This window comes from Acinetobacter sp. V91_7 (assembly GCF_031799075.1).
Taxonomy (GTDB): domain Bacteria; phylum Pseudomonadota; class Gammaproteobacteria; order Pseudomonadales; family Moraxellaceae; genus Acinetobacter; species Acinetobacter calcoaceticus.
Genome location: NZ_JAVQNT010000045.1, coordinates 1 through 115,343, shown reverse-complemented (window position 1 = coordinate 115,343; position 115,343 = coordinate 1). Strand labels below are relative to the sequence as shown.

The window sequence follows — 115,343 nt, the reverse complement described above, 5'->3', positions numbered from 1 at the left end:
GCTTTCCCGTTCTTTACAAATTTTGATTTTTGAAGAAATTCATCGGGCCAATTTGTTGCCTATCCAAATTCCTTGGCCAAAAGACAAACGATTATTAAAAATTTGCCAAGCGTTATTACACGCGCCTAATCACTCAAAAGATTTAACAGATTGGGCTGATGATATTGGCGCGAGTTCGAGAACCCTAATGCGCATGTTCCAAAAAGAAACTGGGTTGTCTTATCGGGCATGGGTCCAGCAAATGCATATCGCACTTGCCTTGAGTAAAATCGCGAATGGTGAATCTATTGCTCAAATTTCCGAGTCACTGGGGTATAACAACCCCAGTGCATTCAGTGCGATGTTTAAACGACATCTCGGAAAAACACCTCAGCAATTTAGAAGTGCCGCGATGTCGTTATAAGTCTTTTTTTTTGCGGGTAAGTCATGCTTTTCGAGCAAATCATCGAAATCATGATAGACATGGAGTTCTCGATCTTTACCGGTTCTCGCATGATCTAAACGCTGTTCTGGATCAACCAAAACGAGTGTATGACCATCATCAATCAGACGATCTACACCTTCTAAAAACATACGTTTACCCACATCATGGATAAGCGAAATCTGGGTCAAATCAATCACGATTGTGCTTTGATCAGTTGTCTCGTCTTGTAAAATACGCAACAACATTTCAGCTTCGGTAAATTTCAATACACCTCGAAGCACATACACACTTAATGACGCATCTTTTCCTGTACGGTAATGGCTTTGTACAATGGTTTGTGCAGAAGGTGTACCTTCCATGAGATGTAATCCCATGTCACGAGATAATCGTTCTAAAATATCGATACCTCGAATACTATGACCATGCTCATCTAGTCGAGGTGAAAAAGCAGCAATACTGACCTGACCCGGCAGCACACCCAAAATACCGCCAGCTACACCACTTTTAGCAGGAATACCTACAGTTGAAAGCCAGTCACCTGCGGCATCATACATACCACAGCTCATCATGACACTGAGTACTTGTCTCACTACAGATCGGTTCAATAAGCGTTTTCCGGTTTTAGGGTCGACCCCACCATTGGCAAGTACACTGCCCATACGTACCAGATCTTTAACTGTAACCATGATTGCACATTGACGAATGTAACCATTCACAATATCGACTGGATCAGTTTCTAAAATTCCGACAGTTCGCAACATATAACCGATCGAAAGATTACGATAGGCTGTTTTGACTTCCGAATCGTAAACAGACTCATCAAAACTTAATTCTCGACCAGCAAGCTCGCTCATAAAACGGCGTAGAATTTCTGCACTATGTAGACCATGTTTGACCTGAATCAATGAATGTACAGTAATTGCGCCAGAGTTGATCATCGGGTTTTTCGGACGGCCATCTTTACCCAATGAAATTTCATTGAAAGCTTCTCCTGAAGGCTCCACCCCTACTTTAGCGAGTACCGCATCAATGCCAAGCTGTTGTAAAACATAAGCATATACAAATGGTTTAGAAATTGACTGTATGGTGAATTCAGTATCATCATCGCCGATCGAATAAATTTCACCATCTACCGTAGACATTGCCAAAGCCAATCGGTCTGGATTTGCATTTGCCAACTCTGGAATATAGTCAGCTAGATGCCCGCTATTATCTACCTCACAGGCTTCTATCACATTTGCCAAATAATCTGGGAGAGGGGTTTTCATGGTCCGTAACCTTAAATGAGGAGATTTGCGCTTTAGAGCAATTTTTCAGCACAACCTGCTGATAATATTAAAATTATACTTTTTGAATGAATTAAAAATCACGATATAAGTATTGTAATTCCGTTGACTTCTTTATTTCAAGCTCATTATACCTTTTTCAAAACTTTAAACAGAAGATTAGATTATTCTTTCTACAAATAACACTCCATTTAAATGATCGACTTCATGTTGAACAATACGAGCAGGAAAACCGTGAAAAATCGTTTCAACGAATTCACCCTGAAGTGTTGAATATTTAACCTTTACCATTTCTGCACGTTCAACTTGTCCACGTTCATCTGGCACGCTTAAGCAGCCTTCTTCACCTAAGAGGGTTTCATTCGAAAACTCTAAAATTTCAGGATTCACCATCACTATCGCATCCATTTCAGGTGCATCGGGATAGCGCGGGTTTGGTCGAGAAGCCACAATAATGACTCGTTTAGAGATATAGACTTGAGGTGCAGCAATTCCTACACCATTACGTTCAAGCATAGTGGCATGCATGGCGGCTGCAAGCCCATAAAGCCAATCACTGTTCAGCTCACTAGATGAGACAGGTGCAGCAATCAGTTTTAAAATTTCTTCACCGCGCTTAGCTACAGGTAAAACTACACTCATCCCTTGAATCTCTCATTAAACTAGCTATGACAAGTTTTATTGTGTCGCTGAACGGCTCAAAAGAAAAGCCATTCCTACATCTGTTTTTGTTTAATCTAAAGCGTTTTTAGTTTTAAACCGTTTTGTCTTTTCTTGGTTAACCCAATCTACACTCATCTATAGCACAAATTTCCTCCATTTACTTTTAATTCACTTTTCCATTAATATCCAAGCTTCGATTACAACAATTAAGTAAAAAATGGATCAAGAATTAACGTTGCAGGATGCGAACTATCTGAATAAAGAAGATAAACGAACCCTCGCCCTTTCTTCACTCGGTGGCGCTTTAGAGTTTTACGATTTTGTGATTTATGTGTTCTACGCCAAAATCATTTCCGACCTCTTTTTCCCAAGTACGCTTAGTCCATTTTGGGCCATGCTCAATACTTATGGAATTTTTGCAGCAGGTTACTTTTTTAGGCCGTTAGGTGGGGTTGTAATGGCCCATTTTGGCGATCTACTCGGGCGGAAAAAACTATTTTCGCTTTCTATTTTACTGATGGCCCTGCCTACTCTGTTTATCGGGATTTTGCCTACTTTTGAAAATATTGGTTATTTAGCGCCGCTGCTTTTATTACTCATGCGTGTGGTGCAAGGTATTGCAATTGGGGGTGAAATTCCCGCCGCTTGGACATTTGTGTCTGAACATGTTCCCGAAAGAAAAATTGGACTGGCCAATGGTTTATTAACTGCCGGACTGTCTTTAGGAATTTTATTGGGGGCACTGATGTCTTTATGGATTTCGCTGAATTTTAGTGAGGGACAAATCCATGACTGGGCTTGGCGTATACCGTTTATTGCCGGCGGTATTTTTGGTCTGGTCGCACTTTATTTACGGACTTATTTAAAAGAAACACCTGTGTTTAAAGCAATGCAGGCACGTAAAGAAATCTCAAAAGAAATGCCGGTTAAACAAGTGTTAAAAACACATAAAACAGCCGTTGTTATTGGAATGTTATTTACATGGTTTTTGACAGGCTGTGTGGTGGTGGTGATTTTAGCCATGCCAAATTTATTGATTGGTTCATTTGGTTTTGAACGTGCTCAGACTTTTGAAATGCAAAGTGCAGCCATTGTCATGCAAATGGTGGGTTGTATTTTGGCAGGCTATTTTGCTGATCGTTTTGGCTGTGGCAAAGTCATGATGGTAGGTGCCCTTGCCGTGGCACTCACAGCAGCAGTTTTTTATAACAGTTTAGGCCACGCAGCACATTCAACCATTTTTGGCTTATATATGCTGTTGGGTCTTTGCTCAGGTACTGTTGGTATGGTGTCGAGCAGCATGGTTAAAATGTTCCCTGCACCCGTTCGCTTCTCGGGCATTTCATTTTCTTATAATTTATCTTATGCAATTGTTGGCGGTATGACGTTGCCTTTAGTCCATTGGCTTAGTCAATATAGTGATATCGGTGCGATGTATTATATTTTTGCGCTCACCATTTTGGCCTTTGTGACTGCATTTGTATTTTGGAATAAGTTTGAAAAGTCCAGATATTAAAAGAGCTTATCTATTAAATAAAAAACCACGCCAGTTGCGTGGTTTTTTAATCTTGTTCACTTTAGAAAGTAAAGCCGATATTAAAGTTAATACGGTATAACCATTTGTCGCTGTTTGGCGAAGTAGCAGAGGTATAACCCGTTGAGTTGGTCGCCCCACCAATGATATTGGAATTTTTGCCCCACGTGTAATCTGCCCAAACCATAAATGGCGAAGCAATAAACATCATACCTGTAGTGTTCATTTGCGAATCTGACCAATCATCACGTTTTTTATCGAGATAGCTATAGTCATTATAAAACTTAATGGCTTTTAGCTTGCCCATGTTAGTGACAGGTAAAGTGTAGGCAAGGTTTAAACTGGCAATCGTTCCTTCCGAAGCGATGAAATAGGCAGGTGTAAAACCGTTATTGCCCATTAAAGTCATATCACTATTTACACCGTCCGGATTTTTAGCGTCGTATTGATAGTGAATGACTGAACTTTGTAAGTTAAAGCGCTTGTAGTTGTTGTCGGTATGCAAACCAACCGCATAATACTTGCCATCTTTATCGGTGACTTTGTTATGTAACTGGGCAATCGCACCCGACACACCGACCTCTTGTTTACCAAAATCAGTTTCTAACTTACGCACAATGCGGGTATTAAACTGATTTCGCTTTTCATTCTGGTAGGCCTTTTGAGATGGAAACGCATTTCCTGCTAAGTCATCATAAGTTGCACTTTCAGGTGAATAACGCAAATTGGTCTCTAGCATTTGCGGGTAATAACCGAGCTTTACATCCCAATCTTTGTCGTGATAATTCCAGTTAAGTCCCGGTGCAATATTGTTGCCATAACCTAAAAAGAATGGAATGTGATAGGTCCAGCCATTTTGCGGATATGGATAAATGGTAAATGGCTTATAGACCAAACCTGCTTCAATACTGTTATTGGCATCTAGGTTATAGCCGACATATGCTTTTTCAATTGAGGTTTTCTGTTGGTCTTGAAACAAATAGCTGGCATTGATGTACGCATCATCAAACTTACCTTTTAGATCTACCCTGAAAATATCAAAATAGAGCTTACCAAAACCACGGTTTGGCCCTTCCCAATCTTCATAGCGCTGATTTAACCGAACCACCCCACCTAACTTTAATGAGTCAGTTCCATCATCACTTTTCCATTCAAGTAATGAGTCTTTTGCAAACGCACTTGCACTCATCCCCATAGCGAGTGGTGCAATGAATGCCATGATCAATGAAGTCTTTTTCATCTCTACATCCTTGATTGAGTTCCAGCATCCTGCTGGAACTTTACTTGTTTTACCTGTAAAACTTCGTTTTTATTGTTTTTTAGATAAAAAAATATATCTAAAAAAAGGATGGCTTAGCAGCTCCCATCGCATATGTACTAAACCATCCAAACTGGTTAATACAGTTTCTTTTGCGGTGGACCCGCAAAGTTTAATGGTCCAATCGAGTTCATATCGAGCTCAATTACCGTTGGTCCTTCAAATGCAACCGCCTCTTGAATGACAGTTTTAAACTCATCTGCACTACCGACTTTCCAGCTCTTCACACCCATAGATTCGCCGAGAAGTTTGTAGTCTGGTGTATGCAATTCATTGAAATACTGACGACCACCAAAGTAGTTGTTTTGAATGCCACGCATTACACCATAACCACCGTCATTCATAATCATTAAGACCATGTTGGTGTTTTCTTGCACCATGGTTGCAATTTCCCCAATGCCAAGCATTAAGCCGCCATCGCCTACCAAACCAATCACTTTTTTGTCAGGGTTAGCAACCGAAGCACCAATTGCAGTTGCAAGACCTAAACCAATTGCACCAGCGAGTGAGTGAATGTTTTGGTTTGGTGCTTGTACAGGGAATAAACGGCTGCCCCATGTACTACCTGACATGGTGATGTCACGTACAAAAATGCCGTCTTGAGGTAAAGCTGCACGCAAGTGATCACAAATTAAAGCGTATTGGTCGATTTGCTTACGCAGTGCATCAATTGCAGCTTGTTTTGCAGCAACTACAGCCGCATCGTAATCGGCATCAACTTTTGAAGTACCTTGAAGCTGTTCCAACACACGTGTTAAGACATCTTTGGCATCGCCACAAATGAAGTTGCGAATTTTGTAATTACGTTGCTGAGCCACTGGGTTAGCATCAACCTGAATAATGTTTTCAGGGAACTCAACTGAATAAGTTTTGGTTTCATTACTACGTAAACGAGAACCCAATACAACCATTAAGTCAGCATCTTTTAATAACTGCTCAACTGCTGCCGAGTTGTGGAATGCACCTAAACTACGTGGATGATCATCTGCCAATACACCACGACCGTGTGTAGATGACACAACTGGAATACCTAAATCTGCAATTGCTTTAACTTCGGCAACACTATTTAAAGTTCCACCGCCAATCCAGAAAATTGGGCGTTTTGCTTTTTTGATTTCACTTACAAGAAGATCAATTTCAGCTTGATCAGCTTGTGGCAATTGCAATGCTTTGACTGGCCCAAGGTTAAGTGGCAAATCAATTTCTGCCGCTTGTACATCAATTGGCAATTCAACACTTACTGGCCCCATTGGAACAGTGGTTGCCACACGGATGGCTTCACGGATTACGCCCACTGCATTGTCTGGACTTGTAATACGAAATGCTGCTTTGCTTGATGCGCGTAAAAACGTAAGTTGATCTTTGGTTTCATGGATGAAACTTGCATCACGGTCAAGATATTCGCGTTCAACCTGACCTGTTAAATGCAATACAGGACTACCCGCATTCATCGCTTCAATCAGTGAACCCACCGCATTGCCAGCGCCAGCACCAGTACTGGTCAGTGCTACACCCAAGCCTTTAAAGCGTGAGTGTGCATCTGCCATAGTTACCGCACCCGCTTCACCACGCGCTGCTACAAAGCGCATTTTTTCACGGCGTCCTACTGCGTCGGCAATAGGTAAATTGTGAATGGAAATAACACCATAAATACTATCAACTTGGTGCGCTTCTAAAACTCTTGCGATTGCTTCGCCTACATTTACACGTTCAGTCATGTCTGTTCCTCAAAATTTGTTTTCAGTCCTTGAATCTATTAATCGCACCAAGGGTTAGGCTGTTCATTCAGCCCCATATAAATACTCTTTTGCTGCATGTACGATAAAATGCCCAAACGGCCTTTTTCGCGCCCGATACCACTGTCTTTAAAGCCACCAAACGGCGCACTAATCGAGAACTTTTTGTAGGTATTAATCCACACGGTTCCCACTTCTAACACACGGGCAATACGCCAAGCTTTACGGTAGCTTTCAGTCCAAATGCCAGCTGCAAGACCAAAACAACTGTCATTGGCTTGAGCAATCAAATCTTGTTCGTTGTCATATTTCATGACGACTAAAACAGGGCCAAAAATTTCTTCCTGACAGGTTTGGGCACTGTTACTTAAACCCGTAATAATGGTGGGTAAGTAATAACTGCCTTTGGCATAGTCACCAGTGGTTAATGATTCGCCACCCACTAAAACTTGACCACCTTCGCTTTTAGCAAGCTGCACATAGCGATCAACCGACTGCAAATGTTTGTCATTTACGAGTGGCCCTAAATGCACACCAGCCTGTTCAGGATGGCCCACGCGTAAGCCTTTGGTAATCTCAACCAGACGCGTTAAAAACTGATCGTAAAGACTGCTATGAATAAACAAGCGAGAACCTGCGATACACGCTTGGCCTGCCGAACTAAAAATACCGTACGCTACGCCTTTGGCAGCGAGTTCCACATCAGCATCTGGCAGAACGATTGTTGGTGACTTGCCACCTAACTCAAGCGATGTGGTAATGAGTTTGTCCGCAGCAATATGTGCTAAATGACGGCCCGTGGTTGTTCCTCCTGTAAAAGAGATTTTACGAACCAATGGATGTTGAGCAATTGCATCCCCAATTACCGAACCACGACCAACTAACACACTGAGTAAGCCTTTTGGTAAACCTGCTTCTTCAAAAATTTTGGCAAGTTCTAAAGCAATCAATGAAGTTGCTTCTGCTGGTTTTAACACCACAGCATTTCCGGCTGCTAAAGCTGGAGCAAGCTTTTGAACTTCACTTGCAATTGGAGAGTTCCAAGGTGTAATTGCTGCCACAACGCCTACAGGTTCATGCACGCTCATGGTCATAAAGTCTGGAGCACGTTGAGTGGTTAACTCATCATTCAGCGTTTCACAAGCCGCTGCAACATAACGTGCGGTTGCCGCAGCGCTCATCACCAAACCACGAGTTTCGGTTAAAGGCTTACCGTTATCGCGTGTTTGTAATTTTGCTAATTCATCTACACGTGCTTCAATAATGTCTGCAACCTTGTAAAGAATACGTGCGCGCTCATGGGGCAAGCTATTTCTCCAGCTTGGTTGACGCCAAGCCTGATCAGCCTTTTCAATCGCTTCATTCACATCTTCAAGCGTTGCAGTCGAAATTTCTGCATTGACAGACTGATCTGCCGGAAACAGGCTTTGGATGACCGCACCGCGGCCCAAACGCCATTCACCTGCAATATAAATTTCCTTTGCCATGATCAAATCCTTCTTAAATCTGTATTGCTTCTACACTGTTGCGACAAGCACGAATCACGCTAAGCGCAGCCAAAGTTGATGTTTTCGGGTTACTTGCTAACGGCACGCCAACCAGTTCAATGGTCATTTGCCCAAAGCCACCTTCTGCCACGATGGTGTGCTTGTTTTTGTTGATTGTTGGATCAACTGTTAACTCGACCATGGTTTCATCCATTCCAAGTCCAGCAAGTGCAATCGTTGCAGCGACGTTGGCATTTGCCGGAAATTTCATGGCAGCTTCACGAGCAGTTCCGGTAAAAAAGACTGTAGCTTCAGTCACATGGTCTAAATCGACCAATTGCTCTGCATAACTGCCCTTCCAGCTTTTTGGACTTTTACAGCCTTTGTAAGTTACTTTTTGCAAGCCACCTTCTTTGGCTGCTGAAATACCGTCAATGCCAGCAATGGCACCTGCGAGTAAATGCAGATGGGCATTATTTTCTTCAGCTGTTTGTTTGAGTTGAATCAGAAAATCACTATCAGCTAAAGTTCCAACCGAAATCAGGCCTATGGTCCAGCCTTTCGCTAAAACCTTTTGAGCATGTTCTTTCACAGCTGCTTGACCTGCCACCTCAATGACATAGTCTGGCGCACCATCACATTGCTCAATATCTGAAATCACCTGAATCTCTGAAGACACTTGTGATTGAACTTTTTCAACGCTACGAGACGGCACGACAATCCATTTCAGTTGCAAATCTTGAGGCAAGTGTGCATGCACTTCTGCTGCCATTGCGCCAAAACCAATCATCATCAACTTTTTCATGACAGCACCTGATATTTATAAATGTTTATTAAAACCACCTGAGACATCGAGTGCCTCACCTGTGGTGTACGATGCCAATGGGGATGCCAAGAAAACTAAAGCACGAGCAGGTTCTTCAGGACGGCCTAAACGCTGCATTGGAATACCGCGGTTTTTAGCAATATTGCCTGTCCATTCTTTCCATGACTGGTTTAAGTCTGAGCGAGTTTCATAACGGCGTTTCCACTGCGCAGACTCGACCATGCCCAGTAAAATCGAGTTCACACGAACACCATACTGAGTAAACTCGTGAGCCAAAGAATGTGTCAGATTCAACAACGCCGCTCGTGCTGATGAAGTGGCAATCATGTGTGGCTCTGGTTGTAACGCCAGTAACGAGTTCACATTGGTAATTGAAGCATTTGCAGAGTGTTTTAAATCTTCAAGAAAAGCCCGAACCGGATGTAAAACACTGAAATACTTCAGCTCAATTTCTTTCATCCAGTCTTCATCTTGCGTATTTTCAAAGTTTGAAACGCGGCCTTGTCCAGCATTGTTAATGAGCATATCAACATTGCCCAAATTGAGTTTTACGTCTTTGGCAAATTGTTGAACTTCTTCTTTTTTCAACACATTACATGCTTTGGTAAAAATATTGGCATGCGGATACTTCTCTAAAATATAGAATTTTGACGCATTCAAACGCTCTTCATCGCGACCACACCAAGCTACTTTTGCACCCTCTGCAACCAGTATTTCAACAGCAGCCAGCCCAATCCCAGAGGAGCCACCCGTAACAACTGCAACTTTTCCTTCAACTTGGAAGCTCATAATCCTTAATCTCTCTTACGATTGTTCCTGAATCGTCAACATAATTTGGTTAAATGCTTGCGGTTGGTCGACATAACTTAGATGTCCTGCATCTTGGATGATGTAGTGCTGTTCCAACTGCAATTCCTGAGCAAGCTCTTGTATACCTAACGCAGGAGTGATTTGATCTTGCTGCCCTGCAATCACTGTGCATGGGACTTGTAAATCTGTTAAATAATTACGTATTTCGTCATATGCGAGTAAGTACGATGCATGGGTGAATCCCTGTAGGGTCAACTGCTGCATCACCTCTGAAACTAAAGCCAAGGCTTGTGGTTCTTGTTTATAAATCAAATGAGGCCCACGGCTTTCTGCCATACCTTTAGCGCCTAACTCTTTCAACATTTTTGGTCTTTTTTCAAAAACCTGAATTTGTGTTTGTTCGTCTTGACGTTGGTAGCCTTGAGCCAAATTGGCGATCACCAAATGCTCTACTCGCTCTGGGTAAAGTGCAGCAAATGCACTCGCCTGTAAGGCGCCTAATGAGTGGCCAACAACAATTGCTTTTTCAATTTTTAAAACTTCAAACAGCGCTGCCAAACGCTTTGCATAATCGGTAGCATTCGGCTGATCAGTTAAAAGTTCATCTGATTTGCCATAGCCCGGTGCGTCCCAGGCAATGACATGAAAATGATGAGACAGCACTTGAAGTTGGTTCACCCAAGAAGCAGAACCTGAACTAATGCCATGTAACAGCACGAGGTATTCGCCCTGACCGGCTTCTCGATATGCTTGTTGCTGGCCTTGCACAGTCACCGTTTTAACCGGAAATTCTGCTAACTTTTCAATGAGTGTCATCATTTTTATTCCTTTCCCTTAACTCACATCATCAAACGATTAACGTTTGATTTGAGACAATGGATGCTCTGGTGGATAGTTAGGAATCGTCGGTTTACCTGTTCCTAACATTACGCACATCAAGGCATCTTCTTGACCTGGGTTAAATAGACCACGGTAAATTCCCGGTGGAATTGAAATCAGGTCACGCTCTTTTAAACGGGTTTCGAATTTTTCGCCGTTGTGCTCAATGAACAAATCAATTTCGCCGCGGAGCATAAAGAAAACTTCTTCAACGTCGTGGTGAATGTGTAAAGGACCTTCACACTGAGGTGGCAACACCATGGTCGAAAACGTAAAGTTTTCTGCTGGTACAGTGTTACCGTCATTTGCAACACCTGTTGCGCCCGTTCCCATATAACGCATTTGAGCACGGCGATATTTCGGGTCGTAATCAGCTTGGAACTTCAAAGCCTCAAAGTCATATTTACGTGTCTCAAAGCGAGCAATACGCGTGTTTAACCAATCTTCTAAAGAAGAATTTTCTGGTTGTGCCCACGATTCGAATTGTTGTGTAGTCATTTTTTAAACTCCTATACAGTGAATTAATATCGTTTTAAAAGAGGAACCAAGAAAAATGACCCAATGACAGCGACAGCAGCCAAGAAGGTAATTCCCAAATTAAAACTATGTGTTTGCATCACGATGTAACCGATAAGTACAGGTGCAATTGCACTTGCAAAATTACCCAAACCGTTAAATATTCCGCCCGCAGTCGCCCCTACATTTGAGGTCGTTACTTTTGCAAGCAGAGCAAATACAGCGGCCACTCCAAAACCCCAAGCCATCGCACTTAAAGACATCGCTGCAATAATCAATAATGGCTCGGTCATGATGACCATCACATACATGAAAATACCTGCGAGTAATAAGCCGCTAAAGACTTGAATTGCACGGCGACCCAACTTGTCAGATAAAAACGCACCGATGATTTCGCCAATTAACATGGCAATGAATGGAAAGCTTGAATACATTCCAAATTCTTTGAGGTTGAAGCCTTTGTCTTGCATTAAGTAAGAAGGAACCCAGCTGTTTAAGCCCCATAAATACGTCATCAATGCAATGTTGAAGAGACATACCAGCCAGAATGCTCTATTGCTCAAAAGTATTTTGGTATTGGCAATATGGCCTTTGAAATTGGTACGTTTGCTCTCGCCTTCAATTTCGACAGTTTTCTTAAGTTGCAAATTACGCAAACCGAAAACAATGCTGAAAATAGCGATTAGCGTTAACCCAGCCATCACAAAAAAAGTGGTGTGCCAGTCATGGTGTGCTAAAACATTTGCAGTGATTGGGAACCCAAGGAATGCACCAATCGGCGTTCCAAGTAGGAACATGGTTGAAGCACGTGCTTGCTGACGGTCTGTATATGTCTGTTTTACAATGGTATAAGCCAAGGCAAACAATGGACCTTCTGCCAAACCTAACAGCACGCGTAAAATCAACATGCCTGAATAACTGGTGGTGAACCCCATGCAAAACATGAGTAACCCCCATGAAGTTACACTCCAAAACAGCATTTTCTTTGGGTTAAAGATGTCGCCCAAAAAGCTTAGAAAGACTGATGAAAAACCATAAGCAAGTAAGAAACTTGTCATGAGCCATCCCAGTTTGGCCTTATCTTCAGCAATTCCCATTGCACTTTGGAAATGAGGATCTGAAAATAAAACCGCAATACTAATCTTGTCGAAAAATGCCAGTACCACACACACCATAAGGACAAAAGCAGGTACCCAATGCTTTAATCCACTTTTTTCTTCATTACTCATGTGTCATTCCTTCGATTTGGTAATGAGAACCAGATTTAATGTTTACGGTTTTAACTTCATGACATTAAATTCAGAATCTTCTAACAGTTTTGGGTCTAAAACAGTGTTGGCTTGCATCCAACGTTTTGCCAGTTTGACCAGTTTAGAATCATTAATGGCAATCATGTTGAGCAAACGATTTTCATGGTCCAGATATAGATAACTCACCTGATCTTCACCACCTTGGCGAATCACTAACTCTTTCGTTTTTTCAGGTTGATATGTACCTAATATCTGGATATTAAAGTGGTATTGATCAGACCATAACCATGGAATATCGGTATATTCAGTTTCAATACCCAGCATCGACTTCGCTGCGGCAATTGCCTGATTTTGTGCATTTGCCCAAGACTGAATGCAATAGCCCAAACTCGGATGAATCGCGACATCGCCTGCGGCATAAATGTGTTGATCTGAAGTTTGTCCAAAGCAGTTCACCACAATGCCATCTTTCACATCGAGACCAGCGTGTACACCTAACTCTTTAGCGATTTCCGCACCCGCACCCACCACCACACAGTCAAACAACTGACTATTTTGTGGATGGTTTACCACTTCAACTTTCTGATGAGGTGCTTCAACCAGATGAAGGCTCTTGCTGTCTAAATGAATTTTTGTGCCTTGGGTTTCATGCATATTTTTTAAAAATGCAGAGACTTCAGGACTCACACTTCTTGCACATAAACGGTCGCCATATTCAAAAATATGAACTTCTTTACCTTGCTTACGCGCAGTTGCCGCAATTTCAAGACCAATCCAACCACCGCCAATCACAGCGACATTTTTTGCATGCTTTAAAATTTCGGCTAAGCGTTCACAGTCATGCACATTACGTAAAGTCACAACATTTGGAATGAACTGCCATGTATTGACTGGTACACGTGCACGGCTTCCAGTTGCAATCAACAATTTGTCATACGGCAAAACCTGACCACTTTCTAAATGAACCTGTTTTTGTTCACGATCGACTTTTGTTGCAATTTCCGGTTTGTGCCATTGAACGTTGAACTCTTGAACCTGCTCATTAGAAAACAAATTCAAACTTTCATAAGTTGCTTCTTTTGAAAGTACTTGCTTAGACAGTGGCGGGCGCTCATAAAACACTTGATCTTCATTTGAAACCACGTGAATTTCGCCTACATAACCATTTTGGCGTAAGGTACTTACTGCCCAACCCGCTGCCTGTCCGGCACCTACAATTACGATCTTTTCCATAGCCATCTTCCTTGTAAAGCAATACCTGTTAAACAGGCTTCACCTGACGGCGGGTTGTGTCATCAAGACCACCCTCAATCGCCCACTCGGTGAAAAGCTCTAGACGATGTTCTTCTACACGTGGCTGCCATTCTTCTGTCAAATAATCATCGTTGGTGTAATATTCAAATGCACCACCCAATGGCGAGTTGACGTACCAGAAATAAGCAGAAGAAATTGGGTGACGTCCCGGCCCAATAAAAGTTGACCACTCCGAACGATTCATATTTAAACCGCCCCCAATCACCTCATGGATATCACGTACGACAAAAGCAACATGATTTAGGCCAGCTGGTTTATTTGGAACACTAAGCAAGAATAAATCATGGTGATAACCTTTACCGCGGCAACGTAAGAATGCACCACGATTTTTGTAGGCATCAGACAAATGAAATCCTACTTTTTCAATATAGAAATTTTCAGTTGCTGCTAAATCTGGTGTGAAGAACACGACATGTCCAATCGCAACAGGTTGACCTTTTTCATAGACAGGACTTGCCGCATTCACACGTTGAATATTGCCGTATTGGTTAATGCCTTCCGTTTTAAGTTCTTGAACATCTTTCACAAAACTTTGTTCAAAACGAATGGTCATACCATTTGGGTCAAGGCACTGAACTGTATTTTCAGAACGCTTAAAACCATTTACATCGGCTAGGCGGCCTGCCAAGTCTTCAAGGTCTTGAGCATGATCAACACCCCACGTGACTTCACGTAAAGTTGAACCTTGCTCAATCGCAGGTGGCAAACGGTTATCATCACAATTAAATAGATAAATCTTGCTACCGTTTTGAGTCTGATATAAATCAGTGCCTTCAATATCAGAAGCACTTTGGTTTAAACCAAAATCTGCTAAAAACTTGTTTGAAGCGGCTCTATCTTCAACTCCAAACTTTAAAATCTCGATCCCTGTAATCATTTGACTACTCCTTAGTTAAAGACAAAACCGCCATTGACCGGAATATTTTGACCTGTCACAAAAGAGGACAAATCCGACAGTAGATACAATGCTGTTCCATTTAAATCTTGTGGAAGTTGCTGACGCTGAATCGCTCTTCCGTTGACATATAAATCGTGACGTTCCTGCGGTACATATTCAGTTGCTTCAACCAAAGTCAGACCTGGAGACAATGTGTTGACACAGATATTGAACTGCCCCAACTCTCTTGCCATCGAACGTGTCATGGCAAAAATTGCACCTTTACTTGCCACATAAGCCATCAGGTTCGGTGCCCCCCATAAAGCAGTATCTGATGCAACATTAATGATCTTGCCAGCAGTTGACTGCTTTAAGTGTGGAACGCATGCCTTACTAATTAGCCATGTGCCTTTTACATTAATATTCATGACCCGATCCCAAAGTTCAGGATCATAATCAATCATATTTTTTCCACCTACATTGGTTGCAAGCGCCGCACAGTTTACAAGGCCATCTAGCCCTTTTAACAGCTCAACACTTTTTGCTACCGCATTTTCAATCGAGGTCGCATCGGCAAGGTCAACGGTGACCGCATGAACATGAAGTCCTTGTTTCTGTAACTCTTGTGCTTCTTGCTGAACTAGCTCAGACAAAATATCTGCCATTACAACCTCAGCACCAGCTTCAGCAATCGCTTGAGCGAAATCTCGCCCTAAACCACGTGCAGCACCAGTCACTAAAACTTTTTTGCCTTGCAACAACGCTACATTAGCCATGAGCTTCTTCCTGCATCTCGATACGGTTTGATGCATTTAGTGCAGCAATTTTCTTTAATTGCTTCTCAGCTTCTTTCTTCATTAAACGGCGTAAACGTGCAAGACCCACATCGTGTTGATAGAGGAACTCTTTTTCACGCGCATTTGGTGCAAGGTTTTCTAAAATAATGCGGTCTTGTTCCAACACATCCCAATGCAACTGTTCTAAGTGATTGCGATATAAGAAACGCCATACATTGCGTTGCCAGCCACTTACTTTACGGCAGCGCCAGAAAAATACGCGGGTATTGTTGGCATCAATTGGCGTTGCATAACCCACGATCCAGAATTCGCCACCTGGACCAAATTGCTTACGATACGGAATTGAAAGACGTAACCAACTTGCACCTGTCGAACCATATTCAACCCAGTCAAAGTTCACACCCGTTTGGCCTTCTTTTTCAAAAACAAAGCCATTATCGGTTGTACGGTGCTTCATCTCTGCGGTACGTTCACCATCTGCCATCGAATGTGATGTCGCGTGTAAATATGTACCGTGCATTGGGTCCATCACGTTATCAATCGCGTATTGATGGTTTACTTTCCAGTCGGCTTGGCAAAGGAACGCACTCCACTCTTCGCTTGCAAGTTGTTCTGGGAACTCAAGCGGTTTTGGCTGTTCATTTGCGTCGATACCAAACCAAATAAAAATTGCGCCATGCTGTTCACTAACTGGATAGCTTTTTAAGCATTTGGTTCCTGTCATTGGGCATTCGTGAACGGCTGGAACATCTGCAACCACACCATCAGCACGAACTTCAACACCGTGATACCAACAAGCAACTCGATCACCTAAGTTCCAGCCTAACGAAAGACGAGCACCACGGTGCGGACAGCGGTCTTCAAGTGCGTGTACCTGACCTTCGGCATCACGCCAAACCACAATGTTTTCACCCAAACGGGTAATTCCGACCGGATTGGCAGCCACTTCCCAACTTGCTAAAACTGGATGCCATTGATCACGTAAACCGAGTTCTAAATATTCTTCAGCGCTTTGTGAAGCTGATACGATTGCGTTCATTTTATTCTTCCTTGAATTAATAACCTAAACGTTGCATTTCTTCTGTAAAGCTCGCAGAAGTCCATTCATCACCAGATTCACAGCGGAAACCCTGCTGATTAAGTGCAGAAACAACGTCATCTAATGCTGTTGCGCCCGCAGAAAATGCCTGAATCAAGTTCTTTACAAAGTCTTGTTCGTAAACGGTTGGTTCTTTATAACGTGTTTGCCAAACCAACAATTCAGATTGACCAGGAATTTGAATATTGTTGATACCTGCATCGGTTGCTGGCGTTGCATGAATCCAGCTAGCCAACTTTTCATTAAATGTCTTCATTGTTCTGCTTCCTTGTACCTGTGAGGACTAGAGTTGAATTTGAATATCTTGTCCTTCAACACGAACTGGGTACGTACATAGGTTTCTACATCCCGGTCCACTTTTTAGCTCACCTGTCTGAATGTCAAAAATTGCTTCGTGCAATGGACATTCGACAGTTTGATCTTCGATAAATCCTTCGGTTAATAAGGCATATGCATGAGGGCAAACATTTTCAATCGCAAAGTAATTTTCATCGACGAAAAATACGCCAATTTTCTTTCCTTCAATTTCGATGGCTTTCGGCTCATCTTCGCTAACGTCACCCTGCTGACAAATTGAGATCCAACTCATACCTTGCGTCCTCATTTTGTTTTATATACAAAACATAATTTGATTTTCAAAACACAAGCTAAGCATAATACCCTTGATCATTTTTTGTCAAAGTAAAAATAAATAGATAATTCATTGGTTTAATAAAATTTAAATATTTTGTTACGTTTCAAACAAGAAACAAAGTTTTAAATATAAAAATTGTTTTATGTATTTTTAACAATTACAATAGTTCTAAAATAAAGCAGCATGCCCCAAATTGAACCTTGTTTTATTTATAGGAAAATGACACGAATGAGCCTAACAATTGAAGAAGATTCGCAAGAATCAGAAACAACAAAAAATGATGATCGATATTTAGTACCCGGCCTTGTACGGGGTTTAGCCATCTTGCAAGCATTTAACCAACAAGCACAAGAAATGACGATTACAGAAATCGCTGAAATTTTAGAAGTGAACCGTTCTAGTGCATTTCGTCTAATCTATACACTTGAATCTTGTGGCTATTTAAGAAAAGCTTCTCAAAAAACTTATGCACTTGATTCAAAAGTCATGGAATTAGGTTTTAACAGTTTATCTAAACTTTCATTGCTCGATTTATCGACGCCTTTAATGAAAGAATTACGTGATCAAACCAAACTTGCCGTGCATCTTTCTATTTTAGAAGGCACACATATTGTCTTTGTAAATAATATTCAGTCGATGGGAACCTTCACGAGCAACATTAGCTTAGGTACTCGCTGGCCTGCCCATGCAACCGTAATTGGTCAAATGTTATTGTCTGATTTACCTGAAACTGAAGTACGTCAGCGTTACCGTAACTTTGATGATTGGGATAGTTTTTCTGAACTGACTCCAACCAATTTAAAAACCTTATTGCAAAGATTAGTTTATGTAAAAACACAAAAAACGATGGTGAGCTGGGGTCATTATAATCATGATATGGCAGCCTGTGCGGCACCTATCTTTAAACAGTCAAATGGCAAAATGGTAGCAGTTATCTCTGTGAGTTGCCCAATTACAACTTATGATGAAAGAACGTTTAAAGAAGATATCGCAAGCCTAGTCGTTGAAACAGCGAACAAAATTTCAAAATTTATTTATTAAAAAAAGCGACGTTAAGTCGCTTTTTTTTGCAATTTTATTTCACAAATTAAAAATTACGCTTAAATACGTTCCCATTCATATCTTGGAAAATAAGTGCCGAATGGTTTTCTTTAATATCAAACTTTAAATACTGCTGTTTAAATTGTACAACGGCATAAAACTCTTCAGCACCGTCATCTAACCCTGTAGCAGAAATCTGAGTGCCTTGTGGAAAATCCTTGAGCCATTCAGCATTATAGAAATCTGACACTGAATTAAATTCACAATACTTTTCTGGCTCTGCCATTATTTTTGCGGCAATTTGATCAAACTGTTGCTGTTTATAACCATCTAAGCTCAACAACATGGCCATTCTCCAAACTAAATCGGCTCAGAAGATAAATTCTGTTTCTTTTTAACCTTTTCCCATTGATACCAGCCATAAGCTGCCATTAAAACAAAGGCTGCATATAAAGCGGCTGTTAAAAATAAATCTTTATAGATAAACATGCCTACATAAATAATATCAACGAACACCCAAAGTACCCATGTGGCAATATGCTTGCGACTAGTCCAATAGGTTGCGAGTAAACTAAACGCTGCAAGTTGCGAATCGAGCATTGGCACAGCTGCATCGGTAAAGTTTTTAAGAATCAAACCAAAGAGTAAGCCACCTACCGCCGCAATAATCATTTGAAAAATTGCTTTTTGAACTGCAATCGGTTCAATACGAATGTCGTGATCTTGCTGCTTTCCCTTAAACCAGTAGTAAAAACCATAAAAATTTACGACCATGAAAAAGAACTGTAAAATCGTTTCACCATAAAGCTTAAATTCGTAGAACAAATAAGCATATAAAACAAAGGCAAAGAAATTAAACAGCCAACACCACATGTTCCTAATAACAGTTAATCCAACTCCAATTAGGCTAATCAAGACTGCAAAAATTTCTAAAGGTGACATAAGAACAGCTTCTTATAGAGATCAATTCGACGAGGTATTATGAGAAAAATATCAGGTTAAGCAAACTGCTAATTTGAAATCAAAAAATCTGTGGTTCATGCTTGAATATAATTTGTACTTTTCTATTTCTGTGTTATAAAAATATCATCTATATTTTAATATACTTATCATGTTTTTGTCTAAAGCCCATCTATGTCTGGTTCATCAATTCTATGCCTTAGAGGTCAATGTCTCTATGGTCGATTGGCGACGTCCTTATTTTGGACAATCTGGCGCTTTGGATGAGAAAATCAAGATATTCCATTTGTAATATACCCCCTGATTTTCATAACAAGCCGCCATAAAACGCGGCTTTTTTTATGCCCTTTTAAAACACAAAAACCAAACTTTCTGGAGCTTTATATGAAGCCATTATTTGAACAACAGAGTATATCCACCCCGCAGATTCAGCCGGCTGTAGCACCCTCTTTAACTCCAACTCGCCTTGCTACAGCCGGCCAATTTATTGCTGTCGTCATTATTTGGTCACTTACTCCTCTCGCGGCCGTCTGGACAGTACAAGAAATTCACTGGGCATGGGGGTTATTTATTCGATTCAGTTTGGCGATTCCAATTGCCTTACTCTGTCTACGATTTTTTCGTTTAAAACTCATCTTTAGTAAAAAAGCTATTTTAAGTTATTGTGCCGGAGCCATTGGCTTATTTGGTTCTATGGCCTTTTGCTATATGGGCGCAGATAAAGTCCCCTCTGCCATTATTTCAATTATTTACGGGACTTCTCCGTTAGTGTCTGGACTCATCAGCTCTTTTTTATTAGGACGTGAACGTTTTTCAGCATGGCAGTGGCTTGGGCTGGGTATCGCTCTTATCGGGATGGGCTTTACTTTAGGACTGTCTTCATCAGGTTTTCAGCTCAACCGCATTGGCATTATGTTAGAGCTGATTGCGATGCTTTTTTATGTATTGTCGACTTTTGCTGTAAAATCTGTCGGAGCACATATTCCGCCAATTACACAAATGACAGGTGCTACTCTTGTTTCATGGGTCGGTTATATATGCCTGTTACCTTTCTTTTGGTCACATCTTCCAACTGAATTTCCGAGCCTTAAAATTTCAATAGCGGTGCTCTACAGTGCAGTCTTTTCATCTGTGCTTGCCATGATTTTCTATTATCAACTCATCAAAGTCCTACAACCGACCACTGTATTACTCATTACCATTATTACCCCAGTTTTAGCTACATTTTGGGGAACATGGTTCAACCATGAACAGCTCAGCTCACATCTTATTTTAGGTTTAACGCTGTTATGCTTAGGATTACTGATGTATTCACGTCATCCAACATAATGTTTTATAACCTGATTGAGGCCACTCATCAGGTTATTTCCCCCCTCATATTTATATTAATCTTAAGAATAAAAGTTTAGTTTTATTTTGATCCTTGCTTCTATTTTTGTTTACGAAGTAGTCTATAAATTGTATTTGACAGTTTTCTAACGATCGTTTAAAAACTTATTAAAGACAAATAAAGGACATCACGACATGTCAAATCAAGAAGGAAAAGTTAGCCGTGAAACTCGCGGACATATTTTTTTAATTGGACTAGATCGGGCAGCAAAACGTAATGCCTTTGATAGCCACCTGATTAAAGATTTATCACTAGCGCTCACCGAATATGAAAATAATGATGAGCTGCGCTGTGCAGTAATATTTGCCCATGGTGACCATTTTACTGCTGGTTTAGATCTCGTAGAGTTACAACCTAAGCTTGCTACAGGTGTTTTTGATTTTAGTGATGAAGAAGTAAACCCTTGGGGGACTGTGGGTCGAAAACTGAGTAAACCTTTAATTGTTGCAGTACAAGGCTATTGTTATACCGCTGGGATTGAACTCTTTCTAAATGCAGACATTGCTTTAGCAAGTGAAAACACTCAGTTTGCACAAATGGAAGTTCAGCGCGGCATCTTACCTTTTGGTGGGGCAACAGCACGCTTTACACAAGCCGCGGGTTGGGCCAAGGCCATGCGCTATTTACTGACAGGTGACCCTTTTGATGCAAAAGCCGCCTTGGATATGAACCTGATTACAGAAATATGCCCTGAAGGTACGGAGCTCAACCGTGCCATCGAGTTAGCTGAACATATCGCTCAAGCGGCTCCTCTAGCGGTTAAAGCTACCCTAGCTTCAGCACGTGAAGCCATCAATGAAGGTTATCAAGCTGCATTTAGCCAGTTACAGAGTCATCTCCATCCGCTACTAAAAACTGAAGATGTACAAGAAGGAGTTTTTGCCATGTTGCAAAAAAGACCTCCTGTTTTTAAAGGTAAATAAGGCTTAATTAATCAAGCAAGAAAAATAAAGAGAAAAGCAATGCAATTAGCAACTCACACTAATGATCAGCTTAGCCAAAATGTACAATTTCCAGCTTTAGATGGCTATCAACTCAAGGGCACTCGCTACTTTACGATGACAGCAGCTAAAGCCAATATTGTCGTTGCTGGAGCAACGGGCGTCCCACATGAATTTTACCGTCGCTTTGCTGAATATATGACGCAATATGGTTATCAAGTATTCACCTTTGATTATCGAGGTGTGGGGAAATCGAGTCCAAAATCTTTAAAAGGATTTGATATGTCTTATTTAGACTGGGGACAATATGACTTAGCAGGTGCTATCGAATATTTATCACAAGAACCCCTACCTCTTTTAATGGTGGGTCACTCTTACGGCGGTCATGCACTAGGGCTATTACCTAATCATGATAAATTATTGGCCTGCTACACGTTTGGCACTGGGGCTGGCTGGCACGGCTATATGCCGCTTAAAGAACGTTTTAAAGTTCAAGTGGTGTGGAATATTGTGTTTCCACCTATCGTTGCTGTGACAGGTTATTTGCCTTGGAGCAAATTTAATATGGGTTCTGATTTACCTCTAAATGTTTATAAACAGTGGCGTAAATGGTGTAAAAATCCTAAGTATTTTTTTGCTGACCCAGAACAGCAACATTTAATTGAACAATATGCTTCTGTCAAAACACCAATTTATGCAGTATCGGCACTTGATGATGATTGGGCTTTACCCGCTTCTTGTCGTGCATTTATGCAGCATTATCGACAAGCTCCGGTCACATATATCAGCCTTCAACCTCAAGATGTTTCTATGAAAAAAATTGGGCATATGGGCTACTTTAAAAAAGATGCTGAACAGATCTGGAGTAAAATCCGTACTACTTTTGATGATTTGGTACAAGCCTGATTTATATTTTGGATAATTTAAGATGAGACCGCAAAAACTTGCGAAAGAAGACTTGCTCAAGCACTGTGCTTTGCAGTTTAAAACCTATGGTTACGCAGGCACCAGTATGGACATGCTGGCAAAGGCTTGCGGCCTAACCAAAGCTTCTTTTTATTATTATTATCCCAACAAGGAAGCACTATTGCTTGAAGTGCTCAATAGCACTCATCAGTATTTGATTCATTCTTTATTTGGAAATACGGTAAAGTCCGAACTCTCAGCCATTGAACGGTTTGAGCAAATGCATGAGCGTGCTATTCATTTTTTTACACAAGGTGTTAACGGCTGCTTAATAGGTATCATTTCTATGGAAGCAGCATATGGCTCACCTAAAATTTTAGCCAAAATACGCAGCATTTTTGAGGACTGGCAACGTGCAATCCAATCTATTTTTGCGAAGAGCCTTGCTCAAGATCAAGCAGAGATTTTAGCAAAACAAAGTATTGCTGATTATGAAGGTGCGATCTTGATGTACCGTGTCACCCATGATGAGTTTTATATTAATCAAGTCAAACAACGTATTCTTGGATTTCTCAGTTCATAAAAAATAAAGCCCACTTGAAGTGGGCTTTATTTTTTAATCAGGCTTATTCAACTCTAACGATTTTTCCTAGTTCATCGTGGTGAACGACTGTAATTTTTTGGCTACGTCCCTGCTCAATTTCATGTTCAGGTAAATCAAAATAGCGTGCATAATCATCAGTCTGTTTCATTTTAAGCGCATTACCACCGACACGACGCTCAGGTAGCACATGGCTCCACAACAATAAACAAATTGCACAAGCAATTAATGCTGTAAGACCATGCTCAATTCCTACACCAAAGGCACTAAATAAGCGGTGTACCAAATGAGTTTTTTGTAGTTCAACCAATAGCCATACAAACACGAACGGACGCCACAACAACAACCAAACCGCCCACATCATGGCTGTGCTTGTTGTAGAAGCATAGCGTTTATGCCATGGTAATTGACGGCGTAAATCAATAATCAACGAATCTGTCTTCATTTCTCTCTTTACCTAACGGAGTGCTGTGCTTTTTCCCCAGACATCAATACAGCACGATCTTTAAAATCTCATGACTCTTGCATTTCATCTAACGAATGCCCCGATCCGGGCTCACCCAACGTGCTCGTTTCTCATCTCCACGTCGTAAGACTTTTGGAAATGCCACAATGGTTGCCGAAATCGTAATTAACCAAAAGACTAGCGGGTACCAAATCATCCAGAAATAATTTTTTCCTAGGTTTGGTTCATAACGACTATCCATCCATTTGCTTAAAGCAAACTGAATTAGACAAGTTGCCCCCAATAAAATACCGCTACCATACGGTAAAAATGGAGAGCTCACAACGGCTAGTGCTGGTACTGGTAAAATAAAATGTGCCAACCACAATAAAGCCATCGCTAGCATTAAATATGACCAGACTAATGTTAAGCAAAGCTCAAACATTAAAGGCCATAAAAAATTCAATTTTGGTTTGGTGAACACATCAATATTTTTAATTAATACTTGTGCGCCACCCATTGCCCAGCGTAAACGTTGTTTCCACAACCCATTTAAGGTTTCAGGCATTAAAATCCAAACCAAGGCATTCGGTTCAAACTCAATATCCCAACCTGCACGCTGTAATTTCCAAGTAATATCGATATCTTCAGTCAACATATTGGGTGACCAATAGTCGACTTGGTGAACGGCGCTTTTACGAAAAGCGGTAATCACGCCTGATACAGTAAACAAGCGACCAAAGGTACGTTGTGCACGTTTAATCATGCCTACAATCGAAGAAAACTCACCGACCTGAATACGCCCTAATAAAGTTGAGCGAGTGCGGATACGCGGGTTTCCTGTCACCGCTGCAACAGTCGGATTTTCAAGAAAATGACGAATCATCCACTTTGCTGCATGTGGATCAAGTAAAGCATCACCATCAATACCAATTAAAAACTCGGCATCGGTCATTAAGCTTCCGGCTTGCAACCCCATGGCTTTACCTTGGTTTTGAGCCAAATGAACAACACGCAGTTTTTCATGTTGTTCAGCTAAACGGTCGAGTACTTCGCCGGTATTGTCTGAGCTACCATCATTAATCGCGATGACTTCAAAATGAGGATAATCCAGTTTTAAAGCATGGCTAATGGTTTCTTCTGCATTATCCCCTTCATTAAAACAAGGAACTAATACAGCGACTTTTGGATAACTTTCTAATGGAGCTGGTTGATCGTAAGGCGGAGCCTGACGTTCTTTCCAATAGAAAATGATCGCCCCCATCATCCATAAATACGACATGAATAACGGATAATAAAAAACGAATTTTAAGGCATGCGACCATATTGCAGCAAAGATTGTCATGTTTCAGCCCCGACTACGGCACAAGACGAGATGATTTTTCAGCAAATGCTTTATGCATTACGTCAACATCCGGATGATCTTTAATTGGGTCATCTGGGTAATAACCGACATGCATTACACCTTGCTGATAAAGAGAATGAATTGTTGCTGCCATTTCAGCTGAAGGTACCTTTTCGTTTTTACGCCAGTCGGTTGCCTGTAATTCAAAAACAGTTTTCTTGATGCCATTCGGGTATTGTTTTACCCGATCAACCATATCTTTATAGAATTGATCAGCATTATCGACCTGTTCCATATAAGGCATTGCCATAATAGCTGTAAAATCATAACGCTTTAATGACTCTTCAAGAGATTGAGAGTACCAATTTTCCGCATATGGTTTTAAAGCAACTTGAGCATATAAATTGCGTGCAGTCATCAAGAACGGTTCATATTGTCGCACGTCATCAACGAGTTGCATCGCAAAATCATCTAGATATTTTGTCTTATATGCAGTCCACTTTTGCAAGTCTTGATCGTTTTCACGGATTTTTGCTAAATCTGTTGGTAAGCCTTGTTTCGCATAGGCTTTTAAAGCATCAGGGCTTGCATCTTCATAATCAGATAATGTCACGTCATCATGGAACAAGAGGCCATTAAATGGCGTTGATTTAGCTAAATCCTGATAAATTTCACGAATCGTTTGACGTGCATCGGCTGAGAATGGACTTAAACGGATATACCCCATATTAAGGTGTTCACCTGTTTTTTCCTGCTGAGTCACCACCAAGTCCTTAGAAACAGGATCAGTTTTTGGTAGTTCCCACGCCAATAACGGCATCCATGCATAAATACGGCTTACAGATGTACGCGTTTGAATTTGCCATGCAACACGGTTAAATAAGTCTGCACGCATTGGAATATGACGGTTTGGGAAATAAACCATATCAGCAGAACCATTCGCATCTGGATCTGAAAATGCCTGTAAATAAACTGTATTTACACCCATGCCATTAATTCGATCTAACAAGTGCCCTAAATTACGTTCTTGCTGTTTCGGGTCTGGGTCATAAATATAGTCCAGATCAATATGCATGATTTTTTGCGGACGATTATTATCCGTTAAATTTAATTCACGGTTTTTGATTTCCTGAGCTAAATCATCAGTTGTCATTCCGCCTTCTACCAAAATACGGCTCATATTTTGTAGAGATTGTTTTGCATGGTCTGCCCCATCATCAAGCGTAATGGTCACTGGCATGCCCAATTTTTTTGCAATTTGAACAGTTTGCATATTATAGCGACCATATGGCCACACCATAATACGTGGTGAACGTAAGCCATGCGCTTTTAATAAGTCATTATTCTTTTTCAGGTCGTTATAAATTCGTGCCTGATATTGTGCATCGTTCTCATATGTTTGTGTTTTAACATCATAAAAACGTGTGGTCGCAGCAGGTTCAGAGTTGCCTTGCGGGTTTCCTGTAATACCACGATGCAAATGATAGCTGTGATTGGCGATTTCGACTAAACCGCTGTCTTGCATCTCTTTAAGCTCATTCCAGCTCAAGATCTTATCGCGAGAGATTTCTTCGCCAGAGAAGTCAACTTTTTGGCCAGCTTTTGGTTCTAACCATGAACCGACTACGGCCAAAACAACCGGAATCTTTTTTGCCTTAATAACAGGATATGCATTTTGATAAAAAGACTGATAACCATCATCTACGGTCAATAATACTGGCTTAGTCGGCAGTTGATATTTACCTTGATGCGCACGAATTAATTGATCAACGGTAATAAAATGGAAACCATTCTTTTGCAACCATTCAACGTGCTGTGTAAATTGTTGAGTCGTGACCGCATACTCAGGAATCATTGCATTTTTTGTATCAGTAATTTCATGATAGCCAATGACCGTAAGTGTTGAAGCATCAATTTTTTGTGGTTTAGCCAATGCCATACCAGACATACCAGTAAGGGCTAATCCAAGCGTAAGATTCAACAAAGGAGATGCAAAGCGGATAGTCATGAAATAGCGTCTCAATAACAATATAGATTATTTATGTGAAATTTGATGTTAAGACGCAAAATTTCTGAAATTTGGTCTTAATATCATCCTGCCCACAAATGAACAGTTTTTCAGTCAGCATTTATAATCAAATAACCTGAAAATAAGCTTAAATATTCAAAAAGCTAAAATATAAATTATGAATGTATTTATATTTAAAGCTCATATAAACAAGAAAGCCCCCTAAAGGGCTTTAAGTTTTTCGCTAGCCACGGGTTTTGACATCAAACAATTCAATTTCAAAAATTAAATTAGAATTGGCTGGAATAATCTTACCCATTTTACGCTCACCATATGCTAAATGAGCAGGCACGATTAATTTACGTTTACCGCCAACTTTCATTCCCATAATGCCTTGGTCCCAGCCTTTAATGACACGGCCTGTTCCAATCACGCATTCAAAATAATTACCGCGGTCAATTGAAGAGTCAAATTTTGTACCGTCTTCTAACCAACCTGTATAGTGAGTCGTAATCAAAGCGCCTTTAACCGCTTCTTTACCTTCACCTACTTTTAAATCGATAATTTCTAATTCATTTGACATGGTTTACCCCTTAAACAGAATCTTTAAATAGCAACTGGTACTTAGTGTACCAATTGAATCTGTAGAATTTGTTGCGCTTTTCTATTTTACTGTAACTGTGTCCACACGACATTTGCCTGACCCTTTTCACCTAAAAGAGTCCACTCTGTATCCATCACATTTAACTGTAGCTGCATGGTACGTTCACACAGTTGTTCTAGCTCAGCTGTGCTTTGAGGGGCAATTTGCCAAACCTGAACGTTACTTAACGTTTTAATTTTGCTATTTCTCTTCCACCACTCTTCGACTTGTGTGCCATACACAACAATCGCAACTGTTTTACAGCGTGCACTCGCTTTTTTAACTTTATCTTCCGAAGGTAAGCCCACTTCAATCCATGTTTCTAACTGACCCGTTAAATCTTTTTGCCATAACGCTGGTTCATCAGTTTCAAAAAGATCTTTTGTAAACTCAAGCTCATCACTTGCAAAACGGGCAAAGGCCATTAAACGAACCATTAATCGTTCTAATGTTTCAGAAGGATGCAAGGCAAGCGTCAGTTGGTAATCACCATAAATATGGTCATCCATATTCGCAATATTCAAGTCTGCCTTATAAATTGTTGCTTTAAGCGCCATGATTAATATGTTCCAAAATTTGGCGCTAAGGATACTCGATTTTAGCTAAAAATTATAAAAAAACTGAGTAATGCAAAACATCACGATGGTGAAATTTGCATATTCTTCCAAAACGCTCCACTTATTTTAGAGTTGGCTGGCTTTTTGCTTAAAAGAGATATTCTCCTCTTCCGAAAATTGATGACTTATGTGGCAAAAGCTCAAGCGTAGTTTATTTTTACAGGTTCTTTGTGCTCTCTTTCTTGGTGTTGCAGTTGGAGCTGGTTTTCATGATTTCTCCCTATCTTTAAAGCCATTGGGTGATGGTTTTATTTCTTTAATTAAGATGCTGATTGCACCAATTGTGTTTTGTGTGGTTGTACTCGGTATTTATGGTGCAAATGACATCAAAAAAATGGGCAAAGTCGGTGCAAAAACCATTCTGTATTTTGAAGTGGTCACCAGTATTGCTTTAGTTTTAGGCATTATTGTGGCCTATGTATTTAAACCTGGCGTTGGCATGAACATCGATATCAGCCATTTAGATGCAAAAGATTTAAGCACCTATACCGAACGTGCACATGAAATGCACACAGGTTCGGAATTTCTGCTCAATATTATTCCAAAAACCTTCACGGCTGCTTTTGCAAACGGCGATATTTTACAAGTTTTATTAATCGCTATTTTATTTGGTGTAGCACTACTTTTAATTCCTAAACATTTGGCAGAGCTGGTACGTCAGGCTTTGGAAGCTTTTTCTGAAGTCTTCTTTAAAATTATGGGACTGATTATTCGTTTAGCGCCTATTGGTGTGTTCGGATCAGTGGCCTATACCACTGCCAAATTTGGTTTAGATTCACTTCTACAATTGGGTTATTTAGTTTTACTGTTTTATGCAACCTGCATTTTATTTGTCGTTATTGTTTTAGGTTCAATTTTAAAACTTGCCGGTCTCAACATCTTCAAATTTGTGGCTTATTTTAAAGATGAATTAGCCATTGTTTTAGGTACAGCATCTTCTGACTCTGTTCTTCCTCAAATTATGAAAAAGCTTAAAAATTTGGGAATTAAAGATTCAACTGTAGGACTGGTTATTCCAACTGGTTATTCCTTTAACCTAGATGGATTCTCAATTTACTTAACTTTAGCTGTTATTTTTATTGCACAAGCCTGCAATATTGATTTATCTACGCACGACTTGTTGGCTATTTTATTAGTTTCGCTCATTACTTCTAAAGGTGCACACGGTATTCCCGGCTCAGCTTTAGTTATTCTTGCAGCCACGCTTTCTGTTATTCCAAGCCTACCTGCGATTGGTCTAGTACTTCTACTTTCAGTCGACTGGTTCATTGGCATTATTCGTGCCTGCACCAACTTGATTGGTAACTGTGTTGCGGCCGTAGTGATTGCGCATTGGGAAAAAGATATTGACCATGCTCAAGCTAAAGCCGTGCTAAATACCAAACCTTAAATCCGTTCTAGAGAACATTGAATCATCTTTTTCTCAATGTTCTCTAGTCTTCAATTCGGCAATTCAACAAATCTGTTTCAAATGCCAACCAATCGTGTTCATGTTGGCTAATCATTTCAATCCGGTTATCAATTCCCTCTTCGCCAGACTTATAATTAAATTGCTGCGGATTAAAGTTAAAGGTTTTCCAACCTTGATCCGTATTAAAAATTCCCTTAATTCGCAGCCAATCTTTTTGTGCACATAACACATCGAGCAAAGCATAAAACTCAAACTTCCAGCGTTTAGGCAATTTCCAACCCGCAACAATATAACCTTGTGCCGACTCGACATAATGATAAGGTAACTGCTGAATTTCTTTCACGACCTCAGTTTCAGTCATTTGTTTTTGAAGTTTAAGTAAAGGTTGAATAGAGCGTTCGGTTAAACGAGCAGCCACATCAATTTTATTTAAGGCTAACTGACCATGTTCAGTTTTAATCCACTCTTGTTGATAAGGCTGATATTCTTCTTTTAATAACCCAAGTGCCTGATCATCTTCAAAAGTCATCACATCAGTATGTGACACCACCACAATTTGGGCAGCTTTTAACTGATCTTCATAAAGGTTTTGCTTTACCCAGTTTGTATCATGCAAACGGCTACCATCTACAACTGTGACTAATGCTCGCATGGCTAAACTACTTTGCCAATGCGGTTCAGTCAGTTGATCAAATAACTGCGAAGGATGCCCAAGACCAGTCGGTTCAATAAATAGTCGGTCTGGCTTTTGTTCACTCAATAGACGAGCTAAAGCAATATGCATAGGCAATTGACTGCTACAACATAAGCAACCACCTAATAATTCTCTGACTGCATATCCCTCATCTTGAGGTAAGAGTTGTTGATCTACTCCAATTTGCCCAAACTCATTCATTAATACAGCCCAGACCTCATCTTTAGGCTTCTGACTTAATAAATGCTGCAATAACGTGGTTTTTCCCGCCCCTAAAAAACCGGAAATAATATGGGTAGGAACAGTTTTTTGGGCAATAAATTTCACGAGTCACTCAAATTGGAACGGTCTAAAACATTTTAGGTATATCACTCTTTTTTGTCATGTAAATGATTTTTAAACTTGGCCGATGATTTTTTAATTTTTACTTAACAAACCAAAAATGAGAATTACATCTCATTTAAAATCTAAATTAACTTTAGATAACTACAATTCAAACGGAATATTCTATTTATGCACATTCACAATTCATGCCAGAGTGTTAGGTTTACGTAACACAATTGGTTTTTTTTCACTCAATAAGAAATATTTTTACACATTTTAAGGTGTATTTAAGCCGGTTAACTTTACAGATTCCGCACATAAACGGTCCGTATATTTCATATTGTTAAGATAGGCGTAATAGATTGTTAAGTTAATTGATGTAATCCCAAGCTCGGCTTAGCATGTGTCCTAGCTTAGTCATTCAGCCATATACGTTTCGTGTAGGTATGAACGATTAGGTTTGATTTACTTTTTTAATGAATTTAAGGATGCCATAAAATGAAATTAGCTAAGACTCTACTTGCAACAACTTTAGCTTTAACTGCAGTATCAACTTTCGCTGCTTCTAAACATGAACAAGCACACAGCACTGCTGGTGAAGAGAAAGTTGTTGTTTCAACTCAAGAACAAGCAAACGCTGCATCTGATGCTGTAGGTTCTGCTTCTGAAGCTGCTCCTGCAGCTCGTTAATTCTCTCAGCACTCTCCTCCAAGCTCAGAGATAATTTTACTGAAATGAAAAATGGATGCTGAATTTCAGTAAAGAAGAAAAGGATCGAACCATGCTGCGGTTCGATCCTTTTTTTTAAGAAGATTTCTTATACATACTACAAGATGGGTTGTGATTTTCTTGTAGACGTAAAACCTTACGGTGCTCGGCTGCTTCAAAGCGGCAACGTTTCCACTCAGTATTTAGATTTAATTGAGGCACTTCACATGGCTTGCTCTGTTCATCAACAGCAACCATGGTGAAATAACAGCTATTGGTATGGCGCACTGTACGCTTCTGGATATTTTGGGCTTCAACGCGTATTCCCACTTCCATTGAAGTACGGCCTACATGGTTAACACTTGCCAAGAAGGTTACCAGCTCACCTACATAAATAGGTTCTTTAAAATTCACCTTATCTACAGATAAAGTCACCACGTAGCCACCCGAATAACGACTCGCACAAGCGTAAGCGACTTGGTCTAGTAATTTTAGAATCGTACCACCATGAACATTACCTGAAAAATTTGCCATATCAGGCGTCATCAAAACTGACATCGTCAATTCAGACTGATCATCAGTTGCTGTGGTTATTTCATCTAATGTAGGCATAGCTCAACTCTGTGTCTTAAAACAAGCTCAGTCAACATTATGGTTGATAATTCACAAAAAAAACATGATTAAATCCACAACATGGCATTGTATTTTTTAATATCTCTGATTGTTTTTTAAAATCTAATTTTTTAAAGCATTATTTTTAAAGTTATTTTTTATAGCTGCATTATTTATTTTAAAGTTTTATAGAACATGCTATGCCATTTTTTCCACGCTTAATGGCATAGCAGGGTCTTACAGATCACTCGCTATACTTTAGTAATAACGCCTGTCACACCATTAATAATCATATCAATGGCGATCGTTCCGATTAATAAAGCAGATAAACGTCCCACAATATCGAAATAACGGTCGATATGCTTGGCATGTTTATAGCGTAAATGATCATGTGAAAATTTCATCAAAATCAAAATACTACAGGTTAAAAACAAGGTGAAAGCAATCACTAGGGCTGCCTCACCAATTGACATTTCAATGCCTGTAACCACAGCAGCACTGATGGTTCCCGGACCAATCATAAATGGCATTGCAATGGTGCCAGCCAGATGTTCTGGCGCTCCACGCATTTCACCAATCGTATCGGCACCCTGAAAAACATAGCGATAGCCAATGACCAAAAAGATAAGGCCTCCAAAAATCTGGAAGGCTTCAAAACGTACATTCAGATATTTACTAAAAATTGTTTCGCCGCCCCATGCAAATAGCATGAACACGACAAAAGCAATCAAGCTTCCCTGAATTAGTGCTTTATTAAACACCTTTGTTTCTGAATGGCGGATTAGGCCAATCATATAAATGCTCATTAAAAATGGATTGAGCAAAGAGAAAAATAAAGCAAAAGAATGTAGATAAGGAGAAGCCATGCATTGTCCTCTTAAGCTTGTGGATCTGGGAACAAAGGTCGGTTCCCTGGGCTAATACGATTAATATGTAAGAACGTCATATGTCTTTCATATTTATCTAAAATGTCATTAATAACCTGTTCCTTACCGTAACCAACGAGGTCGTTATCTTGAGAGCCATCATAAAGATACGTTTCAAGTCGGTAATAGAACTGTTTACCCCGTTTCACACGTTGACTGAAATTCGGTGCGCTATAGCGTACAGGCCAGATCTGGTAAACAAAGTTTTGTTCTTCTTCCAAATGAATTGTGAAGTCGAGATGGTAAAGCGTGTCTTCATCTTCGAGTAGCGTTTGCTGCACATCCACATTCATTCCCTGCTTAATAAGTTCATCAGCAACGGCCTGAACTGCTGGTCGGCAGACAGTGTCCAACATGCGCAGAGTTTCAGTGGTTCCCGGATGATGCATCACTCGGGTTAAACGCTGCTTCCAATTCAAAATATCAACATTACCAACCACTGGAGCTGCATTCATGCTGCGGCTGGCCTGCCTGTAATCTTCAAGTCTTAGCGATTTATAAAGTCCTGCCATGACAAGGAACATCACAAAACTAAACGGCAATCCCATAATGATGGTTGCGTTTTGCAAAGCCGTAATCCCGTTGGTCATCAGCATTGCCAGTGTGAGTAAACCAATAGCAATTGCCCAAAACACACTCAACCAACGCGGAGCATCATTATCAATATGCGTTAACTTGGTGGTGAAGTTCCCTAGAACCAGCGCTCCCGAATCGGCAGAAGTCACATAAAACAAAAGCCCTGTTACGGTGGCAATTGAAGCAATAAACGTAAAGCCTGGATATTGTGCTAACAAATCATAAAAACCATGAGCCGGATTCGCCAACACAGTAGCAGCTAAGGTTTGGTTCCCTTCAAAAATAACGCTGTGCAACGCACTATTACCAAAAATAGATAACCACGTGATCGTAAATAAAAGTGGGATAATTAAAGTACCAGACACAAACTCACGAATGGTACGCCCTCTTGAGATACGCGCCAGAAAAAGTCCTACAAATGGAGACCACGCAATCCACCATGCCCAGAAGAATAAAGTCCAGCTACTCATCCACTCTTTAGGCTGTTCAAACGCAAAACTTTGTAAGGCCAAAGACGGGAAACGACTTAAGTAATCACCAACATTTTGAACAAGGGCATTGAGTAAAAACTCAGTATTTCCCAAGAACAAGATAAACAGTAAAAGGCCAATCGAAACATAAATATTGATTTCAGATAGAATCCGCAGGCCTTTATTAACGCCTGATGTCACCGAAATAATACTAATACCAACTGCGATGGCAATCAGGCCAAACTGCATCCAGATATTCTCTGGCAGTCCTAATAAAACATGTAAACCATAGTTCAGCTGTACTACGCCAATCCCACAGGTGGTCGCAATACCAAAAATTGTCCCGATAACGGCAGCCGTATCAACACTATGCCCGATTACACCATTAATTCTTTGACCAAAAATTGGGTAGAGTGCAGAGCGAATGGTAAGCGGCAGATTATAACGATAGCTAAAATATCCCAATGACATGCCAATCAAGGCATACATACACCAACCAGTTAAACCATAGTGGAACAATGTCCAGACCATACTTTGACGTGCAGCTTCATAAGTCTGAGCTGCACCTACTGGCGGTTGCATATAATGAGATAAAGGCTCAGCGACCGAGAAGAACATTAAATCGATACCGATACCGGCCGAAAACAGCATGGCAGACCAACTGAGTAAACTAAACTCAGGTTTTGAATGCTTAGGTCCTAATTTAATACTGCCATATCTTGAACAGGCAATAAAAATCACAAACGCCATGTAAAGTGTTGCGGCAAGCAAGTAATACCAACCAAAGGTTGAAGTTACCCACTGAAGTACGGTGTTCATGATTCGGTTTGAAAAATCGTTGAACAAAAACGTGACGAGAGAAAAAATTAAAATAAGTACAGCTGAAAAATAAAAAACCACACGGTTGAGCGGGTCTTTTTTAGATTTAGATAATGTTAAATCATCAACTGCTCTTGGATTATCTGTTGCCATACAATCCTCAAGGAATAAAAATAAAAACAAAATATTTAATTTCGTCTTTTCACTCTTAGTTAAAACAATGAAAAGACGACTTTAAACGCAAAAAAATAATATATAGATGTGATCGGTTGAGGTTATAAAACCTCAGTCACTTTATTCTGGTCACAGTTCGATGGGACCGAAATGTCTTTTGAAACAGCTAACTGCTTTTTCACTAATTGAGGGTCAAAATCATCTTGCTTTAACGCTTTGGCTAAGCCAAACATATAAAGCAAAATAATGACTGAAAATGGTAAACCACATAACACCACAGCGCTTTGCATGGAGTTAAAACTACCGGCTAGTAACAAGCCAATACTTACAATGGTAATTACCACAGACCAAAAGACGCGTAACCAGATCGGTGAATCACTATCATTGGTGCCCCCTTTTGAGGACAAATTAGCGATCATTAGTGTACCAGAGCCAACTGGTGTCAAAAATAAAACGAAACAAATTACAACAACAATGCCAGCAACATAAGGATTAAATGGTAGATATTCGAGTAGCTTAAATAAAGATAATGACGGATCAGTTAAGACCATATCACCCAAAACTTTCTGTTTTTGGTTCAAGATAAAGTAAATTGCCGTATTTCCAAAAACCGAGATCCAAGCCAGCGTAAAGCCTAATGGAATCAGGCATACACCCAGAATAACTTCTCGAATTGTACGTCCTTTTGAAATACGGGCAATAAACATCCCTACAAAAGGTGCCCAAGCAATCCACCATGCCCAATAAAATACTGTCCACGAACCTAACCAACCACTTGCCTTCTGGTTGTATAAATACATATCAAAGCTTTTACCAATAAAATTGCTTAGATAATCACCCGTATTTTGCACAAGACCATTTAATAAATGATTTGTAGGACCTGTTAAAAATACAAATAAAAGTAAGGCATACAGTAGACGTAAATTAATACGAGATAACCATGCCAGACCTTTTTCGATGCCGACCACTGTCGTAATCGTGGCAACAAACATCATGACCAGAACAGCAGTAATTAAGGTCACAGAGTTATCAGGAATTTGGGGAAGTAAATAGCAAATGCCAGATACGAGTACCAGAGCACCAATTCCTAAATTGGTGACCAAGGAAATAACCGTTGCTAAAATTCCAAAACCATCAACAAAATCTCCCACTAAGCCATGAACACGCTCTCCAAAAATTGGATAAAGCGCTGAACGTAATGCTAAGGGCAAGTCTTGTCTAAAAGCGAAATAACCTAGAGTGACTCCAAGCAATGCATAGAGTACCCAGCCATGAATCCCCCAATGCAAAAAGCTATAGGTCATGGCATTTCGGGCAGCTTGAATGGTTCCGGCCTCACCTTCTGGTGGTTTCAAGAAGTGATCAACAGGTTCGGCAACACCATAGTAAAGTAAGGCAATACCAATCCCTGCCGAGAACAGCATTGAAGTCCATGCCAAATAAGTAAACTCGGGTTTGTCGTCGTCTTTTCCTAAGGGAATCTGCCCTACTTTTGAAAAAGCGAGCCAAGCCACAAAGCCCAAGCACAGCACAATAACCAACATGTAATACCACCCGAAAAAGTGATTTACTTGCTCTTGTATATAGGTCAACCAAAACTGACTTTTTTCTGGAAACAGCACAAAAAGTAGGCCAAAAATGCCAATACTGATGGCCGAACTCCAAAATACAAAATGATTTAACCGAATATGGTCTGAAGAATATTTATCACTTTTCAACACCATCTTATTGCTCCTTGCAATCGGTGTATTTTCTCAAAATAACGTGATAAGTAATGTACTTATGCGCATCATCCTATCCTTAAGAATCTTCGATTTTACCTCTTTATTCCTAGTGGTAATCTTCAAAAATTCATTGATTTTTACATATCATACTTGTTATTGATTGAACGTTCAATCAATAACAAGTATGATAAAAAAAGTGCTATGATGCTCTGCAAGTTAACATGCTGAATTTAAAGCACCACTAAAAGTGCTGATGTGGAAAAACATGACAAAACGCAGAGTAAAACCAGAGCACGTGCGACGTGAAGAAATTATGAATGCCGCACTCGACGTAATTTATGAAGTGGGGTTATCCAATACCACCATTGCACAAATTGCAAAAAAAGCCGAGTTGTCGACCGGCATTGTCAGCCATTATTTTGGCGACAAACAAGGGTTGATAAATACCTGTATGCAAGAAATGCTGAATGTTCTGCGTCATAAAACCGAACAGTACAGAGCAGAAGCAGATTCGCATCCAGAGAGCCAGATTAAGGCGATTATCGACTCTAACTTTGACATTAGTCAGGTCAATGAAAAAGCAATGCGGGTCTGGTTAGACTTTTGGTCTGCAAGTATGCATGTACCAGACTTAAGCCGCTTGCAAAAGATTAATGATCAACGCCTGTACTCCAACTTGAAATTTTATTTTCTCAAGTTAATGAATGAGCAACAGGCCAGTGTTGCCGCTAGAGGGTTGGCAGCATTGATTGATGGATTATGGTTACGAGGCAGTTTAAGCCGTCATAACGAATTTGACAGCAATCTTGCCCGTTCCATTGCTTACGATTATGTACAAACGCAAGTGCAATTTGCGAATAAGCCTTTGCAGGAGAGACAAAATGAGTGATGTACAAGTTCAACAACTGTATATCCATGGACGCTACGTTAAAGCAACCAGTGGTAAAACATTTAATAGTATTAACCCTGCCAACGGCGAGACGATCGCAACTCTTCAGCAAGCATCTGAACAAGATATTGAAGCTGCTGTACAAAGTGCACAACAAGGACAAAAAATCTGGGCTGCCATGACTGCCATGGAACGCTCTCGTATTTTACGTCGCGCAGTCGACATTTTACGTGACCGTAATGATGAACTTGCCCGTCTTGAAACACTAGACACTGGTAAAGCCTACAGCGAAACATCTACAGTCGACATTGTGACTGGTGCAGATGTACTCGAATACTATGCAGGACTTGCAACTGCCATTCAGGGTGAACAAGTTCCGCTTCGCGAATCAAGTTTCTTTTATACACGCCGTGAACCTTTAGGCGTGGTTGCAGGTATTGGTGCCTGGAACTATCCAATTCAAATCGCTTTATGGAAATCTGCCCCTGCCCTTGCTGCCGGCAATGCCATGATTTTCAAACCTAGTGAAACCACCCCTCTTACTGCATTCAAACTTGCAGAAATCTATACAGAAGCTGGCTTACCAGACGGCGTATTCAACGTAGTTCAAGGGCCAGGTCGTGAAATTGGTCAGTGGCTCACTGAACATCCAGTAATTGAGAAAATCTCATTTACAGGTGGAGTTGAAACTGGCAAAAAAGTCATGGCAAGCGCGGCTGGTTCTACACTTAAAGAAGTGACCATGGAACTTGGTGGTAAGTCTCCACTGATTATTTGTGAAGATGCCGACCTTAATCGCGCAGCAGATATTGCTGTCATGGCGAACTTCTTTAGTTCAGGCCAAGTTTGTACCAACGGTACACGTGTTTTTGTTCCAAAATCTCTTTTAGCCGATTTTGAAAAAGCCGTTGTAGAGCGTGTAAAACGTATTCGCATTGGTGACCCAATGGCTGAAGAAACCAACTTCGGTCCACTCACCAGCTTCCCTCATATGGAAAAAGTTCTGTCTTTCATTGAGTCAGGCAAACAACAAGGCGCTAAAGTCTTAATTGGTGGTGGACGTGCAACAGAAGGTGACCTTGCTAAAGGCGCTTATATACTACCGACGGTATTTAGCGACTGCAATGACCAAATGGCAATTGTTCAAGAAGAAATTTTTGGACCAGTCATGAGCATCTTAAGCTACGAGACTGAAAAAGAAGTGATTCGTCGTGCTAATGACACAACCTTTGGTTTAGCTGCTGGCGTTGTCACTCAAGATATTAGCCGCGCTCATCGCATTATTCACCAGATTGAAGCTGGTATTTGCTGGATTAACACGTGGGGCGAATCGCCTGCCGAAATGCCAGTGGGTGGCTACAAACAATCTGGCGTGGGCCGTGAAAATGGCTTGACCACACTTGGACACTATACCCGTATCAAATCTATTCAAGTTGAACTTGGCGATTATCAAAGCATTTTTTAATGCCTCAATTGCCTTAAACACTTCAACCTAAATCACATATGCCGAGCAGTCTTTATAGATTGCTCAGGCAAACTGTTAGTAAAAAAAGGATAGTTATGAATATTAAAGAATATGATTACATTATTATTGGCGCAGGATCTGCCGGAAATGTACTCGCTGCGCGTCTTACTGAAGACAAAGATACCACCGTTTTACTACTAGAAGCGGGCGGACCAGATTATCGCTTGGATTTCCGTACACAAATGCCGGCAGCTTTGGCCTATCCTCTTCAAGGTCGTCGCTATAACTGGGCTTATTTAACCGACCCAGAACCACACATGAATAACCGCCGTATGGAATGTGGTCGTGGTAAAGGTTTAGGTGGCTCATCTTTAATTAATGGTATGTGCTATATCCGCGGTAATGCAATGGATTTAGAACAATGGGCAACCCATAAAGGCCTAGAAAACTGGTCTTATGCCGATTGTTTGCCATACTACAAAAAAGCCGAAACCCGTGATATTGGTGAAAATGACTACCATGGCGGCAATGGCCCTGTGTCAGTTGCAACACCAAAAAATGGCAATAATGTCTTGTTTCATGCCATGGTTGAAGCTGGCGTACAAGCAGGTTACCCGCGTACCGATGACTTAAATGGTTACCAGCAAGAAGGCTTCGGCCCAATGGACCGCACGGTAACGCCTAAAGGCCGCCGTTCAAGTACCGCACGTGGTTATCTGGATATGGCAAAAGGTCGTCCAAACCTGACCATTTTGACTCATGCAACCACCAATAAAATCTTGTTTAACCAAAAACAAGCAGTGGGTGTTGAGTACATCATTGGCGCAGATCAAAACAACTTACAACGTGCTTTGGTTAAACGCGAAGTCTTACTGTGTGCGGGTGCAATTGCTTCTCCACAAATTTTACAGCGCTCTGGTGTGGGTCAAAGTACCTTCTTAAAATCAATGGACATTGATGTCGTTCATGATTTGCCAGGTGTAGGTGAAAACCTGCAAGACCACTTGGAAATGTACCTACAATATAAATGTAAGCAACCCATTTCTTTATACCCTGCCTTGAAATGGTATAACCAACCTGCAATTGGTGCTGAGTGGTTATTTAATGGAACAGGTATTGGCGCAAGTAACCAGTTTGAAGCAGGCGGATTTATTCGTAGTTCAGATGAGTTCAAATGGCCAAACATTCAGTACCATTTCTTACCAGTTGCCATTAACTACAACGGTAGTAATGCAGTGAAAGAGCATGGTTTTCAGGCACACGTTGGTTCAATGCGTTCGCCTTCACGTGGCCGTATTAGACTTAAATCAAAAGATCCGTTTGAGCATCCAAGTATCTTGTTCAACTATATGTCGAGTGAACAAGACTGGCGTGAGTTCCGTGATGCGATTCGTATCACTCGAGAAATCATGCAGCAACCTGCTCTTGATCCATATCGTGGTGAAGAAATTAGTCCAGGCAAACATTTGCAAACAGATGCAGAGCTTGATGACTTTGTTCGTAACCATGCAGAAACGGCCTATCATCCGTCTTGTAGCTGTAAGATGGGTGAAGATGAAATGGCTGTCGTGGATGGTCAAGGCCGAGTCCATGGTATGCAAAGCTTACGTGTGGTTGATGCCTCGATCATGCCGCTTATTATTACCGGTAACTTAAATGCAACCACCATTATGATTGCCGAGAAAATTGCAGACCAAATTCGTGGACGTGAAGCATTACCACGTTCAACTGCACCATTCTATGTAGCCTCATAAAATCTTAAAGGGTATATTTCTTATGCAGAAATATACCCTTAATTTAATATTTATAATCCAAGCATTAATAAGAACGATGTATGACAGAAAATAAACTCTTCAAAAAAAGCTGTTTTGCATCAATATGGCATGAAACAAAAAATCATCTATCTTTATATACATATATTCTTCAAATGATTTAACTTTAATCAAATAAAATTTATTAATTATATTTCAAATAGTTAAATTAAAAAAATAATTGAAAATTATCTTATTAAAGCTTAAATTGATCAAATATAAATCATATTTATGATATTGATGAAACCCATTTATTATAAAAATTGTCTTGTCAATGCAAAATTGGTCTAAAATATAGAGTGTTTGCGATAATCCCAAGTAATTTTATTTTTTTATAAGTTCTCTGATTTTGAGAATTTACTTCGCATTTATATCCATTTTGTCTGGATACGCTGTCTAGGTTTCCTCACACCTTAAGTGACTCAAATAACTTATTTTAAGGTCCCCCTTACATGAAAAAGTTTTTGAAATACCTTCTGGTATTAATCATTCTTATTTTAATTGCAGGTATCGTTTTCTTGTTTAGACCGACGACGTCAAAACAAGTTCAAACTGCAAAAGATGAGCCAGTTGTTGATGCTGTTCTTGTTGGCGGCGGCATCATGAGTGCCACTCTCGGTACTTATTTCACTGAGCTTGAACCAAACTGGCAAATTCGTATGTATGAACGTCTTGACCAAGTTGCTCAAGAAAGTTCAAACGGCTTTAACAATGCCGGAACAGGCCACTCTGGCTTTATGGAAATGAACTATACCGAAGAGAAAAACGGTAAGATGGAAATTGTCAAAGCTGAAAAAGTTGCTTCTCAATTTGAAGTTGCTAAACAGTTTTGGTCATATCAGGTAAAACAAGGCGTTTTAGCTGAACCTAAATCATTCATTAACCCAGTTCCGCACATTGCTTTCGTTTGGGGCGATAACGTTCAATTCTTAGAAAAACGTTATGCTGCCATGATTCAAAGCCCGTTGTTCAAAGGTATGAAATTTACTGAAGACCCAGCTGTTATTAAACAATGGGCACCTTTAGTAATGAACGATCGTGACCCTAGTCAAAAAGTTGCAGCGACCCGTATGGATGTTGGCTCTGACGTAAACTATGGTTCTATCACTAAACAATTAGTGAATCGTTTAGACCAAAACCCTAATTTCAAATTACAGACTTCAACCGAAGTAACTGGCATCAGCCAAAATGATGACAAAACTTGGACTGTGTCTTTCAAAAATTTGAAAACTGGTAAAGTAGATCACGTTAAAACGCGTTTTGTATTTATTGGTGCAGGTGGTGCAGCAGTTAAATTATTGCAACTTACTGGTTTACCAGAAGCGAAACAATATGCTGGCTTCCCTGTCGGTGGTGAGTTCTTAATTACGGACAACCCAAAAATTACTGCAGAACACACAGCAAAAGTTTATGGCCGTGCTGAATTAGGTGCGCCTCCAATGTCTGTGCCACATATTGATACGCGTTATATCGACGGTAAAAAATATGTATTGTTTGGACCATTTGCTACGTATTCAAACAAGTTCCTGAAAAACGGTTCTCAGCTTGATTTACTTGCATCTACTAACAAAAACAACGTTTTACCAATGACTACTGTTGGCTTGGAAAACCTTGATCTTGTTAAATACTTGGTTAGCCAAGTCATGATGTCAGATGAAGACCGTCTAAATGAACTTCGTAAATACTACCCAGATGCGAAAGCTGAAGACTGGCGTTTAAGCCAAGGTGGTCAACGTGTTCAGATCATCAAAAAAGAACCGGGTAAACCAGCTACACTCCAATTCGGTACAGAAATCTTTGCGTCTAAAGATGGTGCTGTAACTGCATTGTTAGGTGCGTCTCCGGGTGCTTCGACTTCTCCATACATCATGCTTAACTTGCTTGAAAAAGCTTTCCCTGAGCAAACTGAAGGTAAATGGAATCAGAAGCTTCATGAAATTGTTGTTTCTTATAAACAAGACCTAAGCAAAGATCCTGTATTACTCGACAAAGTTCGTCAGTACACAAGTTCTACACTTGGCTTGAACTATACATCTCCGTTCAAAGCCGCAAACGATGAAACTGCTGCTGCCCCTGTTGCAAAAGCAAACTAAGTTTGATGATGTATAGGTAAAATTCCAAAAGGATGAATTTCGATTCGTCCTTTTGTTTTTTAAGACCTCAGTTGAGATATTTAGATTAGCTATGACGCCTTTAAACTTATCATCCCGCCTCTTTTCATTTTGTTTTAAGCTCGTGCTTGTTTTGCTACTGGCTTATCTTTTGTTAAGCGGTTTTTATATGTGGATGATTGGTGGTACAGCAATTTACGTCAGCTCAGCCTTGTTACTTGCCATCAATGCTTATGCATTTAAGCTCGGCAAATATCAAAAACTATTTTCAATTTTAAATATACTAATCAGTGCTGTCGCCTTATATTTTAGTACAACCCATTTATTTTTCTCTTCTGTTCAATTCTTAATATTTTTACCTGCTCTGTTTTTTGTGTCATTAGCTTTCACTCACGTCAAAAAAATTCGAAGCCTATATAAAGCTTTAATATTAACCAGCTTATTGATTTGGTCTGGCATACATTTTATGCAGCTTGAGCAACTTAAAGCGTATTATAAAACTCAGCACACTGGGGAAAGTTGGCAACAATATGGCGCACTTTAAGATTGTTTTTTAGTCTATAGCTGTATATAAATAAGTCTTCTTTTTCACATGAAGTTCATCAGTAAAACTGAACATCATATACAGAATTCCTTTTAAGAAAAAATATTCATAACAATCTAATTTATTTAGAAATATATCGAGCATATTAGCGATTGAATACGCCCCATCTACACGCTAGATTACCTAAATATTTTTTCTCCCTTTATGTTGTAATTTATGAAAATTTTAGATGGCGGTTTAGGCCGTGAATTGGCCCGTCGTGGCGCTCCATTTCGTCAACCAGAGTGGTCTGCGCTCGCACTCATTGAAGCGCCTGAAACAGTAAAAGAAGTACATCTCGATTTTATTAACGCTGGTTCAGAAGTTATTACCACCAATAACTATGCTGTTGTTCCTTTTCACATTGGGCAAGAACGCTTTGAAACTGACGGTGTTCGTTTAATTCAAGTTGCCATCGAACAAGCAAAAAATGCAGTTAAAGAAAGCGGCAAAAATGTCAAAATTGCAGGCTGCTTACCACCTTTATTTGGTTCTTACCGTGCAGATCTATTTCAAGTTGAGCAGGCTAAAAACCTTGCTGAACCCATCATTAATACATTGGCACCAGAGGTGGATTTCTGGTTAGCAGAAACTCAATCGTGCTTAAAAGAAGTCGAAACAGTGCATGCATTATTACCAAAAGATGGTAAGGACTATTGGGTATCGTTTACGCTTCAAGACGAAATTAAACAAGAACAAGCCTTACTCCGCTCAGGCGAAAACATGCAACAAGTGGCTGATTTTATAAAACAGTCAAATGCAAAAGCGGTTTTGTTTAACTGCTGCCAGCCTGAAGTAATCTTGCAAGCCATTAATGAAATTAAAGGACTTATTCCAGAGTCTGTACAAATTGGTGCCTATGCCAATGCTTTCCCGCCTCAAGATAGCAACGCAACTGCCAACGATGGACTTGATGAAGTTCGTAAAGACCTTGATGCTCCTGCTTATCTTGGTTTTGCCAAGCAGTGGCAGCAAGCAGGTGCAAGTTTAGTAGGCGGTTGCTGTGGTATTGGTCCAGAACACATTGCTGAACTCTCTCAATTTTTTAAAGAATAAATACCATGTCTGCTGCCAAAATTGGATTGTTGTCTCTTACAGCGCTGGTCTTTAGTTCTATGGTGGGGTCAGGCGTATTTAGCCTACCCCAAAATATGGCTCAGGTTGCCAACGGCTCTGCCCTTCTTGTTGCATGGCTCATTACCGGAGTCGGCATTATTTTCTTAGCGCTCACGTTATTACATTTAACTCGCCAACGACCAGATCTAGACGGTGGTATTTATAACTATGCACGTGAAGGTTTTGGTGACCTGATTGGGTTTTGCTCCGCTTGGGGCTATTGGTTGTGTACCACCATTGGTATTGTCGGTTATGTCGTGATTGCCTTTTCGGGCGTTGGCATGTTTACCGACAGCAAAGACCATATTATTTTTGGTGAAGGTAATACGCTCTATTCACTGATTGGCTCAAGCATTTTTGTATGGCTGGTACACTGGTTGGTGAGTCGAGGCATTAAAGAAGCGGCAATTGTGAATTTACTGGCGACCATTGCCAAAATCATTCCAATGGTGGTTTTTATCTTCTTTACCTTCATTGCCTTTAAGTTTGATTTATTCAAACTCAACTTAAATGACTTCTCTTTAAAAGTTCCACTTTGGCAGCAAGTGAAAGACCTCATGTTAATTACCCTTTGGGTATTTACCGGTATTGAAGGTGCTGTGGTTTTATCATCGCGTGCAAAAAACCGTTATGACATTGGTAAAGCCACCATTTTGGGTGTGTTACTGGCGTTAAGTTTTTACGTGATGGTCACAGTTTTGGCCTATGGCGTAGTAAGCCGTGAAGCGCTTGCAGGCATGCATAACCCATCAATGGCAACCATTTTGCAGCAGCTCATAGGCTTGCCAGGCACTATCGTTATTACCATTGGGCTTATTATTTCAGTTTCTTCGTCTTATTTAAGCTGGACTTTATTTGCCACTGAAATTCCATATTTAGCAGCAAAAAATGGTGCATTCCCGAAATTATTTTTAAAGAATAATCAGAATAATGTGCCGATTTCATCGCTTTGGCTCACCACTCTGGTCGTGCAAGGCGCATTGATTGCCGTATATTTTTTCAATAAAAACTATACCCAGCTTTTATTGATTTCATCGGTCATGATTTTACTGCCTTATTTTCTGGTGTCTGCTTTTTATCTTAAAGAATCGATTCGTCACAAACGCACGCCACATATTGCCATTGCAAGTGTCGCTTCAATTTATGCGCTCTGGTTGCTCTATGCAGCAGGATTAGATTTATTGCTCCTGTCTGTGGTCTTGTATTTAGTCGGCTTGGTTATTTTTTCAATCAGCTATTTTGAGCATAAAAAATCGCTCAAACAAAATCAGCTAAATTAATTATTTCAACCACTGCTGACCCATTTCAGCAGTGGTTGTCTAAAAACAAAAATTCTATTTTAAAGGCTGTGACTGCTTTAAATGCAATCTTAAAATACGGCGTAATTCTAAAATCGCCTCTGGGCTAGTTTGAATTGAATGCCCGCCTTTAATAATCAGTTCCGACTGTTCACCACCTAAATGTGAACTTTGATAAGGCACAATACCATCACTGCTTTTTAACTTATCTACCGTACCATTAATATTGCCCATAATCGAGTGATAGACCACATTAGACGATGGTTGAATGGCTTGCGTAAGCTGCATAAAGTTAGAAGAACGGCTTAAATTACTCGCTCCATTTTCAATTAAACCTTTTCTGAGCTTTGTGTTTTTCTCATCTCTCATTTCGACTGCAATAAAAAAGTCAGCAGGCAAACGAATAACACGGCGTGCAATTTGGGTGAACCATCGGTCAGCGTAATCTGTACCATGATGTGGTGCAGAAACAAAAACAACCCGCTTAAAATAAGGCAAAGCTTTGAACTGAAAACGCTCTTTAATCACTGGATTTTCTTTTAAACGATTTAACTGCGCTTCATTCATTTTTTGCATGGCTTGCTCTGAAACATCAGCATCGCTTACTAATAAACGGCTAATGACTCCGCCCATACTATGCCCAACCAACACGGCATCGTGCGCAGCATAGCTGTCTTTAGCAATGTTTTGAAAAGCTTGATTCAGCAATGAATAAATCTGAAAACGACTTTCAAAAATGGGCATATTGGTAGAATAAAACACCTGCCAAACTTGATAATTATTCCTTAATTCGGCATCGCCCATAATGTCATTGGTTAGGCTCACCCAAGCCTCTGGGCTACTCGCCAAGCCATGAACAAACACAATGATTTTCTTATTCGGGTTAAAGGGTTCCAGCATATATAAATGCGGCATGATTAAATTGGATTCTTTATTAATCAAAGACCAATAGCCTGCTGCACCTAAATTATATTTCGATAGCCAAAGTCCATAAGGCGCCGAATAATTTGCAGTGAGTGGATAGTCCACACCTTCAACTTTTACACGGCTTTGTCGATATGGATCGAACATCGCAATTTCTAAATCTGCCCCGGCAATCACCTGATCGGCTGTTGCTGTTTGTTTAGGGTAAGCAATAGCCGTAACTGGAAAAAAGCGTGGTAAATGTATGTTCGGATTGGTTTGATGAGCATAAAAAGCATCAGGATCTAAAATGAAGCCATGATTTACATCATTTTCTTTACGCCCGACAATAAATTCTGCCCCTAAGCCATCCTTACGGTTGACGGTATTAAAGCCAGAAAAGTTCATGTTATAGCTGGAGCGAAAGGTATCGACTTCAATTTTTTGTACATCTACGGCATGGTCAAAATTGACATGATATTGATGTCCATCTGCTTTCAGCAGAGGTGGAAAACGATGCGTATTTAAATGATTAAAATACGTGGTCATTAACTTCGACAAAGCGACGTTATAAAAAATACGCACCTGATTTTGGCGATGATCAAACACTCGATCGAACGGCGACTCTTCAGAGTCAAATAAATAAACATAGCTATAGCGCAAGCTTTTATCGAACAAAGCTAACTCTTGCTCAATGCAACTATTACTTTTATTGATGGCATTACACTGGCTGCTACGTCCAACATCTAAAGCTTTTGCTAAATAAATTTCACTCAGCGCAGCATAGCGTTCTTCTCGGCTGCTATTTTCAGACAGGCTTTGAATTTTATTTAAACAATCATCAAAATTTTGCAGACAAGATTTTTCATCTTTTTTAACCAAATACAGTAAGTTTTGGGTTTGATGACTTAAAGTGCCGTCGGTCAGAATACTTTCATTCTTACTTTTTAAAGCATTGCTTAAATTACTTTCTTTTAAATTAATGACCTGACAGCCACTGAGCAAAGCCATTATTGTTATCATTGAATAATGGTAAGACTTTGTCATTCTGCATTCCTTAATCGAATGTATTCCCCATCAGGTCATTATGCCTGTAAAGCGATGAACGAACAATTTTAGCCTAGCTTCCATTTTCCTTTATTGCGAAAAAAAGCCTGAACTCATTTTAATTCAGGCTAATTTGTTATTTTTTCTAATCAAGCTTGGTTGAACTTTTGCTGTGAAGCTAAATAAGAAAAATAAAAAATCGGTAAAATAAACGGCGCTACACTCCAGAAGTCAAAATAGACATAAAGTATCGCTCCTAAAAAGGCACCAATCACAAACCCCACAACAATACTGGCACTTTTAAGTAAACTTGCCCGGTTGGCTGCATTATTGTTTTTAAGTAAGTTAGCAATATCAATACCGAGCTGCGTGGTGTTGCCCGTCATCATGGTACTTGGGCTAATATTTTTAATCAGCGTTTTGCTTGAAGTATTACGAATAGCTAAAGCAATTAAACCCAGCCCACCTGTCAATGCCACAGTAATTGCATCGGCATTTTTAAAAGGTTCGAAATAAAGCCCTGCAATCATAAAAGCAGATAGAAATATGGCTTCAAATAAGAATAAATAAGACAGCGTTTTGTGCTTCATCTGACTACGGTCAATTAAAAGTTTTGTAATGACCACAGTCAAAATAAATAGCGGAATAGCAGCAAGCTTAATCCATAGGCCTGTACCGCCTTTAACCCATGCCGCCCCTGCCAACACTAAGTTTCCCGTAACATGAGCGGTAAAAAAGCCAAACAATGCAATAAAGCCAATGGTATCAATTGCCCCACCCACCATGGTCAGTAAAACAGGATCTCGACATATCGCCCATGTACTTTCTGTTTCTTTTTTAATTGGGGTATCTACCATATAAAATATCCTGTTAAATTAAAGTTTTAAAGCAATTAAGTTGTATATAAATGATTTAAAAATGAATAATGCTTAAACGTTTATGAAAGCAAAAAAAGATGTAAAAAAATAGGGTATGTAATGTCGTAACACTGTCTCTAAAATAGCAACAATCAAAATTGTCTATTTTAAAGACAATAAAACAGTGATCATCTTCAAATCAATTTGACCTCTAAAACAGTTCTAACTATGATGAAGCCGCAAGTTGATATCAACTGATTTTGAACCTGAAAAAGTTATGCCAAAATATGGATAATGAAAAAAACAATCACGAGTAGATATATGTCACTTTATAATTATTCAGTTCTTTTAGGCGGATTATTATTTGCATCTATTGCCTTTGCAGGTCAGAAAACTAATGCTCAACGTGATTTCTATTTAAAATGTATGGCAGCAGGTCATAGCCGTGCAAGTTGTACATGTATTTATCATCGTTTAGAACGTCAATATTCCCCTAAACTGATGCTTAAACTTGGTAGTTTAAGTTTACAAAGCCCCGAAGTACCACGTGATTTTGTGAAAACAATGAAACGTACTATGCAACAGTGCCAATCTTAAATCTTCAATTTTTTAACCACATCCAAATTAATACCCCAGCCATACATAAAATTGCCGGATAGACAAACCACGGATGTGGAATGGTCCAAATCATAAGCCCCGCAGCCAGACTCATACTAACTGTCGAGATGTATTTTGCCTTTTTAGGAATACGCCGATGTTCTTGCCACTCGCGAATGAGTGGACCAATATAACGATGATTTCGAAACCATTGATGAAGTTTTTCAGAGCCTCGAGCCGCAAAGAAAACAGCCAAAATTATAAAATCAACGGTGGGTAAACCCGGAATAAAAATACCCAATATGCCAAGTGCAATACACGACCAAGCCAAACCAATAAACACCCAACGCGCCCAAATAGAACGAGCAAGCTTACTGACTGGTTGAGCGGGTGCTAACGACTGCTCATGTTTTACAATTACATTTACTTGATTGAGTTTATCCATATCGGGTATTCCCTTTATCCACTTTTTATTATTTCAATGTATCGAGCTGATCAAGCGCTTGACCAAAATATCCAAAGGCATCTAACGCCCCTTGAACGACTCGGTCTTGCTGGGTTTGGTCAAATCCTGTTTCATCAATTGCTTGTACAAAACGTTTCCAGACTTTAGCGCGCCCTTCGGGATAAGCAGCTAAATTACGTGCAGCAAAAGTTTCAGAAAACCCTAGATGTTTTTGGGCCTCTTTAAATAAAAATGCAGCCCCTAAGATTGAACCTTCAGACACATAAATCCAGCCTAAAGCTTCGGGTAGCTGTACGTTTTCACTGTGTAATTGCTGTCCGTTAGGTTGAATACCTAAATCATTTAAATCGGCAAGTGCTTGTTTTGAGCGACCACGAATATCGAGGTCCGGAATCAGTCCTGCCACACCCTCTTTTTCAAAAAGATGTTCAATTTCGCGCTGAAAGTAATATTGAGACAACGTAAATTGTGCGTATTTTTCTTTACTTGAAAATACCTTTGCTTGTGACATTAATTGATGCATACGTTCATGTTCAGCAGCGGTTTCTTGTTTCAAACGTAAAGACAAGCTGTTGCTAATGATTTGTTCTATAGATGTGTTCATCATCTTTCTCCTGCAAAACGGATATAGCTCATCGGTTAACGGCCCCGATTGAGTTTGAGTTGGACTGGAAAATCCACAACAATGGTCACGGCGCGACCATTAATTTTGTGGGGTTTAAATCTGGATTTACGTGTAGCTTGCATGACCCGTTCATCAAGGCTGGCAATGCCCGAACTTTGACGTAACTGAATGTTGATTGGCTGCCCTTTTTCATTAATGCGAATCCGAAGCTCAACCAAACGATTTTGTTGTTTTAACTCGCGGTCATCGTAGTCAAGCCCACCAAAACTCAGCACATCCACACTACTCACCTGAACAACGTCATCGTGTTCAACTTGAGTGCTAGGTGCTTTGGAATATTCTTGCTGCGTTGCAGGTGTTTTAACGCCGCCACTTTTGGTTTCGCTATTGCTGCTTTGTAGCAAATGCTCAGTTTGCGTTTGTTCGCTGTCTGTCGAACTCAGTTGTTTGTCTGTATGAACCGCCCGCCTTTCTGTAGGCTGCACTGGTTGGAGTGAAGTTGAATTGTTTAAAGTCGTTTTTGGTTGTACTTGCTGTTTATCACTTAAATTATTTTGCACCACCTCTTTAGAAGCAGTTTTTGACGCTAATGTTTGAACATTTTTAGGCGAGTTTTTTGATTCTTCAGGTATAGAGGATACCGAACTATTTAACGTAGATTTCGGCACTAAAATTTTTTCGATAGGCTTACTTTCAGTCTGGTCAGGTGATGGCTTTTTAGCAGGTGCCAGCGACACAAAACTTACTTTTAAAGCATCTACTTTTGGTGATGTCGCAAAAGTATAGGGTTCAATTAAATGACTCAGCATCCAGACAACAAACACATGCAGACCAATCACAACAGCTACGGTTAAGCACTTATAAAAATGCTTCGGCCCTTGTAGTAAAGGCAATTTGCCCATTGGCTCATGTGTCGGGAATAAAGATTTTGATTTCATGGCTTATTCCCTAAAAACGATGCTCAAGCTTGAGGCTAATGTTGTGTTTATCGTAGGAATAGAGCCAATCGACATTGCTTTTATTATGGTTATAGCGATAGGTTAAATTAGGCGTCATGCCATAAAACTCAAAGCGCGGCATTTGCACAACAACGGTATAGTTCTGTTCAAAATCATGACGACGAGCTAAGAAAGTTTCTGCGTATTTATCAAACAGGCGCCAACGGTAAGAGCTCAATAAAGTGGTGTTAAATCCTGTGCTCCAAGATTTGCTTAAGCCCAACCGCACACCTTGCTGCTGGTATGCAGCCATATATTTTTCTTGGGTCGAATGGTCGACTACATCTAAACCACCAAAAACAGTCCACTGATCTGGAAAAATCTTCCAGAAAGTGGCGAAGGCCGAATTTTCTACGCCATCTAGAGTTTTATATTTCTGATAATTTAAATCTTTACTTTCAGCTTCAAGCTTAAAGGCTTTATCTGTCGAGATAAAATGCATCCATTCAGCACGTGCACCCCATGCATTGTAAAGGCCATCATTGCCATAACGTTTATGTTCAAAAAGCGGGCTCACCCCAATTTGATTTTTTAAGTCAAAGTAGCTATAGCCCGCATTAATGTTAATGGTAGATTCATTAAATGCCGCGTGGTCGTTATAGGACTGTCCAAACGCCAGCGCACGTAAAGCCACGCCATGATGCCCCTTAATCGCATAGCGTTTTATAAGACTGGCTTCGTAATCTAAACCCGTTGCCGACTCAGCTTTAGGAGTCCCACGGGTAACTTGCTCAATCGGGATAATATTACCCTTACTATCTTTGCCATAAAGCGTCCATGTTTTGCTCTGTTCAGACGAACTATTTAAATTACTGACATAGGTGTAACCTGCTGAAACCGAGCCTTGCCAAGAGTCTCGTTTTTTTAATGCCTGAACAAAAGTATTCACTGTTGTTAAAACCCCAGAAGGAATGACAGCGGGATCACTTTGTTTGAGTTTGTCTTGAATGGAAATAAAAAGGCGTGCTGCTTCCTTATTCTTCTGTTGTTCAAACAGCACGCGCGCTAACTCAAGTTCACAAATTAAGTTATGTGGTTGTTGTTTTAAGCTGCTTTGAAATTTTTGTTCAGCCAATTTCAGTTGACCCTGAGAACGTGCAACTGCCCCTTCGGCAAAGTCGGTTAAAGCCCGATCGTAGCCAACATATTTCTTATAATGTTCTAAATAAACCGTGGCTTTGAGCCACTGTTTTTGCATGACTGCCAGATATAAGGCCTTGGCAAGATCATTCGGGTTTTGCTCAACACTATATTCTTGTCCATTAATTTGAAGTTTAGGTAATTGCTCGGTACTACGAATGGTCCCCTGCTCGTGAAACTGGCGCTGTTCTTGCAAAAGCGTTTGGTCCAAGCTTTGATTAAGACGAAGCTGTATGTCTTCGTCGGCATATAAAAATGGACAACTCAACAATGTCAGACAGCACAAAAGCGTTCGTTTCATAAAACAATAAACCTGAAGCAACCAAGCAAAAATCCAAAAAACAAAAGGAACCTACGTGTGTAGATTCCTTTTGCATTCATTAATTTTTAGCACCGCCAAATGCAGTGTTGTAAGACACGTTATCAAACTGGGCAATACCCGCTAAAGCCGAAGCATTTGCACCAAAGAATTGACCTTGAACCACACCAGAGTTGTCGATACCAGCCGTACCGTTAGCCGTTGCCAAACCTGCAAACGCAGCAGTACCCGGGTTAAATGCCACACCATCTAAACTTAATGATGAAACAGCCGTACCTGTTCCGGTAAGCGTTCCTTCAAGTGTGCCCGCGCCATAATTTGCCGTGAATGTCCCACTTAACAGATTGCTTCCAGAACCGTTAATCCCTGCAACGGTATAAGTTGCAGTACCCGCGGTTGGAACAGTGGTATTGGTGTTATCACCCGCGTAGTAAACGGTATGGCTCGCGCTTGCCGGCGTGTCGCCCGCTTTCCACCATTCACCAAAATAGACTTCCTGTGTACCCACCTGACCAAAGTTAAAATTACCTAATGCACTGTGTGAAGGTGGCATTGCAGACACTGGAATATGCGAAATATTAAAGGTTTTGCTGCCAACCGTTACATTGGTGTTACTCGTTCCCTGAGCAGCAAAAGCCTGAGCCAAACCTTTTAACGAACTAAAACCTGTAAAAGCGTTATATGGTGCACCCGCAGCTTGAACCGATACCGCTGCTACACCACCCGGATGGCTTGCATTGGCAGCAGCACCGATTTTGATGTTACTTTCATTACTCGAAATACCATCAATTCCTGCATAAGCAAATGCAGTTGAACAAGCAACGAGACCCAAGAACAATTGAGAGATTTTCATTTGTTGTTACTCCATCTTTTTTAAAACTAAGTTATTGTTTAATTTAAAATAACGATTTCGCTATTTTTTAGTTTATTGAGTAGGCCCAGTTGCAAACCTACTCAGTTTTCTTTGTAAATAATAATCATTCAATCTTATTATTTACTGTTACCTGACTCCCCTTTTATGTATGTGTGGAGGGAATCAAATTCTGTTTAAAATTTGGTGGTCCAACTGATTTTCATCGTTCGGCCAGGTGCGGCCATGGCACTACGAGTTAAAGGATCGATATAAAACTGGTTAGAAAGATTACTGCCGACAAACTCAACTGTGTTGTAGTCATCGACCTGATAACGTGCATAGGCATCAAAAATCCACGTATCATCCCAAGCCAAAGGTACATTGAGGTAATAGCCTTTATTGACGCTAGCATCATTGTTTTTGCGTAGCGGGCTTTCATAAGCTTTATAGAATGTTGCACGTGCACCGAGCTCTAACTTTTCATCTAAAAAGCGTGCGCCCAGCAAACCGTGGAAACTCAGTTCAGGAGTGGCCATGGTCACCAAGTAGCCATTTGGGAAACCATCATCGACACAACGCTGATACGGTTCACGGAACTCAAGGCCCTGCTCGGTTTGAACCGTGCCGCCTAAAATCATTTTGTTAATGGCGCTATTGGTGTCACACACTTCATTTTTTAAGTTATAGGCCACGCTCAAGTCTGTGAAAAAACCACCATTATCAAAACGGCTTTGTAGCTCTAGACCTGACAGCTTTTGCTCATCCATATTGGTAAAAATAAGGTTCTGGTCACGCTCAATCACATTTTTGGTTTTGTTGTAGTAATAAGCGAGTTTAATGTCGGCATTGCGCGCTGTGCTGAACCAATCACGCATGTCATAGACATAACCGACTTCGTAGTTAAAAGCGTGTTCAGGTTTGATTGCTTGATATGGCAACATGGCAGAAAAACCGACAGTGCTTTCAAACAAACTTGGTAAGCGATATTCCTCTGCATAGCGTGCATAGATTCTGCTGTTTGGCGTCAGATGAATTGAGGCACCTAACTGCGGTGCCCAGCCGCTATCTTTAACTTTGTCGGCAGACTCAACCGGAATTTGGTCTACCACCGACATAAAGTTCCCGCCAGTTACTACGTACTTTTGTCCAGAGGCATTGAGCTGGTTTAAAGGATTATCGGCAAGCGACAATTGCCCGTTGGCATCAGCTTTCCAGCTCAGCGTATTTTTCTGTGACCAGATCATGTTATACAAGGTGCTCTCTGATGCAGGCACGGTATCGAGCTGCCCATCCCATTCAGGATTTTTTGTGGCATAGCGCTGTTTTAAAACATTGATTAAACGCTGCTGAGTCGAGGTGTAACTCTCGGGCATGGTCTGATATTCAAAGGAATATTCTTTAAGCCTACTTTTTTTGGTAAATAGCGGATTTAAATTCGGGTCAATCTCGCTCTGCAAAGACTTATTTAAAAAGTCATCAACAGCCCAATACGAGCGATAACGCATGCCCGCATCAAAACTTAACCAAGACAGCGGTCTATAATTAAAATTAAAGTCGAACGTTTTTTCCTCACGGCGCCCTGCTCGTGGTAGTGCCTGATAGAGCGAATAACTTGGGCCAAATTCGCCATATATATCGTCGGACGTCAGCTTTTCTTTTAAGAAACTTCCACCGATCGTCAAATCAAGCTGGTCTAACAAACGGGTTTTATTGCTGACCGTAATGCCTTTACGCGTATTATCAGAATGGCTTATCGCCGTGTTAATAATCGTGTTATCTCGAAAGTCGATTGTGGTTGGCCACCCACCACGTGTGTATGTCTGGCTTTCGGTGTCGGTTTGCCAAATGTTGGCATAGAAATCAATCCAGCGATTATTCTCAGGCTTAAACTTATATTCGAGGCTATACGCTTTAGAGTGAATATTGCTTAAAGGCCACTGCGGAACACCTAAGTCAGGCGTAATGCCCCAAACAATACGAGACGGCATAATTTCACCAAAAATATTTTTGGTATCTCTATAAGTTAGTTTAAGGGTCTGGTTATCTGTTGGGCGATAGGTCCCTTTTAATAACCAAGACTCCATATGACTTGAGGTATTGGGAACTTCATCGCCCGGTTGATAGGCATAGGCAAAGTAAGGAATAAAGTCGAGGCTACTGTCTGGCGTCGCTCGTTTATAGTAGCCCGCGCCATGTGTGCCCGAAAAATAATTGCCGCGCTCACGTACTGCATAAACTGCCAGTAAATCGAATTTATCTTGCTTGGTTGCAATCGCCAATCGGCCCGCCAAGTCGTCGCCCGAAAAATTAGAATTATCACTTCTTGTACGGTTCTTTTTATAAATATCGGGGTCATATTTTGCCCCATTCATGTCGATCCAAGGCGTTGTGTCATCGTAGTTTTGGCCTACTTTACTCATGTCCGGCAAAGACGGATCGATTGAGTTGGTTGAGCCTTCTACTTTTAACTCGGCACCAAAAGATTTACCCGGACGAACAATGTCATCGGCCTCTAGCGTTTTGACCACCACACCACCGCCAACAGAAGTCGTGGTATTGCGCTCTAAAGATGGGCCTTTAATGACTTCAATGCCCGCAATGAGATTGGGATCGATATAGTTTCGATTATTGACCCCGTTGTAACCACGCCACACCGCAATCGACTGTTCAGTACCATCAATGGTTAAGGGCACACGGCCAACGCCCTGCACACCACGTACACTTGGGTCGAGTGCTCCACTGTTACGCGCATCGCCGCTATAGACTCCCACCATACCTTGTAAAACATCGGCTGGGTTGGTTCCTTTAAATCGCTCAACATAGTCTTTGCCCGCATAGACCGAAGAGCGGTTTGCGTCATAAACTTTGTTATAGCCTTCTGTGTCACGGTCTTCTTTGCCGTATACCACAATTGGCGTGAGTCGTACCGATGCATCTTCTTCAATTACGGCACTACTTGGCGGTAGGCTAGCGGCCTGAACCTGAGAAGTTGCCCGAGGCGTAGATTTTTTGCTGAGTGTATAGCCCTGCCCAACTTTTACAGCACTAAATTCAGTTGCTTTTAAAAGCTGCTCAAAACCTTGCTCGACGGCAAAGCTGCCTTTTAAGCCTAGGCTGTGTAACCCTTGAAGTTGCTGAGCATCCATTGCAATTGAAGTACCCGATTGTTCGGCAAACTGGTTGAGTACGTTGGCAAGACGGCCCGCAGGAATGTTATAGCTTTTAACTCCGACTGTTTGTGCATAGGCCTGCTGCATAGGCAGCACAACAAGCCCACCCATCGACACAGCATGTATGGCAAACGCCAGTGTTGAGAATCGAAAAATCGACCGATTCCGCTTTTGCCCCGTTCCCGCTTTTTTCATTTGCCCGCCCCAGTAAATAGTAATAAGAATCATTCAATACAACTAATTAAAATGATCCATATTTATTGCTTCTACTTACTATGACGAACGACTTTCAAAAAAGTGGAACCTAAAATTGAAAATAAATTTAATTTTTTATTATTTTAAAGAAACCATGACTACAAACGGCGTGATTTGCTTAATTTTCAGGTCTGGAAAAACCGTAGCCAAAAGCTTAAGCGATTCTGTAGTTTGGTCTAAAGGCAACACAGCATTGACCCGTACATGTTGCAATGCCGCATCATTAAAAATAATTTTGCCTTTGTAGTTGCGGTCTAGCTCTTGCAGCACTTGATTCAGCGGCAGGTTTTCTACCATAAGCTGATGCTTTTGCCATTTTTGTTGTTCGTTATACACATTCAGTGCAGGCAGTTTTTGGACGCCATTTTTGTCCATTTTAATGGCTTGCCCTGCTTCAACAATGGCCTGACGAATAGCATGGAATTGGGTCTTTTTAACCTGTGTAGCTTCTACTTTTACCTTTGAGTGGACCATTCTGAGTTCGGTTGCCGAAGGGTCATAACTGACACTAAAAGCTGTGCCGAGTGCCTGAATTTGACCATGACTGGTTTTGACCAAAAACGGTCTGGTCTTATCTTTGGCAACATCGACATAAATTTGACCTTGCACCAACTCAATCACTCGCTGGTCGGATTTAAAATCAAGATTAACCGCACTTTTACCCCGTAAAATTAAACGTGAACCGTCTGGTAAGGTTTGCGTGGTCCACTGCCCCGATTGCCCTTGAATGTCGGCCGTAACATAGGCCACTGTAGTATCGGTTAAATAAAATAACGCCCCACTCATGGCAACAAACACAACGGCAAAAGCTGTTCCTGCACGTAAATGTTTATAGGCTTTGCCTGAGCTTAGGCCAGCTTTAAGGGCAACTTTGGTAACTTTTTTATGTCCGCTGGTTTGGGAAAGTTTTTGAATCGAACCAATGCACTGTTCAATATCGGCAGCCACTTGGCGATGTTGCTCACTGGTTTTTTTCCACTCTTCAAATTTTTGTTTGGCAGTTTTTCGTGAGCTTTCATCATCCGAACTCAGTTGAACAATCCAATGCGCGGCTTCTTCAACAAGCTGGTGATGTTTGCTTTTATCCATGGCCATTTAAATGCAGGCGTCCATGTCTTGTCTGTTTTGGTAGCACTGAATTAAGCAGCTCGCCAAATATTTTTGAATCATTTTGGTCGATACATTTAAACGCTCGGCAATTTCTTTATGGGTATAGCCTTCGAGGTAATGCAAAATAAAAGCTTGCTGTGCTTTTTCGGAAACCCCTTCGAGTGCTTTGCAAAGCTGGTTAATTGCTTGAATAATTTGCATTTGGTCTTCGGGGGAAGCCACTGCGTCAAGCATATATTCCATTTGACTCAAGCCATCTAAATAGGCCTGTTCAATGCGTTTACGGCGCACTTGGTCAATCAGCAGGTTTTTAGCAATCGACGTTAAATAGGCACGCGGTTCCTTAATGCCAAATAGCTCGTCTCGGGTTTGTAGCAGTTTAATAAATGTGTCCTGAACCAGATCTGCGGCCTGATCAGTATTACCTAATTTTTGTCTCAACCATTGGTGAAGCCAGCTTTGGTGACTTCTATATAACTGATCTACAAGCAAAGAAGTTTTGTTCACAACAATTGGACTCAAAACAAGGAACTCACAAATGATAATAATTATCATTTAAACAAGTCAAGCAATAATTCAAGTAAAACTTAAATCACTGTTTAATAAATTGAATTAATTGCTCCCTTACTTTGCTGCACTTCTCTTAAAGCAAATGAGCCAGATTTTTAATTTCTTCCATCACTGCCTTACAAGCAGGCGTTAAATAGCCATGCTTAGAAATAGACAAAGAAATATAGCGCTTTAGCTCGGGACTCATAATTTTTGCTGCTTGAATTGGGGTGTATTGGCTGGCCTTTTTTAAAGCTTGCGGCCCAAGCATGGTGTAAATACCAGATTCGGAAACCAAATGCGTCTGTAAACTAATCGAGTCGGCTTCAAACACAATATTAAGCTCTACCCCATTTTCATAAGCCATATGGTCTAAAAAATTTCGCCAGTTACTTGGCCTGCAAAACGTGACCAGCGGTAACTGATTTATTGCTTTAAAGTCGACTTCATTTGCCTGAGTTAACTCATCTCCTTCACATCCCACCAAATAGGTATCGGCTTCGGTAAGATAGACATCGCCGTGTTTAGGCGTCGGATTAAATCGATAGAGTATGGCTAAATCGACGCTGCCATCTTCAAGCCATTTTTCTAAATGCACCCCTTGCCCTTCACGCACAGACAGTTTAATTAAGGGATATTTTTGTTGAAGGACTTTGTACAAAGTCGATAACAACGGATGTGCAGTAGAGGGCAAACTGGCAATACGAACCGTCCCGATCGGTGTATCGGTCGAGTGCAAAATTTCATTATTGAGTTGGTCGGTCACATTCAGCCATGAACGAATTTTAGGAAGTAAATGCTGGCCTAAATCGGTAAGCTCAACACCGCGCCCAGTTCGGTTAAACAAACGACCACCACATTGCGCCTCAAGCTCATTCATTTGCCGACTAATTTGCGGTTGGTTGGTGTTATGCAGCATGGCGACTTTGCTTAAGCTACCGAGTTCCACCGCGTCTAAAAATATTTTCCATAAATCATAATTCATCGATTCTTCCTAAATCGTAAATAAGCAGCATTTTGAGCTATACATTTTCAGTATAACTGAAATTCAAGAATTGGTAATTCCTACATAGCTCACCTATTTCTATACTCCAATCATGTTCTCTACAACACGATTTAAGTCAGATTAAGAACCAGAGAATATTTAATTACACTGTATAGGAAGTACGATTATGAGTTTAGATTTACGTGGATTAACCCCAGCACCTGTGACTCCTTTTACCCGTGACGGACAAGTAGACCATGATGCCATTCAACGTTTAGGTTCATGGTTAGGCAGCATTGATGGTGTGAAAGGCTTGGTTGTTCTTGGGCATGCAGGTGAAGGAACATTCTTGTCGCAAAAAGAACAAATGCAGGTCATCGAAAGCTTTGTTAAATCGGTAGATGACAAAATTCCGGTAATCGCAGGGATTACACTCGAAGGTACTTCGGTTGCAGCAGAAGAAGCAAAACGTGCGGTTAGTGCGGGTGCTTCGGCAGGCTTAATTTACCCTTCACATGGCTGGTTGCGTTTTGGCTATCAAAAAGGTGCACCGCAAGACCGCTATAAAGCAATTTATGAAGAAAGTGGTTTGCCATCTATTTTATTCCAATATCCAGATGCAACGAAGGCCACTTACGACCTAGAAACTCTACTCGATATTTCTGCACAGCCGGGTGTGTTTGCCATGAAAAATGGTGTGCGTAACATGCGCCGTTGGGATGTTGAAATTCCAATTATTCGCCGTGAACGTCCAGACTTACAGATTTTGACATGCCACGATGAATATTTGCTTCACACCATGTTTGATGTAGACGGCGCTTTGGTTGGCTATGGCAACATTGCCCCTGAACTTTTAATTGAAATGATTAAGGCTGGTAAAGCCAAAGATTATGCCAAAGCACGTGCACTTCACGACCAACTTTTACCCGTGACTCGCAATGTCTATCACCGTGGTTCACACATGGAAGGCACGGTAGCGCTTAAACATGCATTGGTTGCTCGCGGAATTTTGGACCATGCCACTGTGCGTTCGCCTCTGCTTCCACTGGCAGATGGTGCTGAGCAAGAAATTCATGATGCAATGCGTCAAGCCGGAATTGGCAAGGTCGATTTAACCCAAGCCGTTGCTTAAATTCTATTCGGGCTAGCATGTACGCTAGCCTTTTTTTCCTGTACGCTGCCTGAGGCCAAACATCGGGCATGTCACTTAAAAATAATAATAAAAAGCATGCAAACTGTGGTGAACAGGTAGTGCGAAATAGAACAAAAAAACTACGAGGAATGTAGTCATAAGGAGATAGAAGATGACAAATCTAGCGGATGTAGAACCAATTAGTCATCATCAAAAAAATGCGGAAATTATTGCAAGACTCGAACGGCTTCCTGTGACCGGTCGATTGCAATTTATGCGAATTACCATTGGTATAGCGACCTTTTTTGACGCCTATACTGTTCTTGCGATTGCCTTTGCTTTACCCCAACTCATTACCGAATGGCACCTGACCCCTGCCTATGTCGGTGCGATCATTGCCGCGGGCTATGTCGGGCAACTGGTCGGTGCCATCTTTTTTGGTTCTCTTGCCGAAAAAGTCGGTCGCTTAAAAGTACTGTCTTTTACCATTTTACTGTTTGTGACAATGGACATTTCTTGTCTGTTTGCGTGGAGCGGAATGTCTCTGTTAATTTTCCGTTTCTTACAAGGCATTGGAACAGGTGGCGAAGTGCCTGTTGCGAGTGCCTATATTAACGAGTTTATTGGTGCAGAAAAGCGCGGTAAGTTTTTCTTGCTCTATGAAGTTTTATTCCCGATGGGCCTTATGTTCGCAGGCATGGCAGCATTTTTCCTGATGCCAATTTATGGCTGGAAAGTCATGTTTATTGTGGGCCTCGTTCCATCTTTACTGGTGATTCCTTTACGGTTTTTCTTGCCTGAGTCACCACGCTGGCTTGCCTCAAAAGGTCGCTTTAAAGAAGCCGATAAAGTGGTTAAAAGCTTTGAAGACGGTGCCATTAAAAGTGGTAAAACTTTGCCTGAACCTGTGGTTAAAGACATTAACCCGCAAGGCATGGCAAAAACTGACTGGCGTGAGCTGTTCCAAGGCATTTACCGCAAACGTACCTTTACCCTGTGGGGCATGTGGTTCTGCGTTTATATGATTAACAATGCCATGGTGACTTGGCTGCCATCTCTTTACAAACAACACTTTGGCCTTTCGCTTCAAACCAGTTTAGGTTATGGCTGGATTACTTCGGGCGTGGGTGTGATTGCCTCTATTATCTGTGCGTTAATGATTGATAAAGTCGGCCGCCGTCCTTGGTATAGTGCAGCATTTTTCTTGGCAATCATTCCACTCATGAGCCTCTCGATTTTAGGTGCAAAATCGGCGATGGAAGTGGTGATTTTAGCTACGCTGAGCTACGCCATTTTGCAGACCATTTCATTCTCTTTATATCTTTACGCTGCCGAACTTTACCCTACTCGCCTCCGTGCGATGGGCATTGGTTTTAGTACCGCTTGGTTACGTGCCGGCTCTGCAATTGGACCTGTTATGGTTGGTCTGGTGGTTGGTGGTTATGGCATTCAATATGTGTTTAGTGTGCTGGCGGTTGTGGCGCTCATTGGCGGCCTTGTGACCTTCTTGTTTGCTATTGAAACCAAAGGCCAAGTGCTCGAAAAGCTCTCCCCTTAATTCATCCATTTCATAAAAAGCTTGCCTAACCTCAGCGTTAGGCAAAGGGCTTATTCATGCTTAAAAAAGGAATTTAAAATGAATAAATATTTGCTATGGGGCTGTATTGGTTTAGGCAGTGTGAGCAACGCTTATGCAGAGCTTCCTCAAGAATTTGGCAAGTTAGAATTAAAAATTAACACCCGTTACTGGAACGATGAAGGCACTGCCCACCCCACGCTTGCCAACCCTTCGCCTTCGTCGAGTGAATATAAACAAAGCGCTTTAGGGCTTGAGTTAAATTATCAGTCCCCGTACATATGGGACTGGCTTGGGGTAGATGGCTCACTTTATGCAGTCACCAAGTTATTTGACTCAGGCAAACCGAGCGCTCAGCTTTTAGAGGTCGAAAATAACGGCAAGCTCGATCAAAACTTTGCGACTTTAGGCCAGCTCTACATCAAAGCAAAACTCGGCGACAAAGGTGAAATTAAATTAGGCCGCCAATTGCAAGATTCGCTGTTGCTCAAAAGCACTAATAACCGCGCAGTGCCCGATACTTTTTCGGGTGCGAGTGGTCAGTTTCAACTGAATGATCAACTACAGACTTACATCGCTTACTATGACCGCTGGAAACCGCGCAGCATGGACTCATTTGAAAAACTGGTGACTGAAAATGACGAGCACATTGATTATGTCGGTTTGCTTGGTGCCAAATATCAGTACAAAAACTGGAGCTTGAATGCCGAATATTTAAATAGCAAAGATTATTTAAAAAAGTACGGGGCGATTGCTCAATATAAATTGCCGATGCATGGCCTTGTGTGGACATTTAACACAGGTGTTTTTTTCTCGCATGATGATGGCAAGTTATTTAAATGCGGTGCCGAAACCGAGCTGGACTGTGTCAAAGGCCAAGACATTAACAACCGTGGCAATGGTTATTTTGTAGATGTAAATGTGGCTAAGAATAATATTGAAGGCGGCATTGCCGTTTCAAAGTTTGATGGTTTTTGGATAGAAGATAACTTTGCCGTGCAATCGGCCCGCGACTCTGTTTTAACCCAAGACCACGGCACCAACCCGTTTCCGACCTCTGCGACCATTGGCCCCGACTTTACCAATAACGATGAAACCGCCGTTGCCCTTCGGCTGAAATATAACTGGAAAGACTATGTGAAAGGTTTAAAAACCGAGGCGAAGTATATTTATGGATTTGGCGCTCACCAAAGTAACATCAGCAGTGATATTGAAGGTAAAGAGCGTTACTTTGACTTTACAGTGAGTTATGCCTTGCCATGGGTGAAAAACTTAGATGTGCGTTATTCATTTTTGCATTATGAGTCAAAGTTTAAAAATGCAAACCTAGGTGAAAAAATAAATGGTCTAACACGTAAAGATTGGGACCAGCATCGTGTATTTATTAATTACCGTTATACATTTTAAGAACAAGTTAAACGTTTAGTTTAACTTTATTATATTTATTAATTTACGGCTTTAAATAGATTAACTCTTGAGTTTAATTAAAATATAAATTCATATTTTAATTTTTTATAATATTTTATTTAAATTGAATTGACCTGTTAAAAACTTATGATTATTATGGTCCCGCTGGCCTACATTGCCAGTCGGTTTTAGCAGACCGTAGATCCATGGCGGGTTATAGTTCTACTATAAGTCGTTAGACCCTTGCGTCCCTTTTCTTTGCGGTAGGACGGGAGGGGGACGCGCTTGCGCGTGCTGGTTCCTTGGATCCCAGTCTGCTAACCCCTTTTCGTTCTACCACCATAATCAATTGACGGTGATCTTTGGTGGTAGAGCTCCATAAATTCTAGGAGTTGACCATGCCATTTTTTATATTAATCCCCTATCCTCTCTCGTGATTTTATTTATTTAAAATTTAGGCCTTCTCTCACCTAAAATATTTTAAATTTATAAATACTTTTATTTTAAAATTTTAATCATTTTATTTTCCTGTATGACAGGCGGGTTAACTATTCCATTTTTAAATGATTTTAATACTTTAAATATATGCGGCTTATTTTTTATTAATAACTTAGTGAAAATTATCACGAGAATAATATGAAACTTTATAAACCTATTTTGGCTTTAAGCCTTTTAATAGGCGATTACGGTGTTTCTGGTTGCGACATTCACACTCAGCAGGATTTTGAAGAAATTTGCCTGTCTGGTGGGCACACCCAAGCCAGTTGCGACTGTATTTACCAACGGCTTGAACAAGTGTATTCGCATAAGCTCATGCAACGTCTAGAACATGTCAGTTTGCAAAGTCCTGCTCTCCCACAGGACTTTGCCCCTACTTTTTTTAGTGTGATGCGGCGGTGCGATAAAGAAGACATGGGCTAAGCGTTTGGCTTAGCTCCCTTATCTCTGTGCCGCAATGGTGGATTACTTTAACTCAGCGCAAAAAATTAAAGTTCTGTTGTGGCACGGGGGCCTTGGGGAACAAGTCAGCTGTACTGAACAATAAAAATATACAGTATTGTCTACCCCCTATTTGGTATGCTTTTGGAACTTCATGAAGATAAGAAGGAATAGATTTGGCAACACCATATATAACAATAGGCTGCCCCACTACTGGCGGCGGTCAAGTAATTTCTGGGAACAGCATGTTCCTAGTCGACGGTATTCCCGTTGCCTGTGTCGGTGACAAAGCGACCTGTCCCACTCATAAAGTTGTTGCAACTATTGTGTCTGGCGACCCGTATATGCAAATCTTTGGGAAAGCTGCTGCCCGTGTTAACGACTCTCTTTCCTGTGGCTGTAAGTTACTTCCACAACAGAACTTAGTAGTTCAGGACAATGGTGGTGGTTCGGCTCAAAGTTCGCCAGCGAGTAAAGCACAAGATAGTTTTGTTCCTCAGACTGACGAGCACGGGCTTAAGTTCCAGCTTAAAGATCAGGAGACTGGCAAACCACTTGCTCAACAATATTTTAAATTAAAAGGCCCTGACGGCACTGAAATCGAAGGTTTTACAGATAAAAGCGGTTATACAGAATTAATAAAAACAGGTACAGAAGCCAAAGAGGTTGATTTAACTACTTTTGATTTATCAAAGCCGATGGCAGAGTGGAATTAAGAATGTCAGATAAGAACTTAAGAAACCCATACAATAGACATATTCCAGATACATCACCTGCATGGGATGCGTACCCTCATGAAGAGAAAGTATGTGAAATAACAGAGCCTCTTTGTAATGACCATATTAAAATCCGAAATTATTATATGGCTCGCCCTTATAACTTTATGATGAGTGTTAATCAATGGGCAGAAGTAGGAAACACCATTGAATTATTAATGGCTGTTCGGTTTGGTATGGAATGGGATATGAATAAGTTTGATGATCGGCTTCTTTCCGATCCGGGCTTTCATACTCAAATGTATATTCGTTTCCATAATTACGTACTAAAACACGCCATGAAGGAAGGTGTCAGAGTTGTCAGCGAATTTCAACAAACAGCCTTTAAAGTTCGATTCTTAAGTGCCTTTGCAGTTGATGAACTGCTTGAATTACGAAATCTGAGTAAGTTCGATCAAGGCAAAGAAATATATGGAAAAATTCAAGACCTCAAAGATACATTTGCAAAGTTAAATGTAGCACGAGCTACTACTGATTTAGCTCAATTAAGAATGAATGATGGACCATTATTCATTAATCGTGAAATGTTTAAAAAAGTCTTTAATCAGGACTTTAACCCTAAGATGATTCAAATAATGAAACAATCTAGAGAATATCCCGGAGATCCTATTAATGTTCGTGAAAAAGGGCTTTATTAGTCCATTAAAAATAACCCTTATCTCTGTACTTTACCTAGCTCTTAGCGGATGTGCCAATACGCAAGTTAATAACAATAGAGAAGCTGTTATTAATTCAACACGCGGGGCAGTAGATATGCTGATTATGGACCAGCCAGTCTATAGGAATGCAATTGCTAACGAGAAGAACAAGGTTACAAATGCTTTACTTTACACAACCTTAAAGAAAATGGGAGTTTTAAGTGAGCTTGAGAAAGAAATAGGTAATAACTTTGTAATTGAAGAAGACCTATCCTTAGCAAAACTAAATCAATTATGCTGGACAACTAAATTTCTTCAGCATTATAGAAACGACTTATCGCCCGAATCACAAGCTGATTATCAGAAAGTTTATGCTTGGGTGGATGCCAAACAATCTATCTGGCTAAAAAAACTGAATGAATCTTTTAGTAAAGATGAACTCGGTGAAAACGATTGTCGTAAATAATGAGTCAATAAAAAAAGCCACTTATCATAAGTGGCTTTTTTTATTGAGAATTTTTGGTGGAATAGCAATCCCATAAAGATAAAATAAGATTAGCTGTATAGCCAATTTATATTAATGATTACGCCACTCTTCAACTTCATAAAAACGGGTAAGATCTTTTAATTCTTCATCTGAAAATTCATAATGATTGACTTGACTATCATATTTTTCAGCTACCAAGGCGTTCTCATTAAGAAATCTCTGCATTTCATTGTAGATATATGTTGTATCTATACTGTTTAATTCCTCATTTATTGGGCCAAGTTCAGTAACGCGAAATTGTTTTTGTTTATTATCAGTTTCCCCATCTTTTTTACCATTTATTCGGATACTAACCAAACCTTGCTCTTTAAGTTTTAAAATTGCACTACGTACTGAAGAACGAATATTTTGTCTAGGTGCTGGCTTAAGTGTAATTTCAATTTCTTCCACATCTTTTTTATCATCTGCGTCAGAAAATAAATTTTCTGCAATTAGATTATATAAAGGATTTAAACTATCAACTCGAATAGTGGTACTTCCCATATAAGGTAATTCAGCAGCAACTTTTTTATCCATGTTATGTTGTAGCTCGACCATTTTAAACTCAAAGCCACCAACACCAATCTGAGGTAAAATACCATTAACATATTCTTTGAATACTGATAAGCTTGGCGCGCCTTGACGACTTGCATAAACAAATAAATTTCTTTCTTCGTCAAATAGTACATAAGCGGCAAAACCTACATTTGCATTTTGTTCATTTTTCTTCAAGTCTTCTAAAAGGTCTGTCGTATCAATTGATTCATCACTTGCAATAACCTTTTGAAATGCCTCATTTGTTTTAGTACTAATAAATAAATAGAAATTTTTAGTACTAGGAACTGGCACTAGAAAAAGTTTCTGGTCACCTTTTGCTAATCTTTTAGCAATATTAATACTTGTTTCCCAATTAGTGAAAGCCTTGAAAAATGGTTTTAAATCAAAAAGATATCTTTCTGAATTGTTAGTATTAATAACATAGTTAAAATGAAAATAAGCTTGCATATTGTTACCTTTTTTACAAAGTGTTGTAAATTTGTTAAAGATTTTAAATTATCAAAAAATATAACATTTTGCATAAAATAAAAGCAACTTATCTTTAGAATTAATTTCTACTTAAAAGTATTATTTAAAACAGTAATCACATTATTATTAAGAATTTCTTAAAAATACTATATCAAATTTTCCTAATACACCCTTAACACAATTGAAATAATTAAAAGATTAAGCTGCATTTACTTAAAATAATCTTAAATACAAATTACATCTCTTTAACCATTCAAGCCTACCTTTTATGATAAATCTACTTTCATCAATGTATTGCTTTCTCTATTAAATTTCTAAACTTAATAAAGGTAGATTAGAAATAAATTGTAGTCTTTATACCTTTAGGATTTATCTTCTTCTAATACACGAGCTGTGGTTTTTGGGAGTTTTTCTGTAAAATAAAGATATAAACCACTGATCGCTAGAACTGAAGTCAAAAAGATTACCGCATAAGAAATAGCAGAATGATCTCTATTATTATTTTTTATATCTGAAATCCAGGAGAGTAAGACTCCAAGGATAATAACTATTAATAATGTTAATAAAGCTAAAACAAAAACTAACGTTATAAGTGAAATATTAGTCTGTAATAATTTACTTGTTGCACTAATAATCTGCATACCACCAAAAATTGTGATAATAATTGAAGCAAAAATACCAAGTATAGATATGTAGTTTGAAATTGTTGATTTTGCCTGCACATCTGCTTCAACAGCTAATTTTTCAGCTTTTTCTGATATGAACTGAGCCTTACTTGCTGTTTCTTTCGCTATATTAGCAATATTTCTCGCTCCTCCTGCAATATCATTCGCAGTCTCCGCAGCATGCAAGATAAATTGTTTCTGAATAAGTGCCAATGTTATATGGTGGGTAAATTTTTCATAACATTCCTTGAGATGTGGGTCTTCTATTCCTTGACACAATTTTAATAACTCTTCATACACAGTTTCAGTGAAACTCTGAAAAGCACTAGATGGAGTTGCTTGATTTTGATGTTGAAAAACTAATAAAGATATCTCTTTATAGGGTAGTTTATAAAATGTTTCACCAGCTGGCCTGCTAACAAAATCATCTTTAAAGAAATGAAATAAAGATGCTGTCGCTACAACAACATCTTTATTATGATAAAGGTTAATATCTAAATGATTATTAATTAATTTTTCTAAAGAAGGTTCATTCATAACTAAATTATTAAAATATATACTGATTAATTAAATAACATCTTGAGCAGCTCTCAATTCATCAAAGGTATATTTAAGTTCTTTAGTACCAGCAAGTATTTCTTTTTCATAATCTTTCCAAGCACTTTCTTGATGAGTCATTTCAACCAAATCAAATGCTTCCTTTTTAATTAATTTAGAAATAACACTATTAGTGTACTTAATAAATTCATCATCGATAAGGAATCTTTGTGGATTAAAATCAACTTTTCGTACCCCTAGAGCACTACTATTATCCTGCTCAATCGTAGACTTAGGGGATATAATTCGACTAAAACCATACATTTTAAAAGTATGATAAACCTCAGTCACTACTGGTCCATATTGCCATTTCTCAAAAGATTCAGGAAATAAAGCCTCATTATTGAACTTTATATAAGTTGTTGAAACATAGTACAAAATTTTCTGCAGTTTTAATGGAGTAATAGTACCTAATGCTTCTTCGTTTACATACCAAATTATATAATTCGCTATATCTAATGCTTTATATTTCTTATTCATCTCTCACCTCATCCTATTTAAATAAACCTTGATCAAAATTGAATTACAAATCCAATTCAAGGAGTTCGTAGTTTGATGGCGCTCATCTCTCTATTCCCAAAATAAATATATATTTTTCAACAACTTATATTTAAACAAGATACAAAAAAGGTAAGAAAAATATCTTACCTTTTATTCATTTTATTAAACCGTATTTCTAATATATATGCAATATGTGGAACACATTTTGTGAAACAATTTATACTTTTTTCTCTTTTCTCTTACAATCTCTATCTACTTATTTGAATTATTTATCAAACTTTTAATTCCCATATGATAGAAATTAAAAAATCTGAGATATTTGATAATAAAATCTGTCAATAAAAAAGCCACTTATGATAAGTGGCTTTTTTATATAGAGAATTTTGGTGGAGATGGCGGGAGTTGAACCCGCGTCCGCCAGCATTACGCTCGAGAATACTACATGCTTAGATATCGTCTATTGTTTTAACACCTTGTGACCCGACGAACAGGGTACAAGTTGCGATCCTCTAAGTTTGGTATAAAGCCCCGAGGCTTGACTCTATACGGACTTGTGTGCGTGCGCTACGGTCGGGTTCCTAAACCACAAGTATTCTAGGAAGCGGACAAACTGCCCTTAGGCAGCTAGAGCGTAAGTTTCGTCGTTTGCGACTAAAATATGCAAATTTGATTTACGAGAGAAAATGCGCTCTCGGCATGCATCTATGAGTTTCATCACCAGCGTCGAAGCCAATAACATCCCCATGAATGTATGAGCATCATAGCATAACTAAAATAAAATACTGTGCATTTTATCAACAGTCTGCTACTGATGAACATATTTACATAATTGAGTGTCTTTTGTTTTTTTCAAGGGCCACATAAAAAAGCTGCCAAACATGACAGCTTTTTTAAGTTTGGTCTATAAAGCACCATTGCCTAACACGATCCCTTCACGGCGTGGGTCTACCCCTCCTGCGTATTTGCTTTGATTATTTATATTTACTTTCATAATCGTTGAAATACCACTGGTTTGCGCAGTGTTGGCAACGCCATGCCCTTTTGCCTTTAAGCCTTCAATCAAATCAAGCAAAGAAAGCTGCACATTCGAGCTATCCACATTGGTGTTTTTGCTATTGGTCGCACCAAAGTTTACAAGCGAGGTGGCTTGCTGCGCATTTAAGTTCCAGTCCAGCGCACCCACCAAAGTTTTAACCACATATTGAATGATGGTACCGCCACCTGGTGAACCTGTTGCCATATAAAACTCATCTGGCGTAGTACCTTTAAACACTAAAGTTGGCGCCATGGTACTCCGTGGGCGTTTGCCTCCTTCCACACGGTTGGCAACCAGTGCTCCCGTGCTGTCTAGTGGGTTGGCGCTAAAGTCAGTTAACTGGTTCGACAGCAAGAAACCATCCACCATGTGGAATGAGCCCATACTCGATTCAACCGTCGATGTCATTGAAACCACATTGCCATAGGCATCTACAATGGTGAACTGAGTTGTACCATGTTCAACAGTGGTGTCGACACCCGAAGCTGGATTGAAATTACCTGCTGGCGCAACGCCCATACTTTGGTTCGGGTTAATCAATGCTGCACGTTGTTTTAAGTAATTTTTATCAATAAAGCTTGCAATACCCTGTGCTGGTAAAGCAACAAACTCAGTGTCTGCTACATATTTATCGCGGTCGGCGTAGGCCAAACGTTCTGCCTCAGCCACTAAATGCACTCCCATCACATCTGGCACACCACCTTCATTTTCAGGGTTTTTAGGTGGATAAAGCGACATATCAAAGTTTTCTAAAATACCCAGTGTTTGTGCAACTGCAATCCCTCCCGAAGATGGAGGCGGCATGGTGCAAACATAATAACGGTCACGGTAAGTGGTGCAAATCGGGTCGCGTTTTTTAACCTGATAGTTCGATAAATCCTGCAAGGTCATTAAACTTGGGGTAATTGGAGTTCGTGCTGGGTCATCCCCCATCGTCTGGCCTGCTTTTGCCACAATCGCTTGGGCGATCGGGCCAGTGTGCAATGCATTTGCCCCTTGTGAAGCAAGTGCTTCTAGGGTTTTTGCATAGGCTTTATTAGTCATGGTCTCGCCGACTTTGCGTGGTGAACCATCTGTGTAGAAATAGGTCGCCATTGCATTTGCATCGAGCGCTAAGCTGTTTGCATTGCTTGCAATTGCGTCTGCCAAACGCCCCGGAATACGGAAACCGTTGTCAGCCAAACCAATCGCTTCACCAAAAAGCTGGTTCCACTTAAGCTTGCCATGTTCCTGTTGTGCTTGTTCAAGCAAACGCATCACACCCGGCACACCAATCGAGCGACCACTACGGCGCGCACTTGGTACAGGTGCAGGTGAATTTGGGTCATATATATCTTGGCGAATTAAATAATATTCATTGGCTGCGGCTGGTGCGGTTTCACGTCCATCATAAGCCGTGACTTTTTTGGTTTTGGCGTCGTAATACATCATAAAACCACTACCCGCAATCGTGCTCGACTGTGGTTCAACCAAACCGAGCACCGCTTGTACTGCAACAGCTGCATCGACTGCGCTACCACCTGCTCTTAAAACATCACAGCCTGCTTTTACCGCAAGTGGTGTGTTTGCCACCACCATATATTTATCTGCGTATTTAACCGTGTTACCGAGTCTATAACCCGATGCACCTTCAGGCGCGGCTGGGTCACCATTTTGGTTTGAACCGACCACCACGCTTGAACCGTCTTGTGCCAGCTTGCTACAACTGGTGGGATCATTATCAACAATTAAATTGGGCGGGGTTGTATTTGAATCATCCTTGGGCTGATCTGACGAGGAGTCATCTCCACATCCTTGTAATAAACCGACTGCTAATAAACTACTGAACAAAAATGAATATCTTTTATTCACGTGATAACTCCAATATATACGCCTGCCTATCCATGCAATTGCCATGCAAGCTTCTTTGTTTTCAGGTATTAAGTTTTTTTAATCTTTGATAAAAATAAGGTTTTATAATATTGAATGTTTAAGGGCGTTTTATCCTGTGCCCTGTCTTATGCCTCCTTGCTTGATATCACACTCTTTTATAACTGATTTGCCCGATTCTGGCATGCTTTATTTCGCTAAATACAGTTAAATCTGCCATTTATAGACTCGCTCTATTTTTTAATAGAGCTAAAAAAAGCACCTCCGGAGAGATGCTTTTGATGTTTAGTGAGAAGGCATTCCGCCGATGTCCCCTTTGGGTTTTGGACACAGCCAAATGACCAGCCCCGCAAAGACAAACACCATCGCAAACAGTAAAAATACATGGTTTGCCGACATGGTAATCGCTTCTTTATCGACGAGGTTTGAAATGATTCCTAAGGTCGAGTCAGCCGAAAAACCATTTTGCAAAAGGTTATTTTGTACTTCGGCAGTATTTAGGTTTGACACCATTTCACTGCGTGCAACTTTAGCGTGATCATCCCAAACGGTGACTGCAATTGAAGCACCAATCGCCCCTGCCATGGTTCTTAAAAAGTTCATTAAGCCCGCAGCAGATGCAATTTCTTGCTGCAACACCGAACCCAATGCAATGTTCGACAGTGGAATAAAGAAGAACGGCACAGCAAAACCTTGCAGGATTTGCGGCCAAGCCAGTGCCATAAAGTCGGCATCTGTGGTCCAGAACGCCCGCATTAAGGTCACAGCACCCAGCAAAATCAGGCCAAAGCTTGCAAGCGCACGTGGGTCATGTTTGGTCGAAAGCTTTGCCACAATCGGTGACATGGTCAAACTACCAAAGCCCATGGTTGCAGTTAAATAGCCGGCCCATGTGGCGGTGTAGGAAAGGTTCATTTGCAGCCACTGCGGGATCAGTACAATACTACCAAAGAACGCTCCAAAGCCGAGCGACAGTGCCAGTACCGAAATTGCAAAGCCCCTATGCCTAAAGACTTTCACATCCACCACAGGGTGCTTGTCGGTCAGCTCCCATATGAGGAACACCACAAAGCCAATGACGGCGGTTAAAGCGAGTACCACAATGCTCGTACTGTTAAACCAGTCGCGTTCATGCCCCAAATCGAGCATAAGCTGTAGCGCACCAATCCACAGTATTAACAAACCTAAACCGACCGTATCGATTCTTAAAGAAATGGTTTCTGTTTCGGCTGGTTTGAGCAAACGGATTGCCGCTAAAACACAAATAATGCCGACCGGAATGTTAATAAAGAAAATCCAGTGCCAAGACAGGTTGTCACTAATAAGACCACCTAAAATTGGTCCTAAAATTGGCCCAACCACTGTGGTCATTGCCCATAGGCCCATGGCCTGTGCATGCTTTTCTTTAGGGAAAATACGCATGAGCAAGGTTTGGCTGAGTGGCATAAGTGGGCCACCGCATAGACCTTGCCCAATACGGAAAAACACCAGCATTCCTAATGAGTTTGCTAGGCCGCACAAGAAAGAAAAAATGGTGAAACCAATCAGGCCAAAAATAAAAACCCGAACAGTTCCAAAGCGGCCCGCAAGCCAACCCGTTAAGGGTACACAAATCGCTTCTGCAACTGCATACGATGTAACGACCCATGTCCCTTGCGTACTTGAAACAGCAAGGTTACCGGTAATGTGCGGTACAGATACGTTGGCAATGGTCGTATCCAGTACGACCATAAAGTTCGACAAGGCAATAACAAACGCTGCCAGTAATAAACGGCCACCGCTCAGTTCGGCAAAAGGTGTTTGCGTTTTCATAAGCGTTTACTTCGCAGATAAGTCGACTTTTGCTTCCATCGACAAGCCAACACGTAGTGGGTGTTCAGCAAGTTCTTTCGGGTCAAGTGCAATACGAACTGGTAAGCGTTGAACCACTTTAATCCAGTTACCTGTTGCATTTTGAGCCGGAATTAAGGCAAAGGCAGAGCCTGTACCACCAGAGAAGCCCATCACTTTGCCGTGATATTCAACATCGTCACCATATAAATCTGAAGTAAGTGTGACGATTTGACCCGGACGGACTTTTTTCAACTGACTTTCTTTAAAGTTCGCATCTACATATAAATCGTTGAGCGGCACAATCATCATCATGCTGGTGCCCGGCGCAACGCGTTGCCCCACTTGAATATTACGACGCGTCACCACACCATCAACTGGCGCACGAATCACGGTACGTTCCAAATCAAGCTGAGCTTGTTCAACATGTGCTTGTGCAACTTGTACATCAGGTGTTGAAGTCTCGCTTACACCCTGAATTAAAGCTTCGTTCGCTGCAAAAGTGCTTTCGGCAGCTTTACGGCTTGAAGATGCTTGCGCTAAACCTGCTTTAGCAAGCTCTAGCCCTGCTTTGGCTGTTTCAACTGCACTTTGTGATTTAGTGAGTTCTTCTTTAGACACTGCACCAGACGCGGCAAGTTGCGCACGACGATTCAGCTCTAAAGCAGCTCTGTCGTAGTCGGCCTGTGCTTGAGCAACTTGCGCTTTGGCACTGGTAATTTCGTCGGCACGAACCACAACTTGAGAGTTTAAAGAGCTACTGTTTGCCGCAGTTTGTTTGTATTGGCGTTTTGCTTTGGCGAGTTCTGCCTCAGCTTGCGCCAGTGCAATTTTGGCATCACGATCATCAATACGAACCAGCACGTCACCACGATGTACTGTTTGGGTATCTTTTACCACAACCTGAGCGACCTGCCCGCTTACCATTGAAGTGATTTGAGCCGTTTCTGCACCGACATAGGCATTATCCGTACTCACGGAATGATTTAAAAATAATGCCCAGATTGCATATAAAATAGCGGCGATCAATAAAATCAGCGCAAAAAAACCAAGAAATTTTTTGCGCTTGTTCTGATTGTTGTCATCCGAGGCAGATGTTGTTGGCACTGTTTCTTGTACATTGCTTTGTGCATCAGTCATGGTATGTTCCTAAAGATGGGTTGGCTTTGCCATCAATCTCGCACTACACCTTGTTATAGAGTTTTTATTTTTCTATAAACAAGACATACCGCATTGTCAAAGGAGCTAATTTTAACGCTAAAACCTCATGATATGAGAATAAAAAATTATAACTAATGCGTTCGTTCTAATTAAATTAATGTTTATCTCAAAGTTTTTGTGAAAATTCCTGCTTTTCAAACACTAAAAAAAGCGCACTTGGCGCTTTTTAAATACTTAAATCGGTAACTTAATAGGCGTATGAAGCAATACCCGCAGCAATTGCTTTGCCTTCATCATTGACCATGGTCATGCGCATGGTACAGCCCTTACGACCTAAACGCAGAACTTCGGCACGTGCAATAAAGTATTTACCACGCCCCGGCGCCAAATAATCGACACGCATGTCGACAGTTGCCAAACGCGATACTTGCTTAATGGTCTCGGTTAAAGTTTCCGGCGTTGAACGGCGATATAGGTGTTCCATTGCCACAATACCGCCAATGCTATCGAGCAAGGTTGCAGCAACTCCACCATGTAAAATCTGAAATGCCAGATTGCCAATCAGGTCTGGTTGCATCTCGATATAGCCTTCAATCTGCCCGTCCACCACACGCATAATCATTCCACTATGCTTAAAAAAAGGAGAGCTATTAAACGCCTTACATAATTGCTTAAGAACTACATTCAGGTCAGTTTTTGCACCTAAATGAATGCTCCCAGTCCAATTTTTCTTTTCATCACTCATACGTTGCCTAAATTTAAAAGCATGATAAACACCCATAATTTTGTACAAATCCAGCATTATGGGGCTACAATACAGCAGTCGGTTGACAGTAATGGAATATCCGCCAACCTATCCTAGTGTAATACCGAACATCGAGATTGTTATGACTTATACGTTCAATCGTCCTGCATTTCCAGCCACTCGCATGCGCCGTATTCGTAAAAATGACCAGTTGCGTGCGATGGTCAGCGAAACACAGCTCACTACCAATCACTTGATTTATCCAGTATTTGTATTACCAGGACAAAATCAGACCCAAGATATTCCAAGTATGCCAAACATTCAGCGTTTGTCGGCAGATTTATTACTGAAAAAAGCTGAAAGACTTCTGGAATTGGGCGTATCAAAACTGGCTCTTTTTCCAGTTACCCCGCAAGAAGATAAAAGCCTCACCGCAGAAGCTGCATGGCATGAAGATGGTTTAGTTCAAACCACTTGCCGTTTACTTAAAAAAGAATTACCAGAAATGGTGTTAATCACTGATGGTGCCCTCGACCCATACACGACTCATGGTCAAGACGGCATTATTGATGACACTGGCTATGTGCTCAATGACGAGACCGTAGAATGCTTAATTAAACAAGCATTAAGTCATGCCGAAGCAGGTGCTGATGTGGTTGCACCAAGTGACATGATGGATGGCCGTATTGGCGCAATTCGTCAAGCTTTAGAAGCCAATGGTCACATCTATACCAACATTATGGCCTACTCTGCAAAATATGCGTCGAGCTTCTATGGCCCGTTCCGTGATGCTGTTGGCTCTGCATCCAACCTCAAAGGTGGTAATAAATATAACTACCAGATGGACTTTGCCAACCGTGCCGAAGCTTTACATGAAATCGCGCTTGATATTCAAGAAGGCGCCGACATGGTGATTGTAAAACCGGGCATGCCATATCTGGATGTGGTACGTGAAGTGAAAGATACCTTTGGTGTTCCGACATTCATTTATCAAGTGAGTGGCGAATACGCGATGTTAGCTGGCGCAATTCAAAATGGCTGGTTATCAGAATCAGTGATTTTAGAATCACTCATGTGCTGCCGCCGTGCTGGTGCAGACGGGATCTGGACTTACTTTGCAGAAACTGCTGCCGAAAAACTCAAGGAAATGAACTAAGTTCGCAGAGAAAGGATAACACTGCATGCATATTGCAATTATTGGCGCGGGCATAAGTGGATTAATGTCTGCGCTGGAGTTGGTTGAACAAGGCTGTACGGTCAGCATTTTCGATCAACAACAAGCGGGACAAGCAGCCTCTTGGGCTGGCGGAGGCATTCTCTCTCCAATGTACCCTTGGCGCTATGTGCATGCAGTGAACCAACTCGCTCAATTTGGCAAAGCGTCTTATCAAGCATGGAACCAAAAACTCTCCCCTGTTACAGGGATTGATTTTGAAATTCATGACACAGGCATGCTGATTTTTGATGAAGAAGATTTTGACGTGGGGCTTTCCTACGCCGAGCAACATCAAGAACCCATGCAACGCTGCGAATATTTACAGCAAGATGCCCTAGAGCAAGTAAATCCGCATATTTCCGCTCAGTTTCAACAAGCCATTTATTTCCCTGAACTGTCTAATATTCGTAACCCACGCGTATTACAGTCTCTGATTAGTTATTTAAAACAGCATCCAAATGTTGAGTTTTTTGAGCACTCTGCTGTTAAAAAACTGATTCAACAGGATGATGTTATACAGGTACTACAAACCGAAGATGGTCGCAAATATACAGCAGATCATTTTGTAATAACTTCGGGCGCATGGAGCCATTACTGGAACTCACAATTACAACTCGAAATTCCAGTCGAACCTGTTCAAGGTCAAATGTTGTTATTTAAAACACCTGCTCACTGGTTACCGACCATGTGCATGAATCGAGTCATGTATCTGATTCCACGTATGGATGGTCATATTGTGTGTGGTTCAAGCATGGCACATCGTGGTTTCGACACTTCCACCGACGAAACAACCCAACAGAATATTTTAGAAGCGTGTCTGGAAATGGTTCCTGAACTGGCAGATTTTCCGATTGTACAGCGCTGGGCAGGACTCAGACCAAGTTCACCAAATGGCGTTCCCTATATTGGCAAAATGCCTGAAATGGATAACCTCTGGGCAAACTTTGGTCATTTTAGAAATGGTTTATGTATGGGTGCAGGCTCAGCACAATTGCTCCGTCAACTTATGCTGGGTCAACCGACCTTAGTTGATGCAAAAGCATATTCACCAGAGCGCCTACAAAATAAAATCTTAGCCTGACGCGAGTATATTCTCTAAAGCCATTTTTAACTGAGGATATGCAAACTCAAATCCTTCTGCTTGTAAGGCAGCAGGTTTAACGTATTGACCATTCAAAATCAATTGCGATTGCTCCCCTAACAAACAGCTAAAAACCGTGTTTGGTACTGACAACAGCGGTTTCTTATTGAGTACCGCAGCAGCTTGTTCAACAAAAGCTTGTTGAGTCACATTTTCTGGCGCCACTACATTATGGATTTGGGCAGATTGAGGATGGTGAAATATAAACTCGATGGCGTTTAACACGTCTTTAATGTGTACCCAAACCACAGGCTGACGACCATGACCAATTTGACCAACTAAATTGAGTCGAATAGGAAGCAACATTTTAGGCAAGATACCACCGCCTTGCCCAAACACCACGCCTAAGCGAATAATTTTAGTATTTTGCTGAGTATCTGCTAAAGCTGCGCGCTCCCATTCTTGGCAAAGCTGAGACATAAAAATAGGCTGTGGTGAACTTTGTTCGGTGCACACCTCTGCCCACTTTTCTTCAACATCTATACCGTAATAGCCAATGGCCGAGCCAGAAACAATCACTTCTGGGAAAATTTCAGATTGCTTGAGCCACGCATACAATTTTCGTGTCGTGTTTACTCGGCTTTCAATGAGTTGTTTTTTACGTGATTCGGTCCAGCGTTTTTCACCAATATTTGAGCCCGCCAAATTCACCACATAGTCAATTTGACGTGTCGAAATATCTTCGAACTTTTGCACCCATTGCAAGGCAGGATGGTCAGATTCCTTTCCAGCCTGTCGTGTCACAGCAATCACGTTATAATTTTTTTGTAGTAGAAACCTAATTAAATGCGTGCCAATAAAACCGCTGGCACCCGTAATTAATACATTCTTATTCATATTTCCTCCAAAACCGAGGACACAAGTTTTAGTTAATTATATAAGAATCATTTATATTTAATCGTAGCGGTTTCTATAGTGATCTATTACACATTAAACATTTTGCTTGCCATACGCTGTGCCTGTTTCCCATAAAACCAATAGGTAATCAAATAAAGCGGTATAGCTAACATTAAAAGCATAATGAGCATAATGCTTAAAAACTGAGGCTGTTTGAGGTAAAGCATAAAGTTTTGCAAAATCTCTGGGTCTTTTCTTGCAAATAAAAATAGGCCGAATAAAACACCACACAAGTTATAGCCCCAAAAAATCAGGGTAAAACCTAAAGTAAATTTCTTTTTTTCTTGTACAGTTGGTGCACGACGCTCTTTCTTTAAAAATTTAAACAAGACAAAAATCATTGCGCCTAAATATGGAACGGCTGTTAAAATACCACCTACACTCGCTGGTAATAGTGCTGCAACGACACCTACAATTAAGGTGAGTCCTATGCATAAAGCAAAAAACCAGAGAAAGTAAGAGCGTAATTTGGTCATCATTTTGCCTAATTTATGGGTTCAAAAAATAATTATAAATTTTTTTCGATTTTTTTTCATTTTTCTGTCAACCAATCTGAATCCCTTGACGTTATATAGGGTAATAAGGTCGCAGCAACCGAATACTTCCTTTGCACGGCATCCGCAAAATTGTTTCGGTGACCTTTCATTACGACTCTTTTCTTCCTTCAGATTTGGTTTTGTTAGCAGCCTAAACCCTTGATGAAGTTTTTGACCGACGATTCTCTCATCACTCGAATCGTCGGTTTTTATTTTTTAGCACCTTCACTTATTTTACGCTCAACATACACAATAGTTCTTTCTTGGCTATAAACGCTATGCGTATACTTTTTACACCATAAAAATATGATTTAAATAATATGAACACGATTGCCTATTTTGAAATCCAGTCTTCAAACCCTGCTCGCGATGCGCAGTTTTATCAAGCTGTGTTTGGCTGGCAATTTAAACTCGATGAAAGCTTACCAATTGAATATTACCGTATAGAAACACCATCAATCATGGGCGGCCTTTTAAAACGTCCCGCTCAAACGCCTCCAATGGAATATGGCACCAATGCTTTTACCTGTTCGGTTCAAGTCGAAAACTTTGATGAAATTGCCGCAAAAATTTTAGCGCAAGGTGGCATTGTGGCAATGGATAAATTCGCCATTCCCGGTCGTGCTTGGCATGGTTACTTTGTCGATTTAGACCATAACGTTTTTGGTATTTTTCAAGTTGATGAAAATGCTGCTTAAAGATTTTATTTAACGACTCTTTTATTTTTTAATTTATAGCCACCGCCTTGTTATCGGTGGCTATTTCATATTGATTATTCGGCAAAGCTAAAGGTGGCTTCACATGTAATTGGGAAATTAACCGAATTGGCAATCATGCATTCGTGATGTGCTTCTTCATGCAATTTTGCAGCAAGCTCTTGGTCTGCGCCTTTTTCTAAAACAACTTCTGGTCTTAAAGTAATTTGAGTAAAGTGACCGCGTTTAACTGGATCTGCATCTTCCATAAAGCCAAGTGCATGGTCAACATAACTCACAACGTGAATATGATTGACTGCACATAGGTGCAAATACCAAAGCTTATGACAAGCTGAAGCTGATGCAACTAATAAATCTTCTGGATTCCATCTGGTCACATCGCCTAAATAGGCAGGGTCTGATGAACCTTGAATAGTGGCTTTTTGTGGATGTTGAATACTGAAGTCTCGTTTATATGAACGATAAGATGAAGTGCCTGTACCTGTATTGCCTTCCCACTGTATTTTCACTTCGTATTTATGAATGGTCATTTTGTTCTCAAAGTTCATTGTTTGAACTGATAGTAACAAAGCAAAGTTTAAAGTGACAAAATTAATTCAGATTTCAGCTTAGGCTTAAATAACGAGCACTTTAAAATGTCTTGATAAAATCTCCTGCCAATTTATGCTAACGTATCTGTGTTTATTTTGGCTTGATGTCTGTTTCTATGTCCGTACATTTTCTACATACTTCTGACTGGCATTTGGGGCAGTTTTTTTATAATCATTCACGACACTACGAACACCAACAATTTTTAAGTTGGTTACTCACTCAAATTCAAGAAAAACAACCGCATGCCCTGCTCATTGCTGGTGATATTTTTGATGTGATTAATCCGGGTTCACAAGCACAAAAACAACTCTATCAATTTTTAGCAGATGCACATCGCCTTGCACCGCACATGCAAACGCTTATGATTGCCGGTAACCATGACTCAGGTTACCGTATTGAACAAGTCGAACCACTTTTAGAAAAATACAATGCAAAAACAGTGGGCGTAGTTCGCTGGAATGAAGATAAAACCCTAGATCTCGATCGACTACTTTTACCTATTTATAATCAAAATCAGGATATTGTGGCATGGTGTCTTGCCCTGCCTTTTTTACGCTCGGCCGAAATTACGGGTTTTAATGAACATACCACTAACAGTAAAAATGCGATTGCTTATTTGCACCAGCAACTCATTGCCGAAGCTAAACGTCGTAAAACACCAGACCAAGCGCTTATTTTGATGTCACATGCTCATATGCAAGGTGGAGAAACATCCGACTCTGAACGCCCAATTATTATTGGTAATGAAGAGGCGCTTTCAACGACTTTGTTTGAAGATGCTGTCGACTATGTCGCTTTAGGGCATCTACATAAACCACAAAAAGTAGGTCAGCCACACATTCGTTATAGCGGTTCACCCATTCCGCTTTCTTTTAGTGAAATTAACTATAAGCATCAAGTGGTTGAGGTCAAAATTGACCCGACTCAAGACACAGACAGCCGTTTGCAATTTGAAGCTGTAGAAATTCCGCGTTGTATCCAATTACATCGCATTCGTGGTGAGTTAAACGAAGTGCTGCAACAACTCAAAGCTTTGCCACACGGCGTGATTGAAAATATTGACCATCGTGAATATGTCGATATTGAATATTATAGTTTAACGCCACCACAGCCTAATTTACGTCAGCAGTTTGAAGCCGCATTGCCACCTGACCGCTATCGTTTAGTGCGTATTTCACGTCAATATGTGAGCCAAGATGCTTCGGACACCGATACCACTCAGCACATTGCACTTGAACCACCAACACCAGAAAAACTCTTTCAAAATATTTGGGAAAAACAAGGTTACAGCGCAGATGATGCAGTCTTAAAAGATTTTCTGAGTCTGGTACAAGAAGCACAAAAAAATCTTGAAAATGATGCAACCCCTTAAGGACATGTCATGAAAATTTTATCTATTCGTATAAAAAATCTGGCATCTCTTTCTGACGAGCACTTTATTGATTTTGAAAGCGCTCCTCTAGCTCACGCAGGCTTAATTGCCATTGTGGGAAAAACTGGTGCAGGTAAGTCGACCATTTTAGATGCCATGTGCCTCGCCCTGTTTAATCGCGTTCCTCGCCTTAAAGACAGCGATGGTAAATTAAAAGATGTTGATGGTTCAGAGTTACTCACCAATTCGCCTTTAACTGTATTACGCCGCGGTACAGGGCATGGTTTTGCTGAACTGTGCTTTATTGCACAAGATCAAAAACGCTATTTAGCACGCTGGGAAATTAAACGTGCGCGTGAAAATCCGAATGGTAAATTACAAAGCGTGCAACGCCATTTAAAATGCCTGACCGATGGTGTGGTGCTTGCCGACAAAGCCAAAGCAGTGGATGAAAAAGTTAAACAAATTACCCAGCTTTCATTTGAACAATTTACCCGTGCTGTTTTACTTGCCCAATCAGAAGTCACGGCGTTTTTAAAAGCACGAGATAGTGAACGCGGTGAGTTACTTGAGTACCTGACAAACTCCAGCATTTTCGCCAAAATTGGTGAACTAGCTTTTCGTAAAACAGCAGATATTGCTAAACAGCGTAAACAGCTTGAAGAGTTTTTAGGTCATATTGAGATTTTATCTGATGAAGAAATCGCAGCATTTACCGAACAATATCAGCAAGCTCAAGTGAACTATCAAAAATTAGAACAACAAAAAAATGTCTTAGACAAACAACAACAATGGTTTGAACGTAAAGCCAAACTTGAGCTTGAAGTTCAAATTAAACAGCAACAGTTTCAAAACCAGCAAAACCAGCATCAGCAACTTGCGGGTGAACGTGAGCAATTAAAACGACTCGAAGTTTTCTCTGAAATACGCCCACAGGTCTTTCAGCAGACGCAAAATTTACAAACCTTGCAACAACTTGAGCCGCAAATTCAGCAAGCTCAAATTAAGTTTAATGATTTGGTTCAAATTTTTGAAACTGGACAAAAACAATATCAATCAGCAGAGCAAGAACTCAAACAAACGCTCGATTTTGAGCAACAGCATCAACCTGCTTTAAATCAGGTTCGACAGTCTATTCAAGAGCGAACATTTATTGCCGATGAATATAAAAAGTGCAAAGAAAAAAGAAATGTTCTAGAGCAGAAACTCAGCCCGTTGCAACAACAGCAAAACACGGTACAACAACAGATTGAGCAGCTTCAAAAAAATCAAATCCATCTGCAACAACAGCTTACTCAGACTGGGCAATATGCTGTATTAGATAAAGGCCTTTCAGCGCATTTGCATCAACTCGGGCAATTTATTCAAAACTACGAAGCGATTGAACAACAGCTTGGAAACCCTACTCTAGCTCGTCAAAAGCTATCGGAAGCTAAAAGTGAACTTAAACAACTGACGGCTCCGGTGGGGACAGTTGAACAGATTGAGGTAAAACTTGAGCAACAGCGTAAAGATAAAGAACAAAAAGTTACTCAAATTACTCAGCTAGACCTCATTCAACAAAAAGTTAAAATTTATCATGAGCTATATGCTGAGCTTCAGCAATTCACCGAAAAACATAGCCAAACCTCTGCTCAAGAACAGCAGCTTAAAACCGTTTGCCAGTTAGCTGATCAAGACTATCAAACAGCAAAAACAGAGCGTGAAAAATTACAGCAAATTTTGCAACAGCAACGCTTATTACATACAGAGAATATTGAGCAGTTACGTGCCAATCTTAAAGAAGGCGAAGCTTGTTTAGTCTGTGGCAGCACGCATCACCCCTACCGTATTGATGACAGCACAGTTTCCAAGGCCTTGTTCGATTTACAGCAGCAACAAGAACAGCAAGCATTAACCCTAGAGCAAACTAAATTTAACGCTTGGCAAAGCCAACAGCATGCTCTCACCCAGTGTCTTGCCGAACTTGAACAAGTTCAAAAATATTTATCTCAACTTAATGTAAAACAAGCAAACTTGCAGCAAGATCTTGTTCAGCAATTAAGTCTCAACCAATTGCAAATTGATATTGCTCAACCTCCAGAACAAATCTTACAAACTCTTAGCGAGCTTAGACAAGCAGCTCAAACTGCAATAAGTTCATTTGACTCAGAAAACTTGCGTTTAACCCAAGCGATTAAGCAGCAGAACCAGTTGCTTCAACATGTTCAGCGTAGTGAAAGCTTGCTCAATACGGCACAGCAATGGCAACAGCAAGTTCAGCATATTGTTCAGTGCCTATCTGAATCCGAGCAGCACGCATGGCAGCAGTCGAGTAGCCAAACGGCTAAGCAGACTTGGTCTATTCTTGATGCACGTGCTAAGCAACTTGAACAACAAGAACAGCTTGCTCAGCGTTTTGAACAGCAGCAACAAGAACTAAAAATGTTAGCTGCCAACCTTGAGCAAATGACCAAACAAATTAATGAGATCGACCAAAATCTCAAAGAGATTACGCTCAAGGGTCAACAAAATAATGAAAGAGCGGTATCGCTTATTCAACAAATGACAGGCCTTTCTGACCTTAAGCCTCATGATTGGTTAATTGAGCATGATGCCAAACGTCAGCATCAACAAACGGCTTATCATGCGTCTAAACAACGTTTTGAACAGACCAGACAGCACTTCGAGCAACAAAAACAGGCGCTAGATCAACTCAAGCATCAACACCAACACACCGAGCAACATCAACAACAGATTAATGCGCAAATTCAAAACTGGTTAAACGAGCATTCTGATTTTCAGGCGCAGGACTTTACGGCGCTCATTCAGATTAATTCAGCACAAGAGCAAGATATCCGTAACCGCCTTAATCATGCCGAACGTCTACTCAGTGAAGCCTCTTCTGCGCTTAAAACCATGCAAGAGCAATTGACTGATCACTTACAAACTCAACCAGATATTGAATACGAAAAGCTCGTTCCCCTCATTCAAGACAATATTGCAGAGCTTAAAACTCAACTGGAAATTCGTGATCAGCTCAAGCTTAAGTTAGAGCTGCACCAGCAAAATCTTGCGAAACAGCAACAATACGCTCAGCAAATTCAAAACATTCAGCAAGAAGAACATCGCTGGAGCAAAATTTCAGGTCTGATTGGCGATGCCAAAGGCAAAGAGTTCCGTGACTATGCCCAGCAATATCATCTGGATATTTTAGTGGAACATGCGAATCAGCAACTGGCGATGCTTTCTCAACGTTATACGTTAAAACGTCTCGACCAATCTTTAAGTCTTGCCATTATCGACCACGATATGGACGGAGAAATGCGTTCAGTTTCGTCTTTATCGGGTGGTGAATCCTTCTTGACAGCTCTCGCCTTGTCTTTAGCTATTGCCAATATGGCTTCAGGTTCAATGAAAATTGAATCTCTGTTTATTGATGAAGGTTTTGGAACCTTAGATGCATCTTCTTTGCATATGGTGATGAATGCTTTAGATCAATTACAAAATCAGGGTCGTCAGGTTGTTCTCATCTCGCACATTCAAGAAATGCATGAACGTATTCCTGTACAAATTCAAGTGAAGCCACTTGGTGCTGGCGCAAGTACCATCGAGGTCATTGGTTAAAACTAAAAAGCCCCGACATCCTGTCGGGGCTTTTTTAGAATCTGCGTTGGTATAACTCCTGTCGTACCTGTATGCATCCATTCATCACTGTTTATTGTTATTCTTAGAAACATCCTGTCTCCTGATGAATTCATAATAAGTGAAAACCACTTCCCGCCATAGCCGCAAAAGGACGCAATGAACGTACGAAATAGCGTACATCATCTTTTTTGCGAATAGTCTCTAGCACCAAATAAAGCAGTTCCCACACGGACCATGGTTGAACCTGCAGCAATTGCAGCCTCTAAATCACCTGACATTCCCATGCTTAAAGTATCCCAGTCTTGAGGGTGAGCATGTTTTTCTTTTACCTCATCAAACAAACGCTTAGCATCTGCAAAAGCGGCAGTATTGTCTGGCGCTGGAATCACCATCAAACCGCGTAGTCTGATTTTTGATAACGGGCTAATTTGAGCAACTAACTCGGCAACCTCATCTGGTGCACAACCATCTTTACTATCTTGCCCGTCAATATTCACTTGCAAACAAATATTTAAGTCAGATTGATCTTGAAGCCTTTGATTAGATAATCGTTCAGCAATAATTAAACGATCTACACCGTGTACCCAATCAAACTTTTCAGCCAAATTTTTAGTCTTGTTTCGCTGAACATGACCAATAAAGTGCCATTCAATTTCTAAATCTTGTAAAGCTTCAATTTTTTCCAAAGCTTCCTGTAAATAGTTTTCGCCAAATGCTCTTTGCCCTGCTGCATACATTTCACGCAAACTTTCACTTGGATGTGTTTTTGATACGGCTAAAAGTTGCACAGTTTCAGGCACACGCTGAGCATGTTCACAAGCACGCTGGATTTGCTGTAATACGTGCTGTCGCGCATCTTGCAGGTAATTCATTGACAAGGTTCTCATTTTCAAAAAACTTTTTTGCTTTTCACCTAAAGCGAGGTGTTGGTAAGCCTCAGTGAAAGCCGTATATTATTCTACAAAATAATGACATATTTTGATTTACTTGGGGAAATTATGGATATTACAGAGCTACTCGCTTTCTCTGTGAAAAATGGCGCGTCCGATTTACACTTATCTGCTGGCATGCCACCAATGATTCGCGTGGATGGTGAAGTCCGTCGCATTAACTTACCAGCTTTAGACCACAAAGATGTTCATCGTCTGGTCTATGACATCATGAATGATAAACAACGCCGTGACTATGAAGAAAAGCTAGAAACAGACTTTTCTTTTGAAGTTCCAAATGTTGCGCGTTTTCGTGTCAATGCATTTAACCAGAACCGCGGTGCCGGTGCAGTGTTTCGTACCATTCCATCAAAAGTACTCACGATGGAAGATTTAGGCTTAGGGCAAATCTTTAAAGATATTTGTGATTACCCACGTGGCATTGTACTGGTAACAGGTCCAACAGGTTCGGGGAAATCAACCACGCTTGCAGCGATGATGGACTACATTAACGAAAACCGTTATGACCACATTTTAACGGTTGAAGACCCAATCGAATTTGTACATCAGTCGAAGAAATGTTTGATTAACCAGCGTGAAGTGCATCGTGATACGCATGGCTTTAATGAGGCTCTACGCTCGGCATTGCGTGAAGACCCCGATATTATTTTGGTCGGTGAGATGCGTGACCTTGAAACCATTCGTTTAGCACTTACTGCTGCTGAAACTGGTCACTTGGTGTTTGGTACGCTCCATACGACTTCTGCTGCAAAAACCATTGACCGTGTGATTGACGTATTCCCTGCCGAAGAAAAAGACATGGTCCGTGCCATGTTGTCAGAATCATTACAGGCTGTTATTTCGCAAACCCTTCTTAAAAAGAATGGCGGTGGACGTGTCGCAGCACATGAAATCATGATTGGTATTCCTGCCATTCGTAACTTAATTCGTGAAAATAAAGTCGCACAAATGTATTCATCAATTCAGACTGGTGCAAATCATGGCATGACGACACTCGACCAAAGCTTAAAAGGTTTGGTATCTCGTGGTGTGATTAGCCCACAAACTGCACGTACTGCTGCAAAACACCCTGAATCATTCCTATAAAAATAATTAGAGAATAAATATGGATTTTAATGACCTACTCAACCTCATGGTTGAAAAAAAATCATCCGATCTTTTTATTACAGATGGTGTTGCGCCATCTATGAAAATTAACGGGCAAATTGTTCCAATTTCAAAAAATAGTCTTTCTGGGGATGTTATTGGTCAACTTTTACATTCCATCATGAGCGAAAAACAACGCAAAGAATTTGCAGACACTCGTGAATGTAACTTTGCCATTATGAACCGTGATAAAACGGCCCGCTTTCGTGTGAGCGCTTTTCAGCAGCGTGACATGCCTGGCATGGTGCTACGCCGAATTGAAACTAAAATTCCTTCCATTGATGACTTGCAGTTACCGCCCGTTCTTAAAGATTTATCAATGACTAAACGCGGCATCATTATTTTTGTTGGTGCAACAGGTACTGGTAAATCGACTTCATTGGCTTCAATGATCAGCTATCGCAATCACAATACTAAAGGTCATATCATTACTATTGAAGACCCAATCGAGTTTATTCATGAACATGCAGGCTGCATAATTACTCAACGTGAAGTCGGGATCGATACAGACTCATTTGAAATTGCCTTAAAGAATACTTTGCGACAAGCACCAGATGTGATCTTGATTGGTGAGATTCGATCTCGTGAAGTCATGGACTACGCGATTGGCTTCGCTGAAACAGGTCACCTTGTATTAGCCACAATGCACGCTAACAACGCCAACCAAGCGCTCGATCGTATTTTTCACTTCTTTGAAAGTGACCGCCACAGTCAGCTTTACATGGACTTATCGCTTAACTTAAAGGCCATGATTGCGCAGCAACTTATTCCAACACCAGATGGCAATTCACGTCGTGCAGCCATTGAGATTTTGATTAACTCGCCATTAATTTCAGACTACATTCGTAAAGGTGAAATTCATGAAATTAAAGATTTAATGAAACGTTCGCGTGAACTGGGTATGCAAACCTTTGACCAAGCGTTGTTTGATCTCTATAAAGCAGGCCAAATTACCTATAAAGATGCATTAAAACATGCCGACTCACCGAACGATTTGCGTTTGACCATTAAGCTTGCCGAAGAAGGACCTGATCAAATTGCAGGCACAAATCAGCATTTAACCTTCGACCGACAGTAATTTCTTCATAAAAAAAGGAAGGTTAAACGTAACCTTCCTTTTTTATTTGTTTTCTTTATGTGAAAACGATTATTTCTTGCGCAACACTTCCTGACACTCAGGTTCGTTACAGTAACCGTAGAGGTTTAATGAGTGACCTGTTAAGGTAAACCCATGTTGTTCTGCTACAGCATGCTGTTCCTTCTCGATAACATCATTAGTAAATTCAATAACTTTGTTGCAATTATAGCAAACCAAATGATCATGATGATCTTCTTGCATAATTTCGAAAACAGAATGATTATTTTCGAAATGATGGCGCTGAATGATACCCGCAGCTTCAAATTGTGTTAACACACGGTAAACTGTCGCAAGACCGACATCTTCCCCTTGTTCTAACAAAGTCTTGTAAATATCTTCAGCACTAAGATGATGTTGCTTTGAATTTTCTAATAATTCCAAAATCTTAATTCGTGGAAGGGTAACTTTAAGTCCAGCTTTGCGCAAATCTTGATTGGAAATAGGCATGAAAAAAGGTCTCTCAACAAATCTCAAGTTGGAATAGGCAATAGAATTTAGATGAAGTATGATCTATCCTTTGATCAAATGCATCATAATTTATTGGGATAGTGTAGCAAAATGCAAAAACTCGTGCTGACGTTATTAGTCACTTCACTCCTTGCTGGTTGTTCAATCTTTGGTGTATATAAGGTTGATATTCCTCAAGGGACTCCTTTGACCAAAGCTCAGGCCTCTCAAGTACAAGTCGGCATGAATTTCCAGCAAGTGCGTTTTTTGCTTGGTAGTCCAACTGTGACTGATCCCCTCAATCCTCAACGCTGGGACTACATTTACAACTATATCCCGGGAACTTATGCTAAAAAGGCAAAAATCCCCGCAGCACATGGTCAGCATTTAAAAATTTACTTTGATGGCACTGGCACAGTAACTAAAATTGAAGGTTTAGAAACTATTCCAGAATCGCAACCAGGTTTACCTGCTTCTAAAGAAGCGATTTTAACTGCCCCACCACTATAATCGTTTTTTCTAATAAAAATAAACCCCTCAAGTGAAATACTTCGAGGGGTTTTATTTATGGGACTTATTACTTTAAGCGATTACTTTTAATATATCGTCCCACAGGATTCTTCTCGGCGCGGTTACGGCGTATATCTTTAGGGTTAATAGTTAAAGGTCTATAGACCTCTACCCGATCACCTGCTTGCAAAATCGCATGTGCCTCAACTTTTGCACCAAAGATGCCAAGTTGTAATGGCTCAGGCAAACTTACCAGTGTCTGCAAACCACTTGCCTCAACCGCTTGTAATGCAGTCATACCAGCTTCAAATGGAATAGCAACTAAAAACTGTTGCTCTGGGGCTGCAAAAGCAACCCACACTTGCTGAGCTTTTTCCATCAGATCATTTGTCCAATGACTGCAATCATGGCAATGACAATTGAAAGCGGTAAAACAATACGCACTGCAATACGCCACAAGTTATAGAACAACTCATTGCTAAAATTCATCGATTTACGCAAGTGGCTAATTTTCATAATCCAACCAGCAAAAATTGCATAGATAAGGCAAATGAGTAATCCCCAAAGCATCAAAATCAACGTAAAGATGCCATGAAGTTCAGGCACGGCCCAAACTGCAATTGCCAAAATAATGACGACCCATTGTAAAACGTACATCAGTTGACGTTGAGCAAGCTGTTCTTTGGCAAGTTGAATAAACAGAGCTGTTGTCATTACCGCAGTAAAAATCCAGGTAAAAACAGGAAGCTGTGCTTGAAGAGAAAAGAAACCAAACGCAACGACAGCAATTAACTGAGCCAACCAGATTGGAAGTGCAGTTTTTGTGGCACCTTCTTGAGAGTGAATTACAGACAAGCTATTTTGCCAGTAAAGTCCTAAGCCTAAACCACTTGCAACAAGTGCAAGTACGGTCGCATTACCCCATTCTTTAAACTCAACATTTGTCCAATGCCAAGGCTGTAAAGTCGTTCCCATTGTATTAGCTAAAACAAGAGAAGCGATTACGCCGACTGTCATTAGCACGATTAAAATCTGACGCGGAATAAAAGATAAAATTAAAGCCACAACCGCAAGGCCAGCAAAAACAATTTGCCCAGAAACACTATTATTGAGCTGTGCTGTCAGTAAGTTGCCAGCAGTACTCAGTACATTCCCTGCTAAAAATGGAATAAAAATAACCGCAAGCCAACCAGCCAAACGCCATTTTGGTGAACTATCTGCTTCACGAGTTAAGCTTGATAAAGCATTTAAGGCAGTAGTCTTCGACCGTTTTGCTAAGGCAATTTCCAAATAACAAACTGGCAGAGCCAATAACAGCATTGTGCCTAACCACAATAACCAGAAATCGATTTGACGATCAATCTGGATTCCCATAGCGGGTGCCAATGTCGCCATAATGATGAAAGATAAGCAAAACGCCATCAGGGGCGATAACCATCGTGACATAGGTATGTCCTGCATTATGCATTCCTTGAAAAAGACTATAGATATTTTGCCCGTCTCATGCCTGAAAATCAAAGTTTGCTCAATAAAAAAAGCAAACTACCGAAACGATAGTTTGCTGCGCTAACTAAAATTATAAGTTTTGTTATTTAAGTTATGCGAAAAACCGAGCAAACCAGTTTTTCCCTTTCTTCTTTTCTTTTTCTCTAATAATTCCCATCATGTTTTCTTTTACTGCCCCCACATAATCGGCATCGTCATGTTGAATATGGTTGATTAACCATTTTGCTAAAATTTCTTGTAGCTCTTTTTCAACAGTATGTCCCATTTCAAAACGCTCACGATATAACTCTATTTTTTTAATAAATAAATCATGAACACGTTTATGTGGTACACGATATTTATAATCAGCTTCCTCTTGCAAACTTTCTTCGAAAGTAAAATGTGATTGCGTATAATCAATAATGTTGTCTAAAACGTCTTTAATACGACGTCTATCTTCATCATCTTTTACATCATCAATTTCATTAATATAATCAAGTATTCGTTTATGTTGTTCATCAATAACCTCGATACCCGTATTATATTCTGAAGCCCATTTCATTTTCATACATCTCCCCAATGATGTTCAATGACTGTTGCATAAACCTCATGATATATTTAAAGAATATAAATAAAAACAAAGCTATTTTGTCGGCTTTATCATATAAAAATTATATTTAAATCAAGTCATTGTTTTTATTTGTTTTTAAAAAAATTAACCAACTAAAATAATAAAGTATTTTTTAAACAAAATACCTTACTATTAAATGTGAAATATATATAAATATCTCTATTCATACATTTTAAATATACTTTATATTAATACTGATCCGCACGAGTAATACGTTTAAGCTCTGGATTTTCCTGCTCACGTTTTAATCTTTCTACCTGAGTAATTGCTTTTTTAATCGGCTTACCATGTTGAAATAAAATCATTTCACCTGGTTGATAAGCGGTCCAGTTTTCATTATGTGTTAAAGGTTCTGTCGTTATAACTGCCACACGATCTTCAGGTGTAGTGACCTGACTAAAATCAACCTCAACATCTAAGTCAATTAAATGAGCCTGATTAAATGGATATTCTCGAACCAACCAATGTAATTTAGTTATCGCGTAACTAAATAATGCCTTCCCATTCGACAAACAATAATTAAATGTGCCGTATTCAGCAATTTGTGGAGAAATTTTTTCTAATACTTCAAATATCTCATCAAGACTCGGTTCTTCATAACCGAAAGCTTCAACCAGTTGATCAAGCAAATAACAAAATGCACGTTCACTGTCTGTATTACCCACAGGGGTAAAACGTCCACTTAGTGGTGGGTTAAAATCATGTAAATCACCATTATGGGCAAAAATCCAATGACGGCCCCACAACTCTCTAATAAAAGGATGAGAATTCTCTAAAGTAATTTTACCTTGAGTTGCTTTACGGATATGCGCGATCACGTTACGCGATTTAATAGGATAATTACGGATAAGATCGGCAATTGGAGATTCAACTGCCGACTGGTTATCGACAAATAGTCGGCAAGCTTTGTCTTCGAAAAATGCAATACCAAATCCATCACTATGATCTGAGGTAATTCCTGCACGCTGTGAAAAACCACGGAAAGAAAAAGTGATATCCGTTGGTGTTGCACAATTCATTCCTAATAGCTGGCACATATCGCTTTTAAACTACTTCTAATTACCTCATATACTCTATTGTGCATGAGAGTAAAATTGCTTGCAAATCTCAATATGTGCTGGCTATTAGAAAATAAGACATATTATTAACGCTGCCCCATTTTATTCATAACAAATGAAGTCGCTACTTTATTCACTTCCAGAAATACAAAATAATCTAGACAGTTAAATTCTTCATCAAAAAATGCCTGTTTCGATAGTTTTGACTGCATGCTCAAATACATTTGGAACAGTTTTGGCATACGCTCATCTTGTGGGAAACTGAACTCAGGATATTCAGGTTCATAGATTTTTTTCGAACGAATATCAATTGTTTTGCTTTCAGATAATTGCTGAATCTGGCGATGCGTATAGTACGCTCTAGCCAAATTATCTTGCAGATGAATACTGACACAGCCCATCAAATATTTAGCACGCATTGACCATAGCACTTTGGGTGCAAGGTTCAACCACAGCATCGATAACGCTTTACCATTACGAAAGCGAGGATGGACACAGGTACGCCCTATTTCTAACACATTAGGAAGGTGCGATAACTGAGGAACAATATCAAACTCATGTGCGCTGTAGCTTTGTGCGATCTCATGACCTTGAAATAATTTTAGACGGGTATACGCTACAATTTCTCCAGTCCACTTTTCACGTAAGACTGCATGCTCGCAACCAAAATCATAAATGTCTTGATCTAAGTTATCTTCAAAATGAATTCCAAATTGTTGGCTAAATTGTTGTGCACGAAATCGTTGTACATCTTGTAATTCTTTTAAATTATCAACCCACTCAAAACGAAATTGCGTTTGATTTATTGCTTTATGACGATTTAAAGGTAAAGTCCAGGTTTGGCGATATTGATTAAATTTTTCCAGCATAATGAACGCTCCTAGTGACACCCCTTACACTAGTCAAAGCTCATGACAAAAAAATGACCAAATTAAAATGGTATAAAAAAAGACCACCTAGAGTGATCTTTTTATTGAGAATAACAGTTTTATTAAGCAGTTTTTGCGCGATTAGAAATCAGTGTTCCAACCCCATGATCAGTAAAGATCTCAAGTAATGTTGCATGTGGTACGCGACCATCAACAATATGCGCACTAACAACGCCACCTTTAACAGCATCAAGTGCACAACCTACCTTAGGAATCATACCGCCATAGATCACGCCTGTTTCAATGAGACGATCAACTTCTTGCGTAGTGAGGCCAGTTAACAGATTTTTGTTTTCATCCAGCACGCCACTAATGTTTGTGAGCAAGATTAATTTTTCAGCACCTAATGCTTCTGCCACCTTACCAGCCACTAAATCGGCATTAATATTATAAGTATTGCCTTCTTCATCTACGCCTAATGGCGCAATAACTGGAATAAAGTCACTTTGGGTAAACATTTCAAGCACATCAGTTTTAACGCCAGTTACTTCACCAACCATACCTAAATCAATATGTTTGATAGAACCGTCTTCTTCTTGCTTTTCCATAAGTAATTTACGAGCACGAAGTAAATTACCATCTTTACCTGTTAAACCAATAGCACGGCCACCATGTTTATTAATCAGGTTAACAATCGATTTATTTACGCTACCACCTAATACCATTTCAACCACTTCCATGGTTGCAGCATCGGTTACACGCATACCGTCAATACGGTCAGACTCACGACCTAACTGCTTTAAAAATGAGTCTACTTGTGGCCCACCACCGTGAACAACAATCGGATTTAACCCTACCGTTTTAAGTAAAACGATATCTCGGGCAAATGAACTTTCTAGCTCCGGATCAGTCATCGCGTTGCCACCGTATTTCACCACCAGCGTTTTACCAGTAAAACGTTGAATATACGGCAAAGCTTCAATCAAGATTTTTGCTTTGTCGACACCGATATGCTGATGTTGGGGCATTACGCCTCTCCTTACTTAGGCCTCTGAAAGTTCTTGTGCAATTTGCGGATAGTGCTCTTGCAACATATCTACAAATTTTTGCTGGATTTCCTTTAATCTTAAAGGATTATCTGCGTCAAATCTTACTGTAAAATATTCACCAGTATTTGATGCTCGAATAATGCCAAAACCATCATCAAAATCAAGACGTACGCCATCGATTTTACTGATACGAGCACCTAAACGATGACTTAAAATTTCAATATCTTGTAATACATACTTTGGATCGGACTGATACGTACCAATATAGGTATCTTCTGTACAACATCTTTCTGGATAAGGAGCAAACAATTCGGAAATTGTTGTAGCATCAGATTGGGTAAAATATTCCATTACACGTAATGCAGCATATAAACCGTCGTCATAGCCAAAACCACGCCCATCATTAAAAACATAGTGGCCTGCATATTCTCCACCAAAAATGGCGCGTCCATTCGACTGAGATAAATAAGCCCGTAAAAAACTACTTCCCGTACGGATCATTTTTGCTTTTCCGCCGAGTTGTTCGACCGTTTTTTGAACCATGCGTGAACATTTCACATCAAAAACGATTTCTTGCTCTGGGTGCTGCTCTAGACACATTTGTGCAAAAAGTGACAACAATCGGTCTGCGGTCAATATCTGGGCTTTTGCATCTACTAAAACGACACGGTCACCATCACCATCCAAAGCAATGCCTATATCTGCTTGTTGCTCAATAATTGCTTTTCGTAAATCACTTAAATGTGCTGCATGTGAAGGATCAGGTGCATGGTCTGGAAACTCTCCATTTGGATTGGTTCGTAAAGCAATCACTTCGCAGCCCATTTTTTCCAATATTATTTTTGAGCAGTGTCCAGCAGAGCCATGTAAACCATCTAAAACAACTTTTAAAGGACGTTTTAACTGAATATCTTTAAAAATGGCTTGCTGGTATTTTTGGCAAAACTCAGTTTTAAATTGAGCCCCCGTTAACTCAAGAACAGAAATTGAATGGGCTGGTATATAAGTTTGAGCTTCATCACCAACCTGCTGAATCATTTCTGGAGACGGCGGTTCGCCTTTTAAAATCCACTTAATACCATTATCGGACTTTGGGTTATGGCTTGCAGTCACCATAATGCCATTGCCACCAAAATCTCGCGCAATGTAATACATCATTGGTGATGAACAACAACCAATGTTTGTGACCACTAAACCCTGTTCTATTAAAATTTCTTCAATTAAGTGTGCATAGGCTGGACTTGTGAGACGGGCATCATAGCCAATCACTAATTGAGTTTGTTTTGCTTGTTTGTATTGTTGTGCCAATCCGTAGGCAATCGAACGAACAACGTCCGTGGTCAAGTAAGAAAGTTTGCCTCTAATATCGTAAGCACGAAAAATACTTTTTGGAAATGAGTGTCTTACATTCATAGCGTATCTTCTATTTAAAGATCAATTCGATCTATCGCAAAAACATAGATTATTCAAAATTTTTGAAGGGTTTGTTTGCTAAAAAAGTTAAAAGAATATGAGTAAAGCGTGTTGTAATATAATCCAGTGTAACATTCAAGATGTAAAAAGAAACGCCTGTTCAACAGGCGTTTGATTTTCGTTAATATTTTCAAAAAACTTATTGTTTACCTGTGTGACCAAAGCCACCAGCGCCACGTAAAGTTTCTTCAAATTCTTCCACTTGTTCAAATTCAGCTTGAACAACTGGAACTAAAACGTATTGTGCTAGGCGCTCACCTGGTTCTAGACGAAATGTGGTTTGACCACGGTTCCAAACTGAAACCATCAATTCACCTTGATAATCCGAATCAATCAAACCAACTAAATTGCCAAGCACGATACCGTGTTTATGGCCTAAACCTGAACGCGGTAAAATTAAACCAGCAAAATTTACATCATGAATATAAATTGCCATACCTGTTTTCACTAAAACAGTTTGTCCTGGTTCAATGTCAATTGCTTCATCGACGCAGGCACGTAAATCTAAACCCGCTGAACCTGCTGTTGCATATGAAGGTAAAGGCCATTCTTTACCTAAACGCGGATCGAGCAATTTCACTTGAACTTTCATGGGATTTCCTAAAAATTAAAAAATTAACGCTTTAATAAAGCTTTTAAATTTGCCAGATATTGTTGAGCCTGTTCTTTAGGGTCAACATTAGCCGCAATTTTCTTTTTGCGCCCTAACCACTCCAACTCATCTTGAGGAAGTTCATCAAGGAAACGGCTTGGGGTCATCTGTCTCATCTGCCCGCCATTTTTACGCTGCTCTGCCAAAGTTAAGGTTAAACCTTGACGTGCGCGGGTAATTCCCACGTACATAAGACGGCGTTCTTCTTCAATGGTTTCTGCTGCAATTGAGTTTTTATGGGGTAAAAGTTCTTCTTCAAGTCCCATAATATAAACATATGGGAATTCCAAACCTTTTGCAGCATGCAAAGTAAGTAAGTTGACTTTGTCTGTATCTTCTTCTTCCTGCTGCTGTTCTAACAGATCAAGTAGAACCAGTTTTCGGATTACACTTTCAATGTTCTTTTCATCAACATCTTCTGCGCGATTAATCAGGTTTTGAATACTGTTAAATAAGTTCTCGATATTATCGAGCTTACTTTTCTCTTGTGCAGGTGTTGCAGACTGTTCACGAACATAATCCATATAGCCAGCTTCATTCATCATTTGACGAACTTTAGGCACAGGCTCATCATCTTCAAGCAATTCACGAGTAAACGTCGCAATAAAGTCGGCAAACTCATGAAGTTGAGTTTCGGCTTTTTTAGGAAGCACCATGCTTAAACGCTGGTCAGCAGAAGCACCAAGTAAAGACAAATTATTTTCTTGTGAGAATAAACCTAACTTCTCAAGAGTAACCGGCCCAATGGCGCGTTTAGGTGTATTAATAATACGTAAGAACGCACTATCATCTTCAGGATTAATAATAAGACGCAAGTAACTCATTACATCTTTAATTTCTGCACGAGCAAAGAAAGATGTACCGCCAGATAGCTTGTAAGGAATCTGCATTTGGCGAAGCTGGGTTTCTAATACACGCGCCTGAAAGTTACCGCGGTATAAAACTGCATAATCTTTCCAGTTTTTACCGTTCATCAGCTTGTGAGTCAGTAAGTCTTTTACCACGCGCTCTGCTTCATCATCATCATTACGACAAGTAATGATTCTGATGACTTCCCCATGCCCCTTATCACTCCACAATTTCTTATCAAAAATATGCGGGTTATTTTGAATCACACAGTTGGCAGCTTTTAAAATACGGCTGGTTGAACGATAGTTCTGTTCAAGTTTAATAATATGTAAATTTGGGAAGTCCTGCTTCAGCAAAGCCATATTTTCAGGCTTAGCACCGCGCCATGCATAGATCGACTGGTCATCGTCACCTACCGCAGTGAACTGCCCCATTACCCCAACTAAAAGTTTGACCAAAATATACTGAGCTGTGTTGGTATCTTGATATTCATCGACCAATAAATAGCGAACACGGTTTTGCCATTTATCACGTACTTCTGCATTTTCTTGCAATAAGCGCGTTGGCATAACAATCAAGTCATCAAAATCAACAGCGTTGTAAGCACGTAAATTACGTTCATACAGTTGGTAAAGATGCGCAAACTGTACATCTTCAGGTGTTTCACAAGTCGAATGTGCTTGCTCTGGCACGATCAGATCATTTTTCCAATCTGAAATTTTCTTCATTGCCTTGGCAATTAATTCTTTACTTTCTGCACCCGACAAATTGTCGCGATGCATCAGATCCATCAAAATACGTTTACAGTCATCTGCATCTAAAATCGAAAAATTAGCTTTTAAAGGTAAATTTTTAAGTTCTAAACGTAAAAGGTTTAAACCAAAAGTATGGAAAGTGGAAACCGATAAGCCTTTTGATTCTTCACGTGACAAAAGCTTGGTCACACGCTCTTTCATTTCACGTGCAGCTTTGTTTGTGAAGGTCATCGCGGTTATACGATGCGCTGGAATACGGCAATGCTGCACCAAATAGGCAATTTTACGAGTAATTACCGATGTTTTACCTGAACCAGCGCCAGCAAGCACCAATAAAGGGCCCTGAGTATATTTCATGGCTTCTTCTTGCTTGTTGTTCAATTGACTGGCAGATGACATCGCGTATTACCTCTTAATTTTTCGAGCATGATTATAGTCATCTCTGTTTTAGAATCCCAATAGTAAATCTACGGATATGTATAAATGATGTCTAATAATGCAATTTATGCGCCGCGGTTTGTCGTGGTTATTTATTATTCAGAGCCCATAAAAAAACCACCCGAGGGTGGTTTTTAACACAATAAATTAAATCTTATTGTTTTGCATAAATGCTGATTTCTACACGGCGGTTTTGTTCACGGCCAGATGCAGTTGAGTTATCTGCGATCGGGTTAGAAGAACCATAACCTTGTGCATCGATACGGCTAGATGAAAGGCCTTTACCAGCTAAATAGTTTTTAACTGATTGTGCACGTGATTGAGATAACGGAATGTTGATAGAGTCATTACCAGTGTTATCAGTATAACCAGTAACCAAAATCGCGCTCTTGTTATCTTCAGCCAATGTTTGAGCTACTTTGTCTAAAGTTGAATAGAAGTTTGGTTTGATGTTTGATTTGTTTGTATCAAAAGTAATGCTACCAGGCATAATCAATTGAACAGAACCATCTGGATTACGGCCAACGTCTACGCCAGTACCTGCCATTTGTTGACGTAATTTTTTCTCTTTCTGGTCAAGGTATACACCACCAGCGGCACCAAGAACTGCACCGATTGCTGCAGCACGGTTATTTTGACGGCTTGAGTTTGCATTTGACTTAGAAATACCGTAGCCAGCTGCTGCTCCAATTAAAGTACCTAATGCGGCTTTATCGTATTCAACGCCACCAAGATTATTACCAGTTGTTTGACAACCAGATAGTACTACTGCTGCCCCTACCACTGTTGAAATAACTAATGCACGCATTGCATGCCTCCTCACTTTGTGTGTTTTGTTGTCTGGATGAATAATGAAACAAAAACGAAGTATAAAACATTGATATTTTGTTAATAATAAACACTTTAGTTACTTTTTTGTAATATTTTGATGCACTTTCAGATGCTAGCTCATCACAATTTCTTCATTGTTGTCTAAGATGTCGTTGTATTTCATATTACGATAGTTATAGTTAAACAACTTTTCTATGGATTTTAGACATTCGGGGTCATTCATATGTCAACTGCACCCAATAAGCAATCTGCGCTAAAAAAAATTACACGTGGACTCACTGTAGGTACAGTCATTACAGGAAGTACGTTTTTTCATGGTCCACCTGTTTTGGCATTAGGTCTGACCAAGCTATTAAAAAAATCATCGAAAATAGATGAAACCAATATCCAAATTACAAATAGCTGGTTAGGTGTTAATAATTGGTTGATTGATCATGTCTTACCAAATCTAAAATGGGACATTACGATTGATGAGGGACTTGACCTAAATATGCAAGGTCGCTATCTCATGACTTGTAATCACCAAAGTTGGGTAGATACAACGGTAAACCAATATTTTGGTTTAACCCGTATGCCACTCACCCGCTTTTTTACTAAATGGGAACTCATCTTTATTCCTTTTGTTGGGCAAGCATTTAAAATTTTAGGCTTCCCGATGATGAAGCGTCACACCAAAGAACAGGTTGCAAAGAATCCTGAGCTCAAAGACCGTGACATGATGGAAGCACGTAAAGCCTGCGAGCAGCTTTTAAGTCAACCATTTACATTATTAAATTATTTAGAAGGTACTCGTTTTACTCAAGAAAAACATGACCAGCAAAAATCACCATATAAGCATTTACTTAAACCTAAAGCAGGTGGTTTAGCCCTTGCATTAAATATCTTGGGTGACAAAATTGATGCTTTGGTTGACATGACGATTGTCTACCCTAATGGCGTACCCGGATATAGTAATTTCTGGCTAGGTGATGTTTCAAAAATTGCGGTAAATTTGCGTAAAATTGAAATTCCAGATTGGGTTCTTGGTGGAAACTATGAAGATGACGCGGTTTACCGTGAACGTTTCCAACAATGGGTCCATGAAATTTGGACTGAAAAAGATCAACTTATTGAGCAAATAAAATCTCAATATCTCACTACGAACATTTAAGAAAGCACCCGTTATTATGCAAAACAGTTCTGGGAAAAAAACGAAATATCACCATGTCGACCCAAACAGTCTTTCATTTAAGCTGTTTTTGATCTATGACATCTTTATGGTGTTCATTATCATTTTTAACCTGTTCTGTCTGGCTGCAAATTTCTTTTTAATGAGCAGTATTGGGGCATGGTTCTTCGAACACATTCATTTGCCCCAAATTGTGAGCTTTTACCGTAATTCCCTTCACCCATGGGTAATCACATCAGAAGCATGGTTTATTGGTTTTTTAATTGTTGAGTTACTTGTCCGCTGGGGCATTGCGATTATTTATAATCATCATAAACGTTGGTTCTTTTTCCCTTTTATTCACTGGTATGAAATTTTAGCCATTATTCCTCAGCTTCGTTTTTTACGTTTGTTTCGAGCAGGGATTATTGCTTATCGCTTACATGAGCTGGGCTATCCGGTTGTTCCGCCAAGCTGGCGAAAGACAGGTTTGTTTTACTATCGCGTCGTGATGGAAGAGCTGTCCGATCGTGTTGTTATTACGGTAATTGATGGTATTAGATATGAACTTGAAACCAGTTCTAGCCATAAACAAATTATTCACGATTTGGTTAATCATCATCGTGAACAATTTACTGTCACCTTAACAGCATTATTACAAGAGTCTTTAGCAACTGCTTTAAAAGAACAAAAGCCAGCAATTACAAAAGGCGTTGGAAAAATTGTAGATCAGGCCATAGTAGATACCCCTGAACTAACCCAGTTATTACGCTTAATTCCTTTAGTAGGCGGTCGTATTGAGCAACAGATTCAAAGCATTGGCCAAAGATTAGGTGAGAATATTAGTGCAGGTCTAATTGAGCCTCTCATTGAAAATTCATCAACTCATCCAAATCCGACTTATCAATTAATTTCTCAAAAAGTGAGTGAAATAAATATTAATAATCGTCAGCTTGAGCAATTAGTTGAATCTGTCGTGTTCGAGACACTCGAGTCTGTACGAAAACAAGTCAAGGTCAAACAATGGCAACAAACGCTTGCGGAGTATGATCGAATCAAAGAATAAGCATTTACTTAATTTTTTATGAATCTCGCTAGAGAATTGGCACAAATTGTTCTAGCATTTGCCCTATTTACAATAAACTTAACGCTATTACAGCTCGTTTAACGCCTTGAAGGAAGACTTATGGCTGATATACGGATTACCGGCAGAATGGTTAACTTTAGCAGGATAACCTTCGATACCAATGATCATGATGTGATCCGCCAGCAATTATCAAATATATTAAATGAAGGTTCCTATCAGGGAACTTTAGTGATTATTGACAGTACAGTTGAGCAAGAATTAATTGCATTAATTCAACTTCTGGTGAGCTTAGGTTTGCAACCTATGGCGGTAATCGATGGTATTTTAGGAGATGAGGCTCGCGCTATTCAATTCCCTGTTTTACCAGCAGATCAACCATTACAGCGTATCAAAGCCACAACCGAACAAGTCGCGATTGTAGAAAAACCGGCTACCGCTCCTGCCTCGTCTTCAGCAGAAACAAAAAAACCACTAAACAAGATAGCGGTTGCCCATATTACCTCTTATCATGATGAAATTTTGCGTACAGGCCAATCCCTTGTACAAGATAACGGCGATATTATTTTAAAAGCTGGCATGAATAGTGGTTCTGAAGTTATTGCATCAGGAAATATACATATTTATGGCACAGTTCGTGGTAGAGTCATTGCTGGTGCGGGCGGGCACGCAGCTGCACGCATTTTTTGCCAATCTTTAGAGGCTGAGCTCGTTTCCATTGCCGGAACGTATTGTGTCGCAGATGATATCCCTAAACATGTGGTAAAAAAGCCAGTACATATATATTTAAATGAAAAGCAAGAGCTTGAATTTGAAGCGATTGAACTTTAGTTTATTAAGTAAATCACCAAAAAACAGCCCTTTTAAGGGTGAATGACCATAATAGGAGTGGATTCGGTGGCCAAAATTGTTGTCGTAACATCAGGCAAAGGTGGTGTAGGTAAAACTACAACGAGCGCATCTTTTGCAACAGGTTTAGCCCTTCGTGGTCATAAAACTGTTGTGATTGATTTTGATGTAGGCTTACGTAACCTTGATTTGATTATGGGTTGTGAGCGTCGTGTTGTTTATGATTTTGTCAATGTTATTAACAACGAAGCACGTCTGCAGCAAGCCCTTATTCGTGATAAAGATATCGAAAACCTTTATATTTTACCGGCTTCACAAACACGTGATAAAGATGCGTTGAGCGACGAAGGTGTTGCTCGTGTTATTGATGAGCTATCTCAAGAATTTGATTACGTTATTTGTGACTCACCTGCAGGTATTGAGCGTGGTGCGATTTTAGCCATGTATCATGCAGATGAAGCAATCATTGTAACGAACCCTGAAATCTCTTCAGTACGTGACTCTGACCGCATTATTGGTATGTTAGATAGCAAAACCAAAAAAGTTGAACAAAACGAAGGACGTATACGTAAACATTTATGTATTACTCGTTTTAACCCTGAACGTGCTGACCGTCAGGAAATGCTAACAATTGATGATATTTCTAAAGATATTCTACGCGTACCGACATTAGGTGTTATTCCAGAATGTCCAAGTGTATTACAAGCATCAAACGAGGGTAAGCCAGTAATTCTATATTCAGAAACTAAAGCTGGTCAGGGTTATGATGATTTGGTTGCACGCTTTCTTGGCGAAGACCGTCCTTATCGACACATCACAGCTCAACCTAAAGGCTGGTTAGCACGACTATTTGGAGCGTAGTTATGGCAGGATTCTGGAGTAAATTATTTAGCAGTGACGAAAAGCCATCAAGTGCTCAAACTGCAAAAGATCGTTTGAAAGTTATTGTTGCTTCTGAACAAGGTTTAGGCCGCCGTTTAAGCCAAGACAAGATTGATCAGATGAAGAAAGAAATCATGCAAGTGGTCAGTCGTTATGTAAGTGGTGTAGGTGAACAGCATATCCAAATGCAGGTTCGCTCTGAAGCAAATATCGAAATGTTAGAAATGAATATCAATTTACCTGAAGAACGATAATTCTATTTCTGACTGTTCAATAAAACAGAATCAAGGCAAAATAACGCAAGTTATTTTGCCTTTTTTAAAACTGAGGAGATTGTCATGGCATTATCACAGCCAGCAACTTTCAATGAAGAATGGTCCGATGAGCGTGTTTTTGCCTACCTCAACCAACTTCCGCCAGCGGGTGTGAACGCAGATTTTCATGTGCTCTACCATGCATTCAAACATATGCGTCCAACAGACTATGAACGTCTTTTGACTCAATTTATTGCGGACGGACGCGATATTAATGCCAAAGACCCTGAAGGCCAACGCATCCATGATGTGATTGCCAAATTTCCACGTCAATCGGCACCCTTTTTAGAAGTTCTAGCAAAGTTTGCTTAAAAATAAAAAGCCTCTTAAAGAGGCTTTTTTTTACCTAAATTTATCGATTACCAATCAGGAAAATACCAAACACCGTAAAAATACCGCCTGAAATACCATCAATCCATTTTGAAAAATTACGATAAGCTGATCTAAAACTCGGTAACGAAAAAATAAAAGTCACAAAGCAGAACCATAAAATCGTTTCAACAGTGACAATAATAAACAGTAACCAATGAACCTGATCAAGTTGAGGATTGGCTAAAAATAAAGAGAAAACACTACCAAAATAAATAACAGCCTTAGGATTTGATAGATTCGTTATAAGACCTTTAATAAAAAATAAGTAAGGTGCTTTGGGTAGCTCGACAGCAACAACATCTTCTTGCTGATTTTTTGAAAATGCTGAACGTAACATCTGATAGCCCAACCAACATAGATATAAGCCACCAGCAATGAGTAAACCTTGCTTTAACCAAGCCATTTTCTCAAAAATAAGATTTAATCCCATTAGTGCCAAACAAGCCCAAAACATAACACCTGCTGTTATGCCAGCAACCACTAACATAGCGTCCTTACGTGATCGACTAATCGCTGTTTGCGATACAAGGAAAAAATCAGGCCCTGGAGTAATAAGTGCACAAAAATGGATAAAAGCTAAAGTAATTAGAGCAAGTAACATGTTTTCCTCCAGATTTAATTCATTGTTATTTATTTAGGAAAAATACATTAGCATTTTTTACTATACGATAAAATCTTTAAGTCATTTTATGGAAATGTTTATTTTTATTTAAATCATAAAAAAAGCCTCCGAAGAGGCTTTTTAGCTATTTCATATTAAACCAATATATCTCGCTTACCATTAGGGCCCATTGCGCTCACAATGCCATTCTCTTCCATTTGGTCAATGATACGAGCAGCACGGTTATAGCCAAGGCTAAATTTACGCTGTAGCGATGAAGTAGAAGCTTTACGTGTTTCTAAAACAAATGACACACATTGGTCATAAAGTGCATCACGGTCAGAACCACCCTCACCCTCGTCAAAACCACGTGAAGTCGGTTCTTCATCAAATGGAGTCAAGATTTCATCGACATAGTCTGGTTCGCCACGTTCACGCCAAGCATCACATATACGGTTTACTTCATCATCACTAATGAATGCACCATGCACACGCTCAGGTTCGATTTTACCAGGCCCCAAGAACAGCATATCACCATGGCCTAACAGATCTTCTGCACCACCTGCATCCAAAATCGTACGCGAGTCAATTTTACTGTTTACCCGTAATGCTACACGCGTTGGAATATTGGCTTTAATCAAACCCGTGATCACATCAACAGATGGACGTTGAGTTGCAAGTAATAAGTGAATACCAGCAGCACGAGATTTTTGCGCTAAACGCGTAATCATTTCTTCTGCTTTTTTACCGACCTGCATAATCATGTCGGCGAACTCATCTGCCACAATCACAATAGATGGTAACGGTGTTAGACGAGGCGCACGTTCTTGTATTGCCGAGTCACTTGGTTTCCAAGTTGGATCAATTAGATCTTCTCCATTCGCAATTGCTTCTTCAACTTTACGGTTGTAGTCACTTAATTTACGAATTTTAAGAAATGACATCAGCTTATAACGACGTTCCATCTCATTCACACACCAGTTCAACGCGCTTACTGCATCTTTCATGTCAGTAACAACTGGAGTTAATAAATGTGGAATATCATTATAGTTTGCAAGTTCTAGCTGTTTTGGATCGATTAAAATCAAACGCAACTGGTCAGGTGTATATTTAAGCAACATCGATAAAATCATCGAGTTTACCGCAACCGATTTACCCGAACCTGTTGTACCAGCAACTAACATGTGCGGTGCTTTCGCTAAATCAGTTAATACTGGATTACCTGAAATATCTTTACCCATTGCCATACTGATTAATGCGCTTGGATCTCGATAGGTTGGCGTTTCCAATAGCTCAATCAAACGTACCATTTCACGAGCGCTGTTTGGCACTTCAATACCAATATATGGTTTACCCGGAATAACCTCTACCACACGCACAGAAGCCATCGACATTGAACGGGCTAAGTCACGTGAGATATTCGTTACCTTAGATGCTTTAACACCCGGTGCTAAATCTAACTCAAAACGGGTGACTACTGGCCCTGGCTGAGCTTCAACCACTTGAGCCTTAACATTAAATTCTTGTAACTTAATTTCAAGTAATTCAGATAAACGTGAAAGCTGCTCTTCAGTAAAGTTAACTTTCTTATTCGGATCAACCTTATCAAGCAGCTCAAGGCCAGGTAAAGTTGGCAAATCCAAACGCTTCTTGGCAACCTGCATTGCACGAGACATTGGTCGACCAGCTGCATCTGTTAATGGCGCATCTAAATCGAAATCATCTTCATCAATATCAGGATTTTCCTGAGGTTTCCCAGCAGTTTCTTGCCATGCCTCAATAAACTCTTCTTTTGAAAGTTTATCGGCCTGAATAGTCGTTTGAATAGGAGCTTTTACAAATGCTGAAGATTGCGCATAACTACTTGCTCTTACAGGTTCAGCGGGCGCAATATCTTCATCTATCAATAAGTCATCAAAGTCTTCAAAAACTTGTTCATTTGCTAAATTTTTAGGTGACTGATTTACATTCGATAAAGGTGAAGAAGTTTCTTTCGCAATATTCACCGATTGCGAAGTAGGTTCTGCATCTACATGTTGCTCTTGAACAAATGGTGTATGCACATCTGTTGCAGTTTTGCTGTTTGGAACCGCAGCAAGTAATTCATCAAAAATCTCATCATCATTCCAATCAAGACCATGTAAATCTTGTTTGGGTGTAGGTTGAGTTTGATGAACTTGAGAAATTGTTTGCTGGAATTGCTCATGAGCAGGAACTTGTTCTGTTGAATCATCAGCTGCTCTCAAAAGTGCATCAATTTCTTGCTTATGGCTCGCATCATCACGTTGTAAAGCACGCCATACCTCACCAGTAGCAACTAAACGTTGGCTGTCTTTTTCAAGCTTATGGGCTTGCTCAAGCGTATGCTCGAAGTTTTGAGTATTTGCAACTGGTGTATCAACTACAGGTTCAGGTCGGCTCTGCTCTTTTGCTAACACATCGGCAAATAAACGCTCAGCAACCGCATCATGTCGTGTTGCCGCAGATTGTGGTTGAGTACTTTCAGATTGGACTGATGCTACTTTCTCATTTGAAGCATTTGTCTCTGCATTTTCTGCAACTTTAACCGCGGCTGCTTTATTAGCAGGCTGTGTTGTTAAATCATAATCCGATTCGTTCGGTGATACGTTTTTATAAAATAAATCTTGTAAATAACTTGGTGTAGCTTTAAGCGTAATCCATGTTTTGCTCCATTGCACCCCAAATGCAAGAGTAAACAAGACCACTCCGAAAACCAGTAAAAATAAGGTCGCACCGTAAATTGTTAGCAATTGAGATAAGCTCTGACCTAACTCGTAACCAATAATTCCCCCAGCTGCATTATCTAAAGTATCAGCAGGCACATTCCAATGTAAATAAAGTAGGCTAGACACAACCAAAATTAAAAAGAATTGTGCAGCATAACGAAATGGGCGGTTTAAAAAACTACGCGGCCACCACACCTGAATTGCTTCAATGAAAAGGAAAATTGGAATAAGCAAACTTGCCCATCCTAAAAAACCAAACAGCAAATCTGCAATCCATGCACCAGCAATACCACTTGCATTGGATACTTGCTGAGTATCACTGGAAATATGCATCCAGCCCGGGTCAAATGGTGTATATGTTACTGTTGCCAGAAACATATAAATGCCAAAAGAAACCAAGAATAATGTCATCAATAAGCGCTGTGCATAAACACTCGACACCGCAGTCATATACTGTCCTGTAACCCATTTAATTATTGGTTTAGAGATGTGAAGAACTACACTTAGATCTTCAACGAATGAACTTTATATTATGCACCTGTTCTTACAAAAAAGGTGCATGATTCTTTACAGTTGTTGTTAACATGAGCCACTTCTATATTGTTATATAACTTAATTCGATTGACCTGATCAATATTATCCACATTGATTTAGCGCTATTGATCGACAAATTCACGTATAATTTTCAAAATTCTCGAAATAAATAAGGATACCCTCAATGAGTGCTCGTCATTCTCGGTTAATTATTCTCGGTTCTGGTCCTGCTGGTTATAGTGCAGCTGTCTATGCGGCACGTGCCAACCTTAAACCTACTTTAATTGCAGGTTTACAACTAGGTGGCCAACTTACAACAACAACCGAAGTTGACAACTGGCCGGGCGATCCTGAAGGTTTAACAGGTCCTGCATTAATGGATCGTATGCAAGCACATGCTGAACGCTTTGGTACAGAACTCGTCTATGACCATATTAACGAAGTGGACTTAAATGTACGTCCTTTTGTTCTTAAAGGTGATATGGAAGAGTACACATGTGACGCTTTGATTATTGCAACTGGTGCTACGGCTCAGTACCTTGGTCTAGAGTCTGAACAGAAATTTATGGGCCAAGGCGTAAGTGCCTGTGCAACATGTGATGGTTTCTTCTACAAAAATCAAAAAGTGATGGTTGTAGGCGGTGGTAACACTGCAGTTGAAGAAGCGCTTTATTTATCAAATATTGCTGCACATGTAACGCTAGTACACCGCCGTGATAGTTTACGTTCTGAAAAGATTTTGCAAGATCATTTATTTGCCAAAGAAAAAGAAGGCAAAATCAGCATCATCTGGAATCATGAAGTTGAAGAAGTATTGGGTGACAATACTGGCGTAACAAGTGTTCGCCTTAAATCAACTCAAGATGACTCTAAGCAAGACGTAGAGGTTCACGGTCTATTCGTTGCAATCGGTCATAAACCGAACACTGCAATGTTTGATGGTCAATTAAACTTACGTGATGGCTATATTCAAGTGCAAAGCGGCACTTCAGGTAATGCAACAGCAACTTCTGTAGCTGGTGTTTTTGCTGCTGGTGACGTAGCTGACAGTATTTATCGTCAAGCCATTACTTCTGCTGGGTCAGGTTGTATGGCGGCACTTGATGCTGAAAAATATCTAGATAATCTCGGTTAATTCAATTAACACAAAAGACATTCAATGCTCTATTGAATGTCTTTTTTAATAGTGTTTTATTTCATCATATTTTCAAAATGGTCCAAATGCGTAAAACATCCCGACCTCGTCTGATATTGATCAATCTGAGGAACTAACCGTTGAAAGTGTTCAGACTGGACATGTCGATCTAATGCGACTCGATCTACCCATTCTTCAATAAAAACAAAATGTCCTAAATTTTTTATATCATGATATAAATCGTACGCAATACATCCTTCTTCACATCTCGTTTTTTCAACGAGTTCTTGATAAAGCGGCAAAACAAAATCAATTTTTTTAATATCAATAAAATCTTCTGCAATAAGTTTTAGCATTAAGCAAACCTTTTCTATTCGTTCATTCATGCTAAAGATGAACAATAAAAATTGTCAATGAAGCTCAGTTACGTTAATTTTGAATCATTCTATTTCATTTTATCTTCTATGCAGAAACTTCCACTTTCTCAATTCATTTTCCCTGACCCCATTGAATCTGATCCGGATGGTCATGGTTTAATTTGTATTGGTGCTGATCTCTCCCCTTCTACTCTCTATGAAGCGTACACCCATGGATTATTTCCGTGGTTTAATGAAGATGAGCCCATTTGTTGGTGGAGTCCCGAACCTCGTTGTGTTATCTACCCTCAAAATTACAAGCCGAGCAAGTCGCTACTTAGAAATATGAAAAAATATGACTATGCGATTACGGTAAATCATGCCTTTGAACAAGTTATTCGCTCATGTTCTTTACCAAGAACTTATGCAGATGAAACATGGATTAGTGAAGATATTATTCAGGGCTACTGTGAAATGTTTCAGGCTGGTTATGGTTATAGCGTAGAAGTCTGGCACGAAAAAAATCTTGTTGGAGGTTTGTACGGCATTACGATTGGCAAAGGGTGCTTCGGTGAGTCAATGTTTAGTAATGAAACAGATGTTTCAAAAATGGCTTTTTACACATTAATGCTGATTGGACAAGAAAATCAGCTCCCTTGGGTAGACTGCCAACTTGTAAATAGTCACTTAATTAGCTTGGGCGCTTGTACACTTTCTCGTCAAGACTACTTAAAATCGTTACAAGATGTAATTATTCACCCCTCTATCAATTGGAAAAAGTATCAAGAACGTGTATTTTCAAGTAAAACAATAGCATTAGATGCAAAATTAATGGAATGATAACAGGAGGGACCAATCATGAAATCATATCACCCGAAGTCCCTTTTAAATGATCTGCAGTATTATATTACTCCACCTCATGATTGCAGCTACTTAGAAAATAAATCGGCGCGCATGGTGTTTTTAGACCCTATTCATCGGATTGATGTGGTCACTCTTTCAGAACTTTCTCGTTTAGGATTTCGTCGTAGCGGTGACTTCGTTTATCGCCCTGAATGCCATTTATGCAGACAATGTTTGTCTTGTCGTGTTCCAGTTGCCGACTTCCAAATGAATAGCTTGCAAAAAAAGGCATGGAAACGAAATCAAGACCTGACTATGACTGTTTTGCCTACTCAGCAAGCAGCACAAATTCATTACGATTTATATGAACGCTATATTAATGAACGCCATGCTGATGGTGATATGTTTCCACCTAGCTTAGATCAGTTTGAAAAGTTTTTAGTACATAGTTGTACAGATAGCTTTTTTCTTGAGCTTTGGAAAGATAACCGTTTAATCAGTGTGTCTACCTGCGATCTAATGGATGATGGGCTATCTGCGGTTTATACTTTCTTCGACCCAGATGAGCACCGAAGATCACTTGGTGTGTACTCAATTCTTAACCAAATCGAATATGTTAAATCGCTTGGTTTAGAATATCTTTATTTAGGCTATTGGGTACCCCACTCAGCAAAAATGAATTATAAATCGCAATATACCCCTTTAGAACTTCTATTAGATGGACAATGGCGTCGTTTAAACAGATCCTTATCACCAGAAGAAATACAACAGTTAGGTACCTCTCTGATGACAACATTACCTTCTGAATGGAATAATTTAATTATTAAATGATTTTAATCCTGTCTTTTTGTTAGGTCAGCAACTAGATAGGAGTTTTAAAATAACGATGCAAAATCATCGGTACATGTTTTTACCATAATTACAGCATGTTCACGCCCACCTTCTTGGGTAGGATAATAATTACGACGTAGATCTATTTGGTGAAAACCTGTTTTCTCATACAGACCAATTGCTGCTTTATTACTTTCGCGAACCTCTAAAAATATTTGTACTGGCTGATTTTTTAACTGATCAATTGATGCATTTAATAATTCATATCCTAAGCCCTGACCTTGCATTTTAGGATCAACTGCCATGAGTAATAGATTCGCTTCATCTAGCACTGGCTGCAAAATACAAAACCCAACGACTCTATTTTGTGACTCAATGACTGTACATTGATAGGAATTCAGAGATTCTACAAATTGCTGTCTTGACCATGGATGTGTTTGCACTGATTTTTCGATTTGTACAACAATATCAATATCAGTGTTTTGCATAGTACGAATCATGAGTTCCAACACAATCAGAGTTTTAAAGTAATGCGTATTATAAAAACTTCACAAGAAAAAACGAGCAAAAAAAAGGACAATTAAATTGTCCTTTTTTTTGCTCGTTTTTTTTAGAGACCTAACTTTTCACGCCAAGTTGCCAGCAATGCCGTAGTGTCAGAATCATTTGGATGAAATTTTGGTCTTAAGAAATCAAGTAACTCTGGAATCTGGCGGGTCATAAAACCTTTACGACCATACATGAACTTAAGCATGTATTTAGTATCTTTCCAAGTTAATTTTCCATCGGTTTTTAATAACTTGGCAGTAAAATGTGTCTGCGTTGCAAAAATTAATGCCATTGCAATGATTAAAGCCGTTGAACGCATAAAATAAGCTTTTGGTCCTTGTCCATACATACTTGTATACACATCAAATGCCACAGCTTTATGCTCATTTTCTTCTACCGCATGCCACATCCACAAATGATACATCGTGTCATCTTGGAACATCGCTTGAATTTCAGGATTTTGTAAAAGTTCAGCTGCAATGGTAGATGTGAAATGCTCTAAAGCACAAGTTCCGGTCAAATCAATCATTTCTTTGGTATAACCAAAAGGTTTCATTAATTTAGTGACAACAGCAGTACCCACCTTAATAACAGTACCAGTCTGTTTTTCCATATGACGGACATCATACCCATAAGCTTGCGCTGAAGCATTAAAAGCAAGATGCTCTTTTGAATGCATAGCTTCTTGACCAATAAAGGCGCTAATTTCTTTTTGAAGATCGGGATCTGCAAGTTTTGGGTCATTTCGCACAGCACGCGTGCTATTTACAAAGAACTGTTCACCTTCTGGAAAAAGGGCCGATAATGCTGTCATAAAATGGGTTAATCCTGCATCATAATTCGCCCAATAACGAGGGACTTGAGCAAATTCAAAGTCCATACGACGAACAGGGAAACTAGCACCAGCACGATTGGAAATATTTACTTTAGCATTCATCTCAGACTCCTTTTAAGCGAATAGCTAATCCACTTATAACTTTATTTATTTTCTTAATATTTATAATCATACGTCTTTCAATGTGCCAATTAAGTGCAGATGAGGACAGAGAAATATCAGATGAGGTCATTCATAACCCCATAAAGGTGCATAGATCTGCTAATAGTTATTGTGAGTACTTAAAAAGAAAAAGGGCTACTATGAGCCCTTTCAAATCAACATAGATTTAAATTACAAACCTAATTTTGCTTTCCATGTTTTCAATAGGCCTACTGTATCCAAATCATTTGGATGAAAACCAGGCTTAAAGTAAGCTAGCATTTCTTTAGCCATACCAGTAATGATACCTTTCGATGGGCTATATGCGTATTTATAAATCACAGATAGCTCATCCAAATTTAACTTTTTATCTTGCTTTAATAGACGAAGTACAAAAGAAGACTGAATCAAGAAAATCAAAGTCATCGCAAATACTAGAGAACTCGTACGCAAAGCATAAGCTTTTACGCCTTTACCAAATACACCTTCGTACACATCAAAAGCTACGGCTTTATGCTCATTTTCTTCGATAGCATGCCAATACCACATCGTTGACATTGTTTCATCTGTCATCAACTCTTGAATATGCTTATTGACTAATAACTGTGAAGCAATGGTAGCGGTAAAATGTTCAAGTGCTGTTGTAGCAGTCAGGTCAACCATTTCTTTGGTCATGCCAAATGGTTTGACAATTTTTACAAAAGCTTGAATTGCTGTTTGAATCGCTGTATCAGTAAACTTCTCTAACGTTTCAACGTCGTGACCAAACTTTTGAGCAGAGGCATTAAAATTCACATGCTCTTGAGTATGCATTGCTTCTTGCCCAATGAAAGCACTAATCTCTTTCTGAAGCTCTTTATCATCTTTGATAGAGGGGTGATAACGTACAGCCCGTACACTATCAATAAAGAATTTTTCACCTGCCGGAAACAACGCCGACAATGCTGTCATAAAGTGTGTTAGTCCAGCAGAACCATTCATCCAATATTCTGGTACATCATTAAAGTCAAAGTTCATACGACGTACAGGAAAGCTCGCCCCTGCACGATTAGTAATATTCACTTTAGCATTCATACCCAAAGCTCCTTAATAAGTAACCCAAGTTACTCAAACTTTATTGTTCGTTTTCTTGATTCTTATCATACAAATTTAATAAAAAGGATTAAGTGTAAATAAGGACATTGAAATATCAGTTAAGGCCAGCTTTTATCGTGATTGTTAGACAATTGAATATAAAAAAAGCGCTCTAAAAAGAGCGCTTTTTTTTTCACTGAAAGTGATTATGCAGTTACTTTCGCAACAACACCAGCACCTACAGTACGACCACCTTCACGGATCGCAAAACGTAGACCTGGGTCCATTGCGATTGGGTGGATTAATTCTACTGACA

108 protein-coding genes, 1 other RNA gene and 1 pseudogene (1 of these 110 running past the window's edge) are annotated in these 115,343 nt (G+C 40.0%); 41 read left to right on the top strand and 69 right to left on the bottom strand.

Annotated features, from left to right (window positions below; all coding sequences use genetic code 11):
- Nucleotides 1-403, top strand: the 3' portion of a protein-coding gene (locus RMB03_RS20165; RefSeq protein ID WP_311077366.1) for a helix-turn-helix transcriptional regulator. Its footprint begins 386 nt before the window's first position; the window shows 403 of its 789 coding nt (coding positions 387-789); its start codon lies beyond the left edge, outside the window; it ends in the stop codon at nt 401-403.
- Here the strand turns inward: RMB03_RS20165 and RMB03_RS20160 are convergent.
- Together RMB03_RS20160 and def are read right to left on the bottom strand one after the other, a co-directional pair.
- Nucleotides 370-1,692 (bottom strand): glutaminase, encoded by a 1,323-nt coding sequence (locus RMB03_RS20160; RefSeq protein ID WP_004641747.1) that lies wholly within the window; start codon nt 1,690-1,692, stop codon nt 370-372. The genes RMB03_RS20165 and RMB03_RS20160 overlap by 34 nt on opposite strands.
- A 177-nt stretch (nt 1,693-1,869) precedes the next feature.
- A complete protein-coding gene (def, locus tag RMB03_RS20155; RefSeq protein ID WP_311077365.1) occupies nt 1,870-2,352 on the bottom strand; it encodes a peptide deformylase in 483 nt (160 codons plus the stop codon).
- Between the two features lie 238 nt (nt 2,353-2,590).
- Between def and RMB03_RS20150 the strand changes: the two genes are divergently transcribed.
- Entirely contained in the window at nt 2,591-3,889 is a 1,299-nt protein-coding gene (locus RMB03_RS20150) for an MFS transporter (RefSeq protein WP_311077364.1), read from the top strand.
- A 61-nt stretch (nt 3,890-3,950) separates the two neighbouring features.
- Here the strand turns inward: RMB03_RS20150 and RMB03_RS20145 are convergent, their stop codons facing one another.
- The 14 genes from RMB03_RS20145 to RMB03_RS20080 form a co-directional block, all read right to left on the bottom strand.
- Nucleotides 3,951-5,147: a hypothetical protein gene (locus RMB03_RS20145; protein ID WP_005042309.1), complete on the bottom strand. Its 1,197-nt coding sequence runs from the start codon at nt 5,145-5,147 to the stop codon at nt 3,951-3,953.
- Nucleotides 5,148-5,302: 155 nt separating this feature from the next.
- Nucleotides 5,303-6,943, bottom strand: a complete 1,641-nt coding sequence (locus RMB03_RS20140; protein WP_017388723.1) for a thiamine pyrophosphate-binding protein — start codon at nt 6,941-6,943, stop codon at nt 5,303-5,305.
- 38 nt (nt 6,944-6,981) lie between these two features.
- Nucleotides 6,982-8,448, bottom strand: coding sequence for an aldehyde dehydrogenase (locus RMB03_RS20135; RefSeq protein ID WP_311077363.1), 1,467 nt, complete (start codon nt 8,446-8,448; stop codon nt 6,982-6,984).
- Between the two features lie 13 nt (nt 8,449-8,461).
- Nucleotides 8,462-9,253 carry an aspartate dehydrogenase gene (locus RMB03_RS20130; protein ID WP_003653106.1) on the bottom strand — a complete coding sequence of 264 codons (792 nt, stop codon included), beginning with the start codon at nt 9,251-9,253 and terminating at the stop codon, nt 8,462-8,464.
- A gap of 15 nt (nt 9,254-9,268) precedes the next feature.
- Nucleotides 9,269-10,063, bottom strand: coding sequence for an SDR family oxidoreductase (locus RMB03_RS20125; protein ID WP_311077362.1), 795 nt, complete (start codon nt 10,061-10,063; stop codon nt 9,269-9,271).
- Nucleotides 10,064-10,078: 15 nt separating this feature from the next.
- Complete coding sequence (locus tag RMB03_RS20120) at nt 10,079-10,903, bottom strand: alpha/beta hydrolase (RefSeq protein ID WP_311077361.1); 825 nt, start codon at nt 10,901-10,903, stop codon at nt 10,079-10,081.
- Nucleotides 10,904-10,939: 36 nt separating this feature from the next.
- On the bottom strand, nt 10,940-11,461 hold the full coding sequence (locus RMB03_RS20115) for a cupin domain-containing protein (RefSeq protein ID WP_003653112.1): 522 nt from the start codon (nt 11,459-11,461) through the stop codon (nt 10,940-10,942).
- Nucleotides 11,462-11,484: 23 nt separating this feature from the next.
- On the bottom strand, nt 11,485-12,708 hold the full coding sequence (locus RMB03_RS20110) for an MFS transporter (RefSeq protein ID WP_005042319.1): 1,224 nt from the start codon (nt 12,706-12,708) through the stop codon (nt 11,485-11,487).
- A 42-nt stretch (nt 12,709-12,750) separates the two neighbouring features.
- On the bottom strand, nt 12,751-13,962 hold the full coding sequence (locus tag RMB03_RS20105; protein WP_311077360.1) for an FAD-dependent oxidoreductase: 1,212 nt from the start codon (nt 13,960-13,962) through the stop codon (nt 12,751-12,753).
- A 28-nt stretch (nt 13,963-13,990) separates the two neighbouring features.
- Nucleotides 13,991-14,920 (bottom strand): VOC family protein, encoded by a 930-nt coding sequence (locus tag RMB03_RS20100; protein ID WP_311077359.1) that lies wholly within the window; start codon nt 14,918-14,920, stop codon nt 13,991-13,993.
- Between the two features lie 11 nt (nt 14,921-14,931).
- A complete protein-coding gene (locus tag RMB03_RS20095; RefSeq protein ID WP_017391727.1) occupies nt 14,932-15,696 on the bottom strand; it encodes an SDR family oxidoreductase in 765 nt (254 codons plus the stop codon).
- Nucleotides 15,689-16,756 (bottom strand): aromatic ring-hydroxylating dioxygenase subunit alpha, encoded by a 1,068-nt coding sequence (locus tag RMB03_RS20090; RefSeq protein WP_004641722.1) that lies wholly within the window; start codon nt 16,754-16,756, stop codon nt 15,689-15,691. Before RMB03_RS20090 ends, RMB03_RS20095 begins: the two co-directional genes overlap by 8 nt.
- 16 nt (nt 16,757-16,772) lie before the next feature.
- Nucleotides 16,773-17,072 (bottom strand): recombinase-like helix-turn-helix domain-containing protein, encoded by a 300-nt coding sequence (locus RMB03_RS20085; RefSeq protein WP_003653124.1) that lies wholly within the window; start codon nt 17,070-17,072, stop codon nt 16,773-16,775.
- A 27-nt stretch (nt 17,073-17,099) separates the two neighbouring features.
- Entirely contained in the window at nt 17,100-17,405 is a 306-nt protein-coding gene (locus tag RMB03_RS20080) for a non-heme iron oxygenase ferredoxin subunit (protein ID WP_003653126.1), read from the bottom strand.
- A 273-nt stretch (nt 17,406-17,678) separates the two neighbouring features.
- On the opposite strand from RMB03_RS20080, the gene RMB03_RS20075 reads away from it, so the two are divergent.
- Nucleotides 17,679-18,491, top strand: a complete 813-nt coding sequence (locus tag RMB03_RS20075) for an IclR family transcriptional regulator (RefSeq protein WP_003653128.1) — start codon at nt 17,679-17,681, stop codon at nt 18,489-18,491.
- Nucleotides 18,492-18,537: 46 nt separating this feature from the next.
- On the opposite strand, the gene RMB03_RS20070 is transcribed toward RMB03_RS20075, so the two are convergent.
- Together RMB03_RS20070 and pnuC are read right to left on the bottom strand one after the other, a co-directional pair.
- Nucleotides 18,538-18,837, bottom strand: coding sequence for a hypothetical protein (locus tag RMB03_RS20070; RefSeq protein WP_311077358.1), 300 nt, complete (start codon nt 18,835-18,837; stop codon nt 18,538-18,540).
- Nucleotides 18,838-18,851: 14 nt separating this feature from the next.
- Entirely contained in the window at nt 18,852-19,433 is a 582-nt protein-coding gene (gene pnuC / locus RMB03_RS20065; protein ID WP_003653131.1) for a nicotinamide riboside transporter PnuC, read from the bottom strand.
- A gap of 402 nt (nt 19,434-19,835) precedes the next feature.
- Here pnuC and RMB03_RS20060 point away from each other — a divergent pair, with 402 nt between their 5' ends.
- From RMB03_RS20060 to RMB03_RS20045, 4 genes are all read left to right on the top strand, one after another.
- Complete coding sequence (locus tag RMB03_RS20060) at nt 19,836-20,780, top strand: DMT family transporter (RefSeq protein ID WP_311077357.1); 945 nt, start codon at nt 19,836-19,838, stop codon at nt 20,778-20,780.
- Nucleotides 20,781-20,975: 195 nt separating this feature from the next.
- Nucleotides 20,976-21,764: a crotonase/enoyl-CoA hydratase family protein gene (locus tag RMB03_RS20055; RefSeq protein WP_311077356.1), complete on the top strand. Its 789-nt coding sequence runs from the start codon at nt 20,976-20,978 to the stop codon at nt 21,762-21,764.
- Between the two features lie 39 nt (nt 21,765-21,803).
- Nucleotides 21,804-22,688 carry an alpha/beta fold hydrolase gene (locus tag RMB03_RS20050; RefSeq protein WP_311077355.1) on the top strand — a complete coding sequence of 295 codons (885 nt, stop codon included), beginning with the start codon at nt 21,804-21,806 and terminating at the stop codon, nt 22,686-22,688.
- A 22-nt stretch (nt 22,689-22,710) separates the two neighbouring features.
- Entirely contained in the window at nt 22,711-23,271 is a 561-nt protein-coding gene (locus RMB03_RS20045) for a TetR/AcrR family transcriptional regulator (RefSeq protein WP_045125101.1), read from the top strand.
- A 43-nt stretch (nt 23,272-23,314) separates the two neighbouring features.
- Here the strand turns inward: RMB03_RS20045 and pgaD are convergent, their stop codons facing one another.
- From pgaD to RMB03_RS20020, 5 genes are all read right to left on the bottom strand, one after another.
- Nucleotides 23,315-23,734: a poly-beta-1,6-N-acetyl-D-glucosamine biosynthesis protein PgaD gene (gene pgaD, locus RMB03_RS20040; protein WP_198078936.1), complete on the bottom strand. Its 420-nt coding sequence runs from the start codon at nt 23,732-23,734 to the stop codon at nt 23,315-23,317.
- 88 nt (nt 23,735-23,822) lie between these two features.
- Complete coding sequence (gene pgaC / locus RMB03_RS20035) at nt 23,823-25,079, bottom strand: poly-beta-1,6-N-acetyl-D-glucosamine synthase (RefSeq protein WP_045434669.1); 1,257 nt, start codon at nt 25,077-25,079, stop codon at nt 23,823-23,825.
- 13 nt (nt 25,080-25,092) lie between these two features.
- The gene (pgaB, locus tag RMB03_RS20030; RefSeq protein WP_311077354.1) at nt 25,093-27,087 is read right to left on the bottom strand and encodes a poly-beta-1,6-N-acetyl-D-glucosamine N-deacetylase PgaB; all 1,995 of its coding nucleotides are present in this window, start codon (nt 27,085-27,087) and stop codon (nt 25,093-25,095) included.
- A 244-nt stretch (nt 27,088-27,331) separates the two neighbouring features.
- Nucleotides 27,332-27,670, bottom strand: coding sequence for an FKBP-type peptidyl-prolyl cis-trans isomerase (locus tag RMB03_RS20025; protein ID WP_311077353.1), 339 nt, complete (start codon nt 27,668-27,670; stop codon nt 27,332-27,334).
- 86 nt (nt 27,671-27,756) lie between these two features.
- Nucleotides 27,757-28,287, bottom strand: coding sequence for a YaeQ family protein (locus tag RMB03_RS20020; protein ID WP_311077352.1), 531 nt, complete (start codon nt 28,285-28,287; stop codon nt 27,757-27,759).
- A gap of 187 nt (nt 28,288-28,474) precedes the next feature.
- Here RMB03_RS20020 and dctA point away from each other — a divergent pair, with 187 nt between their 5' ends.
- On the top strand, nt 28,475-29,737 hold the full coding sequence (dctA, locus tag RMB03_RS20015) for a C4-dicarboxylate transporter DctA (RefSeq protein WP_005042354.1): 1,263 nt from the start codon (nt 28,475-28,477) through the stop codon (nt 29,735-29,737).
- Nucleotides 29,738-29,780: 43 nt separating this feature from the next.
- Here dctA and RMB03_RS20010 read toward each other — a convergent pair whose 3' ends face one another.
- Entirely contained in the window at nt 29,781-30,779 is a 999-nt protein-coding gene (locus RMB03_RS20010) for a GTP-binding protein (RefSeq protein WP_311077351.1), read from the bottom strand.
- Nucleotides 30,780-31,274: 495 nt separating this feature from the next.
- Here RMB03_RS20010 and RMB03_RS20005 point away from each other — a divergent pair, with 495 nt between their 5' ends.
- Nucleotides 31,275-31,466 carry a hypothetical protein gene (locus RMB03_RS20005; RefSeq protein ID WP_311077350.1) on the top strand — a complete coding sequence of 64 codons (192 nt, stop codon included), beginning with the start codon at nt 31,275-31,277 and terminating at the stop codon, nt 31,464-31,466.
- Between the two features lie 114 nt (nt 31,467-31,580).
- Here RMB03_RS20005 and RMB03_RS20000 read toward each other — a convergent pair whose 3' ends face one another.
- The 4 genes from RMB03_RS20000 to RMB03_RS19985 form a co-directional block, all read right to left on the bottom strand.
- Nucleotides 31,581-32,096, bottom strand: coding sequence for an acyl-CoA thioesterase (locus RMB03_RS20000; protein ID WP_003653152.1), 516 nt, complete (start codon nt 32,094-32,096; stop codon nt 31,581-31,583).
- Nucleotides 32,097-32,347: 251 nt separating this feature from the next.
- The gene (locus tag RMB03_RS19995; RefSeq protein ID WP_003653161.1) at nt 32,348-32,962 is read right to left on the bottom strand and encodes a MarC family protein; all 615 of its coding nucleotides are present in this window, start codon (nt 32,960-32,962) and stop codon (nt 32,348-32,350) included.
- Nucleotides 32,963-32,973: 11 nt separating this feature from the next.
- Nucleotides 32,974-35,040: a choline transporter gene (locus RMB03_RS19990; RefSeq protein WP_311077349.1), complete on the bottom strand. Its 2,067-nt coding sequence runs from the start codon at nt 35,038-35,040 to the stop codon at nt 32,974-32,976.
- A gap of 122 nt (nt 35,041-35,162) precedes the next feature.
- Nucleotides 35,163-36,785 carry a BCCT family transporter gene (locus tag RMB03_RS19985; protein WP_311077348.1) on the bottom strand — a complete coding sequence of 541 codons (1,623 nt, stop codon included), beginning with the start codon at nt 36,783-36,785 and terminating at the stop codon, nt 35,163-35,165.
- Between the two features lie 265 nt (nt 36,786-37,050).
- On the opposite strand from RMB03_RS19985, the gene betI reads away from it, so the two are divergent.
- The 7 genes from betI to RMB03_RS19950 all read left to right on the top strand — a co-directional run bounded on the left by betI (nt 37,051) and on the right by RMB03_RS19950 (nt 46,040).
- On the top strand, nt 37,051-37,674 hold the full coding sequence (gene betI / locus RMB03_RS19980; RefSeq protein WP_003653164.1) for a transcriptional regulator BetI: 624 nt from the start codon (nt 37,051-37,053) through the stop codon (nt 37,672-37,674).
- Complete coding sequence (betB, locus tag RMB03_RS19975; protein WP_311077347.1) at nt 37,667-39,139, top strand: betaine-aldehyde dehydrogenase; 1,473 nt, start codon at nt 37,667-37,669, stop codon at nt 39,137-39,139. Before betI ends, betB begins: the two co-directional genes overlap by 8 nt.
- Before the next feature lie 95 nt (nt 39,140-39,234).
- Nucleotides 39,235-40,893: a choline dehydrogenase gene (gene betA / locus RMB03_RS19970; protein WP_311077346.1), complete on the top strand. Its 1,659-nt coding sequence runs from the start codon at nt 39,235-39,237 to the stop codon at nt 40,891-40,893.
- Between the two features lie 509 nt (nt 40,894-41,402).
- On the top strand, nt 41,403-43,043 hold the full coding sequence (mqo, locus tag RMB03_RS19965; protein ID WP_004641704.1) for a malate dehydrogenase (quinone): 1,641 nt from the start codon (nt 41,403-41,405) through the stop codon (nt 43,041-43,043).
- Between the two features lie 91 nt (nt 43,044-43,134).
- Nucleotides 43,135-43,605 carry a hypothetical protein gene (locus RMB03_RS19960; RefSeq protein WP_311077345.1) on the top strand — a complete coding sequence of 157 codons (471 nt, stop codon included), beginning with the start codon at nt 43,135-43,137 and terminating at the stop codon, nt 43,603-43,605.
- Between the two features lie 216 nt (nt 43,606-43,821).
- Nucleotides 43,822-44,700: a homocysteine S-methyltransferase family protein gene (locus RMB03_RS19955; protein WP_311077344.1), complete on the top strand. Its 879-nt coding sequence runs from the start codon at nt 43,822-43,824 to the stop codon at nt 44,698-44,700.
- 5 nt (nt 44,701-44,705) lie between these two features.
- Entirely contained in the window at nt 44,706-46,040 is a 1,335-nt protein-coding gene (locus tag RMB03_RS19950) for a basic amino acid/polyamine antiporter (RefSeq protein WP_004641701.1), read from the top strand.
- Nucleotides 46,041-46,094: 54 nt separating this feature from the next.
- On the opposite strand, the gene RMB03_RS19945 is transcribed toward RMB03_RS19950, so the two are convergent.
- On the bottom strand, nt 46,095-48,008 hold the full coding sequence (locus RMB03_RS19945) for an alpha/beta fold hydrolase (RefSeq protein WP_311077343.1): 1,914 nt from the start codon (nt 48,006-48,008) through the stop codon (nt 46,095-46,097).
- 149 nt (nt 48,009-48,157) lie between these two features.
- Nucleotides 48,158-48,865 (bottom strand): YoaK family protein, encoded by a 708-nt coding sequence (locus tag RMB03_RS19940; RefSeq protein WP_205469731.1) that lies wholly within the window; start codon nt 48,863-48,865, stop codon nt 48,158-48,160.
- A gap of 321 nt (nt 48,866-49,186) precedes the next feature.
- Between RMB03_RS19940 and RMB03_RS19935 the strand changes: the two genes are divergently transcribed.
- Nucleotides 49,187-49,462 carry a hypothetical protein gene (locus RMB03_RS19935; RefSeq protein WP_005042387.1) on the top strand — a complete coding sequence of 92 codons (276 nt, stop codon included), beginning with the start codon at nt 49,187-49,189 and terminating at the stop codon, nt 49,460-49,462.
- Nucleotides 49,463-49,466: 4 nt separating this feature from the next.
- Here RMB03_RS19935 and RMB03_RS19930 read toward each other — a convergent pair whose 3' ends face one another.
- The 9 genes from RMB03_RS19930 to RMB03_RS19890 form a co-directional block, all read right to left on the bottom strand.
- Nucleotides 49,467-49,907, bottom strand: a complete 441-nt coding sequence (locus tag RMB03_RS19930; RefSeq protein WP_311077342.1) for a YbaN family protein — start codon at nt 49,905-49,907, stop codon at nt 49,467-49,469.
- A 28-nt stretch (nt 49,908-49,935) separates the two neighbouring features.
- Nucleotides 49,936-50,535, bottom strand: a complete 600-nt coding sequence (locus tag RMB03_RS19925) for a biliverdin-producing heme oxygenase (RefSeq protein WP_311077341.1) — start codon at nt 50,533-50,535, stop codon at nt 49,936-49,938.
- 32 nt (nt 50,536-50,567) lie between these two features.
- Entirely contained in the window at nt 50,568-51,491 is a 924-nt protein-coding gene (locus RMB03_RS19920) for an energy transducer TonB (RefSeq protein WP_311077340.1), read from the bottom strand.
- A gap of 10 nt (nt 51,492-51,501) precedes the next feature.
- Entirely contained in the window at nt 51,502-52,968 is a 1,467-nt protein-coding gene (locus RMB03_RS19915; RefSeq protein ID WP_311077469.1) for a porin family protein, read from the bottom strand.
- Between the two features lie 103 nt (nt 52,969-53,071).
- Complete coding sequence (locus RMB03_RS19910) at nt 53,072-53,863, bottom strand: Slam-dependent surface lipoprotein (protein ID WP_002004304.1); 792 nt, start codon at nt 53,861-53,863, stop codon at nt 53,072-53,074.
- 194 nt (nt 53,864-54,057) lie between these two features.
- Nucleotides 54,058-57,228 (bottom strand): TonB-dependent receptor domain-containing protein, encoded by a 3,171-nt coding sequence (locus RMB03_RS19905; protein WP_311077339.1) that lies wholly within the window; start codon nt 57,226-57,228, stop codon nt 54,058-54,060.
- 138 nt (nt 57,229-57,366) lie between these two features.
- On the bottom strand, nt 57,367-58,383 hold the full coding sequence (locus RMB03_RS19900; RefSeq protein WP_311077338.1) for a FecR domain-containing protein: 1,017 nt from the start codon (nt 58,381-58,383) through the stop codon (nt 57,367-57,369).
- The gene (locus RMB03_RS19895) at nt 58,384-58,905 is read right to left on the bottom strand and encodes a sigma-70 family RNA polymerase sigma factor (RefSeq protein WP_003653184.1); all 522 of its coding nucleotides are present in this window, start codon (nt 58,903-58,905) and stop codon (nt 58,384-58,386) included. It lies immediately after the preceding gene.
- Nucleotides 58,906-59,041: 136 nt separating this feature from the next.
- Nucleotides 59,042-59,932, bottom strand: a complete 891-nt coding sequence (locus RMB03_RS19890) for a LysR family transcriptional regulator (protein WP_311077337.1) — start codon at nt 59,930-59,932, stop codon at nt 59,042-59,044.
- Between the two features lie 187 nt (nt 59,933-60,119).
- Here RMB03_RS19890 and RMB03_RS19885 point away from each other — a divergent pair, with 187 nt between their 5' ends.
- From RMB03_RS19885 to RMB03_RS19855, 7 genes are all read left to right on the top strand, one after another.
- Entirely contained in the window at nt 60,120-61,064 is a 945-nt protein-coding gene (locus RMB03_RS19885) for a dihydrodipicolinate synthase family protein (protein WP_003653186.1), read from the top strand.
- A gap of 172 nt (nt 61,065-61,236) precedes the next feature.
- The gene (locus tag RMB03_RS19880) at nt 61,237-62,622 is read left to right on the top strand and encodes an MFS transporter (protein ID WP_311077336.1); all 1,386 of its coding nucleotides are present in this window, start codon (nt 61,237-61,239) and stop codon (nt 62,620-62,622) included.
- A 78-nt stretch (nt 62,623-62,700) separates the two neighbouring features.
- On the top strand, nt 62,701-64,047 hold the full coding sequence (locus tag RMB03_RS19875) for an OprD family outer membrane porin (RefSeq protein WP_311077335.1): 1,347 nt from the start codon (nt 62,701-62,703) through the stop codon (nt 64,045-64,047).
- 636 nt (nt 64,048-64,683) lie between these two features.
- Nucleotides 64,684-64,968, top strand: coding sequence for a hypothetical protein (locus RMB03_RS19870; protein ID WP_004794079.1), 285 nt, complete (start codon nt 64,684-64,686; stop codon nt 64,966-64,968).
- A gap of 194 nt (nt 64,969-65,162) precedes the next feature.
- Entirely contained in the window at nt 65,163-65,702 is a 540-nt protein-coding gene (locus RMB03_RS19865) for a PAAR domain-containing protein (RefSeq protein WP_311077334.1), read from the top strand.
- 2 nt (nt 65,703-65,704) lie between these two features.
- Complete coding sequence (locus RMB03_RS19860) at nt 65,705-66,400, top strand: hypothetical protein (protein WP_311077333.1); 696 nt, start codon at nt 65,705-65,707, stop codon at nt 66,398-66,400.
- On the top strand, nt 66,375-66,866 hold the full coding sequence (locus tag RMB03_RS19855; protein WP_311077332.1) for a hypothetical protein: 492 nt from the start codon (nt 66,375-66,377) through the stop codon (nt 66,864-66,866). Before RMB03_RS19860 ends, RMB03_RS19855 begins: the two co-directional genes overlap by 26 nt.
- A 111-nt stretch (nt 66,867-66,977) precedes the next feature.
- Here RMB03_RS19855 and RMB03_RS19850 read toward each other — a convergent pair whose 3' ends face one another.
- The 8 genes from RMB03_RS19850 to RMB03_RS19815 all read right to left on the bottom strand — a co-directional run bounded on the left by RMB03_RS19850 (nt 66,978) and on the right by RMB03_RS19815 (nt 76,356).
- Nucleotides 66,978-67,931 (bottom strand): hypothetical protein, encoded by a 954-nt coding sequence (locus RMB03_RS19850; RefSeq protein WP_311077331.1) that lies wholly within the window; start codon nt 67,929-67,931, stop codon nt 66,978-66,980.
- Nucleotides 67,932-68,314: 383 nt separating this feature from the next.
- Nucleotides 68,315-69,154, bottom strand: coding sequence for a hypothetical protein (locus RMB03_RS19845; RefSeq protein ID WP_311077330.1), 840 nt, complete (start codon nt 69,152-69,154; stop codon nt 68,315-68,317).
- A 30-nt stretch (nt 69,155-69,184) separates the two neighbouring features.
- Nucleotides 69,185-69,694, bottom strand: a complete 510-nt coding sequence (locus RMB03_RS19840) for a type II toxin-antitoxin system antitoxin SocA domain-containing protein (RefSeq protein WP_311077329.1) — start codon at nt 69,692-69,694, stop codon at nt 69,185-69,187.
- Nucleotides 69,695-70,099: 405 nt separating this feature from the next.
- Nucleotides 70,100-70,458: a transfer-messenger RNA gene (gene ssrA / locus RMB03_RS19835) on the bottom strand.
- 158 nt (nt 70,459-70,616) lie between these two features.
- Nucleotides 70,617-72,602, bottom strand: coding sequence for a gamma-glutamyltransferase (gene ggt, locus RMB03_RS19830; RefSeq protein ID WP_311077328.1), 1,986 nt, complete (start codon nt 72,600-72,602; stop codon nt 70,617-70,619).
- 303 nt (nt 72,603-72,905) lie between these two features.
- Nucleotides 72,906-74,432 carry a DHA2 family efflux MFS transporter permease subunit gene (locus tag RMB03_RS19825; RefSeq protein ID WP_311077327.1) on the bottom strand — a complete coding sequence of 509 codons (1,527 nt, stop codon included), beginning with the start codon at nt 74,430-74,432 and terminating at the stop codon, nt 72,906-72,908.
- Nucleotides 74,433-74,438: 6 nt separating this feature from the next.
- Nucleotides 74,439-75,590 carry an EmrA/EmrK family multidrug efflux transporter periplasmic adaptor subunit gene (locus RMB03_RS19820; protein ID WP_005042593.1) on the bottom strand — a complete coding sequence of 384 codons (1,152 nt, stop codon included), beginning with the start codon at nt 75,588-75,590 and terminating at the stop codon, nt 74,439-74,441.
- Nucleotides 75,591-75,858: 268 nt separating this feature from the next.
- The gene (locus RMB03_RS19815; RefSeq protein WP_004641674.1) at nt 75,859-76,356 is read right to left on the bottom strand and encodes a thioesterase family protein; all 498 of its coding nucleotides are present in this window, start codon (nt 76,354-76,356) and stop codon (nt 75,859-75,861) included.
- 142 nt (nt 76,357-76,498) lie between these two features.
- Here RMB03_RS19815 and hemB point away from each other — a divergent pair, with 142 nt between their 5' ends.
- Both hemB and RMB03_RS19805 read left to right on the top strand, forming a co-directional pair.
- Nucleotides 76,499-77,512, top strand: a complete 1,014-nt coding sequence (hemB, locus tag RMB03_RS19810) for a porphobilinogen synthase (protein ID WP_004641673.1) — start codon at nt 76,499-76,501, stop codon at nt 77,510-77,512.
- Between the two features lie 25 nt (nt 77,513-77,537).
- Nucleotides 77,538-78,653: an FAD-binding oxidoreductase gene (locus tag RMB03_RS19805; RefSeq protein WP_311077326.1), complete on the top strand. Its 1,116-nt coding sequence runs from the start codon at nt 77,538-77,540 to the stop codon at nt 78,651-78,653.
- Here RMB03_RS19805 and RMB03_RS19800 read toward each other — a convergent pair.
- The gene (locus RMB03_RS19800; protein ID WP_311077325.1) at nt 78,645-79,550 is read right to left on the bottom strand and encodes a TIGR01777 family oxidoreductase; all 906 of its coding nucleotides are present in this window, start codon (nt 79,548-79,550) and stop codon (nt 78,645-78,647) included. The two genes, RMB03_RS19805 and RMB03_RS19800, sit on opposite strands and share 9 nt — an antisense overlap.
- 86 nt (nt 79,551-79,636) lie before the next feature.
- The gene (locus tag RMB03_RS19795; RefSeq protein ID WP_004641670.1) at nt 79,637-80,086 is read right to left on the bottom strand and encodes an ABZJ_00895 family protein; all 450 of its coding nucleotides are present in this window, start codon (nt 80,084-80,086) and stop codon (nt 79,637-79,639) included.
- A gap of 380 nt (nt 80,087-80,466) precedes the next feature.
- Here RMB03_RS19795 and RMB03_RS19790 point away from each other — a divergent pair, with 380 nt between their 5' ends.
- On the top strand, nt 80,467-80,844 hold the full coding sequence (locus tag RMB03_RS19790; RefSeq protein WP_005042603.1) for a VOC family protein: 378 nt from the start codon (nt 80,467-80,469) through the stop codon (nt 80,842-80,844).
- Nucleotides 80,845-80,918: 74 nt separating this feature from the next.
- On the opposite strand, the gene RMB03_RS19785 is transcribed toward RMB03_RS19790, so the two are convergent.
- On the bottom strand, nt 80,919-81,392 hold the full coding sequence (locus RMB03_RS19785) for an OsmC family protein (RefSeq protein WP_311077324.1): 474 nt from the start codon (nt 81,390-81,392) through the stop codon (nt 80,919-80,921).
- 164 nt (nt 81,393-81,556) lie between these two features.
- Between RMB03_RS19785 and RMB03_RS19780 the strand changes: the two genes are divergently transcribed.
- Together RMB03_RS19780 and RMB03_RS19775 are read left to right on the top strand one after the other, a co-directional pair.
- Nucleotides 81,557-82,825, top strand: a complete 1,269-nt coding sequence (locus RMB03_RS19780; protein ID WP_311077323.1) for an exonuclease SbcCD subunit D C-terminal domain-containing protein — start codon at nt 81,557-81,559, stop codon at nt 82,823-82,825.
- A gap of 9 nt (nt 82,826-82,834) precedes the next feature.
- A complete protein-coding gene (locus tag RMB03_RS19775) occupies nt 82,835-86,431 on the top strand; it encodes an SbcC/MukB-like Walker B domain-containing protein (RefSeq protein ID WP_311077322.1) in 3,597 nt (1,198 codons plus the stop codon).
- Nucleotides 86,432-86,631: 200 nt separating this feature from the next.
- Here the strand turns inward: RMB03_RS19775 and RMB03_RS19770 are convergent, their stop codons facing one another.
- Nucleotides 86,632-87,324 carry a YggS family pyridoxal phosphate-dependent enzyme gene (locus RMB03_RS19770; protein ID WP_311077321.1) on the bottom strand — a complete coding sequence of 231 codons (693 nt, stop codon included), beginning with the start codon at nt 87,322-87,324 and terminating at the stop codon, nt 86,632-86,634.
- 126 nt (nt 87,325-87,450) lie between these two features.
- Between RMB03_RS19770 and RMB03_RS19765 the strand changes: the two genes are divergently transcribed.
- Nucleotides 87,451-88,488 (top strand): type IV pilus twitching motility protein PilT, encoded by a 1,038-nt coding sequence (locus RMB03_RS19765; RefSeq protein ID WP_311077320.1) that lies wholly within the window; start codon nt 87,451-87,453, stop codon nt 88,486-88,488.
- A gap of 19 nt (nt 88,489-88,507) precedes the next feature.
- Nucleotides 88,508-89,626, top strand: a complete 1,119-nt coding sequence (locus RMB03_RS19760; RefSeq protein ID WP_311077319.1) for a PilT/PilU family type 4a pilus ATPase — start codon at nt 88,508-88,510, stop codon at nt 89,624-89,626.
- A 69-nt stretch (nt 89,627-89,695) separates the two neighbouring features.
- On the opposite strand, the gene fur is transcribed toward RMB03_RS19760, so the two are convergent.
- Entirely contained in the window at nt 89,696-90,133 is a 438-nt protein-coding gene (gene fur, locus RMB03_RS19755) for a ferric iron uptake transcriptional regulator (RefSeq protein ID WP_003653242.1), read from the bottom strand.
- A gap of 111 nt (nt 90,134-90,244) precedes the next feature.
- Between fur and RMB03_RS19750 the strand changes: the two genes are divergently transcribed.
- The gene (locus RMB03_RS19750) at nt 90,245-90,643 is read left to right on the top strand and encodes an outer membrane protein assembly factor BamE (RefSeq protein WP_003653245.1); all 399 of its coding nucleotides are present in this window, start codon (nt 90,245-90,247) and stop codon (nt 90,641-90,643) included.
- Nucleotides 90,644-90,710: 67 nt separating this feature from the next.
- Here the strand turns inward: RMB03_RS19750 and RMB03_RS19745 are convergent, their stop codons facing one another.
- From RMB03_RS19745 to RMB03_RS19700, 10 genes are all read right to left on the bottom strand, one after another.
- The gene (locus RMB03_RS19745) at nt 90,711-91,022 is read right to left on the bottom strand and encodes an RnfH family protein (protein ID WP_132072003.1); all 312 of its coding nucleotides are present in this window, start codon (nt 91,020-91,022) and stop codon (nt 90,711-90,713) included.
- A complete protein-coding gene (locus RMB03_RS19740; RefSeq protein ID WP_005042638.1) occupies nt 91,022-92,089 on the bottom strand; it encodes a hypothetical protein in 1,068 nt (355 codons plus the stop codon). Before RMB03_RS19740 ends, RMB03_RS19745 begins: the two co-directional genes overlap by 1 nt.
- A gap of 151 nt (nt 92,090-92,240) precedes the next feature.
- Nucleotides 92,241-92,696 (bottom strand): bacteriohemerythrin, encoded by a 456-nt coding sequence (locus RMB03_RS19735; RefSeq protein ID WP_017388663.1) that lies wholly within the window; start codon nt 92,694-92,696, stop codon nt 92,241-92,243.
- 251 nt (nt 92,697-92,947) lie between these two features.
- Nucleotides 92,948-93,796, bottom strand: a complete 849-nt coding sequence (locus RMB03_RS19730) for a class II glutamine amidotransferase (protein ID WP_311077318.1) — start codon at nt 93,794-93,796, stop codon at nt 92,948-92,950.
- 107 nt (nt 93,797-93,903) lie between these two features.
- Nucleotides 93,904-94,686 (bottom strand): GNAT family N-acetyltransferase, encoded by a 783-nt coding sequence (locus RMB03_RS19725; RefSeq protein ID WP_045434753.1) that lies wholly within the window; start codon nt 94,684-94,686, stop codon nt 93,904-93,906.
- A gap of 122 nt (nt 94,687-94,808) precedes the next feature.
- Nucleotides 94,809-95,714, bottom strand: coding sequence for an acetylglutamate kinase (gene argB, locus RMB03_RS19720; protein ID WP_003653251.1), 906 nt, complete (start codon nt 95,712-95,714; stop codon nt 94,809-94,811).
- A 15-nt stretch (nt 95,715-95,729) separates the two neighbouring features.
- The gene (locus RMB03_RS19715) at nt 95,730-97,148 is read right to left on the bottom strand and encodes a phosphomannomutase/phosphoglucomutase (RefSeq protein WP_311077317.1); all 1,419 of its coding nucleotides are present in this window, start codon (nt 97,146-97,148) and stop codon (nt 95,730-95,732) included.
- A gap of 199 nt (nt 97,149-97,347) precedes the next feature.
- On the bottom strand, nt 97,348-97,800 hold the full coding sequence (gene dut / locus RMB03_RS19710; protein WP_003653255.1) for a dUTP diphosphatase: 453 nt from the start codon (nt 97,798-97,800) through the stop codon (nt 97,348-97,350).
- Between the two features lie 23 nt (nt 97,801-97,823).
- Nucleotides 97,824-99,863: a UvrD-helicase domain-containing protein gene (locus RMB03_RS19705; RefSeq protein WP_005042641.1), complete on the bottom strand. Its 2,040-nt coding sequence runs from the start codon at nt 99,861-99,863 to the stop codon at nt 97,824-97,826.
- A gap of 193 nt (nt 99,864-100,056) precedes the next feature.
- Complete coding sequence (locus tag RMB03_RS19700; protein ID WP_005042643.1) at nt 100,057-100,710, bottom strand: OmpA family protein; 654 nt, start codon at nt 100,708-100,710, stop codon at nt 100,057-100,059.
- A 246-nt stretch (nt 100,711-100,956) separates the two neighbouring features.
- Between RMB03_RS19700 and RMB03_RS19695 the strand changes: the two genes are divergently transcribed.
- The 6 genes from RMB03_RS19695 (at nt 100,957) to RMB03_RS19670 (ending at nt 105,321) form a co-directional block, all read left to right on the top strand.
- On the top strand, nt 100,957-101,883 hold the full coding sequence (locus RMB03_RS19695) for an acyltransferase (protein WP_005042645.1): 927 nt from the start codon (nt 100,957-100,959) through the stop codon (nt 101,881-101,883).
- A 16-nt stretch (nt 101,884-101,899) separates the two neighbouring features.
- Nucleotides 101,900-102,946 (top strand): preprotein translocase subunit SecA, encoded by a 1,047-nt coding sequence (locus tag RMB03_RS19690; RefSeq protein WP_198496363.1) that lies wholly within the window; start codon nt 101,900-101,902, stop codon nt 102,944-102,946.
- Between the two features lie 120 nt (nt 102,947-103,066).
- A complete protein-coding gene (gene minC / locus RMB03_RS19685) occupies nt 103,067-103,795 on the top strand; it encodes a septum site-determining protein MinC (protein WP_004641649.1) in 729 nt (242 codons plus the stop codon).
- A 66-nt stretch (nt 103,796-103,861) separates the two neighbouring features.
- Complete coding sequence (gene minD / locus RMB03_RS19680) at nt 103,862-104,674, top strand: septum site-determining protein MinD (RefSeq protein WP_004641647.1); 813 nt, start codon at nt 103,862-103,864, stop codon at nt 104,672-104,674.
- Nucleotides 104,675-104,676: 2 nt separating this feature from the next.
- On the top strand, nt 104,677-104,949 hold the full coding sequence (gene minE / locus RMB03_RS19675; protein ID WP_003653273.1) for a cell division topological specificity factor MinE: 273 nt from the start codon (nt 104,677-104,679) through the stop codon (nt 104,947-104,949).
- Nucleotides 104,950-105,033: 84 nt separating this feature from the next.
- Nucleotides 105,034-105,321 carry a PA4642 family protein gene (locus RMB03_RS19670; RefSeq protein WP_003653274.1) on the top strand — a complete coding sequence of 96 codons (288 nt, stop codon included), beginning with the start codon at nt 105,034-105,036 and terminating at the stop codon, nt 105,319-105,321.
- A gap of 40 nt (nt 105,322-105,361) precedes the next feature.
- Here the strand turns inward: RMB03_RS19670 and rhtC are convergent, their stop codons facing one another.
- Nucleotides 105,362-105,982: a threonine export protein RhtC gene (gene rhtC, locus RMB03_RS19665; protein ID WP_004641642.1), complete on the bottom strand. Its 621-nt coding sequence runs from the start codon at nt 105,980-105,982 to the stop codon at nt 105,362-105,364.
- Nucleotides 105,983-106,137: 155 nt separating this feature from the next.
- On the bottom strand, nt 106,138-109,179 hold the full coding sequence (locus RMB03_RS19660; protein ID WP_311077316.1) for a DNA translocase FtsK 4TM domain-containing protein: 3,042 nt from the start codon (nt 109,177-109,179) through the stop codon (nt 106,138-106,140).
- A gap of 268 nt (nt 109,180-109,447) precedes the next feature.
- On the opposite strand from RMB03_RS19660, the gene trxB reads away from it, so the two are divergent.
- Entirely contained in the window at nt 109,448-110,398 is a 951-nt protein-coding gene (trxB, locus tag RMB03_RS19655; protein WP_056478355.1) for a thioredoxin-disulfide reductase, read from the top strand.
- 56 nt (nt 110,399-110,454) lie between these two features.
- On the opposite strand, the gene RMB03_RS19650 is transcribed toward trxB, so the two are convergent.
- Nucleotides 110,455-110,754 (bottom strand): putative quinol monooxygenase, encoded by a 300-nt coding sequence (locus tag RMB03_RS19650; protein WP_311077315.1) that lies wholly within the window; start codon nt 110,752-110,754, stop codon nt 110,455-110,457.
- A gap of 108 nt (nt 110,755-110,862) precedes the next feature.
- Here RMB03_RS19650 and aat point away from each other — a divergent pair, with 108 nt between their 5' ends.
- Both aat and RMB03_RS19640 read left to right on the top strand, forming a co-directional pair.
- On the top strand, nt 110,863-111,594 hold the full coding sequence (gene aat / locus RMB03_RS19645; protein ID WP_056481686.1) for a leucyl/phenylalanyl-tRNA--protein transferase: 732 nt from the start codon (nt 110,863-110,865) through the stop codon (nt 111,592-111,594).
- Nucleotides 111,595-111,612: 18 nt separating this feature from the next.
- Nucleotides 111,613-112,428: an arginyltransferase gene (locus tag RMB03_RS19640; RefSeq protein ID WP_205469765.1), complete on the top strand. Its 816-nt coding sequence runs from the start codon at nt 111,613-111,615 to the stop codon at nt 112,426-112,428.
- 44 nt (nt 112,429-112,472) lie between these two features.
- Here the strand turns inward: RMB03_RS19640 and rimI are convergent, their stop codons facing one another.
- The 4 genes and pseudogenes from rimI to RMB03_RS19620 all read right to left on the bottom strand — a co-directional run.
- Nucleotides 112,473-112,928 (bottom strand): ribosomal protein S18-alanine N-acetyltransferase, encoded by a 456-nt coding sequence (gene rimI / locus RMB03_RS19635; protein WP_004641628.1) that lies wholly within the window; start codon nt 112,926-112,928, stop codon nt 112,473-112,475.
- A 110-nt stretch (nt 112,929-113,038) separates the two neighbouring features.
- A complete protein-coding gene (locus RMB03_RS19630; protein WP_151744828.1) occupies nt 113,039-113,914 on the bottom strand; it encodes a metal-dependent hydrolase in 876 nt (291 codons plus the stop codon).
- A gap of 231 nt (nt 113,915-114,145) precedes the next feature.
- Nucleotides 114,146-115,027 (bottom strand): metal-dependent hydrolase, encoded by an 882-nt coding sequence (locus RMB03_RS19625; protein ID WP_281831503.1) that lies wholly within the window; start codon nt 115,025-115,027, stop codon nt 114,146-114,148.
- Nucleotides 115,028-115,233: 206 nt separating this feature from the next.
- Nucleotides 115,234-115,343, bottom strand: a pseudogene (locus tag RMB03_RS19620) (elongation factor Tu); the annotation flags it as partial.

Coding starts and splice junctions, on each gene's coding strand:
- RMB03_RS20160 (WP_004641747.1), bottom strand. CDS start 1,692: ATGAAAACCCCTCTCCCAGATTATTTGGCAAATGTGATAGAAGCCTGT.
- def (WP_311077365.1), bottom strand. CDS start 2,352: ATGAGTGTAGTTTTACCTGTAGCTAAGCGCGGTGAAGAAATTTTAAAA.
- RMB03_RS20150 (WP_311077364.1), top strand. CDS start 2,591: ATGGATCAAGAATTAACGTTGCAGGATGCGAACTATCTGAATAAAGAA.
- RMB03_RS20145 (WP_005042309.1), bottom strand. CDS start 5,147: ATGAAAAAGACTTCATTGATCATGGCATTCATTGCACCACTCGCTATG.
- RMB03_RS20140 (WP_017388723.1), bottom strand. CDS start 6,943: ATGACTGAACGTGTAAATGTAGGCGAAGCAATCGCAAGAGTTTTAGAA.
- RMB03_RS20135 (WP_311077363.1), bottom strand. CDS start 8,448: ATGGCAAAGGAAATTTATATTGCAGGTGAATGGCGTTTGGGCCGCGGT.
- RMB03_RS20130 (WP_003653106.1), bottom strand. CDS start 9,253: ATGAAAAAGTTGATGATGATTGGTTTTGGCGCAATGGCAGCAGAAGTG.
- RMB03_RS20125 (WP_311077362.1), bottom strand. CDS start 10,063: ATGAGCTTCCAAGTTGAAGGAAAAGTTGCAGTTGTTACGGGTGGCTCC.
- RMB03_RS20120 (WP_311077361.1), bottom strand. CDS start 10,903: ATGATGACACTCATTGAAAAGTTAGCAGAATTTCCGGTTAAAACGGTG.
- RMB03_RS20115 (WP_003653112.1), bottom strand. CDS start 11,461: ATGACTACACAACAATTCGAATCGTGGGCACAACCAGAAAATTCTTCT.
- RMB03_RS20110 (WP_005042319.1), bottom strand. CDS start 12,708: ATGAGTAATGAAGAAAAAAGTGGATTAAAGCATTGGGTACCTGCTTTT.
- RMB03_RS20105 (WP_311077360.1), bottom strand. CDS start 13,962: ATGGAAAAGATCGTAATTGTAGGTGCCGGACAGGCAGCGGGTTGGGCA.
- RMB03_RS20100 (WP_311077359.1), bottom strand. CDS start 14,920: ATGATTACAGGGATCGAGATTTTAAAGTTTGGAGTTGAAGATAGAGCC.
- RMB03_RS20095 (WP_017391727.1), bottom strand. CDS start 15,696: ATGGCTAATGTAGCGTTGTTGCAAGGCAAAAAAGTTTTAGTGACTGGT.
- RMB03_RS20090 (WP_004641722.1), bottom strand. CDS start 16,756: ATGAACGCAATCGTATCAGCTTCACAAAGCGCTGAAGAATATTTAGAA.
- RMB03_RS20085 (WP_003653124.1), bottom strand. CDS start 17,072: ATGAAGACATTTAATGAAAAGTTGGCTAGCTGGATTCATGCAACGCCA.
- RMB03_RS20080 (WP_003653126.1), bottom strand. CDS start 17,405: ATGAGTTGGATCTCAATTTGTCAGCAGGGTGACGTTAGCGAAGATGAG.
- RMB03_RS20075 (WP_003653128.1), top strand. CDS start 17,679: ATGAGCCTAACAATTGAAGAAGATTCGCAAGAATCAGAAACAACAAAA.
- RMB03_RS20070 (WP_311077358.1), bottom strand. CDS start 18,837: ATGTTGTTGAGCTTAGATGGTTATAAACAGCAACAGTTTGATCAAATT.
- pnuC (WP_003653131.1), bottom strand. CDS start 19,433: ATGTCACCTTTAGAAATTTTTGCAGTCTTGATTAGCCTAATTGGAGTT.
- RMB03_RS20060 (WP_311077357.1), top strand. CDS start 19,836: ATGAAGCCATTATTTGAACAACAGAGTATATCCACCCCGCAGATTCAG.
- RMB03_RS20055 (WP_311077356.1), top strand. CDS start 20,976: ATGTCAAATCAAGAAGGAAAAGTTAGCCGTGAAACTCGCGGACATATT.
- RMB03_RS20050 (WP_311077355.1), top strand. CDS start 21,804: ATGCAATTAGCAACTCACACTAATGATCAGCTTAGCCAAAATGTACAA.
- RMB03_RS20045 (WP_045125101.1), top strand. CDS start 22,711: ATGAGACCGCAAAAACTTGCGAAAGAAGACTTGCTCAAGCACTGTGCT.
- pgaD (WP_198078936.1), bottom strand. CDS start 23,734: ATGAAGACAGATTCGTTGATTATTGATTTACGCCGTCAATTACCATGG.
- pgaC (WP_045434669.1), bottom strand. CDS start 25,079: ATGACAATCTTTGCTGCAATATGGTCGCATGCCTTAAAATTCGTTTTT.
- pgaB (WP_311077354.1), bottom strand. CDS start 27,087: ATGACTATCCGCTTTGCATCTCCTTTGTTGAATCTTACGCTTGGATTA.
- RMB03_RS20025 (WP_311077353.1), bottom strand. CDS start 27,670: ATGTCAAATGAATTAGAAATTATCGATTTAAAAGTAGGTGAAGGTAAA.
- RMB03_RS20020 (WP_311077352.1), bottom strand. CDS start 28,287: ATGGCGCTTAAAGCAACAATTTATAAGGCAGACTTGAATATTGCGAAT.
- dctA (WP_005042354.1), top strand. CDS start 28,475: ATGTGGCAAAAGCTCAAGCGTAGTTTATTTTTACAGGTTCTTTGTGCT.
- RMB03_RS20005 (WP_311077350.1), top strand. CDS start 31,275: ATGAAATTAGCTAAGACTCTACTTGCAACAACTTTAGCTTTAACTGCA.
- RMB03_RS20000 (WP_003653152.1), bottom strand. CDS start 32,096: ATGCCTACATTAGATGAAATAACCACAGCAACTGATGATCAGTCTGAA.
- RMB03_RS19995 (WP_003653161.1), bottom strand. CDS start 32,962: ATGGCTTCTCCTTATCTACATTCTTTTGCTTTATTTTTCTCTTTGCTC.
- RMB03_RS19990 (WP_311077349.1), bottom strand. CDS start 35,040: ATGGCAACAGATAATCCAAGAGCAGTTGATGATTTAACATTATCTAAA.
- RMB03_RS19985 (WP_311077348.1), bottom strand. CDS start 36,785: ATGGTGTTGAAAAGTGATAAATATTCTTCAGACCATATTCGGTTAAAT.
- betI (WP_003653164.1), top strand. CDS start 37,051: ATGACAAAACGCAGAGTAAAACCAGAGCACGTGCGACGTGAAGAAATT.
- betB (WP_311077347.1), top strand. CDS start 37,667: ATGAGTGATGTACAAGTTCAACAACTGTATATCCATGGACGCTACGTT.
- betA (WP_311077346.1), top strand. CDS start 39,235: ATGAATATTAAAGAATATGATTACATTATTATTGGCGCAGGATCTGCC.
- mqo (WP_004641704.1), top strand. CDS start 41,403: ATGAAAAAGTTTTTGAAATACCTTCTGGTATTAATCATTCTTATTTTA.
- RMB03_RS19960 (WP_311077345.1), top strand. CDS start 43,135: ATGACGCCTTTAAACTTATCATCCCGCCTCTTTTCATTTTGTTTTAAG.
- RMB03_RS19955 (WP_311077344.1), top strand. CDS start 43,822: ATGAAAATTTTAGATGGCGGTTTAGGCCGTGAATTGGCCCGTCGTGGC.
- RMB03_RS19950 (WP_004641701.1), top strand. CDS start 44,706: ATGTCTGCTGCCAAAATTGGATTGTTGTCTCTTACAGCGCTGGTCTTT.
- RMB03_RS19945 (WP_311077343.1), bottom strand. CDS start 48,008: ATGACAAAGTCTTACCATTATTCAATGATAACAATAATGGCTTTGCTC.
- RMB03_RS19940 (WP_205469731.1), bottom strand. CDS start 48,865: ATGGTAGATACCCCAATTAAAAAAGAAACAGAAAGTACATGGGCGATA.
- RMB03_RS19935 (WP_005042387.1), top strand. CDS start 49,187: ATGTCACTTTATAATTATTCAGTTCTTTTAGGCGGATTATTATTTGCA.
- RMB03_RS19930 (WP_311077342.1), bottom strand. CDS start 49,907: ATGGATAAACTCAATCAAGTAAATGTAATTGTAAAACATGAGCAGTCG.
- RMB03_RS19925 (WP_311077341.1), bottom strand. CDS start 50,535: ATGATGAACACATCTATAGAACAAATCATTAGCAACAGCTTGTCTTTA.
- RMB03_RS19920 (WP_311077340.1), bottom strand. CDS start 51,491: ATGAAATCAAAATCTTTATTCCCGACACATGAGCCAATGGGCAAATTG.
- RMB03_RS19910 (WP_002004304.1), bottom strand. CDS start 53,863: ATGAAAATCTCTCAATTGTTCTTGGGTCTCGTTGCTTGTTCAACTGCA.
- RMB03_RS19905 (WP_311077339.1), bottom strand. CDS start 57,228: ATGAAAAAAGCGGGAACGGGGCAAAAGCGGAATCGGTCGATTTTTCGA.
- RMB03_RS19900 (WP_311077338.1), bottom strand. CDS start 58,383: ATGGCCATGGATAAAAGCAAACATCACCAGCTTGTTGAAGAAGCCGCG.
- RMB03_RS19890 (WP_311077337.1), bottom strand. CDS start 59,932: ATGAATTATGATTTATGGAAAATATTTTTAGACGCGGTGGAACTCGGT.
- RMB03_RS19885 (WP_003653186.1), top strand. CDS start 60,120: ATGAGTTTAGATTTACGTGGATTAACCCCAGCACCTGTGACTCCTTTT.
- RMB03_RS19880 (WP_311077336.1), top strand. CDS start 61,237: ATGACAAATCTAGCGGATGTAGAACCAATTAGTCATCATCAAAAAAAT.
- RMB03_RS19875 (WP_311077335.1), top strand. CDS start 62,701: ATGAATAAATATTTGCTATGGGGCTGTATTGGTTTAGGCAGTGTGAGC.
- RMB03_RS19870 (WP_004794079.1), top strand. CDS start 64,684: ATGAAACTTTATAAACCTATTTTGGCTTTAAGCCTTTTAATAGGCGAT.
- RMB03_RS19860 (WP_311077333.1), top strand. CDS start 65,705: ATGTCAGATAAGAACTTAAGAAACCCATACAATAGACATATTCCAGAT.
- RMB03_RS19855 (WP_311077332.1), top strand. CDS start 66,375: ATGTTCGTGAAAAAGGGCTTTATTAGTCCATTAAAAATAACCCTTATC.
- RMB03_RS19850 (WP_311077331.1), bottom strand. CDS start 67,931: ATGCAAGCTTATTTTCATTTTAACTATGTTATTAATACTAACAATTCA.
- RMB03_RS19845 (WP_311077330.1), bottom strand. CDS start 69,154: ATGAATGAACCTTCTTTAGAAAAATTAATTAATAATCATTTAGATATT.
- RMB03_RS19840 (WP_311077329.1), bottom strand. CDS start 69,694: ATGAATAAGAAATATAAAGCATTAGATATAGCGAATTATATAATTTGG.
- RMB03_RS19825 (WP_311077327.1), bottom strand. CDS start 74,432: ATGAAAACGCAAACACCTTTTGCCGAACTGAGCGGTGGCCGTTTATTA.
- RMB03_RS19820 (WP_005042593.1), bottom strand. CDS start 75,590: ATGACTGATGCACAAAGCAATGTACAAGAAACAGTGCCAACAACATCT.
- RMB03_RS19815 (WP_004641674.1), bottom strand. CDS start 76,356: ATGAGTGATGAAAAGAAAAATTGGACTGGGAGCATTCATTTAGGTGCA.
- hemB (WP_004641673.1), top strand. CDS start 76,499: ATGACTTATACGTTCAATCGTCCTGCATTTCCAGCCACTCGCATGCGC.
- RMB03_RS19805 (WP_311077326.1), top strand. CDS start 77,538: ATGCATATTGCAATTATTGGCGCGGGCATAAGTGGATTAATGTCTGCG.
- RMB03_RS19800 (WP_311077325.1), bottom strand. CDS start 79,550: ATGAATAAGAATGTATTAATTACGGGTGCCAGCGGTTTTATTGGCACG.
- RMB03_RS19795 (WP_004641670.1), bottom strand. CDS start 80,086: ATGACCAAATTACGCTCTTACTTTCTCTGGTTTTTTGCTTTATGCATA.
- RMB03_RS19790 (WP_005042603.1), top strand. CDS start 80,467: ATGAACACGATTGCCTATTTTGAAATCCAGTCTTCAAACCCTGCTCGC.
- RMB03_RS19785 (WP_311077324.1), bottom strand. CDS start 81,392: ATGACCATTCATAAATACGAAGTGAAAATACAGTGGGAAGGCAATACA.
- RMB03_RS19780 (WP_311077323.1), top strand. CDS start 81,557: ATGTCTGTTTCTATGTCCGTACATTTTCTACATACTTCTGACTGGCAT.
- RMB03_RS19775 (WP_311077322.1), top strand. CDS start 82,835: ATGAAAATTTTATCTATTCGTATAAAAAATCTGGCATCTCTTTCTGAC.
- RMB03_RS19770 (WP_311077321.1), bottom strand. CDS start 87,324: ATGAATTACCTGCAAGATGCGCGACAGCACGTATTACAGCAAATCCAG.
- RMB03_RS19765 (WP_311077320.1), top strand. CDS start 87,451: ATGGATATTACAGAGCTACTCGCTTTCTCTGTGAAAAATGGCGCGTCC.
- RMB03_RS19760 (WP_311077319.1), top strand. CDS start 88,508: ATGGATTTTAATGACCTACTCAACCTCATGGTTGAAAAAAAATCATCC.
- fur (WP_003653242.1), bottom strand. CDS start 90,133: ATGCCTATTTCCAATCAAGATTTGCGCAAAGCTGGACTTAAAGTTACC.
- RMB03_RS19750 (WP_003653245.1), top strand. CDS start 90,245: ATGCAAAAACTCGTGCTGACGTTATTAGTCACTTCACTCCTTGCTGGT.
- RMB03_RS19745 (WP_132072003.1), bottom strand. CDS start 91,022: ATGGAAAAAGCTCAGCAAGTGTGGGTTGCTTTTGCAGCCCCAGAGCAA.
- RMB03_RS19740 (WP_005042638.1), bottom strand. CDS start 92,089: ATGTCACGATGGTTATCGCCCCTGATGGCGTTTTGCTTATCTTTCATC.
- RMB03_RS19735 (WP_017388663.1), bottom strand. CDS start 92,696: ATGAAAATGAAATGGGCTTCAGAATATAATACGGGTATCGAGGTTATT.
- RMB03_RS19730 (WP_311077318.1), bottom strand. CDS start 93,796: ATGTGCCAGCTATTAGGAATGAATTGTGCAACACCAACGGATATCACT.
- RMB03_RS19725 (WP_045434753.1), bottom strand. CDS start 94,686: ATGCTGGAAAAATTTAATCAATATCGCCAAACCTGGACTTTACCTTTA.
- argB (WP_003653251.1), bottom strand. CDS start 95,714: ATGCCCCAACATCAGCATATCGGTGTCGACAAAGCAAAAATCTTGATT.
- RMB03_RS19715 (WP_311077317.1), bottom strand. CDS start 97,148: ATGAATGTAAGACACTCATTTCCAAAAAGTATTTTTCGTGCTTACGAT.
- dut (WP_003653255.1), bottom strand. CDS start 97,800: ATGAAAGTTCAAGTGAAATTGCTCGATCCGCGTTTAGGTAAAGAATGG.
- RMB03_RS19705 (WP_005042641.1), bottom strand. CDS start 99,863: ATGTCATCTGCCAGTCAATTGAACAACAAGCAAGAAGAAGCCATGAAA.
- RMB03_RS19700 (WP_005042643.1), bottom strand. CDS start 100,710: ATGCGTGCATTAGTTATTTCAACAGTGGTAGGGGCAGCAGTAGTACTA.
- RMB03_RS19695 (WP_005042645.1), top strand. CDS start 100,957: ATGTCAACTGCACCCAATAAGCAATCTGCGCTAAAAAAAATTACACGT.
- RMB03_RS19690 (WP_198496363.1), top strand. CDS start 101,900: ATGCAAAACAGTTCTGGGAAAAAAACGAAATATCACCATGTCGACCCA.
- minC (WP_004641649.1), top strand. CDS start 103,067: ATGGCTGATATACGGATTACCGGCAGAATGGTTAACTTTAGCAGGATA.
- minE (WP_003653273.1), top strand. CDS start 104,677: ATGGCAGGATTCTGGAGTAAATTATTTAGCAGTGACGAAAAGCCATCA.
- RMB03_RS19670 (WP_003653274.1), top strand. CDS start 105,034: ATGGCATTATCACAGCCAGCAACTTTCAATGAAGAATGGTCCGATGAG.
- rhtC (WP_004641642.1), bottom strand. CDS start 105,982: ATGTTACTTGCTCTAATTACTTTAGCTTTTATCCATTTTTGTGCACTT.
- RMB03_RS19660 (WP_311077316.1), bottom strand. CDS start 109,179: ATGACTGCGGTGTCGAGTGTTTATGCACAGCGCTTATTGATGACATTA.
- trxB (WP_056478355.1), top strand. CDS start 109,448: ATGAGTGCTCGTCATTCTCGGTTAATTATTCTCGGTTCTGGTCCTGCT.
- RMB03_RS19650 (WP_311077315.1), bottom strand. CDS start 110,754: ATGCTAAAACTTATTGCAGAAGATTTTATTGATATTAAAAAAATTGAT.
- aat (WP_056481686.1), top strand. CDS start 110,863: ATGCAGAAACTTCCACTTTCTCAATTCATTTTCCCTGACCCCATTGAA.
- RMB03_RS19640 (WP_205469765.1), top strand. CDS start 111,613: ATGAAATCATATCACCCGAAGTCCCTTTTAAATGATCTGCAGTATTAT.
- rimI (WP_004641628.1), bottom strand. CDS start 112,928: ATGATTCGTACTATGCAAAACACTGATATTGATATTGTTGTACAAATC.
- RMB03_RS19630 (WP_151744828.1), bottom strand. CDS start 113,914: ATGAATGCTAAAGTAAATATTTCCAATCGTGCTGGTGCTAGTTTCCCT.
- RMB03_RS19625 (WP_281831503.1), bottom strand. CDS start 115,027: ATGAATGCTAAAGTGAATATTACTAATCGTGCAGGGGCGAGCTTTCCT.